81 protein-coding genes are annotated in these 103150 nt (G+C 51.2%); 40 read left to right on the top strand and 41 right to left on the bottom strand.

The genetic code is table 11. From position 1 onward, the window contains the following. Positions 1–96 (top strand): IS3 family transposase (locus tag EHSB41UT_RS22465; protein WP_165767133.1); only part of this gene is annotated, 96 nt, incomplete at its 5' end. Between the two features lie 69 nt (positions 97–165). On the opposite strand, the gene EHSB41UT_RS22460 is transcribed toward EHSB41UT_RS22465, so the two are convergent. From EHSB41UT_RS22460 to EHSB41UT_RS22450, 3 genes are all read right to left on the bottom strand, one after another. Then, positions 166–13749 carry a filamentous hemagglutinin N-terminal domain-containing protein gene (locus EHSB41UT_RS22460; protein ID WP_087113109.1) on the bottom strand — a complete coding sequence of 4528 codons (13584 nt, stop codon included), beginning with the start codon at positions 13747–13749 and terminating at the stop codon, positions 166–168. Between the two features lie 61 nt (positions 13750–13810). Further along, complete coding sequence (locus EHSB41UT_RS22455) at positions 13811–15787, bottom strand: ShlB/FhaC/HecB family hemolysin secretion/activation protein (protein WP_087113108.1); 1977 nt, start codon at positions 15785–15787, stop codon at positions 13811–13813. 33 nt (positions 15788–15820) lie between these two features. Next, on the bottom strand, positions 15821–18382 hold the full coding sequence (locus EHSB41UT_RS22450; protein WP_087113107.1) for a bifunctional serine/threonine-protein kinase/formylglycine-generating enzyme family protein: 2562 nt from the start codon (positions 18380–18382) through the stop codon (positions 15821–15823). 335 nt (positions 18383–18717) lie between these two features. Between EHSB41UT_RS22450 and tagH the strand changes: the two genes are divergently transcribed. The 19 genes from tagH (at position 18718) to EHSB41UT_RS22355 (ending at position 41726) form a co-directional block, all read left to right on the top strand. Then, positions 18718–20388 (top strand): type VI secretion system-associated FHA domain protein TagH, encoded by a 1671-nt coding sequence (gene tagH, locus EHSB41UT_RS22445; protein ID WP_087113106.1) that lies wholly within the window; start codon positions 18718–18720, stop codon positions 20386–20388. 91 nt (positions 20389–20479) lie between these two features. Further along, positions 20480–20956: a type VI secretion system lipoprotein TssJ gene (tssJ, locus tag EHSB41UT_RS22440; RefSeq protein WP_165767376.1), complete on the top strand. Its 477-nt coding sequence runs from the start codon at positions 20480–20482 to the stop codon at positions 20954–20956. 51 nt (positions 20957–21007) lie between these two features. Further along, positions 21008–22342, top strand: coding sequence for a type VI secretion system baseplate subunit TssK (gene tssK / locus EHSB41UT_RS22435; protein ID WP_087113104.1), 1335 nt, complete (start codon positions 21008–21010; stop codon positions 22340–22342). A gap of 18 nt (positions 22343–22360) precedes the next feature. After that, on the top strand, positions 22361–23185 hold the full coding sequence (gene icmH / locus EHSB41UT_RS22430; protein WP_087113103.1) for a type IVB secretion system protein IcmH/DotU: 825 nt from the start codon (positions 22361–22363) through the stop codon (positions 23183–23185). Positions 23186–23219: 34 nt separating this feature from the next. Continuing rightward, on the top strand, positions 23220–26741 hold the full coding sequence (gene tssM / locus EHSB41UT_RS22425; RefSeq protein WP_087113102.1) for a type VI secretion system membrane subunit TssM: 3522 nt from the start codon (positions 23220–23222) through the stop codon (positions 26739–26741). Positions 26742–26752: 11 nt separating this feature from the next. After that, the gene (gene tagF / locus EHSB41UT_RS22420) at positions 26753–27490 is read left to right on the top strand and encodes a type VI secretion system-associated protein TagF (RefSeq protein WP_207626734.1); all 738 of its coding nucleotides are present in this window, start codon (positions 26753–26755) and stop codon (positions 27488–27490) included. 29 nt (positions 27491–27519) lie between these two features. After that, the gene (tssA, locus tag EHSB41UT_RS22415; RefSeq protein WP_087113101.1) at positions 27520–28818 is read left to right on the top strand and encodes a type VI secretion system protein TssA; all 1299 of its coding nucleotides are present in this window, start codon (positions 27520–27522) and stop codon (positions 28816–28818) included. An 81-nt stretch (positions 28819–28899) separates the two neighbouring features. Then, positions 28900–29418, top strand: coding sequence for a type VI secretion system contractile sheath small subunit (gene tssB / locus EHSB41UT_RS22410; RefSeq protein ID WP_087113100.1), 519 nt, complete (start codon positions 28900–28902; stop codon positions 29416–29418). After that, complete coding sequence (gene tssC / locus EHSB41UT_RS22405) at positions 29418–30911, top strand: type VI secretion system contractile sheath large subunit (protein ID WP_087113099.1); 1494 nt, start codon at positions 29418–29420, stop codon at positions 30909–30911. The genes tssB and tssC (EHSB41UT_RS22405) overlap by 1 nt, the downstream gene beginning before the upstream one ends. A 90-nt stretch (positions 30912–31001) precedes the next feature. Further along, on the top strand, positions 31002–32510 hold the full coding sequence (gene tssC, locus EHSB41UT_RS22400) for a type VI secretion system contractile sheath large subunit (RefSeq protein WP_242667397.1): 1509 nt from the start codon (positions 31002–31004) through the stop codon (positions 32508–32510). A 32-nt stretch (positions 32511–32542) separates the two neighbouring features. After that, positions 32543–33049, top strand: a complete 507-nt coding sequence (locus EHSB41UT_RS22395) for a DUF6795 domain-containing protein (RefSeq protein ID WP_133060632.1) — start codon at positions 32543–32545, stop codon at positions 33047–33049. Between the two features lie 72 nt (positions 33050–33121). Beyond that, a complete protein-coding gene (locus EHSB41UT_RS22390; RefSeq protein WP_087113096.1) occupies positions 33122–34441 on the top strand; it encodes a hypothetical protein in 1320 nt (439 codons plus the stop codon). Positions 34442–34469: 28 nt separating this feature from the next. Further along, entirely contained in the window at positions 34470–35345 is an 876-nt protein-coding gene (locus EHSB41UT_RS22385; RefSeq protein ID WP_087113095.1) for a hypothetical protein, read from the top strand. Positions 35346–35514: 169 nt separating this feature from the next. Then, a complete protein-coding gene (locus tag EHSB41UT_RS22380) occupies positions 35515–36666 on the top strand; it encodes a hypothetical protein (protein ID WP_087113094.1) in 1152 nt (383 codons plus the stop codon). Between the two features lie 10 nt (positions 36667–36676). Continuing rightward, a complete protein-coding gene (locus EHSB41UT_RS22375; RefSeq protein ID WP_087113093.1) occupies positions 36677–37501 on the top strand; it encodes a hypothetical protein in 825 nt (274 codons plus the stop codon). A gap of 70 nt (positions 37502–37571) precedes the next feature. Next, complete coding sequence (gene tssE, locus EHSB41UT_RS22370; RefSeq protein WP_087113092.1) at positions 37572–38045, top strand: type VI secretion system baseplate subunit TssE; 474 nt, start codon at positions 37572–37574, stop codon at positions 38043–38045. 29 nt (positions 38046–38074) lie between these two features. Further along, the gene (tssF, locus tag EHSB41UT_RS22365; RefSeq protein WP_087113091.1) at positions 38075–39907 is read left to right on the top strand and encodes a type VI secretion system baseplate subunit TssF; all 1833 of its coding nucleotides are present in this window, start codon (positions 38075–38077) and stop codon (positions 39905–39907) included. Next, positions 39904–41010, top strand: a complete 1107-nt coding sequence (tssG, locus tag EHSB41UT_RS22360; protein WP_087113090.1) for a type VI secretion system baseplate subunit TssG — start codon at positions 39904–39906, stop codon at positions 41008–41010. Before tssF ends, tssG begins: the two co-directional genes overlap by 4 nt. A 62-nt stretch (positions 41011–41072) precedes the next feature. After that, on the top strand, positions 41073–41726 hold the full coding sequence (locus EHSB41UT_RS22355) for a hypothetical protein (RefSeq protein ID WP_133060631.1): 654 nt from the start codon (positions 41073–41075) through the stop codon (positions 41724–41726). Between the two features lie 101 nt (positions 41727–41827). Here the strand turns inward: EHSB41UT_RS22355 and EHSB41UT_RS22350 are convergent, their stop codons facing one another. Further along, positions 41828–42532 (bottom strand): hypothetical protein, encoded by a 705-nt coding sequence (locus tag EHSB41UT_RS22350; RefSeq protein WP_087113088.1) that lies wholly within the window; start codon positions 42530–42532, stop codon positions 41828–41830. A 311-nt stretch (positions 42533–42843) separates the two neighbouring features. Between EHSB41UT_RS22350 and tssH the strand changes: the two genes are divergently transcribed. Both tssH and EHSB41UT_RS22340 read left to right on the top strand, forming a co-directional pair. Beyond that, positions 42844–45537 (top strand): type VI secretion system ATPase TssH, encoded by a 2694-nt coding sequence (gene tssH, locus EHSB41UT_RS22345; RefSeq protein WP_087113087.1) that lies wholly within the window; start codon positions 42844–42846, stop codon positions 45535–45537. An 18-nt stretch (positions 45538–45555) separates the two neighbouring features. Continuing rightward, entirely contained in the window at positions 45556–46377 is an 822-nt protein-coding gene (locus EHSB41UT_RS22340) for a hypothetical protein (RefSeq protein WP_087113086.1), read from the top strand. Here EHSB41UT_RS22340 and EHSB41UT_RS22335 read toward each other — a convergent pair. The 9 genes from EHSB41UT_RS22335 to EHSB41UT_RS22295 all read right to left on the bottom strand — a co-directional run bounded on the left by EHSB41UT_RS22335 (position 46374) and on the right by EHSB41UT_RS22295 (position 54284). Next, the gene (locus EHSB41UT_RS22335; protein ID WP_133060630.1) at positions 46374–47720 is read right to left on the bottom strand and encodes a DKNYY domain-containing protein; all 1347 of its coding nucleotides are present in this window, start codon (positions 47718–47720) and stop codon (positions 46374–46376) included. The genes EHSB41UT_RS22340 and EHSB41UT_RS22335 overlap by 4 nt on opposite strands. Positions 47721–47872: 152 nt before the next feature. Further along, entirely contained in the window at positions 47873–49045 is a 1173-nt protein-coding gene (locus EHSB41UT_RS22330; protein WP_087113084.1) for a lipase family protein, read from the bottom strand. Positions 49046–49059: 14 nt separating this feature from the next. After that, complete coding sequence (locus EHSB41UT_RS22325; protein ID WP_133060629.1) at positions 49060–49476, bottom strand: DUF6795 domain-containing protein; 417 nt, start codon at positions 49474–49476, stop codon at positions 49060–49062. A gap of 74 nt (positions 49477–49550) precedes the next feature. Continuing rightward, positions 49551–49844 (bottom strand): PAAR domain-containing protein, encoded by a 294-nt coding sequence (locus tag EHSB41UT_RS22320; protein WP_087113082.1) that lies wholly within the window; start codon positions 49842–49844, stop codon positions 49551–49553. A 55-nt stretch (positions 49845–49899) separates the two neighbouring features. Then, on the bottom strand, positions 49900–50529 hold the full coding sequence (locus EHSB41UT_RS22315; protein WP_087113081.1) for a DUF6931 family protein: 630 nt from the start codon (positions 50527–50529) through the stop codon (positions 49900–49902). A 9-nt stretch (positions 50530–50538) separates the two neighbouring features. Continuing rightward, entirely contained in the window at positions 50539–52395 is a 1857-nt protein-coding gene (locus EHSB41UT_RS22310; protein WP_087113080.1) for a type VI secretion system Vgr family protein, read from the bottom strand. Positions 52396–52551: 156 nt separating this feature from the next. Then, positions 52552–53040 carry an Hcp family type VI secretion system effector gene (locus EHSB41UT_RS22305; RefSeq protein ID WP_087113079.1) on the bottom strand — a complete coding sequence of 163 codons (489 nt, stop codon included), beginning with the start codon at positions 53038–53040 and terminating at the stop codon, positions 52552–52554. A 314-nt stretch (positions 53041–53354) separates the two neighbouring features. Next, positions 53355–53804 (bottom strand): lipocalin/fatty acid-binding family protein, encoded by a 450-nt coding sequence (locus tag EHSB41UT_RS22300; RefSeq protein WP_087113078.1) that lies wholly within the window; start codon positions 53802–53804, stop codon positions 53355–53357. A gap of 9 nt (positions 53805–53813) precedes the next feature. Beyond that, on the bottom strand, positions 53814–54284 hold the full coding sequence (locus tag EHSB41UT_RS22295) for a DNA/RNA non-specific endonuclease (RefSeq protein ID WP_087113077.1): 471 nt from the start codon (positions 54282–54284) through the stop codon (positions 53814–53816). Between the two features lie 63 nt (positions 54285–54347). Between EHSB41UT_RS22295 and EHSB41UT_RS22290 the strand changes: the two genes are divergently transcribed. Beyond that, the gene (locus EHSB41UT_RS22290) at positions 54348–55322 is read left to right on the top strand and encodes a transposase (protein ID WP_087113076.1); all 975 of its coding nucleotides are present in this window, start codon (positions 54348–54350) and stop codon (positions 55320–55322) included. A gap of 190 nt (positions 55323–55512) precedes the next feature. On the opposite strand, the gene EHSB41UT_RS22285 is transcribed toward EHSB41UT_RS22290, so the two are convergent. The 3 genes from EHSB41UT_RS22285 to EHSB41UT_RS22275 form a co-directional block, all read right to left on the bottom strand. Beyond that, positions 55513–56064, bottom strand: coding sequence for an SMI1/KNR4 family protein (locus tag EHSB41UT_RS22285; RefSeq protein ID WP_087113075.1), 552 nt, complete (start codon positions 56062–56064; stop codon positions 55513–55515). Between the two features lie 269 nt (positions 56065–56333). Then, on the bottom strand, positions 56334–56819 hold the full coding sequence (locus EHSB41UT_RS22280) for an SMI1/KNR4 family protein (protein ID WP_133060628.1): 486 nt from the start codon (positions 56817–56819) through the stop codon (positions 56334–56336). Between the two features lies 1 nt (position 56820). Then, entirely contained in the window at positions 56821–57534 is a 714-nt protein-coding gene (locus EHSB41UT_RS22275; RefSeq protein ID WP_087113073.1) for an HNH endonuclease, read from the bottom strand. Between EHSB41UT_RS22275 and EHSB41UT_RS22270 the strand changes: the two genes are divergently transcribed. Beyond that, entirely contained in the window at positions 57524–57994 is a 471-nt protein-coding gene (locus EHSB41UT_RS22270) for a hypothetical protein (protein ID WP_133060627.1), read from the top strand. The two genes, EHSB41UT_RS22275 and EHSB41UT_RS22270, sit on opposite strands and share 11 nt — an antisense overlap. A gap of 9 nt (positions 57995–58003) precedes the next feature. Here the strand turns inward: EHSB41UT_RS22270 and EHSB41UT_RS22265 are convergent, their stop codons facing one another. The 5 genes from EHSB41UT_RS22265 to EHSB41UT_RS22245 all read right to left on the bottom strand — a co-directional run bounded on the left by EHSB41UT_RS22265 (position 58004) and on the right by EHSB41UT_RS22245 (position 61691). Continuing rightward, positions 58004–58456, bottom strand: coding sequence for an immunity protein YezG family protein (locus tag EHSB41UT_RS22265; RefSeq protein ID WP_087113071.1), 453 nt, complete (start codon positions 58454–58456; stop codon positions 58004–58006). Positions 58457–58464: 8 nt separating this feature from the next. Continuing rightward, positions 58465–59484 (bottom strand): DNA/RNA non-specific endonuclease, encoded by a 1020-nt coding sequence (locus tag EHSB41UT_RS22260; RefSeq protein ID WP_165767375.1) that lies wholly within the window; start codon positions 59482–59484, stop codon positions 58465–58467. 74 nt (positions 59485–59558) lie between these two features. Next, positions 59559–60269: a transposase gene (locus tag EHSB41UT_RS22255; protein ID WP_087113069.1), complete on the bottom strand. Its 711-nt coding sequence runs from the start codon at positions 60267–60269 to the stop codon at positions 59559–59561. Positions 60270–60545: 276 nt separating this feature from the next. Further along, complete coding sequence (locus EHSB41UT_RS22250) at positions 60546–61067, bottom strand: peroxiredoxin (RefSeq protein WP_087113068.1); 522 nt, start codon at positions 61065–61067, stop codon at positions 60546–60548. 138 nt (positions 61068–61205) lie between these two features. Beyond that, positions 61206–61691, bottom strand: a complete 486-nt coding sequence (locus EHSB41UT_RS22245) for a phosphatase domain-containing protein (protein ID WP_087113067.1) — start codon at positions 61689–61691, stop codon at positions 61206–61208. A 221-nt stretch (positions 61692–61912) separates the two neighbouring features. Here EHSB41UT_RS22245 and EHSB41UT_RS22240 point away from each other — a divergent pair, with 221 nt between their 5' ends. After that, on the top strand, positions 61913–62230 hold the full coding sequence (locus tag EHSB41UT_RS22240; RefSeq protein WP_087113066.1) for an ArsR/SmtB family transcription factor: 318 nt from the start codon (positions 61913–61915) through the stop codon (positions 62228–62230). 419 nt (positions 62231–62649) lie between these two features. Here the strand turns inward: EHSB41UT_RS22240 and EHSB41UT_RS22230 are convergent, their stop codons facing one another. The 5 genes from EHSB41UT_RS22230 to EHSB41UT_RS22210 form a co-directional block, all read right to left on the bottom strand. Then, the gene (locus EHSB41UT_RS22230; RefSeq protein WP_087113065.1) at positions 62650–62940 is read right to left on the bottom strand and encodes a putative quinol monooxygenase; all 291 of its coding nucleotides are present in this window, start codon (positions 62938–62940) and stop codon (positions 62650–62652) included. Between the two features lie 402 nt (positions 62941–63342). Further along, on the bottom strand, positions 63343–64005 hold the full coding sequence (locus EHSB41UT_RS22225; RefSeq protein WP_087113064.1) for a nitroreductase family protein: 663 nt from the start codon (positions 64003–64005) through the stop codon (positions 63343–63345). 157 nt (positions 64006–64162) lie between these two features. Next, positions 64163–66076, bottom strand: coding sequence for an FUSC family protein (locus tag EHSB41UT_RS22220; protein ID WP_087113063.1), 1914 nt, complete (start codon positions 66074–66076; stop codon positions 64163–64165). Continuing rightward, positions 66073–66984, bottom strand: coding sequence for an efflux RND transporter periplasmic adaptor subunit (locus EHSB41UT_RS22215; RefSeq protein ID WP_087113062.1), 912 nt, complete (start codon positions 66982–66984; stop codon positions 66073–66075). The genes EHSB41UT_RS22220 and EHSB41UT_RS22215 overlap by 4 nt, the downstream gene beginning before the upstream one ends. A 12-nt stretch (positions 66985–66996) precedes the next feature. Next, positions 66997–67200, bottom strand: a complete 204-nt coding sequence (locus tag EHSB41UT_RS22210; RefSeq protein ID WP_087113061.1) for a hypothetical protein — start codon at positions 67198–67200, stop codon at positions 66997–66999. Between the two features lie 142 nt (positions 67201–67342). Here EHSB41UT_RS22210 and EHSB41UT_RS22205 point away from each other — a divergent pair, with 142 nt between their 5' ends. Next, the gene (locus EHSB41UT_RS22205; protein ID WP_087113060.1) at positions 67343–68188 is read left to right on the top strand and encodes an enoyl-CoA hydratase/isomerase family protein; all 846 of its coding nucleotides are present in this window, start codon (positions 67343–67345) and stop codon (positions 68186–68188) included. Between the two features lie 59 nt (positions 68189–68247). On the opposite strand, the gene EHSB41UT_RS22200 is transcribed toward EHSB41UT_RS22205, so the two are convergent. Further along, positions 68248–69267 carry an NHL repeat-containing protein gene (locus EHSB41UT_RS22200; protein ID WP_133060626.1) on the bottom strand — a complete coding sequence of 340 codons (1020 nt, stop codon included), beginning with the start codon at positions 69265–69267 and terminating at the stop codon, positions 68248–68250. 152 nt (positions 69268–69419) lie between these two features. On the opposite strand from EHSB41UT_RS22200, the gene EHSB41UT_RS22195 reads away from it, so the two are divergent. After that, positions 69420–70334 (top strand): LysR family transcriptional regulator, encoded by a 915-nt coding sequence (locus EHSB41UT_RS22195; RefSeq protein WP_087113058.1) that lies wholly within the window; start codon positions 69420–69422, stop codon positions 70332–70334. Here EHSB41UT_RS22195 and EHSB41UT_RS22190 read toward each other — a convergent pair. The 3 genes from EHSB41UT_RS22190 to EHSB41UT_RS22180 form a co-directional block, all read right to left on the bottom strand. Then, the gene (locus EHSB41UT_RS22190; protein WP_087113057.1) at positions 70322–71200 is read right to left on the bottom strand and encodes a radical SAM protein; all 879 of its coding nucleotides are present in this window, start codon (positions 71198–71200) and stop codon (positions 70322–70324) included. The two genes, EHSB41UT_RS22195 and EHSB41UT_RS22190, sit on opposite strands and share 13 nt — an antisense overlap. Positions 71201–71375: 175 nt before the next feature. Then, positions 71376–73886: a hypothetical protein gene (locus EHSB41UT_RS22185; RefSeq protein WP_133060625.1), complete on the bottom strand. Its 2511-nt coding sequence runs from the start codon at positions 73884–73886 to the stop codon at positions 71376–71378. 106 nt (positions 73887–73992) lie between these two features. Next, positions 73993–75159, bottom strand: coding sequence for a MerR family transcriptional regulator (locus tag EHSB41UT_RS22180; RefSeq protein ID WP_087113055.1), 1167 nt, complete (start codon positions 75157–75159; stop codon positions 73993–73995). Between the two features lie 113 nt (positions 75160–75272). On the opposite strand from EHSB41UT_RS22180, the gene EHSB41UT_RS22175 reads away from it, so the two are divergent. Continuing rightward, complete coding sequence (locus EHSB41UT_RS22175) at positions 75273–75758, top strand: HPP family protein (RefSeq protein ID WP_087113054.1); 486 nt, start codon at positions 75273–75275, stop codon at positions 75756–75758. Between the two features lie 30 nt (positions 75759–75788). Here the strand turns inward: EHSB41UT_RS22175 and EHSB41UT_RS22170 are convergent, their stop codons facing one another. From EHSB41UT_RS22170 to EHSB41UT_RS22160, 3 genes are all read right to left on the bottom strand, one after another. Next, positions 75789–76844: an alcohol dehydrogenase family protein gene (locus tag EHSB41UT_RS22170; RefSeq protein ID WP_087113053.1), complete on the bottom strand. Its 1056-nt coding sequence runs from the start codon at positions 76842–76844 to the stop codon at positions 75789–75791. A 190-nt stretch (positions 76845–77034) separates the two neighbouring features. Then, entirely contained in the window at positions 77035–77847 is an 813-nt protein-coding gene (locus EHSB41UT_RS22165) for an SDR family NAD(P)-dependent oxidoreductase (protein WP_087113052.1), read from the bottom strand. Between the two features lie 98 nt (positions 77848–77945). Further along, positions 77946–78869 (bottom strand): LysR family transcriptional regulator, encoded by a 924-nt coding sequence (locus EHSB41UT_RS22160; RefSeq protein WP_133060624.1) that lies wholly within the window; start codon positions 78867–78869, stop codon positions 77946–77948. A 159-nt stretch (positions 78870–79028) separates the two neighbouring features. Here EHSB41UT_RS22160 and EHSB41UT_RS22155 point away from each other — a divergent pair, with 159 nt between their 5' ends. Beyond that, positions 79029–80237 carry a multidrug effflux MFS transporter gene (locus EHSB41UT_RS22155; RefSeq protein ID WP_133060623.1) on the top strand — a complete coding sequence of 403 codons (1209 nt, stop codon included), beginning with the start codon at positions 79029–79031 and terminating at the stop codon, positions 80235–80237. Here the strand turns inward: EHSB41UT_RS22155 and EHSB41UT_RS22150 are convergent. Further along, on the bottom strand, positions 80224–81897 hold the full coding sequence (locus EHSB41UT_RS22150; RefSeq protein WP_242667396.1) for a long-chain fatty acid--CoA ligase: 1674 nt from the start codon (positions 81895–81897) through the stop codon (positions 80224–80226). The two genes, EHSB41UT_RS22155 and EHSB41UT_RS22150, sit on opposite strands and share 14 nt — an antisense overlap. 306 nt (positions 81898–82203) lie before the next feature. On the opposite strand from EHSB41UT_RS22150, the gene betB reads away from it, so the two are divergent. From betB to msrA, 6 genes are all read left to right on the top strand, one after another. Continuing rightward, positions 82204–83658: a betaine-aldehyde dehydrogenase gene (gene betB, locus EHSB41UT_RS22145; protein WP_087113049.1), complete on the top strand. Its 1455-nt coding sequence runs from the start codon at positions 82204–82206 to the stop codon at positions 83656–83658. Between the two features lie 280 nt (positions 83659–83938). Continuing rightward, positions 83939–85615 (top strand): choline dehydrogenase, encoded by a 1677-nt coding sequence (betA, locus tag EHSB41UT_RS22140; RefSeq protein WP_087113048.1) that lies wholly within the window; start codon positions 83939–83941, stop codon positions 85613–85615. A gap of 126 nt (positions 85616–85741) precedes the next feature. Further along, complete coding sequence (locus EHSB41UT_RS22135) at positions 85742–86953, top strand: BCCT family transporter (RefSeq protein WP_087113047.1); 1212 nt, start codon at positions 85742–85744, stop codon at positions 86951–86953. A gap of 193 nt (positions 86954–87146) precedes the next feature. Then, on the top strand, positions 87147–87719 hold the full coding sequence (gene hemG, locus EHSB41UT_RS22130; protein ID WP_242667395.1) for a menaquinone-dependent protoporphyrinogen IX dehydrogenase: 573 nt from the start codon (positions 87147–87149) through the stop codon (positions 87717–87719). 337 nt (positions 87720–88056) lie between these two features. Continuing rightward, a complete protein-coding gene (locus EHSB41UT_RS22125) occupies positions 88057–88917 on the top strand; it encodes a M23 family metallopeptidase (protein WP_207626733.1) in 861 nt (286 codons plus the stop codon). A gap of 38 nt (positions 88918–88955) precedes the next feature. Beyond that, positions 88956–89582 carry a peptide-methionine (S)-S-oxide reductase MsrA gene (gene msrA, locus EHSB41UT_RS22120; RefSeq protein WP_087113044.1) on the top strand — a complete coding sequence of 209 codons (627 nt, stop codon included), beginning with the start codon at positions 88956–88958 and terminating at the stop codon, positions 89580–89582. Between the two features lie 39 nt (positions 89583–89621). On the opposite strand, the gene EHSB41UT_RS22115 is transcribed toward msrA, so the two are convergent. The 4 genes from EHSB41UT_RS22115 to EHSB41UT_RS22100 all read right to left on the bottom strand — a co-directional run bounded on the left by EHSB41UT_RS22115 (position 89622) and on the right by EHSB41UT_RS22100 (position 95059). Further along, positions 89622–90680, bottom strand: a complete 1059-nt coding sequence (locus tag EHSB41UT_RS22115; protein WP_133060622.1) for a hypothetical protein — start codon at positions 90678–90680, stop codon at positions 89622–89624. 188 nt (positions 90681–90868) lie between these two features. Further along, positions 90869–91966, bottom strand: coding sequence for a hypothetical protein (locus tag EHSB41UT_RS22110; RefSeq protein WP_133060621.1), 1098 nt, complete (start codon positions 91964–91966; stop codon positions 90869–90871). A gap of 100 nt (positions 91967–92066) precedes the next feature. After that, positions 92067–94079: a bifunctional tRNA (5-methylaminomethyl-2-thiouridine)(34)-methyltransferase MnmC2/FAD-dependent 5-carboxymethylaminomethyl-2-thiouridine(34) oxidoreductase MnmC1 gene (gene mnmC / locus EHSB41UT_RS22105; protein ID WP_087113041.1), complete on the bottom strand. Its 2013-nt coding sequence runs from the start codon at positions 94077–94079 to the stop codon at positions 92067–92069. Beyond that, positions 94079–95059, bottom strand: coding sequence for a tRNA-dihydrouridine synthase (locus EHSB41UT_RS22100; RefSeq protein WP_087113040.1), 981 nt, complete (start codon positions 95057–95059; stop codon positions 94079–94081). Before EHSB41UT_RS22100 ends, mnmC begins: the two co-directional genes overlap by 1 nt. 348 nt (positions 95060–95407) lie before the next feature. Between EHSB41UT_RS22100 and EHSB41UT_RS22095 the strand changes: the two genes are divergently transcribed. Continuing rightward, positions 95408–96499 (top strand): hypothetical protein, encoded by a 1092-nt coding sequence (locus EHSB41UT_RS22095; RefSeq protein ID WP_133060620.1) that lies wholly within the window; start codon positions 95408–95410, stop codon positions 96497–96499. Positions 96500–96520: 21 nt separating this feature from the next. Here the strand turns inward: EHSB41UT_RS22095 and EHSB41UT_RS22090 are convergent, their stop codons facing one another. Then, the gene (locus EHSB41UT_RS22090; protein ID WP_087113038.1) at positions 96521–97618 is read right to left on the bottom strand and encodes a calcium:cation antiporter; all 1098 of its coding nucleotides are present in this window, start codon (positions 97616–97618) and stop codon (positions 96521–96523) included. A gap of 299 nt (positions 97619–97917) precedes the next feature. Between EHSB41UT_RS22090 and EHSB41UT_RS22085 the strand changes: the two genes are divergently transcribed. The 3 genes from EHSB41UT_RS22085 to EHSB41UT_RS22075 all read left to right on the top strand — a co-directional run bounded on the left by EHSB41UT_RS22085 (position 97918) and on the right by EHSB41UT_RS22075 (position 101352). Beyond that, on the top strand, positions 97918–98184 hold the full coding sequence (locus EHSB41UT_RS22085; protein WP_087113037.1) for an OadG family protein: 267 nt from the start codon (positions 97918–97920) through the stop codon (positions 98182–98184). A gap of 65 nt (positions 98185–98249) precedes the next feature. Next, positions 98250–100031, top strand: a complete 1782-nt coding sequence (oadA, locus tag EHSB41UT_RS22080) for a sodium-extruding oxaloacetate decarboxylase subunit alpha (RefSeq protein ID WP_087113036.1) — start codon at positions 98250–98252, stop codon at positions 100029–100031. A gap of 10 nt (positions 100032–100041) precedes the next feature. Then, positions 100042–101352 carry a sodium ion-translocating decarboxylase subunit beta gene (locus EHSB41UT_RS22075; RefSeq protein WP_087113035.1) on the top strand — a complete coding sequence of 437 codons (1311 nt, stop codon included), beginning with the start codon at positions 100042–100044 and terminating at the stop codon, positions 101350–101352. Positions 101353–101454: 102 nt separating this feature from the next. Here EHSB41UT_RS22075 and EHSB41UT_RS22070 read toward each other — a convergent pair whose 3' ends face one another. Then, positions 101455–101928 (bottom strand): hypothetical protein, encoded by a 474-nt coding sequence (locus tag EHSB41UT_RS22070; RefSeq protein ID WP_087113034.1) that lies wholly within the window; start codon positions 101926–101928, stop codon positions 101455–101457. Positions 101929–102271: 343 nt separating this feature from the next. Here EHSB41UT_RS22070 and pflA point away from each other — a divergent pair, with 343 nt between their 5' ends. Further along, positions 102272–103000, top strand: coding sequence for a pyruvate formate-lyase-activating protein (gene pflA / locus EHSB41UT_RS22065; protein ID WP_087113033.1), 729 nt, complete (start codon positions 102272–102274; stop codon positions 102998–103000). Between the two features lie 54 nt (positions 103001–103054). Here the strand turns inward: pflA and EHSB41UT_RS22060 are convergent. After that, positions 103055–103150: IS3 family transposase (locus EHSB41UT_RS22060; RefSeq protein ID WP_165767133.1), on the bottom strand; the 96-nt coding region annotated here is incomplete at its 5' end.

Here is a 103150-nt window from a genome sequence, read left to right as displayed (position 1 = left end):
GAATACATCACGTATTACAATACGCGACGTATCAAGGTGAAACTAAAAGGCCTGACGCCGGCGGAGTGCCGAAGTCAGGCCTTGCAAGCCGCTTAACCAAAGTGTCCAACTTTATGGGGTCACTTCATAACTTATTCAGTTAACCGGCCTTTTTTATGGGCTTAATTATTGTCCGCTGGTTGAGCAATCCGCTCCGTTTTCAATATCAGCACTGGTGCATGAGATATTGTCATCAAAGCCTTCACCACCGGCCGTCGCCTCAACAGGCAGACCTTCGATCGTGGTGTTGCCATTCTCTACCAGCATAAAGTCACCGACCTGCGGCTCGCCGGCGCTGTTCTCCGCTACGCTGAAGCTGCTGATCTCGGTGAAGATCGCAGGGTCAACATTGCCCAGCTGGTTAACCAGCTGCTGGGAGGAGCTACGGAACCCGGACAGTGCTACAGCTTCCGATACTGACAGCAGACGCTCACCAATGGTGGAGACTTCTGCTTCGGCATCAGTAAACAATGGCGACACATACTGGTTGGCTACGATATCCACAGTACCGCCGGCTTCGGAATCAATCAGGAACTGCAGTTCCTGAGAACCCACAGTCTGGCCAGCAGTGAGGCTAATGTCACGGGCTTTGATATGGACACCATCGCCATCGGCCAACAGGTTATCGCTGGCAGTCAGAATGACCTCACCACTGCCACCCGCAGAAACGATGCCGTTGATAACCAGGTCACCACCATCGACATCGACAGTCACACCACCGCCACTGATGATGTCATCGACAGTGAGAGTATTGTTAGCCGTTATCCCCACAGGCCCAGCCGCGCCAAAGTTCACTTTGTCAGACTTCACAAAACCGTTTATACCACCCTCGGTGCTCAGATCCATATTGGCAAACTGAGGAACAGCACCGGTTTCAATAGAGGTATTGAGAGAGTCTGGTGTCTCGATCAGATTTGCTGACAGCGTGATGTTGGAGTTGGTGATCAGGGAGATAGTATCCAACTCATGGCTCAGGCGCTCAAAGCTGGTGAAGCCTTGTCCGCCGAGAGTCGATGTTGTGCGCTGGAGATTCCAGCCCAGCACATCACCGTCAATCGGAGTACGGTTCACCAACAGATCACCATCACCATTACCGCCGGTGAGGGTGACCAGTGAGTTCACTTCACCATCGATATACACCGTATCGTTGCCGTCTCCACCATCAAGGCTGGTCACACCGGTAAAGTTCACACCGCGGCTGTTCAGGTTACCAGCGCCTTGCCAGGTAATGGTATCTGCACGGTTACTGCCGATGAAGGAACCATTACCGCTGGTGTCAGAGACAGCTTCCAGGTTCATAAAGGTCATACCTGCCACTTCAACTTCGTTATCCGCAGTATCACCCAGCGCCCAGGCCTGATTATTGCCCAGCACCTGGTCGGCACCGTCACCCGCCAGAATCATGCGGATACCGGTCACATTCATGCCCAGTGTGGAAAGGGCATTTTCATCGGCAATATTGAAGCTGTCTGCTCCAGCGGAGCCAACCAGCTGTCCAAGGCCATTGTCGTTAATATTACTAAAGCCATTAAAGCCCATGGCCCCTACCGAGAAGGCATTATTGCCGGTCAGCTGCCAGTTGATAGCGGCATTATCACCGGCTTCGGCAATATCATCGCCCTGTCCGGTGATGGTGTTGATACCGCTGAACTGGATCTCCTTGGCAATAAAGCTGTCACTGCCGGTCAGGGTAAAGGTATCCGGTGCATCTGTGCCTTCAACAGTACCTTCACCACCATCCTGGATGGAGTTGATATTGGTGATGGTAATGCCGTTGGTCAGAATGGCCTTGGAGTCAGACAACAGTTTCCAGATAGCATTCTCATTGGAAACAATATCCTTACCCAGCGAGCCGTTGCCATTCAAATCACCAATACCCGAGAACAGGATGCCATTGGCAATCAGCGAGTTCGGGGATTCGTTGGCATTCAGGTCAAACTCATCATCGCCGGAGGTACCTACGACACGACCCTGTTGGTCACCTGTGCCGGTATCGCTGACCAGTTCAATATTGCTGGTAACAATGCCGGCGGCGCTGACTTCGTTCTCCTGGCCGGTCAGGGTCCAGGTCTGGCCAAGGCCTTCGACCGTATCCTGATCATTGCCGGCGGTATTCTCACCGGCATCCAGCGCGGTAATACCGGTAAAGGTCATACCTTTGGTTGCGACCGTATTATCAGCGGAGATCACAAAGGTCTCATTGGCGTCGGTGCCCTGGAGAGCGCCGTTGCCTGCGGTATTGACGGTACCCACATTGTTGAAGGTGACGGTCTGGCTCTGGTCGTTGGTGCTGGAAGCTGTATTGTTTTCTGCGTACAGCTGCCAGGCATCCTTGTCAGAGTTCACGCTATCCTGCAGGGCGCTGTCGCCGGTGTAGACAGTGGTACCCTGATACTCGATATCCGCAACGGTCAGGCTATCGCCGGACTGGGTCACCGTCTGGCGGGTGCCGGTGCTGTTCTGTACACCTTTGGAGGTGGCCATACTGGCAATGCCGCTCAGCGCATACTCACCTTTATCTGTGGCGCCAGCCCCCCGCACCAGCCAGCTATCGTTGCCGCTGGTACCATCAACGACACTATCCTGCTGTCCGGTGTAGCTGCGGCTTCCTTCAAAGTCGATACCTGCAACGGCAATGCTGTCGTCATCCAGTGTCACGCTTTGAGAAGCGTCGGTGGCATTTTCAAGAGCATTATCGGTAATGACCTTGGCGACATTGGTCATCTCCACATCACCTTTAACGGTCTTGATGCCACTGCTGTCTGCCTGAAGCTGCCAGCTCAGATCATCCGAGGTGTTGTCGGTGACGGTATCCCCGTTGCCGGTAAAGGACTGGGAACCCTGATAATCGACACCAGCAAGGTTCAGCCCGCTGTCAGAAAGAGTAACAGCCTGCGCGGAACCAGTGTCGTTAGTGACGCCTTGGGAGGTAACCAGCGTCTCGATATTGCGCAGCTCGTGAGTGCCTTTATGGGCTTCGCCGTCGCCTTTCGCCAGCCAGTTACCACTGCCGGTGGTCTGGTCGTTAACAACGTCGCCATCACCAGCGCGGCCGGTGTAATCGGTACTGCCATCGAAACGGATACCCGCTACGGTCAGCTGATCATCTTCCAGCGTTACATTCTGACCCGTTGCGGTGGCATTGGTCACTGCACCAGTGGTGTTGATGGTATTGCTGCCATCAACAGTCAGCTGGTGAGCCGTACCAAAGGCGACACCGTTATCCAGAACAGACCAGTCGCTGGTGCTGGCTTCGGTAATAGCTTTACCGGTTTCCAAACGGCTGATACCGGTCAGGCTCTGGCTGTTTCTGCTGATGGCCTGTGCACTGTCAATGGACCAGACTTCTGTGCCCGTCGTGTTATCCACCAGAGTGTCGCCACTGGCATCGCCGGTATAGCTTGCGTTAGCGCCCTGGAAATCTACGCCGGCCAACATCAGGCTGTCGTCGTCCAGAGTCACACGCTGGCTGTTTCCGGTCTGATTCTCAATGGCCTTGTCAGTCTGTACGGCATTGATATTGGTGAGCAGGTACTCAGTCAGCGCCGCCCGTGCCTTGCTGACCGCATTGCTGTCGGTCACGCGCCATGGGGAAGCTTCGGTCGTCTGATCATCAACAATATCACCGTCACCGGTGTAAGAGGTGGAACCCTGGAAATCAATACCGGCCACTGTCAGGCTGTCGTCGTCCAGAATGACAGTTTCGGCGGCTTCGATATTGGTTGCGTTGGTTACACCTCGATCGGTTGCCACGCTCTCAACATTACTGAGCTGATGACTGGAATACTCGGCTTTGCCGGTGCCCTTGGCCTGCCAGTTACCTGTGCCGGTGGTTTGATCAATGACATGATCGCCGGCTCCGGCATCACCGATATAGTCTGTGCTGCCGGCAAAGGTGATTTCGCTGGTGCTCAGGGCGTTATCCTGCAGAGTAACGTCCTTACCTGCCCCCGTGGCATTGGTAACGGAGCCTGTGGTTGCTACCCGGGTAATATTGGTGAACTGACGGTCTTCGCCCAGCTCGGTGGCCTGACGGTCGCTATCGGTTTGCCAGTTGCTGTTGTTCTCATCGGTGATCTGGTCGCCCAGACCGGTGTATGAGGTGGCATCACCAAAGGTAATCCCCATCAACTCCAGCGCCTTGGTGGTCTGCTTGATGGTGACGTCTTGGGCTACGCCGGTGCTGTTGGTCAGAGAACCCACATTGCTGACAGTGCTGATACCAGAGAAGGCAATCTGATTACTGGTCGCAACGGTGTCAGTACCTTCTACGCTCACGGTCCAGTCTGCAGAGCCTGTGCTGGTGATCGCAGCTGAGGTGTCTACCGCATCAATATTGGTAAAGCTCTGGCCACCGCTGGTCAGCGCCTTGGTGCCGGTCACTGTCCAAACGCTGTTGCGCTCGTCGGTAACGGTATCTTCACCTTGTGATGCATCGGCATGGCCTTGATAGCCAGAGGCTCCGGAGAAGCTGATATCTGCAAACTGCAGGCTGCCATCAGTTTTGATAGTCAGGTCCTGACCATTGCCGGTACTGTTAGCAACCAGCCCTGTCTGGGAGATGGTGGTATCCGCATCGGCAAAGCTGAAGGCAATACCGTTGCTGCTGGCTGCACGGTTACCGGTCACCGACCAGTTATTGTTAGCGGTATTACTCACAACATCAGCTGGTGTGGCAACACTGTCGATACCCATAAAGGTAATCGCATCTGTTTGCAGGTCGTTTGCATCTGTGATCTGCCAGTTCTGCAGCTGAGTGCGGTTGTCAGTAATATTGTCTGAACCGGAGCCGCTGTAGCTGCTGGCACCATTAAACAGGATATTGCTTGCCGTAATAGTGGTGGCGTTATCAGCTGTACCCACCACAACATTCTGATTGGCTGTCTGGTTCTGGATGGAGTCCAGACCGGTGAAGGCATCAATATTACTCAGATCAAAGCCGCTGCCATCACTCTCCGCATTCAGACGATTGTTGCCCAGCAGATACCAGTTACGGCCAAGGGCATCGGTCACACTGTCGGAGGCGTTTTCGTCACCGACATAACCGCTGGCCCCGGTGAAGACCATATCGGCAATGTGCAGACCATCAGCTTCCAGGCCAACAATGGCATCATTACCACTGGCATTGGTCACGGCATTATCGGTTTGTACAGTTTCAACGTTGCGTAGGTTGTGGTCGTCCTTGGTCGCAGCACCAGAACCCTGTACCAGCCAGTTGCCGGTGCCGGAAGTCTGGTCATTCACCACATCTCCATCGCCGACACGACCGGTGTAATCGGTGCTGCCGTCAAAGAGTATTCCCGCAGCCGTCAGCTGGTCATCTTCCAGCAGCACATTCTGTCCACTGTTTGAACCATTAGTGACCAGGCCGGATGTGGTGATTTGAGAGGTGCCGTCTACAGCCAGACCGTGGGTAGCACTGGAGGCCGCTTTGGTCCCGGTGATGGTCCAATCGCTGTTACCGCTATCGTTAATATTCTTTGCAGTATCCAGCTGCTTGATACCTGAGAGCGTTTGTCCTGCCTTGCTGACAGTGCGCTCGCCATCGATGGACCAGCTATCCGTTCCGGTGGTGCTGTCGGTCAGGTTGTCGCCATCATTGCTGCCGGTATAACGGGTATTGGCACCCTGGAAATCAATGCCGGCAATTTCAAGGCTGTCGTCATCGAGAGTAACATCCTGACTACCGATTGTTGCATTGATGATATGTTTATCGGTCTCAACACTTGTGATGCCGGTCAGGGTGTAACCGGTTTGGCTGTCGCGAGCCTTACTTACGGCCTGAGTGTTAGAAACCTCCCATGCAGTTGATTCCGTGGTCTGGTCAACAACATGATCACCGTCACCGATGTAGGACGTTGAGCCCTGGTAATCAATACCGGCAACTGTCAGGCTATCGTCGTCCAGCGTGACAGTTTCTGCATCTGGGGTTACCTGAGCATTAATGACGCCCCGTGTCGTCTGGATGCTGTCTACATCACGAAGCTGGTGAGTATTGGTACGTGCGTTGCTGCTTCCTTGCGCTTCCCAGAGACCAGATGTCGTTGTTTGATCAATAACATGTTCAACCGCACCGGCTTTGCCTGTGTAAGATTTACTGCCATCAAATGTGATGTTGCTGACGGAAAGCTGGGTATCTTCAAGGGTGACCGTCTGGCCTGTTGCCGTATTATTGATAACACGGCCTGTGGTGTCGACTTCGGCAATATTTGTGAACGTTCGGTTCGCTCCCTGTTGGGTAGCAATGCGATCATTCTCGACCAGCCAGCCACTGTTGGTCTCGTCAGTGACAGTATCACCACCGGTAGCGGTCTGGTGTCCGGTATAGGCATTGGCGCGACCAAAAGTAATATCCAGCAGGCTTAAATCATTATTACCTGTAATGGTCACGGTCTGGCTGGAACCCGTGCTGTTAGTGAGCCTGCCGACATTATTGACCTGAGATATGCCGGTAAAGGCAATCTCGCTGCTAGTGGCTATCGGTGTGGCATTGTCACGGGTAACGACCCAGCCCGCGCCAACAATACTGTTGATCTCACTAGAGGTTTGAACAGCATCAATCTTCTCAAAGCTCACACCGGCACTGGCCAGTTCACCGTTGCCTTCGATCGTCCAGGCCTCATTGTGTCGATCGGTGATTTTGTCATCACGCTCGTTCGGTGCGGTTTTATCATGCCCCTGATAGGACGTTGCGCCGATAAAGTTGATGTCTGTGATCGTAAGGCTGTTGTCGTTGTTACGGGTGATATCCAGACCATCACCAGAGTCGTTGGTGATTGAACCAACATTGCTGATGGTGGAGTCCGCATCGGTCAGTGAGAATGCGATGGCATTACTCACAGCTGTCCGGGTACCGGTGATCGACCAGGTGCTGTCATTCGCCAGCCCGGCGATATTATTGCCGGTGCTGACACTGTCGATACCGCTAAAGCTCAGGCTGCCTGCCGTTGCACTCTTTTCTCCGGTAACGCTCCAGTTCTGGTTATAACCATCAACAACATTATCGGTACCGGAACCGCTGTAAGTGGCGGCATTATTAAAGAGAATGCCCGCTGCCGAGAGGGTGCCGGTGCTGCTGATCTCAACCAGCATATTCTCTACATCAGTGTTGGTAATGGTGTCGAGACCGGTAAATTCACCAATATTGCTGATAACGAAGGGCGCGCCGGCTTCGGTGCTGTCCAGAGTCAGTTCGCTATCACCGGTCACTGAATCGTAATCCGTCAGTGTCCAGTTGCGAGCACGAGCATCGGTTACGGAATCAGTACGCGTGCTGTGGCCGGTATAGCCGGTGGCACCATTAAACTGCATGCTGGCCACAGAGACCGAATTATTCGCATCGTCGTTTAATGTGACATCCAGGCCATTAGAGAAGCCGTTACTAATCACGCCGACATTGCTGATCTGGGGTTTGATGCCAAGAGGGTGTGTGAAGTTGAAGACAATGCCATCACTGGCTGCAGACAGATTATCGGTAACGGACCAGGCACTATTTTCTGCACGACCAGAGACATTCGCTGCCGTGGTCACACTATCGATGTCTGCAAAGGTGAAGACGGGGCTACCGCTTCCTTCTCCTGTTTTGGCTCCGTACTGGCCGGTGATTTTCCAGTCAACATTGCGATTATCAAACACATTATCGGTATTGTTGCCGGTATAGCTGGTAGCCTCTGAAAACAGAATGCCACCGACATCTAATTGGTTATCAGCCCGAAGTGTTGCGTTGACATTATTACCCGCACCTGAGTTTTGAATGCTGGTCACGCCGCCACTGACAATATCGACATTCTGAAGACTGAAGCCATTACCTGCCTCTCTGTCGTTCAAGCTGTTCAGCCCGGTCAGATACCAGTTGGAACCCAGTGAGCCATTGACTGTATCTGTATGATTAATATCGCCAACGTAACCACTGATATCGCTAAACAGGATCTGTTCTGCGCTCAGGGTGTTGCTTACGCCACGGGTGATGGAGACGGTCAGATCGCTTCCGGTCTGGTTGGAAATCAGGCCATTGGTGGTAACGGAGTCCACATGAGTGAACCGGCGTTCGCTCAGACCAGGGTTTTGTGCAGCCGCCTTCTCACCGAGGATTCCCCAGGCGCGATTGCTCTGATCGTCAATATTATCTTCATGGCTGGAGCTGCCAATGTAATCGCCGCTGTTCTCAAAGGTAATGCCGGCAAACGCAACGCTATTCGCTCCAAGAACCACATCCTGATCGGCATCCGTTGTATTGCGGGTGTCGCCTGTTGTTGTTACACCGGAAATACCGGTAAAGGTTTGCGCGGTATTATCCGGATCACGGGTGGCATTGTTATTGGCGGTTACGGCCCAGTCGCGATTGCTGGAATCGACAATGGTATCGCCACGGGTCACTTCGCCATCAAAACCATCGGCACCGACAAAATCAATACCATTGGTTTCCAGACTGTCGCTGTCGGCAATAACCTGCTGTGACTGCGCATTGGCGGCACTGGAGCTTATGCGACCAGAGGTTTCAACTTCAGTAATACCGGTAAACAGACGACCACTGCTGTTGGCCTGGTTGGCGGTACCCGTTGTGCTCCAATCACTGTTTGTGGTGTCAGTAACGGTGTCCCCACGGCTGGCGTTGCCGGTGTAGCCGGTGGCATTGATAAAGTCGATAGCAGCCAGCTTCAGGGCATTGGCTTTGACTTCAATATCTTGAGCGGCTGTTGTTGATGAAGAGCTGATATTGCCAGCGGTGCCATTGCTATTCAGGGTAACCTGATCAATATCGACAAAGGTCATCCCCGCACCAATCACTGTGTTGTCGTCAGAGGTGCGCCAGTTATCAGCAAAGGCATTGATCTCTTCGACAGCGCTGGTGGTACGCAGCAAGTCCACCAGAGTCAGGGTATGTTGCCCGTTAGACAGAGACTGTGTGCCATCAACAGACCAGGTGCGGCCATCCTGACCGCTTGCCGTTTCCGTGACCAGATCTGCCTGCGTGGCCGAACCTTTGTAGACAAAACTGTTCAGGAAGCCAATGCCGGCTGCGGTAATGCCATTGTCGTTCAGGATAACAGTGGCACCTGCATCACTGGCATTCTCTACTGATCCGGCACCTTGAACATTATTAATATTGGTAAAGGTCTGGGGGGCATTTCCCGTCAGAGCACGGACCAAACCATCAACACTGATCTGCCAGGCATTACCGTCACTATCAATAACGGTTTCATTGCGAGCTGCTCGGCCATCAAAACCACTGGCATTAATAAAGTCGATAGCTGCAAGGCGTAGTGTATTTCCGGTAGCCGTAATAGACAGGGAGTTATTGGTGCTGGAGGATATACGGCCCGCCCCGGTTACGGAATCGATATTGGTAAAGCTGCGACGGTCTGCGTTATCGGCTTCACCCGTGGTGACCGAGTTGTTGGTATCACCAGTAATCCAATCGACAGTGCCATCGCCGGCAATTGCATCTGTACGGGAGTCGGAGCCATCAAAGCCATTGGCACCGACAAACTGGACGTCTTTGATCGTCAGGCTATCAGCATCAACGCTAATGGATTGATTATTGCTGGAGAGTGAAGAAACACGATTATTGGTCAATACCCGGGAGATACCGGTAAAGCCATGATAATCATTGCTGGTCTCTTTGGAGGTTTCATTCGTTGTCCAGTCCGAACCCGCCTCGTCAACAACGGCATCATTGCGAGTGCTATCACCATCAAAGTGAGTGGCGCCAACAAAATCAACCTTATTGATTTCCAGGCTGTTCTGTTTTGCTTTAACGACCTGATTGGAAGTGAGACTGGAGCTGATACGACCAGTGGTATTCACGATCAGTGAGTTATCAGGGGCCCTGCTACTGAAGGAAATGCCATCAGCCTGTGCGGAGTTGGCACTATCACTGATCCAGTTTGTTGTTGAGGCTTCATTCACCTCGCCGTTGGTGGCAACAGAATCAATCTCAGTGAACTGGCGGGTGGTGGTTGTAGAAGAACCCTGTGTATCACCAAAGTCATGAAGTGCTTTGTTGGCGGTACCATCGATTGACCAGTCTCGACCGGTATTATCGATGATATTGTCATTATGATCGGCACTGCCCTGATAGCGACCATTCCCGACAAAGGTAATATTCTCTATCGACAGCGTATTCAGAGTGTCTGCGCCGTTTTGTTGCGTGCCAAGGGTCACATCCTGATCTTTGCCAGAGGCATTTACGATCCAGCCACCTGAAGTGTTAACCTGGCTGATCCCGGTGTAGCCGATGCCCCGGCTATTATTTCTGGCAGCATTAGTATCAAGGACGTTATAAGTACCGCCAACCGCATCATCGATAATATCAGGGCCGAAGCCCTCATATTGGCTGACACCCTCAAAGAAAATGCCCTGAATCGTGAACCCGGCACTTTGGACATCTACTGTTTGCTCTGCTTCGGTAAGATTTCTCAGGGTGATTGTGCTGGCACTGTTTGCAGTATCAAGAACTTGAGTGATACCGCTAAAGGTGATTCCAGAACTGCTGGCGTTATAGGTTATGTTATTGAGGGCATCGGTCACACTGCCCAGTCCCCAGACGGCATTATCCAGCCCGGTGACGGTTCCCGTGGTAAGAACGCTGTCTATACCGTTGAAGTTGCGGACATCGTCAGAGGGGCCACTGGATGCGGCATTAAGGCCAGTGATGGTCCAGTCGTTGTTTAGCGAATCTGTAACATTATCATCCCCTGAGCCGTAGTAAGCGCCATCACCAATAACCTCAAGATCGCCAATGGTCAGGCTATCGCCGTTGATGGTCACATCGCGCTCTGTTCCAGTGTTGGTCACACTCTGGGAGGTTTGCAGTACATCAATGCCCTCCAGAATATTGCCGTCTTTTCTCAGGAAACCGTCGTCAGAGAAACCCCAGGAGCTGTCAGTGGTTAGATCAACAACAGTGTCTGTACGATCATTCGTTGCGGCTAAGAATCTATCCGGCCCAGAGAAGCGAATACCCATCAGCTCCATATCCCGGCTTCCGCGATAGGTGATGGTTTGGTCCAGGGCGGATGTGGATGAAAGACGACTCACGGCAGCAATGTAGTCGATATTGGAGACGGTTATACCGTTGGCAGAGGTAGCCTGTTTGGCGGTATCCGCAGTGCTCCAGTCACTGTCTGTGCTGTCGGTAATACGATCATAGCCATTACCGAAATCGCCTGGACCTTCGCCACCATCAATGGAACCAATCTGGGTAAACGTCCAGTCTCCAGTAATGACCTTATTGCCACTCTGAATATTGAAGGTCTCATCAGCACTGGTTCCGGTGAGCGCGTCATTACCACCATTTGTGGTAATGGTGTTATTTACGGAGGTAAAGAGAATATCGTTGGCGGTAATGCTGTCACTGCTGCCATTCAGAACAAAGGCGTCCTGATTTGACGAGCCGGTAATGATGTTATCACCGCCACTGGCATCAACACTGTCGAAGTTTTTGAAGACCGTGCCTTGAGCAACAAATTCACGACTGTTGCCGTTCAGGCCGAAAGAGTTATTGTTGTTCGTTCCGGTAAGGGTGTTGGTTGGGTCCACACCTGCAGTGACTGTGCTAAGACCGTAAAACTCATAACCTCTGTAGCCCACATAGCTTCGGTCTCCACCTTCGACATCTCGCAGACCAAGAGCATATTCACCGCTGGCATCCGAGCCGGTCAGTGTGCCAACTTGTGAGATTGCGAGGGAGTGCAGTTTGGTGACATCGTTGAACGTGACATTGCCAAAGATCACACCTTCAGCGTCTTCGAGAACTGTTCCATTAACAGATAGGCCACTGCTTAAATCAATGTTGGCATCTGCGTTATAGATAAAGTATTGCTGACCGGCGGAGCTCCCATTAAAGCTTGTTGACGATGCATTGGTATAGGAGCCGATATATCCAGAACCATCGGTGTCGCCATATCCAATAGTTACGTTATATGAGCCAGTATCCAGCTCGAGGCCCTTTAGGTCTATTGAACCTAGGTTGTAAAAGCCCTTGGATAAGGATGTAAAGCTGCCACCGTGTGTATCGATAGTGACATCTTCTTTTATATAAACATTGTTAGTGGCGGTGAAATTGAATGCGAAATCACCCGCATCACGACTTGTCAGATTGTTATTGACGTAGATATTGTTATCAGCAATCAAGGTGAGGGTTGAGGTTTGAAATGCAATAATGCTCGGGTTTAATGCTGCATCAATGGTTATATTTCCAGCCTCTCCTGGATCTGGAAATGTTCGACCATCGGAAGGATCTGCGCTCGTTCTTAGAGTAACATCACCACCGTTAAATAACGCATCCTGCAATGAAGAGGCTGAAATCGTACTTTCAACAGGATCTGCATCATAGTCGCCCCCAGTGTCGGTAATCGTGATATTAATAGGGTCCAGCAGCCATTCGCCGTTAGCCCCGTTGTTTGCACCAACATCGACCTTGCCATTGGCTTTCAAGGTCTGTTTGCCAGAAGTTTCAACAAACCCACCATTACCACCATTCTCACCACCACGGGCGGTAATCTCACCGGCAAAGGTGGCCGTCTCATCAGACCAGACAATAACTTTGCCACCATCGCCATTATCCGTTGCGCTGGCATCAATCTTTACGTCTGCCTCAACAACAACATCCCGGGCATTTTGGATAGCAGGGTTCTTGCCCTGATAATCACCACCAATCAGCACAATACCGCCGCCGTTTTCACCGGAAGCAATAATCCGGGCATTGCCTTTCAGGGCGATGGTGTCACCTTCAATCTGAACCTTGCCACCTTGTGAACCATTGCCAGTGGCAGAGGCATCGACAGTTCCCGTATTCACAACATCGCTGATATCACCACCGGAACCGCCCAGACGGATGGTGCCGCCGCTGGTATCAATCCCTTTCGCTTCAACAACACCGGTATTGTTTACTGCATTATCAAAAAGACCTTTGGCCACCTTGGCAGTCAGCAGCACTTCACCGGCTTCAATGGTGCCTTCATTGAGCAGGGCACTATCGACACCCAGCTGGTTCTCCAGCACCTCTTTGGTGACTTTAATACCGATCAGTTTGTCGGCATCAAAGGTCAGCACCGTTTCGGAACCAGCTGCTAGAGAAACCATATCCGCTGCGATCAGACCGCCAGCAGCATTCTCTACATGGTTACCCTGCAACACAGCACCACTGGCCGCATTGATAACACCACGGTTGATAACAAAACCGGCATCGCCTTCGTTGGCTTTAAAGGCCAGGTTTCCATTCATAAAGTCATCAGGATCTATATCCAGACCCGATGCGGTGATGCTGTTTACGTTGACGCTGGAGGTTTCCGAGAACAGCAGGCCCCGAGGGTTGATCAGCAGTACGTGACCATTGGCGTCTATCTGTCCATGAATCAGGCTGGGGTTTTCATCCAGAATCCGGTTCAGTACCAACGCTGAGGCCGAGGGCTGCAGAAACTGAACACGCTCATCTTCGGCAACATTAAAACTGCTCCAGTCGATCGCCAGCTTACTGCTGTCCTGATCGATGGTGGTTGTTTTATCGCTGACGGAAATCTCACCGGCACCTGCCACAATGGTGCCACCCTCCGGGCCCGCGAAGGCGGGTAGGGCAGAACCCATCAACATCATGGGAACAAGGGTGTTGGCCAGACCGAGGCGGTGGTGAATAACCGCCTTTGCCAGTGGCGAGAGGTGACCGGTTTCGCTTTGAGTGACTATCGACAGTTCTTTGTTGCTATTCATTGCGCTGTCCCTGCAAATTGTTTTTTTAGCGTGTTCTAGGTATTTGGTTCGCAATCGGTGATCAGTCCAGGCGGAGCGTCAGATCCACATAGGTCTGCCAGCTCTTGGCATCATCGCCCACAATGCCACTGCCGGATTTATGAGACAGTGGTCGAGCAATGGTGATCGTTGATGACACCTGATCCATCCAGTTCAGGCGCATCAGGAAACCTGCACCAGCCAGATGAGCCCAGGGATCGGCGACCTTCAGGTCACCCGGGTTCTGGCGATAGCTGTTCTCGTTACCGTAGGCTCCATCCAGGAACACGGCGTATTGAAGAATATCGCTGACCCGTTGACCGTCACGAATGTCGAAGTCGAGTTTTTCCGGTACATCAAAGTACATCTCCGCACCAAGGTAAGCGCCGGTATCCGCAGAGAAGTCATTAACGGTAAAGGCTCGCACACTGTTGGCGCCGCCAAGAGACATCTGCTCAAAGGAGGGCAGGCCGCTTTCGCTGTAACGCAGCTTGGATTTCAGAATCAGGCGGGATTCGCTCTCGAAAGGCAGCGGGATAAAGAACAGTGAGTTGGTGTCCAGTGCCACCTTGTAGTAATCATCCCCACGATCCTTCGGGGTATCGTTGCGGAACTTGCCGTACTGTAACGACAGGCGTCCCATATTCAGGGTACGAATGCTGGTGCCAAGCATATCGCCTTCGGCAATCAGCTCGATGGAGCGGGCATGGTCGCCTTCGGTAATCAGGTTGTTGATCTTGGCTTTGCGCTTCACCTTACGTTCGGCCAGTTTCATGCCCACGGCCAGGTTTTGGGCCCGGGAGCGTTTCACCTTATGCATCAGTGCTGCGGAATAGGTGGTGTTGGCTCCTTCTATACCAAGGATATTGATGCTTTCGTCTTTGTCGGAGGTGATTTTGAAATCATTGTCTTCCGCGAACAGTTCCAGTCGGGTGTTAGGCCCGGCGATCGGGAAACTGTAGCTGATCTGGTAAAGCTGGGTGTTTTCCGGATTAAAGGATTTCAGAGTGCCGAGAGTCAGCTGGTCGCCAATGCCGGTTGGATTCAACCAGTTGCCCTGACCGTAGAGGCGGTACTCACCGGTATATTCCGGACCGTGGTTGTCGGCGCGGAGCGAGAGGTTCCAGGCTTTTTCATCCCGCACCTGCAGATTCAGATTGGTTTCGCCGAGTTTCTCTCCTCGTTCAAAGAAACCGAAGACATTCAGGCCGGGCATATCGTTGAGCAGGTAAATGCTCTCCTCAATCTTGCCATTATCCACCAGGTCGCCAATTTGCTCGGCAAAGGGTTCCTGCAGACGTTCAGCACTGTACTTCTCGTTACCTGCTACGGTCACGGCGCCCAGAGTACCGGCAATAATATCCAGCTCGACAACACCGTTGCTCACTTCCTGTGGTGGGATATAAGCCTTGGCCAGCAGCAATCCACGGCTTCGGTAGAACTGGGTGACTTCCTGAGTGATTGATTCAATATCGGTGTAAGTCATGCCGCGCAGGGCATTCTGTCGTTTCACCACATTCACCAGATCAGCCAGATCCTGAAGGTTCAGGTTGGCCGTACTCTTGCTGGCGGCTTTCTCCTGCAGCAGGGCGCCAATCTCTTCCAGCTCGGCCTGGGTAAAACCGCTGCCCAGCTTTTCGGATTCGCGCATATATTTCTGGCGGAGGGTTTCGGTCAGCTCTTCGATGGCCGCCCGTGTGACACCCGCTTCCGGGTATTCCGGCAGGTTACGGAACGAGAAGGTGCGAATTTCAATATGCGGGTCACCGGACAGGTCTTCTTCAAGGTTGAGGCCATTCTCTGCCTGAGACTGATCACTCTCCTTCCGGCGCTCCTGGAACTCTTTACTGATATCCGGCTGCTCTATATCCGGTACATAATCTTCTACGGCGTGGGCTGTTCCCAGCGTAATGAATGGCAACATCATAGCGGCCATGGCCAATGGCTTGATCGAGAATGAAGATGCAGGCGTAACACTTGCTGCCGGCTTGCCGGCATGAGCCCAGGATTCCCTCAACATGATCGTAAGTTCCTTGTACGCGTTGGTTATTTTTTATCGAATCGCTCTGACCAGGCGGAATCCGGTCACCTCATCCGCCTGACCACTGTGTGTTGTTTTTGTCGTTACCAGACAACGCTTCAGAGGGTCTTTCCTGCTCCCCCCCGCGGCTATCAAATTATTGCCGCTGGTCGTCCATTCCTGAACATTACCAACGGTGTTTACCAGCCCGTTGTCGTTGGCCTTGCCAGCTTTGGCGCTGACCAGTGTTTTGCCTTTCTGCAGGCCACCAAATTTCAGGAAACAGTTCCTGTCCGGGTCGCTGCCATTACGTTCAGGAGAGGCCAGCGCCAGCCACTCGTCGTAAGTGGGCAGGCGATAGCTGTAACCGGTCTGCTGACTCAACCAGCCACTGTAACTTTTTGCCTGATCGATACTGATATTGCTGGCAGGCAGAGAGGTCTGTCCGGCAAGCGGTGAGCATTGCCCACTGGTTTTGCAGTAGAGGTTGTAGTCACCAATCGTGATTTCATAGCGGGTTACAGCCAGTTTTTGGGTGCCAGCCTTGGCGACAACCAGTGTTGGACTTTGTTGTCCGCCCAGCAGTTTGTCTTCACAGAAATAGCGGCGTCCCTTGCTGCCGGAGCCAGCAGGCAGGTGGGCGCAAAAATCAATCTTGATAGACGCCAGCTCGTTGGCCCCAGGAAAGGCTGCCGTTGCAGCATTTTTCAGCTTTGATGCCGTGGCAGGGCTGCGTCTTGCAACCTGCTTGATACATTGGCTGACGCTGCTGGTGGTTGGGGTGAGTTGCTGTTGATACTGCGATTCACTCAATTGTTTCAGTGCGGTGAGAGCACTGGACAGTGTGCTGATACTCAGGTTGCTGGAACAGTAACGGGCCGCTTCAACATCATCTACAGCCTTGGCAATCGCCTGCTCCCGTTGCTCCCTTGCGGCTTTTTCACGACGCAGTTTTTCCCGGCGGGCCTGCTCCTGCTGTTGTTGGCGACGGGCCTCAGCCAGCCGCTCAGCTTCCGCTTCCGCAGCCAATCGTTGTTGCTCCTGCTTCGCCAGCAGTTCCTGATGGGCATCAGCCAGCAAGGATTCGGCTTCGGCAAGTTGGGCTGAATCCTGTTGCCAATAACTGGCGTTATCCAGCAGTTGTCTGGCCTGGTCAAGGTTGCCGGCCTGACGTTGTTCCGATGAGGCATCGAGATAGCGAGACATGGCCGTCTGTCTGGCCATAATGATGCTGTCTTTATCTTCCGGAGCCAGAGCCTGGTAAGCATCAATGGCGGTCGTCAGCTCAGCATCCCACTGTTCACTCAGCGGCTTATCCAATGCCTGTTGAAGGGTCTCCCGTGCCGCCTTCTGGTTAAGCTCCAGCTCCACATTGGCGCGGATATCCGTTTGCAGTTCCTCTTCCAATTCAACCCGCAAGGCTTCCTCGTCTACCTGGTTGTCCTGCAGGAAGAACAGTGAAGACGCTGTAGTCGCGACCAGCACGGCAGCTGCCGCATAGAGCGGAATGCGGGATTTGCCGAAGAAACCATCTTCCAGCTCTTTAACGGTCTGGGTGCGGTCTGCGCTTTTGAATGCCAGCGCTTTTTCCAGTGCACGCCATTGGCGGCTGGAGAGCTGCTTGATGCGTTTGGGTTTTAGCTTCTGTTCTGCAGCCTTATCTGCCGGTGTTTTGTTATACGGATGGGAGCCGGTAAACATCTCATAGGCGACACAGGCCAGCGCATAGACATCATCGCTGGTGGATGGCTCCTGCCCCTTCAGCATTTCATAGCTGGCGTAGGCTGGTGTCAGGGCACTTAAGCTGCCGGCGTCGAATACCGTTTTGTCACCATCAGCGGGCATGCCTGCACCGGTTGACGACACCGCCCGGGCAATACCGAAGTCAAACACCTTGGCCTTACCATTGTTCAGAACAAAGATATTGCCGGGTTTAAAGTCCGAGTGAATCGTGTTTTTGGAGTGGGCGTAAGCCAGGGCTTCAGAGATGTCCCGGAAGACATGGCAGGCGGTCTCAAATTCCAGGCCGGCACCGGCGGATTTACGGATCAGCGTATCGAGTGCATCACCTTCCATAAACTCCATGGTCATAAAGACCGTTTCGCCGTCCCGATCAAAGTCATATACGGTCACAATATTCGGGTGTGCCAGACTCTGGGATTTACGGGACTCACGCTGCAGAGAGACAAAAGCATCGGGGTGCTTTTTAAAGTCCTCATTCAACAGTTTGATCGCAACATAAGGATCGCGATCTTTCGCTTCAACTTTCCGCAGATCAACAGCTTTATAGACGGCTCCCATACCACCAGAACCAAGAATCGCTTTCAGTTCAAACCGGTTGTTGATAAGTCGTTTTAACGAGCTGCCAGATGTCGGCTTTGGTTGGGGTTGTGGCGGTTCCGGAGTGTTTGGTGAAGTTGCTGAAACAGGTGTATTGGAAATCGATGGGGATAGAACTGTTTTATCCGAATCAATAAAAGTTGATCCGCCAGTGTTAGCAGAAATCGTGTCAGCAATAACTGTTTTGTCTTCTGGCGTCTCGCTATTGCCAGCTTGAGGAACCACTATTGTTTTGTCATTACCGCTGGTACTCATTCCGTGTACATCGCTTGATAACAGTTGTGGATTGTCTTGTTTTTATGAGCCGAAAAACAAACTTCCGCTTGTTTTTGGCAAGGGTCTGATTTTGTAGTGTATGGGATTGTAATTGCGGTTTTATGAATGAACAAGAACTATGACGCAGTTCCTGTTTTTTTTATCGGAATTATGTAGATAAAAATGGCATCGCGTATCCATCTCTAGCCAAGCTGGTTGTTCATGGGATAGTATCCGTAAAGCTTCCCGTTGTAGTCTATGTTGAGTTGTCATTGAAGGGGAAAGCAGTGATAAGGAATTTGCTGTAATTTAGCCTTAATAATGAAGAGCCGGGAATGGCAGAAGAACTTATTCTTGAAGTGATAGACGGCCCCGTTGAAACCAATATGGCCGGACATAAGAAGGTTTTTACTAATGTCGGGGGCAGCATAGGGCGTGCTGATTCCAATAGCTGGGCTTTGCCCGATGTAGAACGAATTGTCTCCTCCGTTCATGCTGATATCGTTTACGCTGATGGTGGCTATTTCATTGTTGATAAGAGCACCAATGGTACTTTTATCAACGGAACCGATAACCCGTTGGGGGCTGGTAATAAATCCAAGCTAAACGACGGCGACCTGATAACTATCGGTCACTATCAAATTAAATCGACCTTGCAGATTTGTAATAATCAGCTGCCGGATGGTCTGGGTAGCGTTGATTTTCTCGACTCCTCTGATAAAACAACTATCGGTTCACTGGCTATGGAGCCTGAGCCGCAGGGGTGTGATGCTGGTGCTCAGTTCGACGACTGGCTGGAGCCGGGGCAGCCTAAGGCAGCTCCCGGTGATATCTGGGGGGCTATTGATGCTGCTCCTCAACCAGCAGGTGTCGATCCCCTTGCTAATGTCGGTGCTCAAGATATTCTTGATCCTTTGGCGGCCTTGTCTGGCGGAAGTGCTCAGGTTGCACAGCCGGCTGATCCCTGGGGAGCTAATCAGTCAGGTAGCCTGTCTGGTAGTCAGACGTCGTCTGATGACTGGTGGATGAGCGACGGTGACCATGCACCGGCCGAGCAACAATCCATGGTTGTGCCACAGCCGGTTCCGGTGATGCCCGCTTCACAACCAGCCGTGCCACCGGTGCAGCCTCAGCCTCAGTTTCAGGTAGCACAGCAGCCTGTATCTGTTCCTACTCCTCCGCCAACCCCCGCTCCTTCACAGTCGCTCGATAATTTATCTCTTGATGAACTGCTGGCACCAGGAACTGAAATGCCGGCTCCGGAGCCTGTTGCTCTTCAACCCGAACCTGTGGTGCAACAGCCGGTACCCACTCCTCAGCCCCTAGTTCAACCACAAGCTCAGCCACAAGTACCAGTCGCTCAAGCTCAGCCGGTTGCCCCGGTGCCTGAGCCCGTGCCTCAATCTGCAGGTGCAACGGCTGCCCCTTCGCCAGGTTTGGCCAGAGGGTTGGGTGTTGAAGCTGCCAGTGCGCAGCAACTGCAGGCTGTTGAAGATGAAGCTGGTGCGTTTATCCGGGAAACCTCTTCCCGATTAATTGATCTGCTTCGTGCTCGCAGCACCATCAAAAATGAGTTGCGCGTTGAGCGCACCATGATTCAGAGTCAGGATAATAATCCGTTGAAGTTTTCAGCTTCAGCTCAGGATGCTTTGGGAATGATGTTTGGGGCCAGCAATGGTGCCTTTATGTCGCCATCGGAAGCTGTGCGCGACAGTTTTGATAATATCTCTGATCATCAGATAGCCGTGCTCGCCGCTATGCGTTCGGCCTTTGAATTTATGATGGCTCAGTTCTCGCCGCAGAATCTGGAATCACGTTTTAATCGTGAAGCCAGCAAGGGTTTTATGAGTAACAAGAAGGCAAAGAACTGGGAGGCTTATCAGTCCTGGTTTAATGAGCTTCTGCAGGATAATGAAAAAACCTATAACCAGCTGTTTGGTGAGGTTTTTGCTGATGCTTATGAGAAGAAGATTTCGGAACTTAATTCTGTAAGAAATATTCAGTAGCTTCAGTGTTGAATGTTCAGTGTTGAGTTTTCAGTGCTTTGGAAGGCGCTGATTAGAAGAATTATTACAAAATTGTTACAGGAGTTTTATCGTGTTTGATTCTATTTGGCGCTCCCTTGTTGCAGCTGTGTTGGTTTTGCTGGTTGCCGGGTGCAGCACAAGCCGTGAGGTGCTTGATTTTGACACGCTCGCTGAACTTCAAATCAATGCGACAACGGATGTAAATAAAGATGATGATGGGCGGCCATCGCCCTTGGTTATCCGTGTTTTTAAACTCGCAGATGCCCGTCAGTTTGAGCGTGAAGATTTCCTGGCCTTGTATGAACAGGCTGAGGACCGTCTTGGGCGTGACCTGTTGGGAACCATTCAGCTGAAAGAGATTGCTCCGGGTGAAAATCGTCTGGAAGAAATTGAATTAACACCGGAAGTGAAGTTCCTTGGCATTATGGCGGAATACTCTCGTTATGGTGAATCAAGAACAACGCTGGTTCTGCCTGTTCGTGCCCATTACGGCAATGACTTTGTTGTTGTCGCTGATGATCGAGGGCTGGCTCAGGGCAAAGATTAATTCGGGTTAGGGATTGATTGCCCTGATGCGGGCATTATCAGGTAGAGATGGATGTCGAATAAAAGCAAAGTGATCTGGTCGGAAGGGATGTTTCTCCGACCTCAGCATTTTCAGCAGCAGGAACGCTATCTGGAAAGCTATATAGAAGGGCGGGCCAGTGCCGGTTCGGCCTACGGCTGGGGGCTGAAAAAGCTCCGTGTCGATCTTGAACTACTCCGCCTTGGCAAGTTATCTGTGATCGAAGCAGAAGGTGTGTTTCCCGATGGTACCCCGTTCTCGATTCCCGATAATGAAGAGCCCCCTGCGGTCATTGATATCGCAGCCAATACCCGTGATGAGATTATTTACCTCTGCCTGCCGCTTCGCCGGCCAGGCACCCGGGAAAGCATTCGCCAGGGTGAACAACTGACCCAGGCCCGCTATCTCAGCACCAGTGGTGATGTCCGCAACAACGCCTCTGAAAATAGTGAGATGGTGTCCATTGAAACCGGCGCTATGGCACTCACTCTCAAGCCGGCTTCCGAAGATCGTAATGGTTATGCCTGCCTCGGGATTGTGCGGGTGCAGGAACGTCTGCCGGATAACCCAGTCAAGCTCGATAATAGCTTCATCCCGCCGCTGCTGGATTGTCAGCTGTCAGCTGTTACCAGTGGCTATCTTGAAGAGCTCTCCGGTTTGTTGCGGCAGCGTGGTAACGCTCTTGGGCATCGTCTGTGCGACAGCGGACGTGCCGGTTCCGCCGAGATAGCCGACTACCTGCTGCTGCAGGTAATCAATCGCAACGAACCTCTGATTGCCGAGATGCGCCGGCAGAAGCAATTGCATCCGGAAGAACTGTATAAATCCCTGATTCAACTGGCCGGTGAACTGGCAACCTTTACCCGTAAAGAGAAGCGGGCCGAGGAATTCCCGGCGTTTAGTCAGGATGATCTTGGTCATGTCTTCGCAGCTCTTTTCTCCAGTCTGCGGCAATCTCTCAGTATGGTGCTGGAACAGACTGCTATTGCCATGGAGCTGACCCAGCGTAAGTTCGGTATCTATGTGTCACCGGTCACCGACCGTTCGCTGGTCGCCGAAGGTACCTTTGTACTGGCAGTGAAGGCAGATATTCCCGGCGATGCTCTGCGCAATAACTTCCCGTCCCAGGCCAAGGTGGCACCGGTTGAGGTGATTCGGGAACTGATCAGCGCTTCCATGCCCGGCATTATGTTGCGGCCGCTGCCGGTTGCACCGCGCCAGATTCCTTACCATGCCGGCTTCGCCTATTTCGAGCTGGAACGCACCGGCAAGGCCTGGGAGTCGATGAAAAACTCCGGCGGTTTTGCTGTGCATCTGGGGGCGGAGTTCCCCGGATTGATGATGGAATTGTGGGCGATTCGCAATTAAGGCCCAAGGACGAAAGCTATGAACGATCGCACCGTTATTATTCCCACCCCGGGCAGTCATCAGCCAGCCGGCGCACCTCAACAGCCACAGCCGGCTGCTGTGCCGCCATCGGGTATGCCTTCTCCTGCTGACGAGTTTCGGGTGCGGGATGGTTTGAATCCGGTTGTCGATGCCGCTTCAACCTTGCTGGCACTGATGATCAAGCTGCGTACAACCACGGAATATAATCAGGCACCCCAGTTGCACCAGCTGATGACCCGGGAGATTCAGAAGTTTGATCAGGCGCTGACGGTTCAGGGTGTTCGCCCGGAACAGGTGGCCGCCGCCCGCTATCTGTTGTGTACCGTACTTGATGAAACGGTGATGAATACCCCTTGGGGAACTCGCAGTGGTTGGAGTCAGCGCTCTCTGCTCAGCACCTTTCACCGGGAAACCTTTGGTGGGGAAAAGTGTTTTGCCATCCTGCAACGGCTGCAGGAAACCGCCAGTATCAATCTCGATATTCTCGAACTGTTTTATATCTGCCTGAGTCTGGGCTTTGAAGGCAAGTTCAAGCTGGCGGCCAATGGTCATGCCCAGCTGGAGACTGTGCGGGACAACCTGTATCGCACAATTCAGGCCCATCGTGATCATGGGGAAAATGAACTGTCGCCCCGCTGGCAGGGCTCCGGCGGCAAAGGCAAAGGACTCATGCAGTACGTGCCCCTGTGGGTGTATGGCGCAACGGCGCTGGCGGTGCTGGTTATGGCTTACGCCGGGTTTTCAGTCTGGCTGTTTCAGGGCAATGAGCCGGTTATCGAAGCCATGCAGCAGCTGATGGCAGCTCAGGAGCAGGGACAATGAGCGTATCCATGGCAGTGATTTCAGGGAGTGAAGTATGAAACGGGTGATCGCATTTCTGGGCAACCCCTGGGTGATCGGCATTATTGGTCTTTTGGCCTTAAGCATCGTTATCTGGTTTGGTGCTGACTATGTGCGTTTCGGGGAAGAGAACAGCACGCTGAGTTATGCCACCCGCGGCATTATTATTCTGGTTATGACGTTTACCTGGGTGATCTGGCGGCTGGTGGTGATGCTGCGGGAACGCAGCCAGAACAATGGGCTGGTGGAAGGTATTCAGGCGGCCAGCGCCGCTGAGAGTGGCGAACCGGAAGACGACCGTACCCGTGAAGAGATGGCGGCATTGTCTTCCCGTTTCAGTGATGCCATGGGCGTTATGAAAAAATCCCGGTTTAGTGTCTCCGGTCGAAACAAGTCTCTCTATCAATTGCCCTGGTACATCATTATTGGCCCGCCAGGCTCTGGTAAAACCACGGCGCTGGTGAATTCCGGTCTGGATTTTCCTTTGGCCAGCAGTCATGGCAAGGCCGCGCTCGGTGGTATTGGCGGAACCCGTCACTGTGACTGGTGGTTTACCAATGAAGCCGTGCTGATTGATACCTCAGGCCGTTACACGACTCAGGACAGTCATCGGGTCGTGGATAATGCCGCCTGGACCGGCTTTCTTGATCTGCTGAAAAAATACCGTCGTCGTCGCCCGATTAACGGGGCGATGGTAGCTATCAGCCTGCAGGATCTGATGCTGCAGACGGAAGAACAGCGTCATCAGCATGCCAAGGTGATTCGTGCCCGTTTGGATGAACTGCGTGAACGCCTCGGCGTAGAGTTTCCGGTCTATCTGATGTTTACCAAGACCGATCTGATTGCCGGCTTTAGTGAATTCTTTGCCAATCTTTCTCAGGCCGAGCGGGAACAGGTCTGGGGTATGACCTTCCAGCTGCCAGCTAATGCCATGGAGAAAGACGGTCGTGGTCGGGTTGACCTCAGTCGTTTTGATGGCGAGTTTAAAGAGCTGATTGAACGACTCAATGAGCGTGTTCTGCGTCTGGTTCATCAGGAGCGGGATATTGAGCGACGTTCCCTCCTGCAGGGCTTCCCGGCTCGGATGAGTAATTTGCAGGAGATTGTCTCCGACTTCCTCAAGCAGACCTTTACCGATAATCAGTACCATGCCAGCCCGCTGTTGCGGGGTGTTTATCTGACCAGCGGCACTCAGGAAGGGACGCCGATTGACCGGATGATGGCTTCGGTTTCTTCCAGCTTTGGTTTGCCGAGAGAGCTTGGCCGACAGCAGGTTAACAGTGGTAAGAGCTTCTTTATCAGCCGATTGCTGAAAGATGTGATCTTCCCGGAATCTGATCTGGTGGGTGTGAACCAGAAGTTTGAATCCGGTATCCGTTGGGCGCGACGGGCGACACTGGCTAGTTTGGCGCTGGTGACCCTTGGCACGCTGGGCGTCTGGGGGCTGAGTGTCGGCAAGAACAAACAACTGATGGGCGAAGTGAATGACAATGTCGCCCTCTTCAATGAACAAACGTCCCGCCCTAACAGCAAGGCCAAGCCGATTGAGCTGCTTCCGGCTATTAATGCTCTGAAGTCGGCCAGTACCGTTTATGATCGGGAAGAGCATCCCTGGCTGACCTCTTTGGGTCTTTATGATAGTGCTGTCGATCGAGCTGCCGATGCTCTGTACGACGAAAAGTTGATATCAGTCTTCCTGCCTTCGGTGCAACGGACCATAGAAGAACAGCTGCGTTTTGGCGCAGGCACTGATGGTGAAGTGATTGAACTGCTGCGGGTCTACCTGATGTTGCTGAAACCGGAACGTCGGGACCCTCAAGTCATTGTCAAATGGGCTGAGCTGCACTGGCAGGACACTCTCTCCGGTCAGGCCTCCCAGCAGCAACAGCTGAATACCCACCTTGAACGTCTACTGTCACAGGATGTAGTGGCGCAGGTGGGTGAACTGTCCGGTGATGAGCGACTGATCAGCCGTGCCCGTCAGCAGATTCGCAGTATTCCCGTGCCCCAGCGATTGTATGGCCAGCTCAAGAATGATCCCGAGCTGCGTGGTGAAGTGGATACTTACAGTGTGATTGGTGGGGATACCGAAAAGGTATTCGGTATTGCCTCTGATAACGCGACCTTTGTCACGCCGGCCATCTTTACCCGCGGTGCTTATGAGCGTGCCGACTTTAGTGCGGATTCACCTTTGCTCACGGATCTGGAACAGGATCGCTGGCTTTATGGTCAGACCGAAGGGGAAGACTTTACCGAAGCTGACCGTGAGAAGATCGCCGAGCAGATTCGCAAGATCTACCTCACTGAATACGGCCAGTACTGGAAAGGCTTTTTGGATCGTTTCCATATTAAGCCTTTCAACAGTCTGACCGAAGCCACAGCCAGCCTGAAGGTGATGGCGGACCCGGTTTATTCACCGCTGCAGGGTGTATTGACTGCCATCGCAGAAAACACGGAATTGACTCCAGAACTGGAAATCCCCGAAGGGGGCAGTGCCATTCCCGGCGCTGATGCCGCCAGTCAGTTGTTGGCCAAGACGCGTAAGCCCACTGTCGTGGATATGGAATTCAAGGATATCCAGGGGCTGCTGAAGACCCGCAACGTTCAATCGCCACAGCTGCAGGATACTCTGGCGGTGGTGCGTGAACTCCATGATTTTCTCAGCGAGATTGCCCATGCGCCGGATTCTGGCGAGCAGGCCTTTAAGGTTGCCCGCGCCCGCTTTCAGGGCGGCGGTAATGATGTGATCAAGCGTGTACGTATAAAAGCCGCACAATCTCCAGAACCGGTGAAGACCTGGTTGAATGAGATGGCCGATTCCAGCTGGAATCTGGTGCTGGGTGAGACCCGTCGTTATGTGAATAACGTCTGGAATGAAGAAGTCTACGCCGTCTATCAGCGCAGTCTGGCCGGTCGTTACCCATTAGCCACTGCTGAGAGTGAAGCGCCGCTGCAGGACTTTAACCGTTTCTTCCAGCCGGGTGGGGTTGAAGCTCAGTTCTTTGCTGATTATCTCAAGTCGTTTGTAAGTACCCGCACCTGGCGCACCAAGAAGCTGGATGGCCGTGGTCTTGCCATTTCCGGCAGTAGCCTCAAGCAGTTAAAACGGGCCACTCAGATACGACAGTCGTTCTATAAAGGTGGCAGTGATCTGCTGGTGGGCTTCGGGCTGCAACCGGCGAAGTTGGATTCCGATATACGCCTGTTCTCCCTGGAACTGGGCGATCAGCGACTGAGTTACTCCCACGGTCCGAAGGTATTGAAGAAATTTAACTGGGATTCAGCGGACAGCTCCCGTGCCCGGATTGTTTTTGAAGACCTGAATGAAACCGTAAACCGCAAACAGTTTGAAGGTGACTGGGCCTGGTTCCGGTTGTTGGATGCATCCAAGCTGGATGCCACCGGAGACCCCCGTGAGTACCAACTGACCTTTAACGAAAATGGTCGTGAGGCCCGCTTCCGGTTAATCGCTAACAGCAGTGTGAATCCTTTTAACCAGTCTTTGCTACGACAGTACAAACTGTCCTCACGGTTGTAGAGAGAAGCCGTATGGATGTTGGTTTGAGTCATACAGCGGAAGCCTTGTCTGTACCGGCCGCAAAACGGATCAGCGGCTTTTACGGCAAGCTGCCGGCCCATGGCGACTTTATTGATCGCGGCTTGCCGGTGGGCTTTATCAATGGCTGGGATCAGTGGTTGCAGCAGTCGGTCTCTGCCAGCCGTGAGCAATATGGCGAAAGCTGGCTGGATATTTACCTGACCAGCCCAATTTGGCGCTTTGCTTTGACCGCAGGCGTGATCGACAACCGGGCCTGGGCCGGGATTCTGGTGCCGAGCGTAGACAGGGTAGGGCGCTACTTTCCGATTACTATTGCCATGCCGCTCGCTGCGGATGAACGTCCCGCGACGTTTTTAGCGGAAAACGAAGATCTGTTCAGCCATTGGGAACAGGTTGCCCTGCAGGCGTTGCAGGAGAGTCTGGTGGCTGATGAGGTGGATGAACGACTGGTTCGTGCGGTTGAAGCACTCAAGCCGGCCAATGGTGTCGCTTTTAACCGGAACTCATTGATTCGGGGTGTGGCGCAGCCTGATGACCGGGGAAATGGCTGGGCACGGATGGTGGATGCCGGCCTCAGTCTTCACGATGACAGCTTTAGCCTGTGGCGGTGTGCCGGTTCAGCGAATATGCCGCCCATGATGTTATTTAAAAAAGGTCTGCCGGAGCCGCGCAGTTTTACCGCCATGTTGAGCGGACAGTGGCAGGCCTGTGACTGGGACGCCCCATAAAACAAGATTCACAAGGGATTGGAGGCCTTATGCCGTCAGCACAAATTATTGATGTCGAGAAGATTCTGGAGCCGATCTCGGATGACACGCCCCAGGGCAGTGATATCCGGGAAGATCGTTCCCCGACATCGGACTACTACATCGTCAAAGATGCCCGTAACGCTGCCCGCGCCACGGAGCGTACCGGCATGTTTGATGCGGATATCCGTGCCGAGGCACTGGCCCAGTGGAAGCCTGTTCTGGAAAAGGGCGAGCAGATTCTGGCCAACACCAGTAAGGATCTGGAGATTGCCGGCTGGATGATAGAAGCCGCTGTACGTCTGTATGGCTTTGCCGGTTTACGTGATGGCCTGACAGTGTTGCGTGGGCTGGTGGATAACTTCTGGGATGGCCTCTATCCGGAGCCGGATGAAGACGGGCTGGAAACAAAAGTTGCGCCGATCACTGGTCTCAATGGCGACGGGGCTGAAGGTACATTGCTTACGCCGATCCGCAACTGTCCGATCACCGCCGAAGGTAACAAAGGCGAGTACAGCTTCTTTGAATACCAGCAGATTTACGATGCCAGCAAGATCAGTGATGAAGAGAAGCGGGCAGAGCGTTATGAAACCCTGGGCAGCTCGCTGGAAGATGTACAACAGACAATTGCTACCACCGGTGATCAGTTCTACCTCGATCTGCTGGATGATCTGGAAATCTGCAACAGCGAATACAAAGCCCTGAATGATGCGCTCTATGAGCACTGTTCCCATGACGCGCCACCGAGCAGTCAGATTACTTCACTCCTGGATGAAGTGCTGCGCTCTGCCCGGTTCTTGTGTCAGGACATTGTTGCCAGAGCGGAAGCGCAGAGTGCTCAGGAAGATGCTGAGGAGTACACGACGGACAGCGACACCGAAGTATCAGGATTCGATACCGAACAATCTGTCACCCGCGCGGTGATTCAGGGAGGGGCAGGGATGATGGCCGGACCAATTGTTGACCGCGAGCAGGCGCTCAAACAGCTGGAAGAGGTGAGTAAATACTTCCGCACCTATGAACCCCATACCCCGATTGCAGATGGTATCGACCGTTTGGTGCGCTGGGGTCGTATGACGGTGGCCGAGCTTATGATGGAGCTGATGCCGGAAGAAACTGCCCGGGGCATTTTCAGCCAGCTGACCGGTGTGGCGATGGATGGTTCGTCCACCGCCCAATATATTCCGCCACCCACCGCCGTTGCAGCTGCCGCACCGGTCGAGAGTGGTTTTGAAGAGAGTGAAGAGCCAGCCAGTAATGATGGCTGGGGGCAACCGTCTGAACCGGCTTCCGAGGATGTGGGCTGGTAAAGCAAAAAGCAGTTCAGGAATTACAGGCAATAACAAAATCTCATTTTTGAGACTGATAAAAAACGACAGGGAGAGACAACAATGTCAGACAGCATTCATGACAAACTCAAGCGGGTGCGCAAGCCTCGCGTTCATATCACCTACGATGTGGAAACCAATGGCGCAGAAGTGGTTAAGGAGCTGCCATTCGTTGCCGGGGTGATGGGTGACTATTCCGGTGATAACACCGAAGGCAAGAAGTCCCTCAAAGAGCGCAAGTTTGTGCAGATTGACCGGGATAATTTCAACCAGGTGATGGGCAAGATCAACCCGAAGCTGGAAATGAAGGTTGAGAACACTCTGGCCGGTGATGACAGCGAAATGGCTGTGGATCTGGACTTCAACAGCATGGACGACTTCGAGCCGGAAAGCATCGTTGATCAGGTTCAGCCGCTGAAAGAGCTGCTGGCCGCCCGTAACAAACTGCGTGATCTGTTGAGCAAGGCCGACCGTTCCGAAGAACTGGAAGAGGTTCTGGAATCCATTCTGAAAAACACCGACCAGATCGCCAAGGTATCGGAAGATCTGGGCCTGAAGACTGATGGCGGGGAGGATGCCTGATGAGCACGGAAACTGAAAGCGCGGTAGAAGAAGGTGTTGTTACCACGGAAGTGTCCAGCAGTCTTCTGGATCAGGCCATTGGTGCGACCAAGCAGACTGAACCGGATGAAGCCAAAGACCTGCTGGAAAACCTGACCAAGCAGGCTCTGCAGGGCACAGTAAGCTGGGATCGTAACCTGACCAAAACCATCAACTCTGCCGTTGATGCCATTGATCGGGCGATCTCCAAGCAGCTGGCAGCTATTATGCATGCCGAGAAATTCCAGAAGCTGGAAGGCTCCTGGCGCGGCCTGAACCATATGGTGATGAACAGCGAAACCAGCACCAACCTGAAGATCCGCATGCTTAACCTGAGCAAGCGTGAACTGTTCAAGGATCTGGACAAGGCGGTCGAGTTTGACCAGAGCCAGATCTTCAAGAAGGTTTACGAGGAAGAGTTCGGTATTGCCGGTGGTGAGCCTTATGCCTGCATGATTGGTGACTATGAGTTCACCAGCCACCCGGAAGATATTGATCTGCTGAGCATGATGTCCAACGTATCGGCTGCTGGCTTCTGCCCATTTGTAGCGGCTGCCGGCCCTGAGATGTTTGGCTTTGATGATTTCACTGAGCTGTCCAAGCCCCGTGACCTGGCCAAGATCTTTGAATCCCAGGAGTACATCAAGTGGCGCAGCTTCCGTGACAGTGAAGACTCACGTTTTGTCTCGCTGGTGATGCCGAAGGCGCTGTCCCGTTTGCCTTACGGTGCCAACTCCAAGCCGGTGGAAGCCTTCAACTATGAAGAGTTCCCGCTGGATGAAAGCGGCATGGCCGTTGATGTTGCTCACGACAAGTACACCTGGATGAATGCCGCTTATGTGATGGGGACTACCCTGACCAAGTCGTTTGCCGAGAACGGCTGGTGCACTGCTATCCGTGGTGCCGAAGGTGGCGGTAAGGTGGAAGGTCTGCCGAGCCATATATTCAAGAGTGATGATGGTGACACCGACCAGAAGTGCCCGACCGAGATCGGTATTACCGACCGTCGTGAAGCTGAACTGAGTGGTCAGGGCTTCCTGCCTCTTTGTCACTACAAGAATACCGATTACTCCGTGTTCTTTGGTGCGCAGACTGCCCAGAAGCCAAAGACTTTCGATAACCCGGATGCGACTGCTAACGCCTCGATCTCCGCCCGTCTGCCATACATCATGGCAACTGCCCGTATCGCCCATTACCTGAAGGTGATGGCGCGGGACAAGATTGGTTCCTTTATGGAAGCCAAGGACGCGGAAATCTGGCTGAACAAGTGGATTGCCCAGTACACCAACGGTAACCCGGATGCCTCTGCCGAGATGAAAGCCCGCTACCCGCTGGCCGCTGCCCGTGTAGAAGTGAAGGAAAACCCGGGTGCTCCTGGTTCCTACAGTGCTGTCGCCTACCTGCGTCCGTGGCTGCAAATGGAAGAGCTGACCACCTCCCTGCGGATGGTGGCCAATATTCCATCACCAAGCTAAGCCACTGTTGTACGTTTCCCGCAGCCTGGTGGCTGCGGGAGGCTGTTATCTGAAAGAACACACTCAACAAACACTATAAAGGAAGCTGGTGTGCAGGATGATCTGATTGTGGGGCAGGAAGGCAGTACGCAGGTGGATGTTGTGTACAAAGCTGCTGCGCCTGCTGATCATGGCACGGCTTTACGACGCTTCCTTTATGAACCCGATGACAGCCGTGCACTGGAATACTGGTTTCAATCCTTAAGCCGGGGAGCGGTGGCTCATCAATCTGTCGATGATCTGAAAAACCACCTGAACGCCGAAATTTCTGCCATAGACCAGCAAATCAACGAACAGATCAACGCCATTCTTCATCATCCTCGCTTCCAAAAATTGGAAAGCAGCTGGCGCGGCCTGTGGAGTCTGGTTGATCTAGCCGGGCATTTCAGCATGACCCGGGTGCGGATGCTGGATATCAGCTGGCGTGAAGTGACCAAGGATATTGAGCGGGCTCCGGATGCAACCCAGAGTCGTCTTTTCCGGCTGATCTACAGTGAAGAGTTTGATATGGCCGGCGGCCAGCCCTTTGGTGCACTGCTGGGAGACTTTCAGGTCTCCCATCGCCCCTATCCGGGCCACCCTTACGACGATGTACATACATTGCAGGGATTGTCTCAGATCGCAGCCGCGTCTTTCGCGCCGTTCATCTGCAGCGCGGCACCACAGCTATTTGGACTGGATGATTTTTCCAGTCTTGGTCATCCATTGAATTATGAAGAGCTGTTTAACCAGAAAGAGTATCTGCGCTGGCGTTCCCTGCGTGAAAGTGAAGACAGCCGCTTTCTGGCGATTACCCTGCCAGGCTTCCTGATCCGTAAACCCTATCCGGAAAAGTCTCAATATGGCTTGAACTTTATTGAAGATACCTCCACACCCGATGGTAGTGACTACCTGTGGGGGAATGCCTGCTATGCCTTCGGCAGTATTTTGATTCGAGAGTTTGGCGAGGCAGGCTGGTTTGCCCATATCCGTGGAGTGCCTAGAGACTATTACGGAGGTGGGCTTGTTACTTCATGGTTGCCTCAGGATTACCCGACAGACAGCGCCGATACCGCCAACAAGATTCTCACGCCGGTTTTGATTACCGATACCGTCGAGCGGGATTTATCCGACCAGGGGTTAATGAGCTTGTGCCACTGTCACGATACACCCTTTGCCGCGTTTCATAGTTGTCCATCGTTGCATAAGGCCAAGAAGTTCAAAGATAAATCAGCCACTGCTAATGCCCGTATCAGTGCCATGCTGCAGCAGGTGCTGTCTGCTTCCCGTTTTGCCCATTACATCAAGGTGATGATTCGGGACAAGGTCGGCCAGTTTATTACCGCCAAGGACTGTGAGCGTTTTCTGCAGGAGTGGCTGAGTCAGTATGTTTCCGGGCGGGATGATCTCAAATGGGAGATGCTGGCCCGCTACCCGTTGCGGGAGGCAAGGGTGGAAGTGCGGGAGCAGCCCGGCTCGGCTGGTGCCTACTTCAGCACAATTTACTTAAGACCCCATTACAGCGCTGACCATTTGGTGTCGGAGCTGCGATTAACTACTGAGCTGGCAGGGATGAAGTAGTCAATATGGATAGGCTGAGGATGGGGCTTGTTATGCGATATATTGTTTTTCTAATCCTTGCTTTGTTTGCTGCGGGATGTGATACGAAAAATGGAGAAGCTGAGATGATACAGATGTTTTTGAATAAATCGGAAAAGAAAACATATGTTATAGCTTCTCCTATAGAAGGAGTTTTGCAAAAAGATGGTAAGCCTCTCAGTAATATCAAAATGATTCGTCGTCTTAGGTGGAATGGTAATGAGGGCGGAATTTTTCAAAAGGTTATAACTGATAGAAACGGAGCCTTTCAGTTTCCACTACATGAAGAAACTTTGACGATGACAAAGCTTGCCCAGTTTGTTGCAAAAGCTGACATAGAAATCGAATTCGAGGGTGAAAAGGTTGATCTCTGGTATAGCACCAAGTTTTTGGAAGGCTTATACGATGATACCGCAGGTCAATTTTTAAATGATTTAGTCTGTGATATTTCTAATAGCGAAGAACGTTATCGCAATGGGGCCTCAAAGCTCTCCACGCTATGCCGTTGGAATGACGATTAATAACTGAGCTGGCAGGGATGAAGTAGCTGGCTGTTTAAAGTAAACAGAAAATATGTTCTCAAGGAGTTTGAGATGAGTGTCGTTAATCAGAATCTGGTGCGTTTAACCTCTGGCGACCAGGGGCGAGTCTTGTATGCGACACCATTGGCAAAGGCAACCTTTGATGCATTGGAATCACGAGGGCAGTCAAATTATTGGGCAAATCTTATCGTTCGAGAAATTAAGCGTCTCAGGTGCAGTAAATTTTCAAGTGACTATGTATATATCTCCAGTGCTCGTAGTCAGGGTGATGAGTCATTCAAAATGAACCTGCCTGGATGCTGCGTAACAGTTCATCCTGTGAGCTATTACGGCTCAATGGATAATAGCTATGTTGTAACCGACATACAGGTAGATAGTGCATATGAGGAAGAGCGTAGGTCAAAGAAAACCCCACAGCTAATGAAAGCTGTGAAGCAGGATAGGCAGTGGAGAGCGAGGGAGAGTAAGCAAGGTAACCAGTTGGACGAAAAAAGCCATGCTAATGGGTGGGTGCTTGTCGGAATCAATGGGACAGGAAATGAAGCTGACACTGTTGCATCCGTTGTAGCAGATCATATTGATAATGTTAAACAAGTAGGTACAGGAAGGGTCGAGGAGATTGGCTATAACTTATTTTTTACCCCTTCGGGCGGTTTCTTTAAAGGTTGGCGAGCACTAAAGGCTGCAGTTAAGCCCGAGACTTCAACGACTAACCGAGAGTCGGCCATTCTACTTGCAGATGTTATGAAGAAAGCTGCAAGAGATGATGGAATAAAAGTCCGCTGGATCACTCAGAAAAATGGCTCTGCAATTCTGACGCAGGCAATGCGCATTCTCAGAGATCAAGGTGTTCGTCTCGGAGAAAAACATACTATGTTCCTGAGTAGTCCTACTTCCAGCTTAAATAGCGCATACAACCTTGGACAAAACTTAGGCATGACTTTTAAAGGTGATTATTACAATAGCAATCCAGCGAATATTGTTGAACAGGTTGGTTCGCAATGGGGTGGGGTTGGAGCAGGGCTGAATGCTTATCAGCGAGTTAGAAATGAAAATGATGGGTTCAAAGCTTCAGATGCATATGGTCAAGTGTCTGGGGCAATAGGTGGCACGAAAGGTCTGATGTCAACAGGGATTGCAACTGCGGGCGTTCTAGCATTTATGGGGACAGGCCCTGCTGGAATGATTGCAGCTATTGCAACTGCCGCCGGTAAGGCATCTTTAGCTACTGCAGCCACTCAGGTTGGTGGTGCAGTAATGGCTGCAGTGCCGACGGCAAAATTGGCGGTTAATAATTCATCTATTGCTAAGGGCTATCACCAAAATGCAGTGGGACATTTAAAAAATTTTGTCGACAGGAAGTTCGCATAATGTGCCCTTGGCTGATGGGGGTTAGCTGATGTTGTTTGAAATTTTGCCAATAAGAAAACACTTTGTTCCCAACCCTCCAGATTTTAATCGGTTGGCCAAAAGAGTGTCTATGGATGTTTCAGGGACTCTACTGGAGCTAAGTTTGCCTCAGCATAAGTCCGACACCACTAAAGAGCTGACAGCTGTCCGGCAGTCAGATATACATAATTTTTCACGGTATGAAGGGGACTCAGCGCAGGGCGATATTTATTTATCGCTATTAGCAAGGAGCTGGAAGCTCAATGGTCCTCTTTTTCACCAAAAAGCAGGGGAGCTATTTCTGTTTTGTGGGGTCCAGTATTTTGATGGTGGCAGTCAAGAACATTCACTTTTTCAGTACGAAGTTTTGGAAAATGTAGTTCTGGAACACGCCAAAAAGAGATATGGAACTGATGATGGCGATTTTTATCATGGGCAGCAAAGGAATTCTGCCCCGCACGACTGGAAAGTTGTACAGATAAATGATGAGCCGGCAATACAATACAATGTCCTGAGGGACTATGGCCGATATCGTTATCTTTCTACTGTGTACCCCATATCTCATAACCATTATCTTCGCTTTGAATTGAAAGATAACTCACAGTTGTTACGTGATAGAGGAGATGAGCCTGTTGTAGATTCTGGGCCTATAGATGATTTTTTTAGTCAGATAGTACAAAGCATCACCATAAAACTTTCTGATGTTGCCCAGGCTCAAAGAGAAGTTATTTCTAATCGCTATCCTGAGCAAAAATATACATCGAGTCGCGAGCCTGAAAAGTGGGCTACGGCTGCACAGGATGCTGAGTTTGCCGAACATTGCCAGTGGCAAGGCCAATTAAAAGGGCTTATGGAGGCCAGAGAGAATGGTACGTTTGAGAGGTAGATATTAGAGCTAAATAGCCTTGATCTATCAAAATGGAAAAGCTTACGGCTCCCCTGTTGGACAGATTGATTCAGCATGTTGCAGTGTATAGTGAGTCGGTACCTATGGAATTCAGAAGAATCTGGTTCCGTATATCATTAAAAATTAGAATTATTCAGGGACGGTAGTGATGTCATTGTTGAAGTCTCCCACCAAGGATTTTGGTACTTATATATTCTTTTCTCCTCATACGAAAGGTGAGAGTGGTCGTCGGGTCTTTATAGATCCGGGGTTGCTGAGTCGGTTTGTCGATGTCGTTGATCCAAGAACGCTTGAGGGTAAGCAGACCTGCAAGAGTATCTCAGAACTAAGAAATTCTGCGGCAGGTATTACCAGTGACTCGAATGTAAACCACCCAGCATTACACCAGCAGGTTTGTGGGGGCCTTATGGTTACATATTCACTCTTGCAAGATGGTCATGATAAAAGCCATGGAGGAGGTGTCTATATAACCAATTTACAAATGGCATTGGATGCGGGTAGAGGTGATCTGCCGGGTTTGTATGCCACACGCTTGATAGAAAGGAAGTGGTCTGCTGAAAAAAATAGCTCTAAAGCGATTAAACAGGTTGTTGGCGCTATCGGAGCTTCGTTGGATAAAAATAAAAATGCATACGAAGTAGCGTTAACAGCAAATGTATTTGGTGACTATTTTACTCGTAATATAAACGGTAAGGACTTGGGTAATGAATTTGCTCTTTACTACTCGCCGGGATTTGTTGTTGATGAGTTAGGCACATGGCGCACAGCTGAACAGAAAATCGCTCGTGATGGAGCCGGCCCTGAACAGCTGGCGGAGATATTACTTGAAACACAAAAACAATACTGGGCAGGTGTCGAGGAGCCAGAGCATCACTGGTATGTTTTTGAGGATGGGGCAAAGTTATTGTCCAGAGCGCTGTCCTTAATCCCCTCCCAGGGGAGATCGACTTTAAATTGCCATCGTTTTGAATTCCTAGACCCGAAGGCAAATGTAGGTGCGATCTTGAAGCGCTTGGATTCTTTAGGAGCGGCAACAGGGAAAGGGTCTAAGGCTTTAGGGATTACATCAGATCACCAGGCTTCTCAGCTACACCAAGTTATGTCGGGGGGCGATCTTGTTGATGGATTGCAGAAGCATAGATTGCCAGCCGCAGGCTGGGATAAAAAAATTACTCCCGGAAGCAAATTCCTAGTGGTTGCAGCTACAAAAATTCAGCAGGATTTAAAAGCTGGGGTATTAAAGGCTCCAACTTTTCAGGAACTTTATTCTCGGGTCGCTAGCAATCTTGGCAACTGGTAGTGAGGTAAGAATGTCTTCATTGGTTGAAAGGCATGAGAACTTAGGTTGGTGTTCCTTTAACGATGAGCCGATGCACTGTTATAAGCTTTCTCATCTCCAGATTACTTTCTATGGTGCACTGACCGAACCTAGTTATTTAATAGCTCCACGTCATATCCCTCATAAAGCCAGTCTCTATGAACGCTCTTATTATTATGATTGGAATAATAACTACCCCTATAAATTATATGATGGGTATCCTTTAGATCATCATATGGAAATGCCAGATGTTTCCTGGTCACACTTTGTCCCTGATGGCGCTCATGTTTCTATAGTCGGGGGGGCACGAGTAAATATCAGTCCAAGCTGGATCAATATCAATCATCTAAGCGACATTAGTGATTTAAGAGACCCAGAGCAACTGGCCTTATTTCGTCTAAGAGCTGCTGCAGATGGTGCTAAGGTATACAACGACAAAGAGGGTGCATTGTATCCAAAATGTCGTGATGATTTAGTGGTTCATCATCTAAAAAATCGGCTGTGGTATGAGGAAATTGCAGGTCACATCTCAGTTTCACCAAATTATCGATTTACGACGGCTCTAACCGAAGAGCATATTTTAACGGTTACCTTTCACCCCACCGGCCATTGGGAGCAAGGTACACTTCCTTCCCCAGAGTTACGCGAAAAAGTCTTTCGCTCCTTTTGGGCATTTATGGATGGCCTGTCCATTATTGAAGATCCCGCTTTGCAAACTGTTGAGCCAGGTGTTCATGGCTACAACTCATGCATTGATGGTGAAGCTGTCGAAGATTCCGGCTGGTTGGGGGAAGTGTCTGATGATTCTGCGTGGTAGTATGATTGAAAGACAGTACAACAATAAGCAATCAGTGATGCGCGGATAGGATTGCCGCAATGTATAAGCCATGTATAACAAGAACGAAAAAAAACTGATGGCTCCTGTGCTGGACCGTTTGCTCCAGCATGAAAGCTCCGTTCAGGCTAATCATCTTCAGCTTCGGCAGTTGCGGGAGAGTGTGCGCCGTGATCTGGAGCACCTGATGAATACCCGTTTCCGCTGCATCTCTCCTGCGGATGAGTTGCAGGAAGTGAAAAAGGGGATGCCGAACTATGGGCTGCCGGATCTCTCCACGATTAATCTGAATTCTTCGGAAGCGTTAAACCGTTTCTGTCGTCAGGTGGAAGAGACCATTCGTCACTATGAGCCTCGTATCAAATCGGTACGGGTGGAGAGTAAGAAAAGTCCTGATCCGGAAGATCCGACCATTCGTTTTCGGATGGAAGCCGTACTTCATGCCAACCCGGCTCAGGAGTTATTGATCTTTGATTCGGCGCTCGACCCGGTCACCCAGTCTGTGGATATCCTGGAAATGCGGTAAAGCCATGACGGCCACAAGGAAGAAGAATAATGAGTGAAAAACTGCTGCCGTTGTACGAGAAGGAGCTGGCGTTTATCCAGCAGTCTGCCGGTGAATTTGCCCGCAGGCATCCCTCTGTGGCCAGCTCCCTGCAACTGGATGCGGATACTGTGGGTGATCCTCTGGTCTCCCAGTTGTTATCTGGTTTTGCCTACCTGAATGCCCGTATCCAGCAGAAACTGGATGATGAGTTTCCGGAAATGACGGAAGCCATGCTGGAAACGCTTTATCCCCATTATCTGCGTCCAATCCCATCGATGACTGTGGTGCAGTTTGAGCCGGAAGAGTTGCTGGATGCTCCAGCCACAGTGCCTGCAGGCACTCTTTTGGATACAGAACAGGCGTCAGGTGCCGGTTGTCGTTTTACCACCCGCTATGATGCAACCGTTCCTGCCATCTCCGTTAAGAATGCCAATCTTATCCCTCGCCCGTTTGTGGCTCCCGGCTCCAATCAAATGACCGATGCCAATGCTGTGCTCAAACTGGAGTTTGGCACGCTGGCGGAAGAGGCGTTGATTGGTGAGGTGATGAGTGAGACGACACGCTTCTTTCTGCGAGGGCAGCCCCAACATGTCTACCCGCTTTATGATCTGTTGCTGACCAAATCCATCAAGTTGGTGGTGGCAGAAGGGGAGGATGATCCCCACCCGCTGTATCTGGATGCTGATTGTATTCGGGCGGTGGGCTTTGAAGAGGATGAGGGCATTATTCCTTACCCGGATAATGCCTTTCTCGGTTACCGGCTACTGACCGAGTTCTTTGTATTCCCGGAGAAGTTCCTGTTTATCGATATTGATGGGCTGGACAAGGCTTTGGCTGGCAAAGAGTCCCAGGGCTTTCATCTCTATATCTATCTTGAGGACAGCACCGAAGAGCTGGAACATCAGCTTTCGTCCAAGATGTTTGCCCTTGGTTGTACTCCGGCCGTCAATCTGTTCTCACAGCGCGCTGAGCCCATCAGTCTGGACCATACCCGTTATGAGTATCCGGTTATTGGCGATATTCGCCGCCGGGAAGAACTGGAAGTGTGGTCTGTTGAGAAGGTCACCAGCAGTGACAGCTCTGGCAAGGTGCGGGAATTTACCCCGTTCTATAGCTATCAGCATCAGCTGGCAGAAGCCGGGCAAACGGCATTCTGGCTCACCCGCCGCCGTGAGGTGGTAGAGGGCGAGCACTATAACGAGCAGGCCAGCGAGGTGGATATCCGGCTGGTGGATCTGGAGTTTAACCCCTATATCAGCAGCCATAGTGTTTTGCATCTGGATACCCTTTGCACCAACCGCAATCGCCCTAAGAAACTGCCTACAGGTGGAGGTCAGCCGCACTTTGGCATTGTGGATGGCGACGCGCCAGCTGAGCGTATCAGCTGCATTGTTCCGCCGACAGCGGTTGTGCGTGCTCCCCTGAAAGACGGCGCCTACTGGCGGTTGATCTCGCATTTGAATCTGAACTTCTTGTCTCTCAGTCGTGGTACCGATTCCTGCGAAGCCTTTAAGGAAATTTTACGACTCTACAATTTTAAGGATTCGGCCAGTACCCGTAATCTGATTGAATCTCTGCGCAGTATGGATACCCGAACCATTACCGCCCCCATTCCTATCGACAATACGGTTGTGCTTTGTCGGGGTACTGAGGTGGAACTGGAGCTGGATTCGATGATGCTGACCGGTACCAGCCCGTTGTTGTTCAGTTCAGTGATCGAACGTTTCCTGGGTGTTTACTGCAGTATTAATTCTTTTGTGCGTCTGATTGTGACCATGAGTGGTAAGGATGGCGAGTTCAAGCGCTGGCCGCCGCGGGCGGGTGAAAAGGCACTGCTGTGAATAAAAAGAACACGGTAGCGGAAAAGCTGCGCACCAGGCCTCATCAGTTTGATTTCTTCCAGGCTGTTCGCTTGCTTGAGGCCATCAGCCAGACCGAGAAAGCGAAAGACGAGAAATTTGCCGACCAGCCCGTGGCTGAACTGGCACCTCCCCATAAAGAGCTGGTACGGTTTCTGGCTTCCCAGAGCTTGTCGTTCTCGGCCTCAGATATTGCCCGCTTGAAAATCAAGGAGCAGGAGGACAATCCCGATCCGGACAGCCGCCATCAATGGCAGATGGAAGTCACTTTTATGGGGCTTACCGGGAGTCAGGGGGTTTTGCCCCAGACTATGAGCGAGACGGTTCTTAAAGAGTTAAAAGACAAGAACCGTGCGCTGCGGGACTTTTTCGATATCTTCCACCATCGCACCATCTCGCTGTTTTATCGAGCCTGGCAGAAGTATCAGTTGCCGGTGCACTTCGAGCGGCAAAAGAGAAAAGAGACGGAAGCCCTTGAGCCAGATAGTGAGAATGATATTTACAGTCTGGCCATGAAGTCCCTGATTGGGCTGGGAACTGATAATGTGCAGCACCGTATGCCGTTGCGGGATGATGTGGCTGCCGGAATGGGCGGGTTACTGGGGCGCAATGTACGTTCCGCCAGTGCTTTGAAAAGTGCGATCCTGCATCACTTTGGGTTAAAGGCTGATATCGAACAGTTTATTGGCGAGTGGTATCAGATACCGGAAGACCTTCGCACTCAACTCCCCGGGAGAGTGAATCGAGATAAAGGTGTCAATAATATTCTTGGTCAGAATGCGGTGCTGGGTCAGCAGAGTTGGCAGATTCAAAGCCGGTTCCGGGTGGTGCTGGAGCCAATGAGTTATCAGCGTTATATGAGCTTTCTGCCCGGCAGTCGCCGTCTGGAATCCTTACGTTCTCTGGTGCAGCTGGTAGCGGGTACTGAGCTGGATTTTGAGATTCATGTTCGAGTGGAAGAGAAGGAACTGCCGCCGCTACAGCTTGATCAAAGGCCGGATTATTATCCGATGTTGGGATTCAATAGTCGCTTGGGCAATACACAAAGCTTACAAAAGCTGATAAATATTGCAGTTGAGGGATGAGTTTTATCTGAGTCGACAAGCAGTATGTATGACTAATCAGCTTATTTGTGGGAGATGCGCCTGTGCCAAAAATTACAATAGTTCCAGACGACAGCGACTTAAAACCACTTGAAGTCCGTACAAAGTGGCAAACCATTGGGGATGCCAATGCGACGTTGATATCCAAACGCAGAATGGCTGAAGAGTTTGGAAAGCCAGCGCCAGTCGGAGAGTTGAAAGAGAATCCGGTACCATGGGTAAAATCAGGGAACCTTTATTTATCCCTGTTTGAAACCGGCGATAATTCATGGAAACCCATCATTATCAATCTTGCCAATACTCAGAACAGAAAGCTCTTTACTGTGCTGACGGGACGCCACGGCAGTAATATGCATTTTACCAAGCCGGATGGTCAATTTACCCAAGTGAAGGATATCAGCCACCTGCGTCAGGATTTACAAAAGAAATCCCAGGTGATGGAGCAGGTGCCATCGGATGTGGATATTATGATCCTCGATGTCACCGATCCTGATTTTAACTCCGAGCGTCGTTTACGAAGCTGTATCCGTCAGCATATTCAATCTGGCAGAACAGTTATCCTGGCATGGTGCTTCTCGATTTATGCCATGAAGGGCGTTCCCGAAAACTCGACTATGGATGTTATCAATAAAAAATATCCTGGGCTGATTGACCAGCCAGTTCGTAAAATTATGCGTGATGATTGGAGTCCGGTATGAGCCTCTACAAGTAGGCTTGTGTAGTCAAATTATTTAATCGCTAGGGCTTCTTCACCGGTTTTTAAGTCGTAGTCATGAATCTACACTCTTTTCGTGTAGATTCATGTTGATTTCATTTTTTCTGCCAAGAGTTGTGCAGCAACTAGCGAGGTTTGGCCTCGTATTACAAGTGCTTCCTCTTCACTGTAAAGTTCGGCCGTGATGTCGAATACAAAGTCGCAGTGGCATGTGACCAGGTGTTCAGCAAGTACATGTGCATAGAATGTACGATTTACACCTTTAGTTCCTTTTGCTTTTTTGTACCCGGCTTTCAGAACTCCATAGCCTACGTTGAAAACATTTGCAGCGCCCAGCGTGGAAGCTACAGTAACTTTTTTAAACTGCTTTGCCCTTTTTTTGCGGATGATATATGGAAGGATGGTTTCTTCAATATACTTATGTTCGTCACTGTAGGCTTGCTCACACGATGCGGTTTGCCCTTTATGATCTCTGAGAATTTTTTCTAGATTTTTTATATGCTCTGCTGTTTTATACGCAGATCTGGCAGCGGTTCCTGCAGTGATGGCAGCTAGTGCTACTGAGGCGGGTATTCCACCAGTTGCTATAGCAGGTCCTCCGAGCAGCCCAATTAGAGTGGCACCTGATCGCATCCCACCAACACCAGAGTTACCGTACTTTAAAACTTTCTTTAATCGGTGATGGCGCTTTGAGTGCAGCATGGAAACTTCTTGTTTTAATTCCTCCTTACTCTTTATCGCGCCGTGAATACTGGGGAGGCAGATGAATTTATGTTCTGCTTTAGCCATGTGTTCTCACTCATTAATTGGACTGTGATGCTATGTATAGTGTCTGACTCGATCATATTTATTGGTGTTTTGGGGATCTACATACTTTGTAAGTCTATTGTTAACAAATTGTTTTATCGTAAATGATGTTGGCTCTTGCTGTGCGATCAACCTGATATATTCCTTACTCTTGTAATTTAATATTTATGATTTTTGTTTTTTGATTTCTATAAGTATGAATTTGAGGGTGGTATGCTTTGACCAAACAGTGAAGTTAGTTTTCTCATCTGTGCTGATGATAAATCAAAGAACAGGGAACAGGCCCCAGAATAATGATAAGCCTCAATTTAAAGGCACTGGTTGACAGAATGTCGCCTGTGCTGCGCGATTCTCTGGAAGGTGCCGCCGGTCTTTGTCTGGCACATAATCAATATAATGTTGAACTTGAGCACTGGCTGCTAAAGCTTCTGGATCGAAGTGATACTGACTTCTATAGCCTGCTCGAACTCCATGAAATCAACCCTTCAACGCTTGCCAAGCAGCTGGCTGAGGCTATTGCCAAATTTAAAAGCGGCAGCAGTCGTCCGGCTGCTCTTTCTCCCGCTATTGTTGAAGCTTCCAAAAATGCCTGGATGCTGGCCTCAGTAGACTGTGGTCATGGTCAGATGACCTCCGGTCATCTTATCGCGGCGGTGATGCTGGAAGATCAGTCCCGTCATCAGTTACTGGAAACCTGTTCGGTGCTGCGTGATCTGGCGCCGGAGTCCCTGCGGGAAACGGCCCGTGCCCGGGTGGGGACTACGGCAGAATCCGCTACAACATCGGCTGTGGGGTCTGGTTCCGATGAATCCTCAGCTCCTGCCAAGGCGACCAAAACCCCTTCTCTGGATAAATACACCGTCAATCTAACGGAGCGCGCTGCCAATGGTGAGATTGATCCGGTGCTGGGGCGTGATGAAGAGATACGGCAGTGTATCGATATCCTGCTGCGTCGCCGCCAGAACAACCCGATTCTTACCGGTGAGGCAGGTGTGGGTAAAACGGCAGTGGTCGAAGGCTTTGCCCTGCGCATTGCCGGTGATGATGTACCTGATCCATTAAAAGGTGTCGTGGTCCGTACGCTGGATCTTGGTCTTCTTCAGGCCGGTGCCAGTGTGAAGGGTGAGTTTGAAAACCGGCTCAAGTCGGTGATTGAAGAGGTGAAAGCTTCACCGGTGCCCATCATTATGTTTATTGATGAGGCTCACACCCTGATCGGTGCGGGAGGCAAGGAAGGGCAGGGCGATGCCGCCAACCTGCTCAAGCCAGCTCTGGCCCGGGGTGAGATGCGTACCATTGCTGCCACGACCTGGGCGGAATACAAAAAATACTTTGAGCGTGATCCTGCACTGACTCGCCGGTTTCAGGTGGTAAAGGTTGAAGAGCCGGATGAAGAGAAGGCCATCAATATGATGCGTGGTATCTCGGCCTCCCTTCAGGGGCACCATAATGTGCGCATTCTGGATGAGGCGATCGAAGCATCAGTCAAACTGTCCCACCGTTATATTCCCGGGCGTCAGCTGCCGGATAAATCTGTGAGCCTGCTGGATACCGCCTGTGCCCGTGTCGCCCTGAGCCTGTCCGCCACGCCTGGTGCGATTGAAGATACTCGTCGTCGTATACAAACCGCTGAAACAACGCTGGCCATGTTGGAACGTGAGCATGCTGCCGATTCGGCCCACAGTGAGCGGCTGGTGGCTCTGAATGAAGAGAAGTCCGCTGCAGAAGAGCTGCTGGAGTCCTTGCAGGCCCAGTGGCAGAAAGAGCAGGAACTGATTGGCCAGATTCGTGAGATTCGCAACACCATTGATGCCAGCTTCCTGAAAGAGAGCGAGGCGGAAGAGCAGGCGAAGGACAAGGTGGAAGATCAGTCCGAGCTGCCGTTTAACGAACAGTTGCCGGAGCTGCGTGAGCAACTGCAAAGCTTGACCCGTGAGCTTCAGGATATTCAGGGTGAGCAGCCGCTGATGCAGGCCTGTGTCGATCAGCAGGCGGTCGCTGAAGTGGTGGCCAACTGGACCGGTATTCCGGTCGGCAAAATGGTGAGTGACGAGATCAACGCCATTCGTGCGCTGGCAGACCGGATGAAAACCCGGGTGATTGGTCAGGATCACGCTATGGAAGCGGTAGCTCAGGCGATCCAGACTTCCCGTGCGGGTCTGACTGACCCTCGCAAGCCGGTGGGTGTATTCCTGTTTGTCGGCACCAGTGGTGTGGGTAAAACAGAAACAGCCCTGACACTGGCGGATGAACTCTATGGCGGTGAGCAGAACCTGACCGTGATTAATATGTCTGAGTTCAAGGAAGAGCATAAGGTCTCCATGCTGCTGGGCTCGCCTCCCGGTTATGTCGGTTACGGGGAAGGTGGGGTGCTGACAGAAGCAGCCCGTCGTAAGCCTCACTCCATTATCCTTCTCGATGAGATGGAGAAGGCTCATCCTGGTGTGCAGGATATCTTCTACAGTCTGTTCGACAAGGGCACCATCAAGGATGGTGAAGGCCGGGATATCGACTTCAAGAACTGCGTCATCATCATGACCTCCAATGCCGGGGAAGATGCTATTCGCGCGATTATGGGCCAGGTGGAAGAGAAGCCTGAGCCAGAAGTGCTGCTGGATAATATCCGTCCACAGTTGCTTAAGCACTTCAAACCGGCGTTCCTGGGGCGTACCAACCTGATCTCCTATTATCCTCTGGATGATGAAAACCTGATGAAGATCTGTGCCATCAATATGCGCCGGATCGAGAAGCGGGTGAAAGAGCATTATGGCGCCAGCTTCAGCTACGACGACGATGTACTGCTGCATATTGTTGCCCGCTGCCAGGAGTCCGATACCGGTGCCCGGAATATTGAAAATATCCTGACCCGCAGTCTGCTGCCTGAGCTGGCCGGTGTCTGCCTGGCCCGGATGGCGGACGATCTGCCGATCAGCAAGGTGCATATCTCGGCCTCTGAGGATGGTGCCTTTGCCTATCAGCTGGACTGATCAGCAAGGCTTTTTGCCATGAGCCAGTTGCGACCTGTCCCTCTGGGAGCGCGGGTGTGCCGGTATTGCAGCCAGCCACTCGCGCCCCATATACCGGCGAATCGTGATTTCTGTGGAGAGATTGGTTGCCGTGCGGCCAGTCAGAAGGATCTGATTGCGGTTCAGGATAAACGCCGACAGGATGAAGAGAATGCCTGCCGGGCAGAAGTGCGTAAGCTGGCCATGGAGCAGGCATCCCGTGGTGGTTTTGATCCTGATGAGCTGGCAGTCTCGGTCTTACCCTATAACCCTTGGGATGTTGTTCCGGTTGCGGACGATGCACGACAGGTGCTGGTGAATCATCTCCAGTCTCTGGTGGACTCTCTCGACGATGAAGTTGCCGAAGAGGTTTATAAAGAGCCGCTGGTGGCTCCGACTGTGCCTCATCTGGGTGATCATCTTGTCGCAGGCTGTGCCACCTGCCGGGGTTTTTGTTGTCTGCAGGGGCGCAATCATCATGCCTTTCTTCAGAGAGCAACACTGAAGCGGGTGCTTAGTGAGCAGAGCATCAGTAAAGAGCAACTGATGAGCCAGTATCTTGAGCAGATCCCAGCCCAGTCCATGGAGAAGGGCTGTCTTTATCAGGGCGACGATGGTTGTCAGTTGGCGGTGGAATTACGTTCAGATATCTGCCGGGACTTTTACTGCGAAGATATGATCACCATGATGAACCGGCACGACCGCAAGCGGCCGGATCGTCATCTTCTTATTGCTACCGACAAAAACCGGGTTCGCAATGCCTCATTGGTAGAAGACAAAGCTGTAAGGTCTATCGATACTGGTGATGAGTTGTCTTTTTAATCTGGTTCACCAGTATCAAACCATTCGGATGTCTCGGCATCGATAACTGGGGCAGCTATTCGGTATTTTCCATCCTCTCCTTGTTCGGGATGCATACCTTTTTCCAAGGTAAATGTTTTGGGATCAGCATCAGCAATAACATGACCAACCCAGTAAACACTGTGATCATCTGTGCCATATCGACTGTCGCTCTCCAGTGTTTTGAAGCTTTTTATGTCAGCTCCCTGAACCATGTCGCTGCCGTAATAGAGGTGATCATTGGAAATCAGATACCAGGCATCCTTATCGTTACTGACTGTCTTGTAGTTGTGGGGGGAAGAATCTTCCAGATGGTCACCCTGTCGGTGAAAAACTTTATTTTGATAAATAAAATAGGCGTCGGAGATCCACTCCAGCTTTTTCTTTTTGATGTAGGTGATCGTGTTTGGGGATAAATTGATGGTCTGGTAGCTATATCCCGTGTATCGGCTCACATCTGAAGGGGTAAACCATAATGGGTTCAGTCCTTCAATCAGCTTGTCCCCTATGTATACATGGTTATCGTCTCGCCAGTAGTAGCTATCGATTTTTTCAGCGGATTGTGGGTCGCCAAAATCCAATGGCGTCCCTTTGTAGTAAATCCTGTTGCGATCTTTTTGAACCCAGTCATTGATGATTACGAAGGTTTCGGAGTTGGCACCAGCGACTTCATCTTGCCCATGTAAGACTGATTGGTTGTCTTTGAAAAAACCATTGGCAAGCATTTCAAAGCCATTGGCGCTGATGTTTGGGACAAGCTTGCTGCCGCGATAAACATGGTTATCTATAGACAGATAAGACGCCTCCCATTGAGAACCCAGGAAAGCGTAAGTATCACTGGCATCTGCAAAGGCTTCATCGTAATGAAAGAATGAGGATTGATCTTTTGCATAACCGCTTCCGATCACAATAAAAGAAGCTGAGTCGGCCGTTGGGATAATTTTATCGCTCAGGAAAACAGCGTTTTTATCTATTGCAAAAATGCTCTCAGACTTTGCTCCTTGTCTGGCTTCAAAGCTGGAAGCATCGGCTTTATCTATCTTGTTTCCCTGATAGTAGGCGTAGTTGTCATCCTTTGCGTAGGCATCAGAAAGTACTCGGAAAGAACTCAAATCTGCTTCAGGTATTTCACGTTCCCCCAATTCAAAAAAATTGCCGCCACTGACAAAGTAGACCTTGGTGGCGTCATGATAATACTGGTTACTGATTTTTTTGTTGAAGGCGGTTACACCGTTCGCAGAGGGTGAGTTGGCGACAGTAAATAAAATCATTCCCAGCAGTAGTGGAAGGGATGCAACTCCTAAAATAATTAACAACCACTTCACTTTTTTATGTCTCAACTTAATTTGGTTAAAAAGGAGTCTCAGCTACCAGATTAATGCAGTCATTAGCCTGATAGATGTGGTGGGGGCAATGGGCACTGCATAAGTAACGATGCCGTTCATGTTGCCAGGGTGCCAAGAGCAGCTGTGGCTATTCAGTAAACCCGTTGCATCACAAAATCCACAGCCTTCTGCACCAGTGTGCGGATATGGTTGGACATGGCCTGCAAGACATAGCGAATAAATTGCATGGTCAGGCTCTTGCCTTTCTGGATAACAATACCCAGGGCTTTAGCCATTTTCTTGATCAGGCGCATCACCCAGTTGGATGTCGCTTCTGCGGCTTTTAGGCCACGGTGCAGGGTATAAGCCAGTTGATCCAATAGCGTTGTCGCGGCCCCCAGAACCGTTTGAATGGTAATGCCAATGGCTTTCAGAACCTTGCGGATGACATAGCCAATAGCGCTGCTGAACAGCCGGATGGTATTGGCTGTCAGGCTGACAAAGCTGTCTGAGGCCAGCCATTTTTCAATGGCAGAATCTTCGACCTTGTCTTTGTAGAGGGAGTCCAGTGTCCCCCAGTCGTTAGAGCCAATAGTGTTGATGTATTGAACCATCCGGTGGTATTCCGGGTTAATGTAGTGCCCGGGACTTGGAAGGCCATAAGAGTCTTGCTCAAGCAGGTGAACAAATGGCCAGATCGGTACCATCGGGATCGGGTCGGTTTTGTGGTAGGCCCGGTAAATACCGCCACATGTCGTGTGATTCTCGAAATAGTCGGTGTACGAGAGAATACCGACTCGCGGGCAGCCAAAGGTATAAAGATTCACCTGCGCGGCTTTCTTGGTCTGCATGGCCCACTCTGCTGCCAGCGTCGCCAGGGCCCCACCAAGGCTATGGCCGATACAGTGAATGGTGCTGATTGTTTCCCTTTGCTGGGCAAAGAACGTCTCCAGCTGGGGCTTAAGGGTTTTAAAGGTATTATTAAAGCCCAGGTGAACAGCATGGTTGCTGGTGGATGAGGAGAAGCCAGCGTTCAAATCTGTAAGCACATCGTACCCGGTGGCGGTGCCCCGCAGAATAATAAAGGCATCTTTGGAGTAGGCACCTTTACCTTTGGAAACGATACCGAAGCCGGACGTCTTGTTAATAATCAAACCACCAGACTTGCCTTCCAGCTTGTTTTCTATTCCCAGATCGAAATATTGCTTGTTGCGATCCAGGGCGAGTTCGAGATCCATATTGGTTGAGGGATCGAGATTCTCGCTTTTGACCAGATAAACATCAGAAGCCATCTGGCTGGCAGCACGGGCAGGCAAGGTGGACATAGTGGTTTCCCCTGTTATTTATTCCATGTACAGCGGGTTTTTATAAGAGTGGCTCCAAACTCCTTGAGCTCTTCCTCATTGTTCAGCTCGCAAGTCAAAATGCCGGGCTCGCCGCCAAACTCATTGTTTTCTTCTTCGGAGCGTTTGATGGCATAAAAGAGACGATGCTGTTCGCCATCCACTTCCACCTGAACCAGTGTTTTGGCCACAAACTCGAGAGGCAGAACACTGCGGGTGACTGAACGCATGTAAAGAGCTGGGAGCGAGAACTCGCCAGTGGCGCTGGTGGTTGTAGCATCGTCCTTATCACCCACATTCTCCCAAACCACCTTGCGGGTGATTTTGGCATCCTTGATAGGGGCACCGTTTTGGGTGATCGTGACCTTGAGTTCAGAAGCCACACAGGCCTTACCGGCATCCAGAATTGACATGGCGTTTCCCTGTAGTGAAAAGAAAAGTGAAATGCTCAGAATGTAAAATTTCAAAGCCAGTGCTTTTGTCATAATCAACCTATCAGTACCGTCGGTGCGCCGGCCACAACCTTGCCGCCGTGGGCGGTGCTGTCGCCTAACCGGGCTGCAGGCTTTCCACAGATTAATACGCTGGTACTGCCCATGGCGATACTGTCGGGTGGGCCAACACAGACACAGGTGCTGCCAACGGTTGCTGAGGGTAGATTACAGATCAGCACGGTTGGGCCGCCAGGAACAACGACCGGGCCGCCAACATGGGGAACCGGCCCCGGGTTTACAGCCGGGCAAACATGCATATCGGTAATTCGTGCAGCGGGCATTCCCATCGGTGTCAGTCCCTTATTCGTTATTCTTGTACTGGTCAGTGTCGTCTGAGAGCGATCAGGCGGTCACGGCCTTTTGTTCCGGGCTATCCAGCAGTGGTGCCAGATCTTCATGCACCATGCCTTTGCCGCCACTGGCCAGATCAAGCCCCTGGCTGAGAAAGCGCTGGTAACGGCTGTTAATCTCATCTTCCGAGTCTGCCACTGCTGCCAGACCGATCGCACCGGATACGGCATGGGCATAAAGGTAAGGTGGTGCCGGCATAGGCGGAGCATCCTCGTTGGAGATGCTGCCCACACTCCAGAAGGCTGCGGTGGCCGCCCAGCTGTCGGGTGTCTTGTATTTGCCCAGTGCGGCCAGCTTCTCCGCCTGCTTGCGTAACTCTTCGGTCGGGTTGCGCACCCAGCTCTCTGTCACTTTCAGGGTTTGTTGACGCAGAGCTTCGGTATCCGGTGTATGGGTAAAGCGAGTCGCAAGGCAGGCCCACCAGATACCTTCCCGTTTGGGCAGGGCATGGGCCAGAAAACGGACACACTCCAGATACTGCTTTTGTTCAATCAACACCCGGATAAAGTCGCCCGGGGTCATATCCGGTTGCAGCAGATGCTCCAGATCTTCATCTAGCTCATAACGTCCGATCACCTGGGTGGCGCGGTTTGCATTGAGTTTGATCAGCTTGCTCATCATTCGCCTCCCTTAGTTGATTTTGACCAGTGCGCCTTTGACATTAGTCATCGCGCCGCCTTTCACATCCATGGTCAAACCGGCTTCGAGCTTGGTTGCCATAGAAGACTTGGACTTAATATCCATAGCCTTGATGGATATGCCACTCGGGGTCATCTTGATCACCGAGCTGCCCACCTTCAGGGTGATGCTGGTTTTAGACTCGATGGTGATGGCACCCTGCACCGTGGTTTTCTGGGTGCCTTTGGAAACGGTCTTGGTTTCATTACCCTTGGAGACGGTAATATCCCGGTTATTGGTGACGTCTATGGTCTGGTCGTTCTCTACCGTCTCGGTGTTATCGTTATGGACCAGCACATTCCAGTCTTTGCCCGCCTCGAAATAGATCTCTTCTGAACCCTTCTTGTCGTCCAGACGCATCTCGTTGAACTTGCTGCCTTCCCACTGGCTCTTCCAGCCGCTCTGGGTCTTGGAGTAGCCCGGGCCCTTGTTGTCGCTGTTATATAGCGCACCGGTGACGACCGGTCGGTCCGGATCGCCATTGAAGTATTCCACCACCACTTCCTGGTCTACCCGGGGCACGAAGTTGGCGCCCCAGTCAGCACCGGCATAAGACTGCACGACACGAATCCAGCAACTGTCCTGTTTGCTTTTCCAGGGGAACTGCACCTTGACCTGAGTGTGGGCATCGACACTGCCCTGTTCGCCTGCGGCCTGCACATCAATAACCTTGGCGGTCTGTGGAGTATGAATACGACGAAGGTTGTGATCAGGGGAGGGCGGATTGTAAACGTCGGCAGGCTGACAGCTGAATTCGTTGATATAGAAGGTGTCTTTATCGTTGCTGTCCTGCACCTGATGAAAAATGGCGGTAATCAGGTATTTGCCTTTCTCGCTGGGAATGGTGTGATCCAGCTCGAACTGGCTGCCGGCATAGAGTTCGCAGCAGGAACTGCGACCCTCGGCGGTATCAAAAGCCCCTTCATGATTAAGCATCATATTGCGGGCTTTCTGTTTGGTGTTCTTCTCAGTCAGCTTGGTGTGATTATCGGTCTTCTTTTCAAAATGAAAGCGACCATAGTATTCACGCAGCGGCTTTTCACCGGTCAGTGCCTTGGTGGTGCTGCTTTCCTTGATCTCTTTTTTCATCCACTCGGAAGCAGAGAAGGGCTGGTAATCCCGATATTCAACCTTGGCCGTATGGTACTGGTAAGAGCGTTCCCAGTGGCTGACACTGTTTTCCAGCGGATTGCTGCCGGAGCCGATATAAGGGACCGGCTTGGTCAAAGCCTGTTGATAGGCGCTGGGTTTATCAACAATACAGAATTTGTGAGCCCCTTTGCTGTGCTCAAAGTGAAAGTTGACGCCTTCCTCGGCCAGCAGCCGACAAATAAAATCGTAGTCACTCTCTTCAAACTGGGTGCAGTAACGGCGCTTGAAGTAGGTGCCCACCAGGTTTTTACTGAGTGAGACTGAGCTATAGTCTCCCAGCACTTCCTGAATGATCTGGGCAAAGTCCTTGTTTTCAAAGATGCGATTCTGGCCGCCCAAAGTAGTAAACCACAGTGCCGGCACGACCTGAGCCTGATAAAGACGTTTGCTGCCGTCCAGTGTATCCAGGGCAATAAATTTATTGATATGGCCGTGAATGAAACGGGGTTTATCTGGCGTGTTATGAATAGCCAGGGTCACGGGCTTGCCGAGTATTTTCTCCGGCGTGATGTTGTCGTCTTCCGACAGGAGGTGAAGATGGAACTCGAACAGGTCGGAAATTTTCTCGATACCGGTCAGCTCGCGCACAACCAGCGCATCCTTGCCAAGAGGCGTGTCAATGGTGACGAGGCGTTTATCCTGGATCAGGGATGACATGGCACAGAACTTCCGTGTGTAAACAAACGAAAAAACACGCGGTACTGACAGAGTGCCTGTACCGCGTGTCTGTCTTTGAACCTGCCTCCGCAGGTTCGGCCAGTATCAGGGGAGGCTCCGGCAGAGCCTCCGGGACACCGGTTTGCGGGCCGCTGCTTAGAGAGGCTCGGCAGTAGTAAGATCGTAACCGACCTTGGCGTTCTGCTTGTTCTTGTGGGTCTTGTCAGCGTGGCTGAGGTCACCAATGATCTTGGCAAAGCTCAGGGAAATGGTTTCGCTTGGCGCGCCACCGGCAGAAGCACCCACGCTGTAGGAAGAAACAATGCAGTCTTCCAGAGTGTACTGGGCGTACTTTTCAACAGACTTGGCACCGGTCTGAACGATATCGATCAGTACGGTTACACCTTCGGAACCAGTTACGGCTTCCTTGAACAGGCCACCGGAAGCTGCGTCCATAGCCTTGGTGACAGACACTTCACTCAGGGAAGGGCGGCTGGCTTCACGGTTGGACATAGCGCCCGCTTCCATGGTGATGCTGCGGCCAACGCCGAAGGAGAAGGAATCAACCTCAATCCAGCCTTCGTAACCCTTGGCGGTCACATTGCCCTGGGGCTTCTTGCTGTTGAAGTTCATGTAGATAGCCATGGTGAAGTCCTCTTTCTGGTTGTTTGAATGGCTTTTGGGTATTCAACGTTTGAATACCCAGCGGGCATTCCCGGTTGACTGAGTGAAATATAAACAGAGGCTGAGAAGGATGAGAAGGGGGGATTTCATTTTTAAAACCCACTCTGACACTATTTAATTGTTTTGTTTTTTTGTCAGGGCGTTGTTGAGGTGCTGGTGCTTTTGGATGGCTCTGGATCAGTGGTTTGAGTGAGTGGTTTTGTGTTTTTAAAAATCGTGTCAGTGGTGACTCTGACACGATTAATATTCTGCCCATATATCTTTCTATGAGTGAATTACGACTTTAACCAAGGTCGCGGAGTATTCGGAGCCAGACCATCCCATGTCTTTATCTGCAGAATGGTTTTACCATCCAGTGAACTATACTCGGGACTATTTCTATCAGTCTGGTTTAGCCAGGCAAAGTCATCATCTAATTTGAATTGAAGGTCAAACTCACCGTCAGGCAACAACTCAAAGTAAGCCTTGTTCCAGGGAATATCGGAGTCATCTTTTTGCATTGTTACATAGAGTTGTTTGAAGCATGATATGCACTCGGAACTTGCAGGGATGGACATCCTTGTGTTGTTGCTTGTATTGCCGTTCTCAAAACTTACACCAATGGTATTTCGCACATCAATATCGTATACACAAAAGAGAATTGAGGCTTTATCCCATATTTCTGGTAGGCAATCGTATAAGTTTTGCCCGAGTGTCTGGTAAATGTTTTCTATGTTTTTAGTCATGATTTATCTCTAATTCTCAAACTCTTCTCTAGGCTGAATTATCCCATCGATAGTCGAGTCAACCCATAAGGTTTTGGGCGTTTCTTGATCATCTTCATAAGCTATATTGATCTCAATGTCTACTTCTGAGGGTGGGTCAGATTCCAAGAGTACAGCCCAGTCTCTCTCCATATTATACCATTGACCATCTATCTTACGGTTTTGATTTTTCCTCCTAAGTTGAGGGATCATATTTATTTTTTCTGCAGGGCCAATAAATAATGTTGCTATAAGATGTCCACCATCGTATTGCTCAACCTTATCTTCACTTCTGGCGACGTCGGGTCCATATTTTTTTTGCCTATAAAGACTTCGATGACTCTCGTTTCGATCCTTATTACCGAGCGGTGATAATTTTAATTTACCTTTTACATTTACAACACGGCCTAAATGATCAGTCTCATATGTATAAACAGAAACAATAAAGCAATAAAAGGACACCCATTGATTTGACGTTCTTACACACTGGTCTAAATTTTCGTTACTTTATGCAGGAACGACCCTATGACCAGTGCTCGTACTACTTTGATCGATCTCCATACGACACCTTACTATCACTGTATGGCTAGGTGTGTTCGACGTGCCTATTTATGTGGAGAGGATCAACTCACAGGTGCAAGCTATGAGCATCGAAAACCGTGGGTCGTCGATAGGATAAAGCATCTGGCATCAATTTTTGCCATAGATGTGTGTGCTTACGCTGTGATGTCTAATCATTACCATACGATTTTACATATAAACACTAAGCGTGCAGAGAGCTGGAACTCAGATGAGGTTCTTCTTCGCTGGAGCCAGCTTTTTGATGGTCCATTATTAGTACAGCGATATCTTTCAGGGGGCAGCCTTGGAGAAACCGAACGGCTGCGGGTGATGGATTACGCAGAGGAGTATCGCAGTCGTTTACTTAGCTTGAGCTGGTTTATGCGCTGTCTAAATGAACACTTGGCCCGCAAAGCAAATGAAGAAGACGGGTGCAAAGGGCGATTCTGGGAGGGGCGTTTTAAAAGTCAGGCGTTGGTTGATGAGGCGGCAGTACTCTCGTGCATGGCCTATGTAGACTTAAATCCGGTAAGAGCGGGAATTGCAAAGACACCGGAAACATCTGATTTCACCTCTATTCAGGAGCGCATAGAGATTTACCATGAGAGTCAGGAGCAACCCGAACACCTAAAGCCCCTGCAGTTATCTAATACAAAAACAGGCAAGATTCCTTTTGCGCTAAGCGATTATTTCCAATTGGTAGACTGGGCTGGGCGTGCTGTGCGAGATGATAAGCGTGGGGCAATATCCAATGACTTACCCCCTATTTTACATCGGTTGGGTATAGATGCAGACGCTTGGTTACAGACTCTTCAACCAGGTAAGGCTGCCTTTGTGCATGCCATAGGAGGGGTGGGGGCTTTGCAGGAATATGCATTGAAGCTTGGCAAAAAATGGCTGCATGGTATGAGTGCGGGGAAGAGGGTCTTCGGGGTATGATTTTACTCCTGAGAATCAATGGATGTTCTTTATTCTTTATTCTTTATTCTTTTGTGTGGATAGCTTTAGGGATATGTAAATTTAATGTTTTATATATTTTAATCATGTCAGCCATTTTTATTTATGAGGTTGGGCCTGCGTGCCATATTCGGAATGATACGCAGGAATGTAATAATTGATATTGTGGCGGTTACTCTAACAATAATTTCCAAAATTCAAGGCTTCTACTTCCTGCGGATGTGCTAATTTCTTTGGCCTTTTTGTCTGGTTGATTGGATGGATCATTATCCAAGAGGCACGTCCCAAGACTACGGATAAAACTATCAAAGTTGTTTGCGATTTTTTGCAGGCTAGCTAGACCAATTTCTGCATCGAAACTATAAATAGCCTGTGTGCTTTGGTCCATAATAATTGCATACGGGTCAGAGTTGGCAATCATTATTTTTTGACTAGGGCGATCTCCATCACCCCACCATCTGGTATCGTTATACTCCATAAGTTCTTTAATGTAATCCCCACTATTAGAGAAAGCTATTGGCCCAAGTGTGAATTCATCAAGGCTGTATAGGCTGAGAAATTCTTTGAATTGATTGCTTAGTATGACATTTATAGAGCTTTCTGCCCTTTCAGTCTGCGGGACAGAGTGGGCATTTTTTAGAGTTAGGCCTGTCACCATCGGCTCTAAATGTGAAAATTCGAGGTCTAGTTTCTGTTGAATGCTTTTAATTGACAATAGCTGCATATGCGTTATCAAGTCTATTTTTTATGCCAAGGACCACCGTAGCCAACATGTGTTTTCAAGGGGCTTTAGATCATTTTGGGGTCTCTAGAGTAGCGGTTTGAATGTGTAGGGTTGTATTTTTTAAATTGCACCGCTATTGACTCTGGCACGATTTATATTCTGATGTTAATGAGCAATATTTGGATCTCCAAAGTCAGTGGAATGCTTTTATAAACAATGGAGTTAGAAGGCAGTGTGAAAAACTGCCCTAACCCTTAATGATATAATTTTTATGGCTCTATAGTAGGAGAGAGGGAGTGAAGAAAAGTTTTAAAGTCTTGAGAAACAGGTTCTATTTGTGGTTGATCTTCTGCAGATAATTCATTGATCCACAATACAATCTGTGGTGGGTTTTCGTGTTCATAATCGAAGCAAAGAAAATCCCCATTCGGTAACGCTGCAAAAGGTACTAAATATTCATTTAGTCTATCCTCAATCAAGGACCATACGACACTGATATTGAATATTTTATCGTCATGTGGCGCTGAAGAGGTATCTGAAAAATTCAAAAAACGTTCAATTGGCAAACACAGTCCGGATGATGTATGAAAAAATTTTTGGACAGGCTTGCCTCCGTGATGACTTTTTATGTGTGATAAATATATTGGATCAAATTCAAAGTTTGGAAGGTCGAGCTTTAACATTCTTTCTATGGATGCCATCTCTCTTTCAGAGAATTGATGGGCAAAAGAATGTGGTACGTATTCAATATTCAATTTATTTTACCTTTGTTTTCCATAATGCATATCCTTTATGAGGCGTGATAGCATGAACCCCTCTCTCTACAAGTTGAAACATTCCATCTTGAGGTAAGTGATCCCACAGGTATGCTTCTGGTCTCTTATAGAGGGAGTCAAGGTAATCAAAGTGTGCACCATATTTCATAGTTTTTGTTTCTGCAACATAAACTTTTTTTCCTGCGGACGCATTTTTCTTTTTATCGATGATTTCCGTAGTCCATTTGCCAAAATCTGCAATACCCTCTGAATTGACAGGAGCTTTTGGGAGTAAGCCACTCTCTTTTGCAAGATTGCGTATGCTGGAACGTGTTTTTCTGTCTAGTGTAGAAGGATCAATGCCATGCTCTAAGGCAAACTCTTCCCATTTGAATACATTGTTGCTCGACCTGGCTGCTGCATATTTGGCTGAACTTTTTTGTAATATGTCAATATTTTGGGTGTTAAACGTCTCTTCTCTAGGTTGTCTGTCATCACTAATTTGTTCAGGTTTTTTTGAGCTCTTGGGGGGATCGTTAAGTGCATGGCATCCAAACCCGATTATTTCAATATTTTCATGCCTTGCGGCGGAACCATTTTTTAATGTTTGTGATGCAGCAAGAACGGATTCTCGTGTTTCTTTTTCGTTTGATGGTGACCCTGAGTAGAAATAAAAAAGCTCACCATCCTTAATACTTTGAAGGATGCTTTCCACATCTAAAGGTGTGCCCGCTATCTCCTCAAAGAGTCAGGAGCAACCCGAACACCTAAAGCCCCTGCAGTTATCTAACACAAAAACAGGCAAGATTCCTTTTGCGCTAAGCGATTATTTCCAATTGGTAGACTGGGCTGGGCGTGCTGTGCGAGATGATAAACGTGGGGCAATATCCAATGACTTACCCCCCATTTTACATCGGTTGGGTATAGATGCAGACGCTTGGTTACAGACCCTTAAACCAGGTAAGAGTGCCTTTGTGCATGCCATAGGAGGGGTGGGGGCTTTGCAGGAATATGCAGTGAAGCTTGGCAAAAAAATGGCTGCATGGTATGAGTGTGGGGAAGAGGGTCTTCGGGGTATGATTTTACCCCTGAGAATCAATGGGGGTCCTTTCTTTTGTATTTTTGATGTTATTTTTGTTGTAGATCGTGCCAGTGATGACTCTGACACGATTTAATTGGGGGCTTTATTGTTTGATCCAAGTGCGATCGTTATCTTCAGGAAGGCCATCCCAAGTTTTTATTTTTAGGATGTCTTTGCTATTCATAGCCTTATACGATGCACTATCTCTTTCAACAGTGTTTAGCCATTGAAGATCGGGATCATATTTAAACTCTAGATCAAAACTTCCATCAGCTAAGAGGGAAAATTGTGCCTTATTCCATGGTATGTCAGACTCTGATTTTCTCATTAACTTAAAAAGGGCGTAGAAGGCCTCATCCCAGGCAATGTCTTCATCAGTGTCCTCAATATCAAAACTATGTATATCACCACCAAGAGAATAATGTTGTCGAGATTCAATAAAGTGGTCAATCTCTATAAGGATTGCTGTGAATTTAGCTTCGTCCCACTCATCAGGCAGAGCATTGTATATTGCTTGTCCAATGAATTGATATATATCATCAACTGTGTCGAACATTATGACTCCTAATTTTTACATCTAAATGAAATTGGATCGTCATTACTGACGGTGTAACTTCCACGGATGGTCTTTGGTGTATTTGCACTCTTTTCGTATGCAATTTTAATGTCCACTTCCACTGATTCTCCATCACGTATAAAGTCAGCCCAACTTTCTTCCATCTTATACCATTGTCCATCCTTCTTACGACTTTGATTTTTAACTCTTAACTGAGGAATCATATTTATTTTCTCAGCAGGCCCCATAAAAAGTGTCGCTATCAGGTGGCCTCCGTCGTACTGTTCGGTTTTTCCTTCATGTTTGGCGACTTTGGGGCCGTATTTTTGCTGCTTATGACCGCTTCTATGTGTTTTCTCTCTTGTCTTGGCTGTAAGTGGTGAAAGCTTTAGTTTTCCCTTAACGCGCACTGTTCGCTTCAAATGGTCCGTTTCGTAGGTGTAAACAATAGTGTCACTTCCGTGCTTGCAAGTAACCTTATATATCGTGTTTGGCTTAGGATCATCAAGCTCTTTGGTCCAGCTGCCTTTTTTACCAGCTGAAATAACAACTTCTTTTTTCTTGGCTTCTTCTTTCTTAGGGGATTTTTCGAGTTTTTTTGACTTCGGCTTTTCGGTAATTTTATCTATACCAAAACCTATGACTTTGTACTGGTTTTCGCCATCATAATTATCTTTCTTTATACTATTTGAGATTAAATTTTTACGTTCATCTTTTTCTTTGGATGGCGATCCTGAGTAAAAATAAAAAAGCTCACCATCCTTGATACTTTGAAGGATGTTTTCCACATCTAAAGGTGTGCCCGCTATCTCCTCAAGACTCTTGCGTTTATGGCTATCAAGGCTGTCGATAACCAGTCTGAGAATGGAACCATCTGGCTCCTCAACGGGGCTATATTGGCCGTTGGGAGGTACGGGAGGCGTGCTGGAGTTACTCAGCAGGTAGGTACACTTATCATTCCGGGCATCCGAAATAAATTTAATTTTTGTTCGCTGACTTTTATCGATTTTGGTTCTATCTAGCGCCACAGCATCAATCCATGAACAGTTCAGTGTTCTGATTTAGCGCCGGACAACCTTTCTCGACGGTATATGTTTAGTGGTCAGGAGACTTCTGCTTCCGTAACCTTTTTCTTTCTCGGCCTGCCCCGCTTCAGCGGTCTCACCCGGTGATTGGCAATCTTTTCGATCTTGTCCTTAAACGCATCCCCACCCAGCACCTGCCCCATATTTACCGTCTCGGCAATAAAGTCGATAAGGCGGCGGTCAAAGCGGTAGCGGAAGGTTTCACTGTAGGCATCACACTGTTCATCCCGGGTCTCACCCAGAGATTTAAACAGCTTATGGTCCTGAATCAGCCAGTCGATTTTCTCTCCGCAATGGTGGTGGTAACTGGACCAGGGGTAATCTTCCAGATTATCAACCAGTCCCAGATGCAGAGGACGCAGCTCAACATAGCGGTAGCAGGTTAAAAGATAGTTTTCCGAATCAATCAGACTGGACTTATAGCGCCCTTCCCAGAGTGTGCCGGAGCGTTTGTAACGATGATTCACATACTGCACATAACGCCGGCCCAATGACTGCATCATTGATGAAATGCCCTTATCGAGGCGGGGCGTTGCGATGATCTGAATAGAGTTGGGAAGAAGAACGTAGGCGTGTATTTCGACTTTGTACTGGTCTGACGCGGCTCTCAGGCTGGCCAGATAAAATTCATAATCTTCATCATCAAAGAAACAGGGCAGACGGTTGTGGCCTGTTTGAACGATGTGTTGGGGAATACCTACGATATTGATTCGTGATAACCGACCCATGGCTTTCCGTAAATCCCTTTGCCCGTAAATCCGTGTGGACAGTTTTGTAGTACTTATAAAGATTGTCACCAATCATACGTAATTACCGAGGTGCGAATCAATTGGATATCCAATTTTAAATGATGGTTTTTGTACTCGTGGAGAACTGGATATCAGTTGGCACCGGTGTCATCAGACTGTTGCTTTTGTAAGTTATTCTGGCCTGTTTTCCGGTATTGGTTCTATAGCTTTTTGACCTGCAAGCAGGCTGAGCCGGTTCCCTCCGGCCCGAAGGTGTTACAGTTTTTTCAAGTAGCTCAGCATGGTTTCCACATCGCTGACTTCAAAGGGATCATCCGGGGCATTATCTCGCTTGCCCGGTTCACAAAATATCTGCCGGATTTCCTTATCCACGACATACATCGAATAACGCCAGCTGCGAAAGCCAAAGCCGAGATTTTCCTTGTTCACCAACATGCCCATCAGGCGGGTAAAGTCGCCATTGCCATCCGGCAGCAGTTTCACGTTTTCCACATTCAATCGGCAGCCCCACTGAAACATGGTGAAGGCGTCGTTTACGCTCAGGCAGTAAACCTCATCAACACCTGTCGCTTTCAGATCATCGTATCGCTTTTCATAACCGGGCAGGTGGGTGCTGGAGCAGGTTGGAGTAAAGGCGCCGGGCAATGAGAACAGCACAATTTTTTTGCCGGCGAAGACCTCTTCAGAGCTGACATTTTGCCAGCGAAAGGGGTTCTCCCCCTCAATGGATTCATCACGTACCCGGGTTCTGAAGATCACCTGTGGGACGATAGACATAGCGGCTCCCCTGTGGTCGTTGCTGTCTAAGACAGCAAGTTTAGGAGACAGGGAATGCGAAGGAGGAGAATTACAAAGGAATATCACGCTGTCAGTTGAGGGTGCAACGGGCGCATCCTCAACACATCTCATGCGCGATCAATGGTTTTTCAGAAAGGCCAGATGCGCCGGAATTGTCAGAGCGTTAGGGCGTAAAGCCTGCACCTGGCTAATAATGCTGTCCAGATCATAGCCGGCATCACGCATCAGAATAGCTGCCAGCAGACCGGTACGGCCTGAACCTCCACGACAGTGAACAGCAATGGTATCACCGGATTTCAGCTTCTCTACCAGCGTTGTACGCGCTTTGTCGTAGGCTGCAGTAAAGTCATCTGCAGGTGCACAGTCATCTTCAATAGGCAGCTGGAACCAGTCCATACCTGCCTTGCTGACTGCATCACCCAGCATTGCCACATCCAGAGCCAACAGCTCGGTGTCAGGGAGTGCGGTCACGACTGTTGTAGCGCCAGCAGCTTTTAAGGTTGCAAGAGAGTCTTCGAGGTTGAAACCCTTGGTGCCGGGGCAAGGGGTAAATAAAAAAGTGGCACCATTATCAAGAACAAGGCGATCAAAGGGGTGGGACATAATAACTCCAGATGTGGGTATCCCATAAAGTCACAGTTTTAGATGGACTGAACGCATTCTTCAAACTGTGGGATACGTACATTTTAAGCGTCACCTCTCCTGTATATAAATATATGAATGTGCGTATATTTCTCGATGCGCAGGCGAGCCGTAATTAAGTATTGAGTTGTCAGACCGGCGGGTATATTTTCACCGCTAATTGACGATGATGGCGGTTCTAAATGGCTGAGTGTTTGAGAAACCTCGATGAATTAAGCTTTGATCTGGCAGCAGAGAAAGAGCTGGCCTATTATGCCAAGGCTTTGGCTCATCCTGCCCGGATACGGCTGCTAACCGTCCTGGCCGCTGGTGGCTGTCTGGGGTCTGATCTGGTCGAGCAGCTGGGTCTTGCTCAGTCGACTGTTTCTGAGCATCTGCGCATTCTTAGAGAAGCCGGGTTTGTTCATGCCGAAGTACAGCATCCGCGCACCTGTTTTAGTCTGAAGCCGGAAGCTGTTGCCAGAGCGCGAGAGCTTCTGGCTCTTATGCTGGAGCAGTAAGTCGCTTTCTTCATGGTAGTTTTGCTAAGCCCCTGTTAGAACAGGGGCTTTGTTTAGTGTTTGACGGCACAGGTTCTTGTGGAGATGGTTCAAAACCATTGCCACGGTGGTATTCAAACCAGGCCATATTGCTGCGGGGGAACTCTCGTTTTAGTACCTGTCTGGCCTGTTTTTTTATGTGGGCTGCATTTCCATGATAGGACGTATTGGCAAAGCCATATTCGCGGAGATGGAAATGATCTGGTGTCAGACAGGTAATCTGAAACCCCCGATCTTTTTTATAGGTTTTGAAGTGGATTGACTCTCCCGGCTTGAGTAGAGAGAGCTGTCTGTCCACAGTTGGCAGAACCTTTGACAGGTGAAGCATGGCGTAGCCTTATGCGCTGGTGAATGCACTCAAGGTCAGGCGTGTGAGAGGGTTATTCAATTTTGGTCATTTCGTGCAGCGTAAAATTTTCCAGCGCATCCTTGGTCACTTCCATAAACCGGTGTAGCTGTGGATTGTCCATATGGGCCTGCCAAAGATCTCTGGTCAGCCAGGTTTCATAAAATAAAAAATGGCCGGGGTCTTGATGATCCTGATGCAGGTCGTATTGCAAACATCCTTCCTCGGCGCGAGTCGGTGCAATCAGCTTCAGTAATTCTTCTTTGACGAAATCAATCTGGTTCTCACGGGCAAAAATATTGGCGACGATGGTGAGGTTAGCCATAAACGGAGCTTCCTGAGATCACAATGGCATCAGATTAGTTCACTCCCTCGACCTTGGCTCTTTAACTGCCGCCGGAAAAAAGAAAGCCCTGCCGGTATGACCTGGCAGGGCTTTCATTTCTGTCAATGATTAGGGTCTGTTGACGTTTTGTGATGCGGCTCAGTGAGACTGGAAGCCGCTCATCGTTAGAAAGGCTTGTGAAAATCGTAGTTGCCCTACATTAAGCAAGCCTGACGTAGCGAGGGGCGGCTTCCAGCCTCACCCGAAGGGCTTTCCCGAGAGCTTCCATGGCGTCGTTCCAGCGATTTGAAAGACGACCAGTATTCCTGTATCGCTGCGCCTAGCCCTGAAAACTCTCGGGAAAGCTGAGCGCAATCACAAAACGTCAACAGACCCTAGGGCTTAGATAACCGTGACAACCTCTTCCAGTGCGAGACGCGCCTTTGGCTTGCCATAGTTGTAGTCTTCGCTTTCCAGCGGGTAGCCCATAGCCAGGGCGACCTCACAAACATAACCGCCCAGCTCATCCTTGAATTGCTCTGCAATCATCTCAGGGTCTACGCCTTCCATCGGAGTGGAGTGGATGCCCAGCCGAGCCAGTGTGTGCATGATGTTACCCAGGGCAATATACACCTGAGCTTTGGTCCAGTGACCATTGAAGCCGCTTTCATCGGTATTGGCTTCTGCGAAGGTATAGGCACCGTTGTAAAAGTCGTCGTACATCTCAGATGGCAGATGGCCGGAGCTGACTTCGGCATCAACAACCTTTCGGTAGTGGTCTTCTTTCGTGTAGTACGGGTTATAGGCCAGCAGCAGTGTATGGGATGCCTCTTTGGCATGGGGCTGGTTAAACTGATGCTTGTTTGCATAGGTATCGTGCAGGCGCTGCTTGGCCTCATCACTTGCCACAATAATAAACTTCCATGGCTGGGAGTTTATTGAAGAAGGTGACAGCCGCAGGGCTTCCTTGATGATAGCCAGATCGTCATCAGAGATACGCTTGTTGGCATCATATTTTTTGGTGGTATATCGGGTGTTCAGATCGGTGATGATTTGCTTAGGCATACTACTCTCCGCCGCAATAAAGAATGAAAGCGACTGCTATCCGGGAATGAAACTGCGGGTGAGAGTAACACGTTGTTTTTGTTAGATTGATTCCTGTTTTCGGTAATCAGTTTCAATGAAAATTTGATAATCCTATACGTTATGACCCATGACCGAATCAGCTGTCATCATGGTCCAAACCGGGATTGGAAAAACGATGGTGTCGCCGAACCGCACCAGCAAGGATCATTAAATCCAGCGTCAGTTCGGTCTTTCTGTTGCTGTAAAGCTCCCAGGCCCGATCAAACAAAGCATCCATTGTGGCCTGCCGCGCAGCACCTTCTGCCGTTGCTACAGCAGAGGGGTTGGGCAGGTGCAGGTGATCAACCAGATAAGTGATCTGTTGCTGGACGTCTTTGTAGAGCTGTCGGGTCTGTTCGCAGACGCCGGGGGCATTAGAAAGACCCTGTAATTTCAGGTTAAAGCTACCCATACCGGTGGCAGTATCCATCCAATTGAGAATCGCATCCTGCTCATCGGGATAGAGGGTCAGCATTTCGTTGTTCAGTGGCATGACCTGACGGCGAAACTCTGCAGGAGATATACGAATATGTCCGCTCATGGTTTTGTTTAGCAGAAGCGCAAGAGCATGCACGTAATCCTGGCTCAGTCTCACCCGGTCCGGGTTGCCCACGATTTCAATACAGAGGCATCCCAGAATCATGCCACTTAACAACGCCACCGTATTGCTGAGAAACACTTCGGGCTGGTAAACCGGCGGGCTTGAGATAGGCATGAGCAAAGGAAAAAGCAGCATGCACAGCATACTGATAAGGCTGGTGGGTTTACGGTAGAAATTCCAGATCGTCAGTGCCTGCACCGGCAGCGATAACAGGAAAAATGGCCAGAAGCTATCGATCTGAATGACCAGCAGATACTGAATAGCAAAGACCGTGGCAAAGGTGATTGCCATGGCTATCAGAACAGACACTAAAGGAATCTTTGGGGCACGGGCAAGAATGCGGGCCATGGTTATCAACACACTGCCAACCACAACCAGAGGGCCGCTCTGTGCTTCGGTGATAATCCAGACTGCAAAGCCCAGACAAAGAGCCAGTACTGCCGTCAGGCTTCGATAGAGCGTATAACGGTAATTACGCAGATCCAGCAGCAGATTGTGATCTGCAACAGCCGGTGATTGTCGCAGGGCATCCGGGCTGCTGAGTAGATCAATAGTGGCTTGAAGATGAGCATCCAGTCGCTGGTATTTCTCGGTGATTGCATCTCTGGCCACCATGGCTTTCTGTGGGTGTGACTGACTCCGAAGCAGAACCCGGCGCAGCATGACAAAGGCACCCATCTGGCCTAATACCCGGTCAACTGTCTCCTGCAGTGTGCCGGATATGCGCTGGATACGGTGATCTATAAAGGCTGTGTAATAACGCTGCTGATCAGCATCCAGCATGGCTTTACTGAGCTCACTATGCAGGGCAACAAAAGACTTGCTGTTGTCCGGTTGCGGGTTGTTCGCCAGAGCAGCCATCTGGCCCAGCAGTGTGCGAAGCGTGATAAATGATTGGGTCAGTTGACTCTGGCTGCTGTTTGGCCAGATCAGATAGCTGCTGATCAGCAGGGCGATCACCCCCAGGCAGATCTCGCTGATCCGGTTCAGGGTGTAGTAGCCAATGTTGTAGATATCGGTATTGGTCAGGCAGAAGGTCACCACCAGAAGACAGGTAATGCCACCCAGAAATCCACCATACCCCGCCATCCCCTGATACCGACTGGTAAACGACGCAGATAGTAATATCACCAAAGCCAGAGAACCTATCAGCAGACCTGGGTGCTCATAGAAAGTGATGATGATAAAAGCACCAGTAAGACCTCCGAGAACGGTTCCGGCAATACGGGCCAGGGACTTTACATAAGTGGAACCTATCTCAACCTTCAAGCCAAGGAAGGCGATGGTCAGCAGAGCCCAGCTGGGATTGGGCAGATCCAGATAGAAAATGGCGGCGATGGCCAGCAGCTCAGCAAGCAATGCCCGAAAATAGATGGTCAGGTGCGGGTAATAGCTTGCAGGGACAATCATGGGCAGTTATCGACAGGCTGGACGACAATGGCTGCTGTTCTCCCGGCGATCAATTTCTGTTGGGGTGGGTGCTCTCTGAAATCAACCCGCACCGGAATGCGCTGGGCCAGCCGAACCCAGGGAAAGGTCTGTTGTACATCAGCAAGTAGTTGGCTGCTGGTGTTCTGGTTGGTATCGGCAATGCCTCTGCCCACACTTGTTACCTCACCGGTGTAGCTTTCGTCCTCCCCCAGAAAAGTAATAGTGGCTTTAGCGCCAGGGCAAACCCCTTGCAGACGGGTTTCCTGAAAATAACCAACGACAAAGTATCGGGCGCTGTTGATAAACGCGAGTATGGGATGACCGGCTTCCAGCCAGGAGCCGACCCGTAGGTCCATATTGGTCACATATCCATCAAATGGGGCGATGACGTGGGTTCGCTTCAGGTTTAACTCGGCCATGGACAGCGCAGCCTCAGCCGTTTGGACGGCAGCCTGCTGGGCTTTCCAGTAGAGGTTGGCATTGCTGCGGGCTTCAACACTGACCAGATTCACAGGCATGTTATCCAGTCGTTTGGCTTCCAGCTGCAATTGCTCCTGTTTGATTCGCTCCTCAGCCAGTGTTGATTGCTGCTTTGAAAGGGCCAGCCGGTAATCACTGGGATCTATTTCCAGAATCACACCACCGGCGGGCACAAAACCGTTGTCGGCTATATGGATCTGCACAATATTGCCGGATACCTGTGCAGCGATTTCGGCAATCTCAGCCCGAAGCCTGCCATCACGGGTCCAGGGTGCGACCAGATAGGTCTGCCACAAATACCAGATACACAACACAACCAGAATCACCAGTGCCAGACTCGACACTTTTGGAAGCCAGGCTGCCAGTTTTGATGACGGTGGTGTTGGAGAGGAGGGGGAGTCAGCCATGGGCGGGTTTCTTCAAAGCCGGGTCAGAAGAAAGCAGACCAGCGTTATGCAGAGTATCAGTGAGCCGACTTCTACCAGCCCCTGATGCCAGAACCACTTTTCCAGAGGAAGGTGAAGGTAGCCATACCGCAACAGAAACCACAGCAGTGCTCCATAGACGGCAACACGAAAAAAGGCTGGGAAAGCCAGTGAGCCAAACCACACCCAGTCGGCCATAAACGTCAGCCGCAGTTAGAAGACTGGCACCAAGGTTAGCAGGTGATTATCAATGAAATCGAAAATCTGAATTTTGAACAGAGTCGGGGCTGCTTATCTATTGTTGAGGCTGTATTTCTGTCAGCCATTGAGACCCACGACGATGTACTACGAAAACTTCCAGACCTTTACCGTTGACGTTAAAAATGCCGTAGCCTGGGTTACCTTCGACTTTCCTCCGGTCAATGTGCAGGGGCAGCAAATGTTGGCGGATCTCAATGCGCTGGCCTTCCGGCTGGAGAACGATCGGGGCGTGAAAGTGGTGGTGTTCCAGTCAGCCAACCCGGATATTTGGGTCTGCCACTACGATACAGACCTTTTGAAGGAGATGCCGACCGAAGCTATCGCCCGCAACGAAGCGAAAGTGCTGGATTTACAGGCGGTCTGTGAACGGGTCAGCAAGGTGCCACAGGCCACCATTGCCAAACTGGAAGGTATGGCGCGCGGAGGTGGTCATGAATTTGCCCTGGCCTGCGACATGCGTTTTGCCGCTCGCGGCAAGTACAAGATGATGCAGATGGAAGTCGCCATGGGGATTCTACCTTGCGGTGGCGGTGCTTCCCGTATGGCACGGCAGGCCGGTCTTGGCCGGGCGCTGGAAATCTGTTTAAGCGCCCGGGATTTTGATGCCGATGAAGCAGCAGCCTATGGAACCATTAATAAGGCCCTGGACCCGGATGAGATCGGGCCTTATGTGGAGAAACTGGCCAACCGGATTGCCCGGTGGCCGGCAGAATCCATTAATGCCACCAAGCGTATGGTTTATGAATCGATTGATCAGCCGATTGAAGAGGCCTTGAAAGCCGAGGCTTACTGGTTGTATCAGGCGACCAGCCACACGCCGGCAGTTAAACGCTTCCAGTGGGCAGACGACAACGGTGCCCAGTTCTCGCTGGATAACCAGAAGAACTGGGAGCAGCTTGTGCTGGATGTGCAGGATGTAAACTGAGCTCTGGTCATATACAGCTGAAAGCCAGTTCTCTGCCTGAGGCTGGCTTTTTGTGGGGCTTACAGTGGAATGGCTGACAAAGTAAAGGGTTTTCCGGAAGAGCGGTTGACCATCTCATCGCTGTCAAACACTGCATCAAAGTTCATCACAATCAACTCATTGCCTCGCACAATAACCTCGGACGGTGCATCCAGATCGCCATTGGCACCGCCTGTGTCGGCATTCTGTGCCAGCGTTGTGACCATGCCACCCGGGTCGATGCTGAATACGGCATTCATAAACAGGTCGGCCATATAAAATCTTTGTCGTTTGGAGTCCCAGACAAAACCATCCGGTCCGATAAAACCCTGAGAGAAAATACTGTTGCCGGCTTTATTCTGTTGGTCATCAACGACTGTTTTGACAATGATGCCGTCTTCCATCACTCCGATGTAAAGGTTACCGTCATCGTCTATGGCAATGCCATTTGCACCAAACCCCAGTTTGCCATTGGAGACAAAACGATCAAACAGGTGAGGGTCACGATTGTCATTATTGGTATAGCGGGGAATCTTGATCGGAATCTGTGGGTCCAGCTCTGCAAGGTCGAACTGATAGAGCCCGCTGATCGTATATTCTCCGGTTTCGGCTTTCAGGATGGTTTCGGTGACATAAAGTTTGTCATCCCGCCAGGCCACACCATTAGGAAACATAAAGCCGGTGGCGACCACATCGGTTCCTGTCGCTTCTCCGTTTTCAACCGTGATGCGTAACAGCCGGGAGTTACCCTCACCCCCATCAAACCAGAGTTGCAGGTCGGCCACATAAAGGTGACCATCCGGGCCAAAAGCCAGTCCCATCGGCGCCGCTTTGCGGGTGCCTGAGAACATGTCGGCTTCGGTAAATCGGTACCATGTCGTTAAAGTATTATCGGGTGCAATCCTGCCAATACACGGCGCTTCAGCGGCTTCGCCGGCCTGTACCAGAATATCGTTATGGAGATTGGGGGAGGTGAAGTAGATATTCCCCTTGTCATCTTTGGCGGCACTGGCCGGAGAGTTGAACTGGTTGGGAAGGTCCATAAATAACGTAGCAGACATAACGACTCTCCCGAAAGCAGGGAATGTGAAAGTACTAGGGAAAATAGGGCAGGAGTGCGATAAACGGTATGCCATAATGGCAAAAACTGTTTTCACCTACGGCTTAAGCAGCCGTTCAGGCCAAGTGTCTTTCCGCCGGGATCAGAGATTTCGTGAACTTCGATCACCTCAAGTTATTTGTGCGGGTTGCCGCAACCAACAACATCAGTCGGGCCGGGCAGGAGTTGGGTTTATCGCCTGCCGTGGCCAGTTCCTATATCAACAAGCTTGAAGACGAATTGGGTGTTCGGCTTGTTCACCGCACTACCCGTCGTGTATCACTCACCGAGGAAGGTGCGGCCTTTGTTCCCTATGCCGATGAGGTGCTGGCCAGTGTTGAGCAGGCGGTGTCGGCCATCGGTGCCGGGCGCTGTTCGCCCAAGGGTATGTTACGGGTGACAGCGCCAGCGTCGTTTGGGCGCATGCACTTGGTTCCGGGCCTGAAGGGTTTTCTGGAGCGTTATCCCGAGCTGTCAGTGGATCTCAGCTTGAGCGACAGTATTGTTGATATTGTCGGGGGAGGCTTTGATCTGGCAATCCGGGATGCCACCTTGAAAGACTCCAGTCTGGTCGCGCGCTCGCTGGCGGCAGACAAGCGGATTATCTGTGCTTCTCCAGCGTATATCGAGCGCTATGGCAGACCCGAGCAGCCAATGGATTTAAAGCATCATCAGAGTGTTATTCTGACCGGGCTGGAAAACTGGTCATTCCAGACACCGCAGGGCGATATAACCGTCAAGGTGTCCGGGCGTATGCGCACAGACAATGGGGATGCCATGCGCGATGCCTCTGTGAATGGAATGGGGTTGTCTCTTAACTCAACCTGGAGTGTTTATCAGCACCTGCAGCAGGGGACTCTGGTGCAGGTGCTGGAAGATTATCCGTTGATCAGCGGCTCATCGATCTGGGCTGTTTACCCCAGCTCCCGACAGGTGTCGCCTAAAGTGAAAGCCTTTATCGATTACTATCGGGAGCTGTTTGGCGAGACGCCTTACTGGGACCGTGAGTTGAGTGCCTACCAGGCGTAGGTTTCGATCACTTCCTTTTTGGTGACCGGATTGTTGGCGATATGAAAGGCAATACGTTCACGGAAGGCGTTTCGGTTCTGTGGCAGCATACCGCGCATGGGTGAAATATTGTTGCCATGATCTCCCCAGTAATAGCAGGGAAAGTCTTCCAGATTGTCCAGCAGGTACTGCTCCTCTTCCAGCACCTGTAACGGCGACGGCATCAGGAAGCGCCCTGTACGAATATCGTCTTCCATTTCCGTGCCGGGCTGTATGGCCAGAGCCATGGGCGCGATTTCGTCAGGCTGTATCTCATTGAGCAACCGGGTGGTGGCTTCAATATGTTCCCGTGAACGCTCCCGGCCACCCAGGCCAAAGATAAAGGAAGCCAACACCCTGATGCCAGCTTCCCGGGCTTTGGCCATGCCTTCCTTGATACGATCATGAGTCATGCCGCGTTTATTAATCCGCTCAATAATCACCGGGTCGCCGGATTCCAGGCCGGTATACACCATGCACAGGCCGGCCGCCTTCAGGGCTTTGAGTTCGTCGACAGACTTACGACGAAGATCATTAAAGCCGGCGTACATGGCAATGTTCTCGATCTCTGGAAAGGTATCAGTGATCTTGTTCAGGATTTTCAGCAGCTTGTCAGTGGGTATCACCAGGACATTGCCGTCAATCAGAAACAGGGATTTCACTTCCGGGTAGTACCTACGCAAGCCCTCGATATCCTGAAATATTGCGTCCAGTTCACGAATGCTGAAGGTCTTGTCCCGGAACATGCTGCAAAACGTGCAGGTGTTCACCGAGCAGCCCAGCGTGACCTGTAGCAGCACACTTTCCGCTTCCGGCCATGGGCGGTAAATTTTGCCTTCGTAGCGCATCTCTGACTCCAAAAACAGCTCAGCCCCGGTTCAACGTGCAGTGATCGGGGCTGATGATTATGGAGAGTGATGCTATCAGCGGGGCAGGGCAGTGATAATCTGTGCGGTACTGAAATCAGTTTTTACTTTTCCAGAGAAATGGCAGGTCGGGCAGATTGTCAGTATTAGCCGGGAGTCATTGAGCCAGTGGCATACCGATTTTCTGTTGTCTTTGTCTCTTCATCAGCAGCCGTAAGCCTCTGGTGACCTTCCCGCCAAGACTCTGGGTTATGGTTTTTACCTGCTTCCTGCTTATCCGATCCAGTGACGTCAGCGTTCGTGTACGGTAGCGATGATGGGGCTGTCCCAGCTTGCGACAGGCTATTTCGTACACCATTTTGAGCCGGCGGAAATCTGCTCCCCTGTTTCTGGCTTTGCCAGCTCTGAGGATCGTCGTTTTGGCTATCCTCGCATCCAGTGCGCTCTGGCGTTCTGCCATAAACGGCCCGAGTCCGGCCTGGAGGCAGCTTTCCCTGTTAGCATTCAGGACGGTCATGGACTGGGTGTATTCCATGTACTCTGGCGGCAATGTTGAGAAACTGCGGATGGTCAGGTTGGGCTGATGTTTCGTCTGCTTCAGATAGCTCGAATACGGGACATTATCAAAATGGCTGCCGAACAGCTGCTCCGGAAGAGCCGTGTGGTCGGCCTGTTTATCTGCGACAGGGTTGCGGATCACCCATTCAAACAGCTCAGCGGGGGCGCGGGTGAAGGTTTCCGCGTCATGTGTTGCCATTGTCCGACAGTTGGACCGGTCATGTTGCCGTGCCGGTGTATAGATGTAGCAGTCAAAGTGATGATTACTGTCGCCTTGGATGATTTCGCGGATGATCTGATTCATTAGTCTGGCACTGTTGCTTACGTAGTCATCCGGAGCGAGGGTATCAATAATTATCAGAGTAAAGTGGGTGTCGGATTCCCGGCGAACAAACAGGTTGGAGCAGTGCGCGTGATTGATATGAAAGGCCATAGTCTCACCGATTGGCATGGCCACAATGGCAGGCCAGTTATCTGTGCCGCCATTACGAAAGTCCCAGTTGTGACTGTGATGCTCCACCATGATAAGCGAGGTCGCCGTTGCGTTCAGAAACAGGGGCGGAGTGAGCAGGTAACCACTCATATCATCCTTTGATTCTGTGAACTCCTGTGTCTGATTTCCCGTTATCGGATCGCAGGGCTCTCTGAGTTCACCGGTATATAGCGCAGTCAGCAGTTGGCTGAGCTGATATTGCTGGGTTTCAATCGTCATGTCCGATTCAAGGTGGGTAAAACCCTCATTGATTCCATAGAGGGCAAGAAGCAGGACATGCTGTTGGTCTGTTCTGGATATTTTTTTAAAGGCTTCGATCGCTTTCAGATCACGGTACCCGTGAGGGTGGTAATAATTGATCAGGGCGTTGGCAAGATATTGGAAGGCTTCCATTTGCCCAACGGGGCAGTCCTCTGGTGGTGTGGCAAATGTTTGCTGGATGAACTGCAGAACCGGTGTCATCAGAGCGGCTACTGCACTCTGAAACCGTTGCTGGTTTTCAATCGTCACACTTTCGGTGGGCAAATTTTGAGATGCATTTTCTACGGCATGACGAATCTGTTCGAGCGACCTTGAGAACAGGTTTTGTCCCAGCCCGTCACACTGTAAGTCCGCTAACGCAGGCAGGCCGTATGCAGCTATCAGATCGGAGAGGTTTTCATCAGGACGTTCTGTGCACTGCAGGGCTGAAGTGCCATCCCTCACTGAAACGACAGGTGCACTTTGATGATGACACTTTATCCAGTCTGCCAGAGTTTCAGGCTGGCGAAGAAAGCTGCTGAACAGATTGAGAGCAAACAGGTTTTGCAGGGAAGGGCTGAATGTACCTGTCTGTTGAGTAGACAGCAGCGGTCTTAGTTGATGACATTCCGGCTGATCGGGGTGCTGGAAGCCCTGCAGACATTCATCCAGTTTTTTCTGCAGCTTTTCCCGTCTTTCGGCTTGAGAGAAAGGCAGAATAACAACCTTAAAACAGTCTTTCTGCCAATAGGCCAAAAATACAAATAGTGGATTATAAATATCTGTTAAGCAGTAAACTTTACTATCCACACCGTCTCTGGCTTGCAGCCATTTAAGCTTCTGAGGGCAGGGGAACCACAAATCGTGCTGGTACCGGCTTGCGGGCAGTACCAGTGAAATGATCCGGTCAGAAATGGTTATACGATCTTCATCAGTCACCACGATTGGCTGGGGTATTGCGATCGTCTTGAGTGTTGCTTCACCACGAGTCTGCAGCTGCTGAAGTTGTGCTAAAGGGACGGAGGGAAAACGGTAGTACTGGAGATGACGTTCCGGTTGATAAAAGAAGGAAATGACCCTTCCGGTGAAAGCCAGACTTCTCTGCAAGGCTGATCGATCCGTCGTATTAGCGAGTGATTGAAAGCTGCTCTCCAGTGCCAGAGTAATATCCCGATCATGACAGCGTAGATTGTTGTTGCGTGTCCATACCGACAATGAAGACGTGAACAGTTGCCATCGCTGGCAATAGTCGCAGATCTCATTCAGCATCACTGCCGCCCGCCCCAGGTATTGACCAGTGCGTCTTGCCGGGGGATGTCCAGGCGCATTAAGACTGTGGGGCGGCGGCAATGTTGAGGTGGAAAGAAGCATAGCCATCCTCACTCTTGGGCAAAAAGTCGTTACCCGATAGAGTGTTTGGGCGACAGTAAATTTATGGAGCTGTCGGGGATGTTAGTTGATCTAACCGGATTATCAGTAACACTTACTTCTTCAGAATAAACATCTGGTAGCCGAACTCGGGCAGGTGATTTCTGTAGATGGCCAGCTCTTTGTCCAGATCTTTCAGGGCTTGAGAATGCTTACGCTCAGGGCGAATCTCCTCAACCCTTTGTGCCAGTGGCTGATAATAAGCGTGCCAGGCATCTTCGCTGACAGCGAAAGTGTCAACCAGCTGATAACCGGCACTCCTGGCCTGGCTGAGACGCTGTTCAACTGTCCCCATATCCGGATAACCACTTTCCCAGAAGGTCTTGCACTCTTCGGTCGGGGCGTCTGTTAGCCAGACCAGATCACTTAGTACCAATATTCCACCCGGTTGAAGCAGTGAGTGCCATGCTGTGAAGGCGTTCTCGACGCCCATGATGTAGGCGCTGGATTCACACCAGATCAGGTCGAAGCTTTCAGGTGCGAATGGCATATCGGTCATGCTGGTGCAGACGGTTTCAATGCGATCGGCAAGACCCGCTTCTAATGCCCGCTCTGATAACCGCAGCAGAGCAGATTCTTCATTATCCACAGCGGTGATGGCAGCGGATGTATGCTCTCCCAGCAAAGTAGTTGCGATACCCTTGCCGCAGCCAATCTCCAGTATCTTCTTTGGAGCATGGGGCACCATAGCCAGTGCTTTTAAAGTGTCTGCTTCCGAGCCCGGTCCCCAACGGTCCAGCGTGGCAAACACCGTCATAAAGTCAGCCATATATTGTTCGTGCTCGTTCATATCTTTTGATAACCATTTCAGGCGCAGGGCTTCCTTTTCGGCAAAACCCTGCCGGACCAACCATTCCCGATGCGCATCGGGAGCCACAGAATCAACTGACTGGTGCCAGCCTGACAGATCGCCTTCTCCGAGTAGAGCGGCAAGCAGTTGCCGGGAGGCCTGCTTGCGCTGGATTTCATCGTCCAGCTGCTGCAGACGGTTTTGCAGCAGGCTGCGATCAATCCGGGCATCAAGGCAGGCTTTACACTCTTTCAGGGTAAGACCACCCGCCAGCAGGTTCTGCACCAGTCGCAGACGCTGTACGTCATGGTCACTGTAGATACGGTAACCATTACTCTGCCGGCGCCCTTTAATCAGACCCTGCTTCTCGTAATAGAGCAGGGCCGTACGTGACAGACCCACCTGTTCTGCTAGTTCTGAAATACGGTACAACCGATAACCTCTTGTTCGGTTTGGCAATGGAGGCAGCTTAAACTATCAAGCTGTAGACAGGTCAAGCCGGATTCGCTCTGCTATAAACAACCAGGGCTTACTGAGTCAGGGTTATGAAAGAGAGTCGTTTACTTAAAGCTGTTATCTCGGCGGTAGGGGCTGCGCTGTGTATCTGGACACTGGCGGCCGTTGATCATTCGTTTTCCGGTAACTGGTTATTGATGGCTCCCTTCGGGGCGACCATGGTGTTGATTTTCGGTGTGCACCACAGTCCTCTGGCACAACCGAAAAATGTGGTCTTTGGCCATCTTATTACGGCGGCGGTTGGCTTGTTGTTTGTGAATACTCTGGCCGTCACACCACTCACTCTGGGTATTGCCGTCGGGTTTGGCCTGTTTCTGATGCTGTTGCTGGATGTGCCGCACCCGCCGGCCGGGGGCAATCCATTGCTATTGATGATGGGAGGGCATCATGACTGGATGTTTCTGTTGCATCCTGTCCTGCTGGGAAGTGTGGCGACTGTTATTCTGGCCACCTGTTATCACCGGCTGATTCCCGGTCATATCTATCCCTATAAAATGGAGGAACCCAAACTTTAGGCTTGAGTTCCTCCAGTGCTGAGGGGGATATTAATCCTCGACGGTCAGCACAATTTTGCCGGTGTGCTTTTTCTCCAGAAACAGCGACTGCGCCTCATTGATCTGTGCCAGTGGCAAACTGTGGGCAACCAGTGGGCGGATGTCGTTATTCTCGATGCGCTTGATCAGGTTCGGGAAGACCTCCGGCTCGAGCATGGTACAGCCGAAGAAGCTCAGGTCTTTCAGGTACAGCGTGCGGACATCCAGCTGGACATGGGGGCCGGCAATGGCACCCGCTACCGCATAACGCCCACCGGGCTTCAGCACCTCGAGCAGATCCGGCCAGCTGTCGCCGGCCACGAGATCAATCACCACTTCCACACTGTCCTTACCAAGTGCGGAAATCATATTTTCGGAACGGTCCACGGTACGGCTGGCACCCAGTGCCAGCAGTTCATCAGACTTGGCCGGGCTGGTCACGGCAATAACATTGGCACCACGGGCTTTTGCCAGCTGTACTGCCGCTGAGCCAACACCACCGGAGGCCCCGGTCACTAAAACAGTGTCGCCTGCTGCCACTCTGGCTTTGGTCAGCATATTTTCCGCTGTTGAGTAGGAGCAGGGGAAAGAGGCCAGTTCGGTATCCGTTAGTTGGCTGTGAATAGCATGAGCATGACGGGCGGCCACCTTGGTGTACTGGGCGAAGCCGCCATTGCACTCCGAGCCGAAGTACCAGAACCGTTCCAGAGGTTGACCGTCCGCTTCCCGCAGGCAGGGTTCAATCAGGACACGCTCACCGACGCGGCCAGCATCAATATTGCTGCCCACAGCAACAATCTCACCGCAGGCATCGGCACCCTGGATAAACGGAAACTCCAGAGCCTTACCGGCCCAGCTGGCATCATCGGCATCTGCACCGGACTTTGAGTACCAGCCAATCCGGGTGTTGATATCGGTATTGTTAACACCGGCGGCGCGTACGCGTATCAGTACTTCATCAGGGCCGGGAACAGGAACGGGCAGATCTGTGCGGTACTGCTGCTTGTCCATATCGCCATGGCCGGTCAGAACAACGCCAGCCATAACTGCAGGCAGAGAGACACTCATTGGAGAACTCCTTGTGAATACACGGGCGGGAAACCACTGTGAAGATAGACGGTTAGGCGTGTTTAACGTTTGTTCGGATAGTGAAGATTTTGCGGGCGGGTGTCTAGGTATTTTACTGTTATTTGTAGGTGTTTTTATGTGGGTTGATGTTGGGTGTAACATCAACCCGTTTTGCCGAATTGTGAGTAGTCTATGGCTGGGGCAGATTTTCCAGCATACGGTTCATCTCTTTCACCAGACCTTCACAGTGACCCTGATTCAGGGCTTCAGGATGGGGATCTGCAAAACGACCATTGTCGTTATCAAAGTAACGTCCGCTGGCCTGAGCAAACTCATCGGAAAGGGCAGCTTTAACCAGAATTTTGGCACCGATTGAAAGATCATGGCCTTCCATACCGTAGGCTTCCTTCACCATTTTACTGCCCAGGAAGGAGGCCGGGTTAACCGCCACAAGAACTGGTCCTCTGTCGCCCAACTCCCGGGCCAGGGCATTATTCCACATGGTCAGAGCCAGCTTGCTTTGGGCGTAGGCCAGGCTGTCACCCAGATCAACCGCACCGGTGAAGGCGCCCATATTGACGGGCGACTGGGCCGCTGACGACAGGTTAATGACCCGGCTGCTGTGATCAAGTCGGTCAAGCAACAGGCGAGTCAGCAGATAAGGCGCGAAGGTATTCACGGCAAAGTGTATTTCCAGACCTTCGGATGTACGGCTTTCCAGAGTTCGGAATACGCCCGCGTTGTTGATCAGCACATCAAGATGCTCAAAGGTGCTTTTGACCTGATTTGCCAGTGTGTGCACCTCACTCATCAGTGACAGATCGGCTTTGACGCACTCAATACGGCCAGCACTGCTGATCGATTCAACAACACTGCGCGCCTGCTCAAGTTTGCTGGTGCTGCGTCCGTGCAGAAGAATATTGTGGCCCAGGGCTGCCAGCATTTTTGCTGTTTCCAGCCCGATACCATCGGTTGAACCGGTAATCAGAATATTTTTAGACATGGGTCCCGTAACCACTATCCATGATAAGCAGACATCAAAGATTAGAGTCTCTGCAAGGTTTTGAGAACCATCAATAACGGGTAAACAGTTTCTGCGTTTTATGGATAAAGGGCAGGGCGGCAGATAAAGCTGCGCAGCCATTGGTGTGCAGGATCCTGATGGTGACGCTGGTGCCAGTACACTTCATAGCTCACCTGAGGCAGCGTGATTGGTACGGGCAAAATGGTGACGTCATAGTGTCTGGAGGCATAGTCGGCCCAGGGGCGGGTGCAGACCAGTGCAAGCTCACTGTTTTCGCACACACCGGTCGCACTGTGGAAATCATTCACGGCAACCACTATCTCCCGCTTCAGCTGCAGTTTGTGCAGGGTTTGATCGACGATGGAGCTGTTGCTGATCAGGTCTTCCATGCCGACATGACGCAGGTTCAGCCAGGTCTGCAGGTTCCAGGGTTCTTTCAGGCAAGGATGATTGTTGCGGACCAGACAGACCAGAGTGTTGGGATGAAGGGCGCTGCTATGCAGACCTGCAATGCGATCCTGGCCGCAGTCCAGATCATCCGGCAGCACCAGAATGTCCATTTGACCGTTCGTCAGTTGCGCCATATCGCTGCGGGCAAAGTTCTTGATGTTCAGTTTCACCCCTGGTGCCTGAGTGAGTATCTGGTTCAGGGATTGCTGGAAAAAATTCTGGGTGATGGATTCTGGCAGGGCGATATGAAAGTGGCGCTGGCACTCCGCCGGCTGAAAGGTGTGGGGCTGCACAATGTCCCACAGACCTTCCAACAGAGGGTGGAGTTGCTCCTGCATAATCAGCGCCCGCTCGGTCGGGAGTAAGCCGTGGGCTGTGCGGGTAAATAACGGATCACTGCAAAGCTCTCGCAAGCGCGCCAGCATTTTACTGACCGCCGACTGGCTCAAGTTAAGCCGCTCAGCCGTTAGCGTGACACTGCGGGTTTCCAGCAGTACCTGCAGGCAGACCAGCAGATTGAGGTTGATACGGGAGAGTTCCAGCAAAGACATAACAACACCGTTGTATACCGGAGCAAAAAGATATTCCTTCTGGGAAAGAAGGTGATGAAAAGATATCACTTCTGTTCATGATTCAACAGAACGACAATAGCCCACCATTTCAGCCTCTGCATTCGTTGGAGGCAATGTCGTACAAAGAAAGGTGTGTGGGTGTCTTCTAAAAATATTCCTGTAATGGCTGTCATCTTTGCGCTGGTGGTGTTGAGTCCGCTGGCGATTGACGTTTATCTGCCCGCCCTTCCCGAGATGACCCGTTTCTTCTCTGCGCAAGCTGCCCAGATGCAGATGACCATCTCTCTGTTCATGATCAGTATGGGTCTGGGACAGTTGGTAGCCGGACCTTTGTCTGACCGGTTTGGCCGCAGAGCTTCGGCAATGGCAGGTCTGTCCCTTTATATGGTCGGCAGCCTGGTGGCGATAAGTGCGGAATCTTTGACTGTGCTGTATCTGGCCCGTGTTCTTCAGGGTATGGGTTCAGCCAGCTGTTCCGTAACGGCATTCGCCTGGGTGCGGGATCACTTTGACGCTCGCGAGTCCGGTAAGTGGATTAGTTATATGGGCGGAATGATCGGAACCATTCCAACTCTGGCCCCGTTGCTGGGTAGCTTCCTGAGCATTGCCTTCGGCTGGCAGGCGAACTTTGTCTTTATGGCTGCGCTGGGCGGACTGATTCTGCTATGTGCTGCCATGCTGATGGAAAAGGGAGCACCGAAGCGTGACCTGGGGCAACAGCATGAACACCAGGCCAAGAGTCACCTTCTGCAGGACTTGTCGTCTATTCTCGGCAACCGTCAGTTCCTGATCTATGCCCTGACCGGCATGCTGACCATGGGCGGGATTCTCTCCTACGCCATCAGTGCACCTTACGTGGCTATGGATATGGCCGGTCTGGGTGAACTGGGCTTTGCTCTGGCCTTTGGTGCTATCGGTCTGCTGCAGCTGCTGGGCAGTGTGTTTGCGCCACGGGTTGTCAGCCATATCGGTCGTCGCAAAACCATTATGGCTGGCGCGGCCCTGTCTGTGGCTGGCAGCTGTGCTTTGCTGATGGTTCCAATCACTGCACCGCTTTGGTACTTCGCTGCCGCTGGTATCGGTGCTATCGGTTTTAACCTGATCTTCGGTACTGCGTCCGGCCTGACTCTGGAACCCTTCAAGCATTGTGCCGGTCTGGCAGCAGCGATTGATGGCTGCATGCGTATTGCCGGCGGTGGTCTGGTCGTTATGCTGATCCGCCTGCCAGAACTGGGTATCTTTGCCACCGCCGCACTGGGTTATGCGTTACTGGGTATCTCTCTGCTGCTGGTATTCTGGGAGCATCGGACGCGTAGTACTGAGTGTGGTGAGGCTAAGCTGGCCTGATACTTTCTGACTGTGCCAACAGCTGCTCCAGCTCATTGCGAAGCTGCGACTTTTTAACCTTGCCGGTTGCGGTATGGGGCAGCTCTTCAACAAACACGATCCGGTCCGGATGCATCCAGTCTGGCAGTTTGTTCTGATACCACTCGCCCAGTTCTTTAGCACTGGGCGAGTCTTTGGTTTTTCGGACGGCAACCAGCAAAGGCCGTTCCTGCCATTGTTCATCCGGGCAGGCAATCACGGCAGCTTCAACAATATCCGGATGTCCCATCGCCAGATTCTCCAGCTCAATCGAGCTGATCCATTCACCACCGGATTTGATCACATCCTTGGCCCGGTCAGTGATCTGCAGGTAGCCATCTTCATCAATAGTGCCGATATCGCCGGTATCCAGCCAGCCATCACCATCATGGGTGGGAGGGTGATCCTCACTGTCCAGCCCTTCATTGCGGTAGTAGCCGCTACAGGTGGCGTAACCCCGCACGAACAGTCGTCCCGGATCGGTGCCATTCTGTTCCACCGGAAGCCCATCGTCGTCTTTGAGTCGCATCTCAAGACCAAACACAGAGCGCCCCTGCTTGCGCAGCAAATCAAGGCTGTTGTCTGTATCTAAATCCGGCCGGAAGGCCGCCATATTCATGGTGCCCAACGGGCTGAGTTCAGTCATGCCCCACAGGTGGATGGTGCGCACGCCATAACGATTGAGCAGAATTTCCATAATATGACGAGGGCAGGCTGTGCCACCGGTATAGATACGCTGAAGGCTGTCGATGCGTTTGCCGCTTTCTTCCAGATAGTGCACCAGTGCCAGCCAGATAGTGGGTACACCAAAGGCGACAGTGACCTGCTCCTCTTCAATCAGTCGTTGCAGCAGCTCGCCATTGCCCATGTGCGGACCGGGGAGCACCAGTCGGGCGCCAGCCAGAGTGGCTGTGTACGGCACGCCCCAAGCGTTGACATGAAACATCGGCACCACCGGCATAACCGTATCGGCGCTGGTCAGGCCGACAACTCCGGCCTGATTGCACATCAGAGTATGCAGTACCGTGCTGCGATGACTGTAGAGCACACCTTTGGGATGTCCGGTGGTGCCGGAGGTATAACACAGTGAACTGGCGGTAGTTTCCGGGAAGTCTGGCCAGATAAAACTATCACTGGTGTTGAGCAGCAGCGTCTCGTAATCCAGCGCATCAGGAAGGGCCGTTGGCTGGATGTTTTCACTATCAGAGAGAACGATCACGCCTTTTAAGCGGGGGAGTGATGGCAGCAGCTTTTCAATCAGAGGCACGAAGTCGGGTGCGGTAAACAGCCAGCGGTCATCGGCATGATTGATGATGTAATGGATCTGCTCTTCGGAGAGCCGAGGGTTGATGGTATGGCATACGGCACCGGAGCAGGCGACCGCAAAATAGATTTCAACATGCCGGTGGTCGTTCCATGCCAGAGTCGCAATCCGGTCACTGGCTTGAACACCCAGCTCCTGAAGGGCATTGGCCAGATGCCGGCAACGTTTGAAGATATCTGTATAGCTCTTGTTATCCAGCTGCCCACTGGGCATCACTGACAGAATTTCCTGAGCAGGCCAATGCTGTTCGGCATAAACCAGAATATCCCTGATCAACAGGGGCGCATCCATCATAATTCCGTTCATATAATCAGGCATGGTCGTATTCTGTCAGAGAAAATGTGGCTAAGAATGACAGCAAAAAAGTAGACGTGAGGGCATTAAAAACAAGGCGTTAACGTCGTTTATACCGCAGGCCAGAGGGCGGCAGTGATTGAAAGTTAGAGTTCAAATCTTTATAGTTGTAAAAATTATTAAAGCAAAAACACATAATTTATGACTGTTGGTCTTCAGCTGATTTCTCTTCTCCATTTCATTCCTTTCCTGCATTCAGGGTAAAACGCCCTAAGACCCTCTAACAGTCATACCACCAAGAAAAGTAACCAGAAAATTTGGGAGCTCCCTATGCGCCTCAGAAGTTTTATTGATGGCGAATATGTATCGAACACCACCGGGGAAACCTTTGCGGTCATTAATCCGGGAACCGGTCAGGAGATTGGCCAGGCCGAGGTGGCCGATGCCGTCCTGCAGGAGCAGGCGATTAATAGTGCCCAAAAAGGATTTGAACAGTGGTCCACGCTGACCGGCATGGAGCGCAGCCGCATTTTGCAAAAAGCTGTGGCTCTGCTGCGCGAACGTAATGATGAACTGGCAGCTATTGAAGTCAGTGATACCGGCAAGCCCTGGCAGGAAGCCTCTGTCGTTGATGTTGTCACCGGGGCTGATTCCATCGAGTTCTTCGCCGGACTTGCGCCGTCTATTGAAGGTAATCAGCAGGATCTGGGTGGTGATTTTTACTACACCCGTCGTGAACCGCTGGGCATCTGTGCCGGCATTGGTGCCTGGAACTATCCCCTGCAGATTGCCTGCTGGAAGTCAGCACCGGCTCTGGCCTGCGGTAACAGCATGATCTTCAAGCCCTCGGAAGAAACCTCTCAGAGCGCGTTGAAGCTGGCAGAGATCTTTATCGAAGCCGGTGTACCGACCGGTGTGTTTAACGTGGTCTTGGGAGATGGCAAGGTCGGTGCCTGGTTGTCCAACCATCCGGCGATTGCCAAGGTGTCGTTTACCGGCGAAGTCGGTACCGGCAAGAAGGTGATGGCAGCTTCGGCTTCCTCCCTGAAAGAAGTGACCATGGAGCTGGGAGGCAAGTCCCCGCTGATTATCTTTGATGATGCCGATCTCGATGAGGCCGTCTCCGCCGCAATGCTGGGCAACTTCTATACCCAGGGGGAAATCTGCACCAACGGTACCCGGGTGTTTGTTCACAGCTCTATCTACGATGCCTTTGTTGAGAAGCTGCTGAAGCGCACCCAGGAAAATATTCTGGCGGGTGACCCTATGAATCCGGCCACCAACTTTGGCGCGCTGATCTCCGCCAAACACCGCCAGGTGGTGATGGACTTTATTCAGTCAGGGATTGACGACGGAGCAACGCTACTGACCGGTGGCAAAGCGTTAACGCCAAGGGGCTGCGAGCAGGGCTTCTTTGTTGAACCGACCATCTTTGCAGACTGCCATGATGAGATGACCATCGTGCAGCGGGAAATCTTTGGTCCGGTGATGGCGCTGCTGACTTTTGACGATGAAGCAGAAGTCATCCAGCGCGCCAACAATACCGAGTACGGTCTGGCAGCTGGCGTGTACACCAATGATATTCGCCGTGCCCATCGGGTGATTCACAAATTGCAGGCCGGTATCTGCTGGATTAACAGTTATGGTCTGTCGCCTGCGGAAATGCCGGTCGGTGGTTACAAACAGTCTGGCCTCGGCCGGGAGAACGGGGTTGAGACCCTGCGTCACTACACCCAGCTGAAATCGGTTTATGTGGGTATGAACCCGCTGGAAAGCCCGTTTTAATGTTAGGGCGTGTTGAGGTTTTGTGATGCGGCTCAGTGAGACTGGAAGCCGCTCATCGTTAGAAAGGCTTGTGAAAATCGTAGTTGCCCTACATTGAGCAAGCCTGACGCAGCGAGGAGCGGCTTCCAGCCTCACCCGAAGGGCTTTCCCGAGAGCTTCCATGGCGTCGTTGCAGCGATTTGAAAGGCAACAAGCATTCCTGCATCGCTGCGCCTAGCCCTGAAAACTCTCGGGAAAGCTGAGCGCGATCACAAAGCCTCAACACGCCCTAGGAGGCAGAATGACAGATTACGATTATATTATTGTCGGTGCCGGCTCAGCGGGATGTGTCCTGGCGAACCGTCTGACCGAAGACGCAACCAACCGGGTGCTGTTGCTGGAAACCGGTGGCAGCGACAAGAGCATCTTTATCCAGATGCCGACCGCGCTCTCGATTCCCATGAATACCGAAAAGTATGCCTGGCAGTTCGAGACCGAGCCGGAACCTTTCTTGGATAACCGTCGTATGCACTGCCCGCGGGGCAAGGTACTCGGTGGTTCTTCCTCCATTAATGGCATGGTGTATGTGCGTGGTCATGCCAAAGACTTTGATGAGTGGCAGCAGCACGGTGCGCAAGGCTGGGATTATGCCAACTGCCTGCCTTACTTCCGTAAAGCTGAGACTTGGGCCTTTGGCGGTGATGACTACCGTGGCGACAGTGGCCCGCTGGGCGTGAACAACGGTAACGAGATGAAGAATCCGCTGTATCCCACCTTTATCAAGGCAGGTGTTCAGGCGGGTTATCAGGAAACCGGTGATTATAACGGTGAGCGGCAGGAAGGTTTCGGCCCCATGCACATGACCGTGAAAAACGGACGTCGCTGGTCAACCGCAAATGCCTACCTGCGCCCGGCGATGAAACGCCCGAATCTGACCGTGATGACTCACGCTCTGGTGCATAAAGTGCTTCTGGAAGGCAAAACCGCTAAAGGCGTACGCTTTGAGAAGGGCGGCAAGGTGCAGGATGTGAAGGCTTCTAAAGAAGTGATTCTGTCGGCCGGTTCTGTTGGCTCCCCGCATATTCTGCAACTGTCCGGTATTGGCCCGAAAGCAGTGCTGGAAGAGGCGGGTATTGAACTCAAACACGAACTGCCGGGTGTGGGTGAAAACCTGCAGGATCATCTGGAGTTTTACTTCCAGTTCAAGTGTGAGCAGCCCATCACCCTGAACGGCAAGCTTAACCTGTTCAGCAAAGGCTTGATTGGCACCGAATGGATTCTGAATAAGTCCGGACTGGGCGCGACCAATCACTTTGAATCCTGTGGCTTTATCCGCTCCAAAGAGGGCGTTGAGTGGCCGGACCTGCAGTACCACTTCCTGCCTGCTGCCATGCGTTACGATGGTCGCAGTGCCTTTGATGGTCATGGCTTCCAGGTGCATATCGGCCATAACAAGCCGAAAAGCCGGGGCTGGATTCGCGCTCGCAGTGCTGATCCGAAAGACAAGCCAACCATCCAGTTTAATTACCTGGAGCGGGAAGAGGATCGTGAAGGCTTCCGCGCCTGTGTTCGTCTGACCAGGGAAATTATCAATCAGCCAGCCTTTGACGCCTATCGCGGTGATGAAATTCAACCGGGTGCGGCAGTGCAGACCGATGATGAGATTGATGCGTTTGTACGACAGGCGGTTGAGAGTGCCTACCATCCGTCCTGCTCGTGCCCGATGGGTACGGATGCCATGGCAGTGGTAGACCCGGAAGCACGGGTGCACGGCATTGAACGACTGCGGGTGGTGGATTCCTCCATCTTCCCGACCATTCCCAACGGTAACCTTAACGCGCCGACCATTATGGTGGCCGAGCGGGCGGCGGATTTGATTCGCGGAAAGGTATTGCCGGCTGCGGATGTGAAGGTCGGAATGGATGATCAGTGGCAAACACGTCAGCGTGAAGGTCAGCCTGAGCGTCAGGTCGGCTAATAAAGAAAAATAAGAGCCCGCCACGGATGGCAGGAAAGACACTGGCTATCAGAATAAGAACAAAAGATAGCGTGAACGGATTCTACCAGTCGTCTGATAACGAATAATAAACAAGTGGAGTGATCTATGACTGCCTGGTTATCGGCCGGTTTAATATTTACCTTTTTAATGGTGCTGTTCTTTATTGCGCGCTGGGGCGGTGTTCGTGCCGTCGGTCAGACGCCGGTGAAAACACTCACCTTCCTCGCCATTCTCTTTACTTCCGGGCTGGATGTGGGACTGATTATGTTTCCGCTGACCGAGTTTGGCGGCTATGCCGATACGGCAGCCAATCCTGAGTATGCTTTTACCAACCCGCTGGCGATTGAATTCGGTTTCTGGGGCTTTTTGATCTGGGCCTTTTACTTCCTGACCTGTTTCTATTTCTGCATTATTGAACCGAAGGTCAAGTTCTTTGAAATTCCGCTGGTTAAGCGCATCAACAACGCCATTATTATCGGTACCTGTGCGTTTACCGCTTATCTGCTGCTGATCAACCTGCCGTGGTACCTGCCGCAACTGGGTGATGGTAAAACGATTGTGCCGGCCTTCTACGGCATTGTCTTTATGGCGATTGCCTTTGCTGTGTATTCCAGCACCAGCCTGCGTTATGTACGTTTCCTGAGTCTGGCAACCAGCCTGCTGTTCCTGGGTCTGATCGGCTTCATGTGGTACGGCGCGGTGACCTCCGAGCAAGGCAGTGTTGCTGAGTGGGCCTCTTCCCTGACGCTGCTGGGCGGCTACTTTGCCAATATCGAGAAGTTCGCCCTGCCAATGAACGATTACCATGAGTTCTACCTGTTCTGGTGGTTCTCCTGGAGCATTATGATCGGTCAGTTTACTGCCCGCTTTGTCGGTGGCCTGAGTGCACGACAGTTGTTTGCCGCTATGCTGGTGGTGCCGTCTATTCCGCTGGCCCTGTGGTTCTCGGTACTGTACTACTACCATACCCACAGCCTGGACACGTCCGGTATCTATAACCTGGCCATGGTGATTGTCGGGGTAACGTTTGTAATCAACTCACTGGACTCTCTGATCCGTCTGTATACCGATAACCTGAATATGACTGTCGCCCGCCTGGGTAAGTCAAAGTATATCTGGGGCAATATCGCTCTGATGAGTGTACTGACGCTGTTGTTCCAGCTGAACTTCCTGCAGATCCAGTGGGTAGGCGCTATTGTGATCGGTCTGTTCTTCAGCTGCTTTGGCTATATCCTCCTGCGCAAGCTCAAGCCGGTTATGGCGATTGAGCCGGAAGAGGATGTTAAGGTTGACTATCGCAAGATAGAAACGGCCTGATTCTAAATCGGTGTTTTCGGAAAGGCTGTTACTCGTTAACAGCCTTTTTTGTTTACGGTGACTTCACTGTTTGGTGGGCTAAAATTAGCCAGCCTCCATTGTGTTGACTGCGGTCAACACGCATTCGCTTTTGTAAAGGCGACAATCATCGGCAATAAAAAGACTATTTGATCCGATGTTCAGGAGTAGCCCCGTGGCATCCCACCTTATTTTGTATGCAACCCGTGACGGGCAGACCCAGCGGATCGCCGAATGTATTAGTCAGCAGCTGCAGGAGGGCGGTCTGTCTGTGGAGTTGGTGAACCTGAATGATGGCGTTGAGGTTGATCTGACCCGTTATGACTCCGTACTGATCGGTGCTCCTATTCGCTATGGTCATCACCTGAAGGTAGTGCGTCGGTTTATCGACCGGAACCTGTTACAGCTCAGCCATATGCCCTGCGGCTTTTTCAGTATTAACCTGACGGCCCGCAAGCCTGAAAAACAGGATCCGGATACCAACCGTTATATGCAGAAGTTTCTGAGTAAAAGTCTGTGGAAGCCTGGTTACCTGGGTGTTCTTGCGGGTTCGCTGCAGTACAGCCGTTATGCATGGTATGACCGGCTTATGATCCAGCTGATTATGAAAATTACCGGTGGCAGTACCGATAGCTCCGTGGATGTCGAATACACCAACTGGGAGCGGGTGAAGGGTTTTGCCCAGGGCTATGGCGAGTATCTTCAGTCAGCGTGTGAGTCTGGAGAGGCAGAGAAGGTTACCGAATAACAACTGAATGATAAGGGGCGTGACGATCGCCCCTTAGTTGTTCTCAGTCAGAGCTATTTATCAGGATCAGACCGTTTCTTTCTCTATATCGGAGAACAGTCCCAGCAACATTCCAGCGCCAAAACAGAGCGGGAACAGCAGCGAAAAGCCAAAAATAAAAAAGACAATAGGTGGCGTGGTGATCATGGATCGTCCTGTGTTTTGTTTCTGTGGACAGGTTTTCATAATATAGGGATATACCGTATCTGTCAGATATTCTTTCCGGGCTTCAGGGTGCCCTTTTATGTTTCAGTGTTCAGGACGAATAACCGCCGGACTTAAGGCGGCAGGTTATCTTATGGCAGTAACATTTCTGCCCTGGGCCACCTCAGCAGGTGCCCAGCCTCAAACACCTGCGAAGCCACCGTTGTTGCAGCCTGCGCAGGCATTAACCCAGGGTAGTCTTTTCCTGGGCAAGACTGATCCGGCCAACACTGTCCTGTATAAAGGCGAGCCGGTTATGCTCACGCCTCAGGGACATTTTGTGATCGGCTTTGGTCGTGATGCCGTATTGGAGCAGAGCTACAGCATTCGTACGGTGGCAGGTGAATCCACTTCTTACTCTTTAACGTTATCTCCTCGGGAATACCGGATTCAGAAGATTGAAGGGGTGGAGCAAAAGTATGTGACGCCGCCGAAAGAGCGACTGGATCGTATTCGCGATGATAATCGCCAGATTGGTGAAGCCCGCTCAGTACGCACGGAGCAGGCCCATTTTCTGGAAGGCTTTTTACAGCCGGTGGATGGTCCAATCACCGGGGTATACGGAAGCCAGCGCTACTTTAACGGCAAGCCTCGTCGGCCACATTACGGCCTGGATTACGCGGCTCCGGTTGGTGCACCGGTGCTGGCACCGGCCGGTGGTAAGGTAGTACTGGCACATCCGGATATGTATTTTTCCGGTGGGACATTGATTGTTGACCATGGCATGGGTGTGAACAGCAGCTTTTTACATCTCAGCAAGCTGACGGTGAAAGAAGGTGATGTGGTGACCCAGGGCCAGAAGATTGCCGAAGTCGGCGCCACTGGTCGCGTGACAGGTGCACATCTGGATTGGCGGATTAACTGGGGCAGTGTGCGGTTGGACCCGGCATTGGTGATGGAGGCTTTTCCTGCTCTACCTGCCGAAAGCACGGCTGCCGGAAGTAAGAAGCCCTGAGAGATATTGAGACAGACCCAGCAGATAGGAGTGGTACGATGGCTGGCAAGACGGAAATGATTACAGTAGAACAGGCCCTTCCGGGCTCTGCAGAACCAATGCAGGTGACAGAAGAGCATGTGGTGTTTCATCGCAGCCTGTTGCCGCCCTGGCCGGACAATATGCAGGTGGCCGTATTTGGTATGGGATGTTTCTGGGGCGTTGAACGTTTGTTCTGGCAGCAGCCCGGCGTGTACCTGACCATGGTTGGCTATGCCGGTGGTTTTACCGAGAACCCGACCTATGAGCAGGTTTGCTCCGGTGATACCGGCCATGCCGAAGTTGTGAGGGTGGTGTTTGATCCTGCTGAAATCTCTTACAGGCAACTACTGGCACTGTTCTGGGAGCAGCATAATCCAACTCAGGGAATGCGACAGGGGAATGATATCGGTACCCAGTATCGTTCGGTGATCTTTACCGATTCAGCAGAACAGGAGCAACAGGCTCGTGAAAGCCTTGAGCGTTTCCAGGCTGGTTTGGCAGAGCAGGGACTGGGTACGATTACTACGGATATTGAACCGATGGCACCGTTTTATTACGCCGAAACCTATCATCAGCAGTATTTGGCCCGTAATCCAGAGGGGTACTGTGGGCTGAAAGGTACCGGGGTGGTTTGCCCGATCTAATTGCACGATTTCTCTATAGCCTGTGCTGAATGGCGCAGGTTACAGAGAGAGTCGAACCAGCATATTGCTATCGGTCTTGGGCTTTCGGGGGCAATAAAACTGATAGTAATAGTAAGAGAGCTGCCATTCCAGATAAAGAAATGTAACGGGGTTATGATCGTCTTGATAATAGACCGTGACTGTTGGTGCTTGAGCGAGAGGCAAACTGTCGGTACCAAGCAGGAAGGACCATTTGCCGTCAGCACAAATATCTACCTTTAAATTAAAACTCCGCTCGACTTGATTTCCATTCTGGTCAATAAAGATTGGAATTTTTCCTGATTCAATCGGACCCCGATCATAGCCACACTTCATTATAAAATCCCGGGGATTGTCTTTTGACTGAAAAAGGCAGGAGCTCGTTGTTGCAAAAAAGGCCTCTCCTAAAAAGGTATATTCCTTTGCGGGGCCTGCTTTCAGGTAGGGCGTTTGGAATCCGCTTACAGACGTGGTTGGGGAAGCCAGAGACATGGCCTGAATCAGATATTGGACGGATTGCAACTGTATATGACTTGCAGGGTTTTCATTAATATGGGTGATAAAGCGCTGCTGCAGTTTCGCCTCAGGGATGTTCGGAAAGTTTGCGCCACACTCACAAAGAAAATGTTTGTTACAACCCCTTACATGTTCAACAAGATGTTTTCGCTTGAGGGGCGGAATGCCGCACTTACCAGGGCAGTCAACAATTTCCTCCGGGCAGGTTTCCAGATGCTGATCAATATCCTTCATCGGTAAGCTATTATCCTGACAAGCGTTAGGACAAAAGAACTTCAAACCGGCAATAAACTGAGTATCGACAATTGATATGTCTTTGTTGAGAGGCCCCTGGCAGGTTGGGCAGAGTGCAGTTTGATTCGATTGCGTTTGCCACCGGTTAATACAACCTTTGCAGTACCGGTGTGAATTGGTACAAACCTTAACGGGTTTATCCATGAATAAATGACAGATACCACAGCCATAATCAGAATAGTCAGCGTTGGTACTTGTCGGGTCGAGTGAAAAGTCCCTTTCTCTGCAGGTGTAGTACAGTAATTCCGCCGATGAAATGGATGTGGCCATGTCGAGGACTCCACTAAACAGTTGTTGACTACCAGACACGTTAGAGTGCGGTAAGTCGGCAAGTTCAGTGAGTTTGGCTGGCGAGTTTGTCAGAATGTCTGACCGATGGTTTATCGGTCAGCTTCATTATCTCGCATTACTAAAGCGCTTTCGTGCGGCGAATCAGTTTCTGTCCCGAATGGCGCAGGTTACAGGGAGAGCCGAACCAGTATGTTTCCATCGGCGTCAGGCTGGAGGCCCCAGTACACTTCAGCGTAATAGTAAGTGAATTGCCACGCCCAACGAATAAAAGTAACGGGTTTATGATCTTCTTGGTGATAGACCGTTACAGACGGTGGTTGAGAGAGAAGCTCACCCTCGGTGCCAAGCTCTAAAGTCCATTTGTTCGTGTGCTGCATCTGTACCTTTAAATTAAAATGTCGCGCAAGCTTATTGCCGTTCTGGTCAATAAGCATGGGGATGCTTCCTGATTCAATCATTCCCCGATTGTAGGGGCACTTCATTATAAACTCCCGGGGATTGTCTTTTGACTGAAACAGATAGCGGCTCGTTGTTGCAGCAAAGGCTTCTCCTAAAATGGTCTGTTCCTTTGTGGGGTCTGTTTTCAGGTAGGGTGTTTGGAATCCGCTTTCTGGCGTAGTTGTGGGAGCCAGAGACAAAGCCTGAAGCAGGTATTGCATGGAGCGCAGCTGCATGTGTTTTGCAGGGTTTTCATAAATATGGGCTTTATAGCGCAGCTGCAGTTTCACTTCAGGGATATCCGGAAAGCTTTCACCGCATTCACACTGAAAGTGTTTGTTGCAATGCTTCACATGTTCAACAAGGTGTTTTCTCTTCAGAGGCGTAGTACCACATTCCCCTGGGCAATCAACGACTTCCTCCGGGCAGGTTTCCAGATGCTGATCAATATCCGTCATCGGTAGGCTACTGTCCTGACAACTGTTAGGGCAAAAGAACTTCAGGCCGGCAGTAAACTGAGCGTCGATAATTGATATGTCTTTATTGAGAGGCACTTTGCAGGTTGGGCAGAGTGCAGTTTGATTCGGTTGCGTTTGCCACTGGTGAATACAATCCAGACAGTAGCGGTGTGAATTTTTACAAACCTTAACGGGTTTACCCATAAATAAGTGACAGATACCACAGCCATAATCGGAATAGTCAGCTTTGGTGCTTGTCGGGTCGAGTTCAAAGTCCCTTCCTCTGCAGGTGTAGAACAGCACTTCAGACTGTGGAATGGGGGTGGCCATAGCAATAGCTCCACTAAACAGTTGTTGACTACCAGACACGTTAGAGTGCGGTAGGCCGGCAAGTTCAGGGAGTATGGCTGGCGAGTTTGTCAGAATGGCTGACCGATAGTTACTCGGTCAGCCTTATCGTTACAGGCTTTTAAAGGGCTTTCGTACCGCGAATCAGCTCCCGGGCTGGGAAACGTCCAGGGTGAAGGTCCGCAGCCAGAGTCTCAGGCAGTGGTGACAGTTCTCCGCAGATCTGGCTGGCCAGCAGTTCACCGCACAGAGGTGCAGTGATCAGGCCGCGTGACCCATGACCGGTATTGATATAGAGACCATCTAACCAAGGCACTTCGGCCTCAACTTTGGTCTTGGCGTTTTTGGCCAGTACCGCAAAGCGCTCCCGAAAGACTTCATTATCCATCACAGGTCCTACCATCGGTAGGTAGTCTGGTGTCGTGCAACGCCAGCCCACCTTACCGGGCAGGGTATCGACATTCAGATGCGCGAAGTCGAGAGCCTGAGCCATTGCGGGTGAGAAGTGGCTGATATTATCCAGATTCAGCTGGTGGTCGCTTGCCCGACAATGCTCTTCCGGATCATCAAAGTGGAAGGTTGCCCCGAGAGTGTGACGGCCATGGCTGGCTGGAGCGATATAGCCATCTTCACAGATTACCGTGCGCAGAGCTTCGCTGGCAGAGGTTGCCGGCACGGAAGTGATCTGGCCGCGAATCGCTTTCAAAGGCAGGTGGCTTGTCTGGTCCAGAGCGTTGGCATGATGACCACAGGCAATAATCACGACAGGTGTAGTGAGCGTCGTTTGGTCAGCCAGTGTCAGTTGCCAGTTGTCGTTGATGCGCTCCATTGCTGTAACTTCACAGTTACCCCGGAAGTGAATGTTGTTATGTGCCAGCAGCCAATTCACAAAGGCGGGTGGTTTAACCCAGCCGCCATCCTTGAAATAAAGACCATCCTGTTCAATGGCAATGCCAGCTCTATCCGAAAGCTCCTGCGCTGTCATCGGTTCCAGAAGTTCTTTATAACGCTGGCAGTCAACCAGCTTCTGCTGACGCAGCTGCTCTTTGTTCGAATCTGGCAGTTGAACCAGACCACACAACTGATAAAGGTCTTCTGGCGCTTCACCCAGCAGGTTCAGGGTATGCCGATACCCTTGAGTGACCAGTTGGGTGAGTGGTGTTGGATTGGCTGAAAGTCGGGTATAAAGCATGCCTTGCGGATTACCGGATGCGCCCAGGGCCGGTTGTGTGTTCTTGTCCACAACTGTCACCTGCCAGCCCCGTTCGGCCAGAGCTTTAGCCGTAGCCGCACCGGCCATGCCGGCACCAATAATGACTGCAGATTGATTGTGCGTCGTGGCCGGGATACGCGTCAGCCAGGGTTTGTTCGAGGATTCATTCTGAGGCTGACCTTCCGGAAAGATCTCACCGCAGATCATCTCCCGCTTGCGACCAAAGCCCGGTACTTTTTTTATGCTCATACCGCCGTCTTTCAGACCATCACGGACAATACGCGCCACGGTAAAGGTTGCGTAGGTGGCATCAGGAGCCGACTTGTCCGCAATATTGGTAAACAGTTCGGGCTGCCACATCTGTGGATTTTTGGAAGGTGCAAAGCCATCGAGGAACCAGGCATTGACCTTGCCATCAATCTGCGGGAAGGCGTTGTGAACATCATCCATCATCAGGGTAAGCTTGACCCGACCATCGGCAAAACTGCAGCGGTGAAAGCCCGGAATAGCACCGGGATACTGTTTGATCAGCTGATCGGCACTGTCTTTCAGCTCCGGCCAGAGTGCCAGCGCCTGAACCATATCGTCCCGGCTCAGGGGGAATTTCTCCACAGAGATAAAGTGCATTCGGGCTGAGGCAGGCGCATGTTCCAGAAAGCTGTGCCAGGCACACAAAAAGTTCAGGCCGGAGCCAAACCCAGTTTCACCAATTGTAAATACCTGACCATCGGTCAGGCTGGCAAAGCGGGCAGGCAACAGGTTCTGTTCGATAAAGACGTGACGGGTCTCTTCCAGTCCAGAGACCTTGGAAAAATAGACGTCGTCAAAGGCGCTGGAAATCGGCTGGCCGTTCTCATCCCAGCTAATTTCCGCACACTGCACCGGCTGGTTGTTGGTATTGGATTCGGATTGCGGCTTCATCAGGCAGCTTTCAGCTCATTCAAAATAGTGGTGGCGCAGGTGTGTCGTTTAATCACGTCAAACAGCTCAGAGGCTTCCTGATGACCTTTGCTCATCATGCGCAGCCACTGTTTCAGACGGTCGGCCAGGTACCGTTGCTGATGGGAGATACTGTACAAGTGCGCATCTTCATCGGGCAAGGTGGCCACGATTTCTGCAAACTGCTGCAGAATCGCTTTGGTATTGGCCCAGGTATCGATGGCATCGTGCGCTTCTCCGTTCAAAGACGCTTTGATTTCACTGCCCAGCAGAGGGCGGCTGACAGCACCGCGGCCAATCATAATATGTTCACAGCCACTGATTTCCCGGCAGCGCAGATAGTCATCGACGGTCCAGATCTCACCATTGGCAGTCAGCGGGATAGAGAGCTGTTCGCGAATCTCAGCCAGCTTGTCCCAGTGTGCGGGAGGGCGATAGCCTTCTTTGCGGGTACGGGCATGAATGGTCAGACCATTGGCTCCTGCCGCTTCAATGCCCTGGGCAATTTCCAGCGCTTGCTCGTCACTATCAAACCCCAGTCGCATTTTTGCGGTCACAGGGGTTTCCGCAGGTACCTGTCGGCGTACGGCACTGACCAGTTGATAGATGGTTTCCGGCTCTTTCAGCAGAGCTGCTCCGCCCTTGTGGCGGTTCACGGTCTTGGCCGGGCAGCCAAAATTGAGATCAACGCCGCGGCTTCCCAGACTGACCGCCTTGCAGGCATTGTCCGCAACCAGAGTCGGATGGTTGCCCAGAAACTGGGTATGCACCGGCGTGCCGCCCATGGTCTGGCTGCCATGACGCAGCTCCGGACACAGGCGGTAAAAAACGCTCTCAGGATACAGGGTGTCGGTGACCCGGATAAATTCGGTCACGCACAGATCATAGCCGCCAGTGCCGGTGATCAGCTGGCGGGTCAGGTAATCGGCAACGCCCTCCATGGGGGCAAGAGTGATAGTCACAGGCACAGGAATCTATAGCGAAATCAGGGCGCAATCCTAAGGTCTGACCAGCAAAAGTGCCAGTGTGGATAACATCCTTGTTAGCGCCTCGACTTTTATCGCAGCAGCCTCGAACCCGCTTATATTTCGGGTCTCTATATAAGGAAGGACTTTTCATGGAAGAAAGTAATGCCTGTTCATCGCCGTCGGACCTCTCATCAAAAGCATCATTGTTCGGGTGCCAAGCCTTATAGCAAACCGCCGCAGCCCAAAAGGCGTTCTCCTCATCAGTCGAGCATACAGAAGCAGGTTTCGGCCATTTTTTTACAGCGGGAAAAGAATTTAAGTCCTTCGATTCAGAGTTTGGAATTGAATTCCACACCGCTTTACCGGCGAAATATTCTTGCCCGCAAGGCCTGCCTGGATAAAGAAAAAATCTCTGCAGAGGCTTATCAGAAGGAGCAGGCGAGGGCATCAAAACTGCCATTGCAGCAGGATGACTTTTTACTATCCCTGAATGAGCCACATCTGTCGGCCAGAGCGGAAGAGTTGGATGATCTTTTTCAACGTGTTGGCCCGGAAGGCTTCGCCTGTAAAGAGCTGGGAACAGTGCTTGCTAATGCTGTGGTGTTGTTAAAGGACTGGCTGGATCAGGAGGATTGTTACGCAACAGAAGAACTCCAGGCTTTGATTACGTTGTTGGAAGGCTATCTGCTCAGTACAGAGAATTATGATTACCGAAGGGTTCATGCTCTGGTCATGCAGTTTCTGAATATTTGTGAAGAGTATGAGGCTGGGCTGGGTCATTCTGTTAAGCAGCGCTGCCAGAAAAAGCGGATAGCCGCTTTGATTGAAACCGACTTTATGGAGGTATACGCAGGAAGAGACGCTTTCAGAAGTAAACTCAAAGCTTTGGGCGTTTATGATCCACTGACGTACGACATGAGCCATCCTATGGACAGTTTATTTTTATTCTGGCCCAGTTTTCAGGCTTTACCGCTGACATTCTTTACCCGCTCCCTGCGCTATAACATAAAACCGATTGGAATTCTGGCTGCTCGCTGGGCCTTTCATGACGGTCGGCTCTTTCCGCGAAGCCTGTTTTATAGACATGACCGGTTTCATGCCAGACAACAGTCCCAAGGGCATATTACCGACCGTGACAGCAAGCAGACGCTGTTGGAAGCCAGGGAGCACGCTGTCGGAACAATTACCCAGGATAAAGATATCCAGCTAGCGATATGGTTGTTGCTGTTTACTGAGCATCATGAGGCCGCCCTGGATCTATTGAGCAGAGGGCAGTACGCAGCATCACTGGAGACTTTGGCGGATATGATAGAAGAACATGACCAGTTAACTAAAACCATCACGCCACTTCACCTTGAGGCCGGGAAGGTGATTCTGGATTATGTTGAGCCCCGTCTGCCAATGAGACGTTCACGACCAAAGCGCAGTTACTGAAGCCAGTCTTATTTCTCGTTGTTAGTCGAAGATCATTATGGTGTAACAGAAGAACAGGGTCAGATGGACCAGCCCCTGAATCATATTGCTGCGGGTCGAGGAAAAGTTCACCAGTGACACCAGCAAGGTAAGCAGCAGTAGAAGCGTATCAACATTGTTCAGGCCGAGAATAATGGTCTGTCCGGTGAAAATACCAATCAGCAGCACTGCCGGAATGGTCATGCCAATGGTTGCCAGTGCCGATCCCAGGCAGATATTAATAGACCGCTGTAGATTATTACCGAGCGCGGCACGAATCGCCGCCAGTCCTTCCGGTGACAACACCAGTAACGCCACCACCAGACCGCCGAGATCATTCGGTGCCTGCAGTTCGTGAATGGTGTAGTTCACAATCAGTGCGAGTTTTTTCGACAGAAAGATAATCGGCAGCATGTAAGCGACCAGCATCAGACTGTGCATTCCGGCAGAGTGGGTTGTTGGCGATGTGTGACCATCGTCTTTTTCCTCATCAAGGACAAAGTAGTTCTGGTGGCGCAGGGTCTGTATGCCGAGAAAGCTGATATAGAGCGTGGCATTCACAATGATCAGGAAGGCCTTCTGCTCCAGAGAGAAGGTACCGATACGGGTGGATTCAGTATAGTTCGGCAGTACCAGACCAATAATGGCCAAAGGAATTAACACGGCCAGAAAGGTATTGGCGCCCTGCAGATTAAACGACTGCTCGACATGTTTCAGTCCACCCAGCAGCAGCGATATCCCGACCAGCCCGTTGAGCACAATCATCAATACCGAGAACATCATATCCCGGCCGAGGGTTGGACTCTTACCGCCGGCCAGCATGACTGCAGAAATCATAATGACTTCAATGCTGATTACTGAGAGGGTCAGGATCAGCGTGCCGTAGGGTTCACCCAGCAGGCCGGCCAGATGATCCGCATGACGGACGACACCGAACGCCAGCCATAACATCACCAGAAACAGAGCAGCAAACAACAATCCGCTTAACCAGTGCGGGACGGTGGTCGTCATGGTATCGGGGGAAAGCGAAGAAAATACTGCGGCGCTGATCAGCCCGACCAACAGACCCAGTTCCTGCCCAAGCAAGGGAAGCCGTTTCATATCCGGTTACTTTTCTGGAAGGTGGCAAAAGCTTAGTGGTTAGCCGGGAATTGCGTTCACGGAAATTAATTGGCTGGTGTCGTGCGACAGGGGGGATAAAAAACAAACAAAAATATTTTCTGTGAATGTACGGTATTGCCGTAAAAAATACCGTGTCGTGCTGGGAATATTGCGTGGTATGGCTATTTCTGTAGAATAACTCGCGGACTTATAACCCAATATATCCAAAAAAATCGGCTGTCGAAGAGTGCCCCATCAGGCCTGTTCAGAACGGCAAAATAACCATAACAGGGTGTGCCATGTCCCAAGAAGCAGATCTTATCAATGAAGGCCTGTCGCTGATGATGTTCGGCATGGGCTTCGTGTTCGTTTTTCTGACGGTTCTGGTCTTCGCCACCAGTTTGATGTCGAAAATCACACTGGCCCTCGCGCCAATGGCACCGGAGAAGGCCACTCCGAATGCCCGCCCGTCTGTTGCTCCTGTTGCGTCTGATCCATCGTCTGATCCGGTCTTGTTGTCCGTGATTAACGAGGCTGTTCGCCAGCACCGTGCCCGCCGGCAGTAAGCCAGCTGCAGCACCAATAGACCCTAAGCGCCAGTTTCGGAATTTTTTCTGGGGGAATAATAAGGATGACCACGAATAAAGCGCCGCTTGGCATTACTGATGTCGTGCTACGTGATGCCCATCAGTCACTGTTTGCGACCCGTCTGCGTCTGGACGACATGTTACCTATTGCCGCCAAGCTGGATGAGATCGGTTACTGGTCTCTGGAGAGCTGGGGTGGAGCCACCTTTGACAGCTGTATTCGTTTTCTTGGGGAAGACCCGTGGGAGCGCCTGCGTGAGCTGAAGAAGGCCATGCCGAAAACCAAACAGCAAATGTTGCTGCGTGGTCAGAATCTGCTGGGCTACCGTCATTATGCGGACGATGTCGTTGACAAGTTTGTTGAGCGTGCCGTGGCCAACGGTATGGACGTGTTCCGTGTCTTCGATGCCATGAATGATCCCCGCAATCTTCAGCAGGCCATGAAGGCCGTTAAGAAGCAGGGCGCCCATGCTCAGGGCACAATCTCCTATACCACCAGTCCGGTTCACAATATGAACAACTGGATTGAGCTGGCCAAGCAGGTTGAAGATCTGGAAGCCGACTCCCTGTGTATCAAGGATATGGCTGGCATTCTGACCCCATACGACGCTTACGAGCTGGTTTCCCGTCTGAAGAAAGAGACGGACCTGGAAGTCCACCTGCATTGCCATGCGACAGCCGGTCTCTCTTCCATGACCCTGCTGAAGGCTATTGAAGCCGGTGTTGACCGGGTTGATACCGCGATCTCTTCCATGTCCATGACCTACGGACATTCCCCCACCGAATCCATCGTTGCTGCTCTGCAGGGCACCGAGCGTGATACCGGCCTGAACATCGAGAAGCTGGAAGAGATTGCCGCTTACTTCCGTGAAGTGCGGAAGAAGTACGCCAAGTTTGAAGGTGCGCTGCGTGGCGTTGACTCCCGTATTCTAGTCGCTCAGGTGCCGGGTGGCATGCTGACCAATATGGAAAGCCAGCTCAAAGAGCAGGGCGCAGCTGACAAGTTTGATGAAGTGCTGCAGGAAATCCCGCGGGTCCGTGAAGACTTGGGTTATATCCCGCTGGTGACGCCTACCTCCCAGATCGTAGGCACTCAGTCGGTACTGAATGTTCTGACCGGTGAGCGTTACAAGAGCATCTCCAAAGAAACCCAGGGCATTCTGAAAGGCGAGTATGGTGCCGCACCTGCGCCGTTTAATGCCGAGCTGCAGGCCCGGGTTCTGGATGGTGGTGAACCAGTTACCTGTCGTCCAGCTGACAAGATTGAGCCGGAAATGGCTCGTCTGGAAGAAGAAGTGCTGGCCGAAGCCAAGTCCAAGGGTATCAAACTTGCCGACAGTGCTATCGACGATGTGCTGACTGTCGCTCTGTTCCCGCAGATCGGTTACAAGTTCCTGGAAAACCGTGGTAACCCGGATGCCTTTGAGCCGGTACCGACCGGTCAGGAAATGGTTGCCAAGGATTCCGGCAAGCCTGAGGTTTACACCGTAAACGTCAATGGTGCCGAGTATGTGGTGGAAGTGGCTGATGGCGGTGATGTGTCCGGTATCAAGGCTGTCTCTACTGCTGCGGCGTCTGGTGCTCCGGCCCCGGCTGCTGTTCCTGCTGGTGGCGGTGATCCGGTACCTGCGCCTCTGGCCGGTAATATCTGGAAAGTGAATGTCCAGCCGGGTCAGGCTGTTCAGGAAGGCGACGTGGTTATTATTCTCGAAGCCATGAAGATGGAAACCGAGATCCGTGCGTCTAAATCCGGAACAGTTGGCAGTGTCTCCGTGAAAGAAGGCGACACTGTAGTTGTTGGCGATGAGCTGCTGACCATCGGATAAGGAGGCTGTTATGGATAAGTTAATGGCCCTGTGGACGGGCTCAGGCCTCTACAACATGGATGCCGGATCACTGACCATGATCGTGATCGGTTTCCTGCTGTTGTATCTGGCCATCCGCAAAAACTTCGAGCCACTGCTGCTGGTGCCGATCGGCTTTGGTGGCATTCTGGCCAACATCCCGGCAGCCGGTCTTGCCTACAGTGCTGTTGAGCAGCTGGCCCACGTTGGGTCGGCAGCACAACTGGATCAACTGGCAGCGGTTCTGGGAACTCAGTTCGAGAACTACAAGCAGATTCTGGATGTGTACTACTCCGCTCCGGCGGCAGTGAAGCTCACGGCAGAGCAGTTGGCCTCGGATCTGAATTATAACAACGGTATGTTGTATAACTTCTACTCCGTGGCTATCGGCAGTACCGTGGCACCGTTGCTTATTTTTATGGGCGTTGGTGCGATGACCGACTTCGGTCCGCTGCTGGCAAATCCAAGAACCCTGTTCCTGGGTGCGGCTGCACAGTTTGGTATCTTCGCAACCGTACTGGGTGCTGTGGGTATGTCTTCCCTGGGCTGGATGGATTTCTCCATCGAACAGGCAGCGGCGATTGGTATTATCGGCGGTGCTGACGGTCCAACCGCTATCTATGTGTCCAGTGTACTGGCTCCAGAGCTGCTGGGTGCGATCGCGGTAGCGGCCTACTCCTATATGGCACTGGTACCGATGATTCAGCCACCGATCATGAAGGCGCTGACCACCGAGAAAGAGCGTGCCATCGAGATGGTTCAGCTGCGCCCGGTGTCCAAGCTGGAAAAGATCATGTTCCCGCTGGTTCTGCTGGTGCTTGTAGCTCTGCTGCTGCCGGATGCGGCTCCGCTGCTGGGTATGTTCTGCTTCGGTAACCTGATGCGTGAGTGTGGTGTGGTGGATCGTCTGTCTGACACCGCTCAGAATGCGCTGATCAATACCGTAACCATCTTCCTGGGCCTGTCTGTCGGTTCCAAGCTGGTGGCTGACAAGTTCCTGAGCACCGAAACCCTCGGTATTCTGGCTCTGGGTATTGTTGCCTTCGCGATTGGTACTGCGGCCGGTGTTCTGATGGCCAAGCTGATGAATAAACTCAGCAAGACCCAGATCAACCCGCTGATTGGTTCTGCTGGTGTATCCGCTGTGCCTATGGCGGCGCGGGTATCCAACAAGGTTGGTTTGGAAGCGAACCCGCATAACTTCCTGTTGATGCACGCCATGGGACCAAACGTGGCTGGTGTTATCGGTTCTGCGGTTGCGGCGGGTGTGATGATTAAATATGTCTCTGCTATTGCAGGCTAATAATCATCTGACCTGATTGTATAAAGCGGTCGTATAGCTGCTCGTATAAACAAGAGGCCCTGTTTGTTAACAGGGCCTCTTGTTATTTGAACTTCTGCTTTCTCAGGATTCGCCGTCCTGATCATCAACACTGATCGCGCGACGCTTTTTATACGTCACTTTCGGCATAGCAGTGCCTTTACGATCCTGCGGCATGGCCAGTAGCGGACCGCTGGTATCCAGATCTTTGCCCTGACCACTCAGAATGCGACCCGTCTTAAATCCATTATAAGGACGGCGCTCTTCTCTGGCTGGTCGGTTGCTGTTCGGGCTGTTATTAAAACGGGGCGTCAGTTCTTTTTCCACCGTACGCGGAGCGAACTCTTCCCGGTTTTTGCGATTGGTAATTGGCTGACCGAACTGGTTGCGACGTTCGGGCTTTTTCGGTTTGGTTTCCTGAGTTTCCTGTGCGTTGTTCAGTCGCATTCGGTAGGGGTGACCATAACCACGTTTTCGACGCTGTTTGCTGTCCGTAGGTTCGGGTGGTTTCAAGCCGGTAAACTCTTCATAAACCGTCTCATAGAGGTACTTGCTCATGTCGTCCTCCAAGATATGACGTCCTTTAACTGTTAAAGTCTTTATGGCGCCGAATACTAGACAATGCCTTACAAGGCAAACATAGGTAACACTACCTAACAGTTATTGGTGTGATCTGGGCCGGTCGCTCAGCGGATGTGAATGTACCTGCCGAGTTGCAGTGAGTGCGTAATTATTGGTCATGGCTCATCGTTCGCCATTTTATTTATCTATTGGGAAAGGAGTACAAATAGCCTTATCTTTCGCTTGAGCGTTGATCGGCTCGGGAGTAGGATTGCCAGCCATTTCTGCTTCGCGTGTTTATTCTTTGCGAAGTACTTGTCTTGTTTTGTCTGGAGTCGCCATGCTCGGTCGTATTCACTCCACTGATTCTTTTGGCACAGTTGACGGTCCGGGAATACGCTTTGTTGTATTCATGCAGGGCTGTGTCATGCGCTGCCGTTACTGCCACAATCGTGATACCTGGGCTCTCAATGAGGGTGGCCAGATGGTGACGGTTGATGAGCTGATGAAAAAAATTCTTTCGGTTCGACACTTCCTGACGGGTGGAATAACCGTGTCCGGTGGGCAGCCTTCCCTGCAACCTGAATTTGTCACGGAGCTGTTCCGGGCCTGTCGTAAGGAAGGCATTCACACTTGTCTTGATACCAATGGCTATGTGAAGGGCATCAGCCCGGCCATGGCTGATCTGGTTGATGCAACAGACCTTCACCTTCTGGATATCAAGCATATGGATAACGATATGCACCAGAAGCTGACCTTTGTGAAGAACGACCGCGTACTCAGCTTCGCTCGCTATCTGCAGGAACAGAACAAGCCGACCTGGGTGCGGTATGTCGTGGTTGAAGGCTATACGACTAAGGAAGAGTATGCTGAGCAGCTGGCAGACTTTGTGGCCCCGATGAAGAACGTGGAGAAGGTTGAACTGTTGCCTTACCACTCACTGGGTAAGCACAAGTGGGACATCATGAAAGATGAGTATGAGCTCACGGATGTGAAGCCGCCTTCAGAAGAGTTGATGAAGCGTCTGCAGAATATCTTCCTGGAGCGTGGTATCAACGCTATTTACTAAATTGCAAAAAAGCCGCTGTGAATTGAAGTGACCCCATAAAGTTGGACACTTTGGTTAAGCGGCTTGCAAGGCCTGACTTCGGCACTCCGCCGGCGTCAGGCCTTTTAGTTTCACCTTGATACGTCGCGTATTGTAATACGTGATGTATTC

The sequence above is a fragment of the Parendozoicomonas haliclonae genome, assembly GCF_900174585.1.
GTDB lineage: Bacteria > Pseudomonadota > Gammaproteobacteria > Pseudomonadales > Endozoicomonadaceae > Sansalvadorimonas > Sansalvadorimonas haliclonae.
Note: the sequence above shows the minus strand (reverse complement) of the source record. Positions and strands in the feature narration are given on the sequence as shown.

Coding starts and splice junctions, on each gene's coding strand:
- betA (WP_087113048.1), top strand. CDS start 83,939: ATGACAGATTACGATTATATTATTGTCGGTGCCGGCTCAGCGGGATGT.
- EHSB41UT_RS22125 (WP_207626733.1), top strand. CDS start 88,057: ATGGCAGTAACATTTCTGCCCTGGGCCACCTCAGCAGGTGCCCAGCCT.
- EHSB41UT_RS22270 (WP_133060627.1), top strand. CDS start 57,524: ATGCTTTCCACATCTAAAGGTGTGCCCGCTATCTCCTCAAAGAGTCAG.
- mnmC (WP_087113041.1), bottom strand. CDS start 94,079: ATGAAGCCGCAATCCGAATCCAATACCAACAACCAGCCGGTGCAGTGT.
- EHSB41UT_RS22375 (WP_087113093.1), top strand. CDS start 36,677: ATGTCTTCATTGGTTGAAAGGCATGAGAACTTAGGTTGGTGTTCCTTT.
- EHSB41UT_RS22265 (WP_087113071.1), bottom strand. CDS start 58,456: ATGTTCGACACAGTTGATGATATATATCAATTCATTGGACAAGCAATA.
- tssF (WP_087113091.1), top strand. CDS start 38,075: ATGAGTGAAAAACTGCTGCCGTTGTACGAGAAGGAGCTGGCGTTTATC.
- EHSB41UT_RS22115 (WP_133060622.1), bottom strand. CDS start 90,680: ATGGCCACATCCATTTCATCGGCGGAATTACTGTACTACACCTGCAGA.
- tssM (WP_087113102.1), top strand. CDS start 23,220: ATGAAACGGGTGATCGCATTTCTGGGCAACCCCTGGGTGATCGGCATT.
- EHSB41UT_RS22075 (WP_087113035.1), top strand. CDS start 100,042: ATGGATAAGTTAATGGCCCTGTGGACGGGCTCAGGCCTCTACAACATG.
- EHSB41UT_RS22315 (WP_087113081.1), bottom strand. CDS start 50,529: ATGATGAGCAAGCTGATCAAACTCAATGCAAACCGCGCCACCCAGGTG.
- EHSB41UT_RS22450 (WP_087113107.1), bottom strand. CDS start 18,382: ATGAGTACCAGCGGTAATGACAAAACAATAGTGGTTCCTCAAGCTGGC.
- EHSB41UT_RS22240 (WP_087113066.1), top strand. CDS start 61,913: ATGGCTGAGTGTTTGAGAAACCTCGATGAATTAAGCTTTGATCTGGCA.
- EHSB41UT_RS22090 (WP_087113038.1), bottom strand. CDS start 97,618: ATGAAACGGCTTCCCTTGCTTGGGCAGGAACTGGGTCTGTTGGTCGGG.
- EHSB41UT_RS22320 (WP_087113082.1), bottom strand. CDS start 49,844: ATGGGAATGCCCGCTGCACGAATTACCGATATGCATGTTTGCCCGGCT.
- EHSB41UT_RS22395 (WP_133060632.1), top strand. CDS start 32,543: ATGCGATATATTGTTTTTCTAATCCTTGCTTTGTTTGCTGCGGGATGT.
- EHSB41UT_RS22245 (WP_087113067.1), bottom strand. CDS start 61,691: ATGTCCCACCCCTTTGATCGCCTTGTTCTTGATAATGGTGCCACTTTT.
- EHSB41UT_RS22385 (WP_087113095.1), top strand. CDS start 34,470: ATGTTGTTTGAAATTTTGCCAATAAGAAAACACTTTGTTCCCAACCCT.
- EHSB41UT_RS22325 (WP_133060629.1), bottom strand. CDS start 49,476: ATGTCAATTCTGGATGCCGGTAAGGCCTGTGTGGCTTCTGAACTCAAG.
- EHSB41UT_RS22330 (WP_087113084.1), bottom strand. CDS start 49,045: ATGTCCACCTTGCCTGCCCGTGCTGCCAGCCAGATGGCTTCTGATGTT.
- EHSB41UT_RS22350 (WP_087113088.1), bottom strand. CDS start 42,532: ATGGCTAAAGCAGAACATAAATTCATCTGCCTCCCCAGTATTCACGGC.
- EHSB41UT_RS22185 (WP_133060625.1), bottom strand. CDS start 73,886: ATGGCTATGCTTCTTTCCACCTCAACATTGCCGCCGCCCCACAGTCTT.
- EHSB41UT_RS22340 (WP_087113086.1), top strand. CDS start 45,556: ATGAGCCAGTTGCGACCTGTCCCTCTGGGAGCGCGGGTGTGCCGGTAT.
- EHSB41UT_RS22205 (WP_087113060.1), top strand. CDS start 67,343: ATGTACTACGAAAACTTCCAGACCTTTACCGTTGACGTTAAAAATGCC.
- EHSB41UT_RS22150 (WP_242667396.1), bottom strand. CDS start 81,897: ATGCCTGATTATATGAACGGAATTATGATGGATGCGCCCCTGTTGATC.
- EHSB41UT_RS22460 (WP_087113109.1), bottom strand. CDS start 13,749: ATGAATAGCAACAAAGAACTGTCGATAGTCACTCAAAGCGAAACCGGT.
- tagF (WP_207626734.1), top strand. CDS start 26,753: ATGGATGTTGGTTTGAGTCATACAGCGGAAGCCTTGTCTGTACCGGCC.
- EHSB41UT_RS22165 (WP_087113052.1), bottom strand. CDS start 77,847: ATGTCTAAAAATATTCTGATTACCGGTTCAACCGATGGTATCGGGCTG.
- EHSB41UT_RS22305 (WP_087113079.1), bottom strand. CDS start 53,040: ATGGCTATCTACATGAACTTCAACAGCAAGAAGCCCCAGGGCAATGTG.
- EHSB41UT_RS22290 (WP_087113076.1), top strand. CDS start 54,348: ATGACCAGTGCTCGTACTACTTTGATCGATCTCCATACGACACCTTAC.
- EHSB41UT_RS22390 (WP_087113096.1), top strand. CDS start 33,122: ATGAGTGTCGTTAATCAGAATCTGGTGCGTTTAACCTCTGGCGACCAG.
- EHSB41UT_RS22310 (WP_087113080.1), bottom strand. CDS start 52,395: ATGTCATCCCTGATCCAGGATAAACGCCTCGTCACCATTGACACGCCT.
- EHSB41UT_RS22215 (WP_087113062.1), bottom strand. CDS start 66,984: ATGGCTGACTCCCCCTCCTCTCCAACACCACCGTCATCAAAACTGGCA.
- EHSB41UT_RS22230 (WP_087113065.1), bottom strand. CDS start 62,940: ATGGCTAACCTCACCATCGTCGCCAATATTTTTGCCCGTGAGAACCAG.
- EHSB41UT_RS22220 (WP_087113063.1), bottom strand. CDS start 66,076: ATGATTGTCCCTGCAAGCTATTACCCGCACCTGACCATCTATTTTCGG.
- tssE (WP_087113092.1), top strand. CDS start 37,572: ATGTATAACAAGAACGAAAAAAAACTGATGGCTCCTGTGCTGGACCGT.
- tssC (WP_087113099.1), top strand. CDS start 29,418: ATGAGCACGGAAACTGAAAGCGCGGTAGAAGAAGGTGTTGTTACCACG.
- pflA (WP_087113033.1), top strand. CDS start 102,272: ATGCTCGGTCGTATTCACTCCACTGATTCTTTTGGCACAGTTGACGGT.
- oadA (WP_087113036.1), top strand. CDS start 98,250: ATGACCACGAATAAAGCGCCGCTTGGCATTACTGATGTCGTGCTACGT.
- EHSB41UT_RS22225 (WP_087113064.1), bottom strand. CDS start 64,005: ATGCCTAAGCAAATCATCACCGATCTGAACACCCGATATACCACCAAA.
- EHSB41UT_RS22170 (WP_087113053.1), bottom strand. CDS start 76,844: ATGAGTGTCTCTCTGCCTGCAGTTATGGCTGGCGTTGTTCTGACCGGC.
- tagH (WP_087113106.1), top strand. CDS start 18,718: ATGGCAGAAGAACTTATTCTTGAAGTGATAGACGGCCCCGTTGAAACC.
- tssA (WP_087113101.1), top strand. CDS start 27,520: ATGCCGTCAGCACAAATTATTGATGTCGAGAAGATTCTGGAGCCGATC.
- EHSB41UT_RS22300 (WP_087113078.1), bottom strand. CDS start 53,804: ATGACTAAAAACATAGAAAACATTTACCAGACACTCGGGCAAAACTTA.
- msrA (WP_087113044.1), top strand. CDS start 88,956: ATGGCTGGCAAGACGGAAATGATTACAGTAGAACAGGCCCTTCCGGGC.
- EHSB41UT_RS22250 (WP_087113068.1), bottom strand. CDS start 61,067: ATGTCTATCGTCCCACAGGTGATCTTCAGAACCCGGGTACGTGATGAA.
- tssB (WP_087113100.1), top strand. CDS start 28,900: ATGTCAGACAGCATTCATGACAAACTCAAGCGGGTGCGCAAGCCTCGC.
- EHSB41UT_RS22200 (WP_133060626.1), bottom strand. CDS start 69,267: ATGTCTGCTACGTTATTTATGGACCTTCCCAACCAGTTCAACTCTCCG.
- EHSB41UT_RS22255 (WP_087113069.1), bottom strand. CDS start 60,269: ATGGGTCGGTTATCACGAATCAATATCGTAGGTATTCCCCAACACATC.
- EHSB41UT_RS22190 (WP_087113057.1), bottom strand. CDS start 71,200: ATGCGCTACGAAGGCAAAATTTACCGCCCATGGCCGGAAGCGGAAAGT.
- EHSB41UT_RS22455 (WP_087113108.1), bottom strand. CDS start 15,787: ATGTTGAGGGAATCCTGGGCTCATGCCGGCAAGCCGGCAGCAAGTGTT.
- EHSB41UT_RS22070 (WP_087113034.1), bottom strand. CDS start 101,928: ATGAGCAAGTACCTCTATGAGACGGTTTATGAAGAGTTTACCGGCTTG.
- tssK (WP_087113104.1), top strand. CDS start 21,008: ATGTCGAATAAAAGCAAAGTGATCTGGTCGGAAGGGATGTTTCTCCGA.
- EHSB41UT_RS22085 (WP_087113037.1), top strand. CDS start 97,918: ATGTCCCAAGAAGCAGATCTTATCAATGAAGGCCTGTCGCTGATGATG.
- EHSB41UT_RS22175 (WP_087113054.1), top strand. CDS start 75,273: ATGAAAGAGAGTCGTTTACTTAAAGCTGTTATCTCGGCGGTAGGGGCT.
- betB (WP_087113049.1), top strand. CDS start 82,204: ATGCGCCTCAGAAGTTTTATTGATGGCGAATATGTATCGAACACCACC.
- tssH (WP_087113087.1), top strand. CDS start 42,844: ATGATAAGCCTCAATTTAAAGGCACTGGTTGACAGAATGTCGCCTGTG.
- icmH (WP_087113103.1), top strand. CDS start 22,361: ATGAACGATCGCACCGTTATTATTCCCACCCCGGGCAGTCATCAGCCA.
- EHSB41UT_RS22210 (WP_087113061.1), bottom strand. CDS start 67,200: ATGGCCGACTGGGTGTGGTTTGGCTCACTGGCTTTCCCAGCCTTTTTT.
- EHSB41UT_RS22135 (WP_087113047.1), top strand. CDS start 85,742: ATGACTGCCTGGTTATCGGCCGGTTTAATATTTACCTTTTTAATGGTG.
- EHSB41UT_RS22160 (WP_133060624.1), bottom strand. CDS start 78,869: ATGTCTTTGCTGGAACTCTCCCGTATCAACCTCAATCTGCTGGTCTGC.
- EHSB41UT_RS22380 (WP_087113094.1), top strand. CDS start 35,515: ATGTCATTGTTGAAGTCTCCCACCAAGGATTTTGGTACTTATATATTC.
- EHSB41UT_RS22285 (WP_087113075.1), bottom strand. CDS start 56,064: ATGCAGCTATTGTCAATTAAAAGCATTCAACAGAAACTAGACCTCGAA.